The following is a 102633-nucleotide window of genomic DNA, read 5'->3' as shown; positions in this document are numbered from 1 at the left end:
CCCCGCGCGTCGCGCCTGACGATGACGTCACCGCGCCTGGCACCGCGCCCGTTGAGCGGTACGACCCGCGCAACCGCGAAACGTGGGATCGCCGGCTCCATACTGCCGTCGGCCGGAGACAACCACGCTCGAGACGCGGATCCCAACGCCGAAACGAGTCGGCCCTCACAGTCCACGTCAGAGAGCGCAATTGCCTGCCGCGCGGCTTCTGCCTTCTCCACACTGGACGAGCGCTCGAAGACCACGTGGCGGTACAGCCACGCGACGCCTCGGCGAAGAAAATATCCTGGCGCGGCACGCCATCCCTGGCGCCGAGCGAGAGGCCAGATTCGGCCGGCGAGAACGCTGAGCGAGGCGCGAGGCGAATCCGAGAGAGCAACCAGGCGAATGAGTCGACGCAGGTTGCCGGTTGTGCCGAGACTCCGCTCGAGTCGACGCATCGCGGCGGCCGAGCGCTGGCGGTCGAAGCGGCATGCGTCGATGTTCTCGGCGATCCGGATCGCCCATGCGAGGTGTCGTCCCAGACCAACTGCGCGCGCCGCGCGCAGCGCGTCACATCGACCGTCCTCGTCGAGCGACGACCAGAGCAAAAAGAAATCGACCGCCCAGAGCAGCGGCTTCTCGTGATGCTTTGCCAAGTGAGCCGCGAGATAGGCGGGAAGAAATCGCCCGTCGTGCGCCGGAAGATCGTAGCCGCCAACACGTAAGGACCGTTGCTCCACCGGCAGCTGGACGTGCTCGAGAAGCGGGTCGTCGAGCGCCGAGGAGTGTACTTCGAGCACGAATGTCTGCGCACCGACCCGACACTCGAATCGTTCCTCTTCCGGCGCAGATCCGCTCGTCCAGCGCCAACCAACTTCACTGAGCGCGTGCGCGGCGTCAGGGCGTTGCTCTATGGGTACGTACAGATCGGAATCCAGGACCGGCCGAACCGTGTGATCCCCATAGACTCGCTGGGCGAGCGGAAAGCCCTTGAGGACGACGGCAGAGACCCCGTGCGAGCGCAGTGCGGCGATTGCCGCTGCGAGCGAATCGAGTTGGCGCTCGAGAACGAGCCCTGCCGTTACTGCGCGTTTCTGCCAGGCTGAGCTCACGTCGGCGGGCGCTTCTCGACGAATGGAGTCAGCGCTGCGCGCCCAGATGACGCCGATCAGCCGCTCTCGTTCCGCGTGCGCGAGTGCCGCCTGCCAATCGATTGCGTCGACTGCTCGAGACTTTCCGAGCGCGAGCCGCAACAACGCGTACAACGACGCGGTGTCGATTCTCAGATCGGCACGAGCGGGTGCTGACGGTGTCATGAAGAGCGTCCGATGACTACGCGAATGGACGCGGGCGAAGGCGCTCAGCCGCTGCGCCTCCGCCCGTCCTAGTCGCTCTGATGCAGGTCTCGCGCCGCCGAGACCGGCTCAGGCTTCTGCCACCGCCGCTCCGTCTCCGCGTGCGTTCGCCAACGAAACGACTCGCGCTTTGGTCTTCACGGTTTTCCCCATGGCGTTCCGGCTGTCGACGATCAGCGCGGCGTGGTCCATGAGCATTTGATAATCGATGGACCGATGATTCGTGACGATGACGACGGCATCGGCACGCTGCAGCTCGTCCATGGTGAGCTCGACACCGGACCGTACGTGGCCATCTTCCCGATACGTCGCAATGTACGGATCGTAGAAGACGACCTCGGCACCGTCCTGCTCGAGCAATCGCATGACGTCGAGCGCCGGGCTCTCGCGAATGTCGTCGATGTCGGGTTTATACGCGACGCCGACGACGAGGACGCGACTCCCGTTGACCGGCTTCCGCTCGTCGTTGAGTGCTTGCGCAACTTTCTCGACGACGTACGCCGGCATCTGGCTGTTGATCTCACTCGCCAGATCGATGAAGCGCGTCTTGTAGTTCAGCGTCCGCATCTTCCACGCGAGGTAGTGGGGATCCAGCGGGATGCAGTGACCGCCGATTCCCGGGCCGGGCGTGAATTTCATGAACCCGAACGGCTTCGTTGCGGCAGCGTCGATCACCTCCCACACATCGACGCCCAGCTTGTCGCAGACAATCGCCATCTCGTTGACGAGGCCGATGTTCACGGAGCGGAAGGTGTTCTCGAGCAGCTTCACGAGTTCCGCGGACTCGGTTGTCGACATCGGAACGACCGTGTCGATCACCGCCGCGTACAGCGCGGTCGCGACCTCGGTGCAAGCGGCCGTGATTCCTCCGACGACCTTCGGCGTGTTCTTCGTATGGTATTTCGGATTGCCCGGATCGACGCGCTCGGGGCTGAACGCGAGAAAGACGTTTTCACCGACCGTGAGACCGAGCTTCGTCAAAATTGGAAGAAGCACCTCGCGGGTCGTGCCCGGATAGGTCGTACTCTCGAGAACGACGAGGAGGCCCTCGTGCGCCGTACGACTTACCGCCTCGGCGGCCGCGATCACGTAGCTCATATCCGGATCGCGCGTCTTCACCAGCGGTGTCGGCACTGCGATCGAGACTGCATCGGCGTCGCGCAGACGCGATTCGTCGGTCGTCGCTTCGAACAGCTTCTGCTTCACGAGCTTCGCGACGTCGGCGCTGGGGACGTCCTGGATGTGTGAACGGCCTTCCATCAACGCTTTGCACACGCGCTCGCTCACGTCATAGCCAATGACCTTGAAGCCACCCTTTGCGAATTCCATGGCCAGCGGCAAACCGACGTAGCCGAGGCCAATGATCCCGACTGTTGCGGTGCGATCCTGAATGCTTTTGAGCAGAACGTCCTTCATTGGTCTATTGCTCGTAGAAGGAGCGGATGGCATCGACGACCTCATCGAGCTGGCTGCGTTCGAGCTCGGGATAGATGGGTAAAGACAGTACCTCCTTCGACGCGCGCTCCGACTCGGGGCAACTGCCTTCCCGGTAGCCCAGGTAGGCGAAGCACGGCTGAACGTGGAGCGCCAGCGGGTAATAGATGGCCGTTCCGATCTGCCTACCCTTCAAGTAGGCTTGCAGGTCGTCGCGGCGCTGAGCGCGAACGGTGTACTGGTTGAAGATCGATTCGTTCTTCGGATCGATGAAGGGCGTACAGATACCCTCGACCCCGGCGAGCGCGTCCGTGTAATACCGCGCATTCTCACGGCGTTTCGCGCTCCACGCGGCGAGGTGCGGAAGCTTGGCGCTGAGTACGGCAGCCTGAATCGTATCGAGCCGACTGTTGTAGCCGACCTCATCGTGGAAGTATTGCTTCGCTCCACCATGCACGCGAAGTCGCCGTAGACGCGTTGCAAGCGCCTGATCCTGCGTCACGATCATCCCGCCGTCCCCGTAGCCTCCGAGGTTCTTCGAGGGAAAAAAGCTCAACGTTCCCATCGTGGGAACTTCGCCAGCCATCCGCCACGTCCCGCCGACCTGACGACGAGCGCCGATTGACTGAGCGGCGTCCTCGATGACGGGTAGACCCTTGGCGGCCGCGGCGACCTTCTCGATCGCGGCCATCTGGCCGAATAGATCGACCGGGATGATGGCTTTGCTCCTGGACGTCACCGCAGCCGCGATCGCGTCTGGGGCAATGTTGAATGATTGCGGCTCGATGTCCACGAAGACCGGAGTCGCGCCGACGTTGTGAATCGTTCCCGCCGTCGCGAAGAAGGTGAACGGGGTCGTTATGACCTCATCGCCACGGCCGATGTCGAGCGCACGCAGGGCGAGGACGAGAGCATCGGTACCGCTCGCACAACCGATCGCATACTTGGTCTTCGACAACTCGGCGACCTGCGTCTCCAGCGTTTCGACTGCAGGGCCGAGAATGAAGAGCTGAGAATCGACGACGCCCATGAGGGCAGACACGACTTCGTCACGGATCGCGGCGTGTTGAGCGCGCAGATCCAGAAGTGGTACGGGCATTGAGATGGTGTTGGGTTGAACGAGAATAATACAGAAGGAGCTGGGGCATAGGGGCAAGGGCGCTACGCCTGTCACAATCCGGACAGCTTCGCCTAGCCCTTGCGATGCTAGCCCCTAGCCCCTTTTAGTGGGATCGGTACCTCGCGGCCGATTTTCGCCGATTCGTAAATCCCGAGTATCAGCTCGAGGGACTTCCGGCCTGCGCGACCGTCCGTCTGCGGCTGGGCCTCGCCTCGAAGTACTGCGAGCACGTTGCGGTAATAGCCTTCATGGCCGAATCCGTAGACATTGGGCGGGTTCGTACTCGCGCTTTCGACGAGCTTGTCGTCGTCGTCGTAATCGGCGAACTGCCAGTGCTCCACGCGATTGACCGCGGTGCCGCCGATTTTCACCGAGCCTTTCTCGCCGAGAATCGTGATCGATCCCTCGATGTTGCGCGGATAAGTGAGCACGTTCACTTCGATGACGCCCAGCGCGCCCGACCGAAACTTGAGCAGCGCCACGCCTGAATCCTCTGCCTCGATGCGGCGCGCCTGGGTCGCGGTCTTGGCCATCACGCTCTCGACGGGCCCGACGAGCCACTGAATCAGGTCGACATAATGTGACGCTTGATTCATGATCGCGCCGCCGTCGAACTCCCAGGTTCCCCGCCAGGGCGCCGCGTCATAGTACTCCTGTGGACGCTGCCAGCGGACGGTCGTGTTGGCGATGAAGATTCGACCAAAGCGCCCTTTGTCCACAGCCCGGCGAAGCAACTGAACCGGCGGATTGAGACGATTCTGCTTCACGACGAAAAGAAAGACGCCCGCATCGTCGCACGTCTTTACCAGTTCGTCTGCTTGACCGAGAGTGATGGCCATCGGCTTCTCGGTGATGACATGCTTGCCGGCGCGCGCCGCGAGAGCGCCGTGCGCCGGGTGCAGACCGCTGGGCGTGCAGACGGCGACGACGTCACAGTCCGCGCGCTGCAACATCTCATCATACGACGTGAATCCGCGGACGCCCTCGCGCTCCGCCGCCTCATGAGCTCTCTCCGGGACGACGTCGCAGACCGCGGTGAGCGTCAGCCCTTCGATCTTGCGGAGAGCCTCGAAGTGATTGCGGCTGATTCGTCCGCAGCCGACGAGGGCAATCTTGAAATCGCCGCCGGCGCGCGTACGTGGCGTCGTCATCGCTTACCTCGTGCGGCGCCGAATTCCCTCTCCGGCGCGTTCGTATTCGGTGCCGCAGAACCGGCAACGCCCTTCGCCGGAATCCGGAAGCCGCTCCCCACACTGGCACATCCAGCCGATGCGGCGCGCCGGCACGCCGACCATGAGTGCGTAGTCCGGTACGTCGCGCGTGACGACCGCACCGGCGCCGATAAACGAATACTCACCAAGCGTCGTGCCGCTCACGATCGTCGCGTTCGCGCCGATGCTGCTGCCGCGACGCACGAGTGTCTTACGATACTCGTGCTTTCGCGAGATGTGGCTGCGCGGATTGAGAACGTTCGTAAATACCATCGACGGGCCGCAGAACACGTCATCCTCGAGCTCGACGCCCTCGTAGATCGACACGTTGTTTTGAATCTTGCAGTTGTCGCCGATGCGCGTGCCGTTCATCACGACCACGTTCTGGCCGAGACTGCAGCGCTGGCCAATCACGGCGCCCGGCATGATGTGACAGAAATGCCAGACTTTCGTGCCTGACCCGATCGTCGCGCCCTGATCGACGTACGCCGACTCGTGAATGAACGGCTTGTCCGAATCGCTCATTCCACGGCAGCGTTGGCGGTGATCATCGCTTGCCACTCCTGCAACGACCGCACGCTCGGCGCGCGGGACCGGAGGGCGAGAATCGCGTCCGATGCCGCGCTGGCGGCGGACATTGTCGTGGTGTATGACACGTGATGCACGATGGCGCCCTGCCGGAGGCGATAATCGTCGATCTGTGAGTGCTTGCCTAACGGCGTATTGATCAAGAGCTGAACCTTGCCGTTGACGAGGAGATCGTGGCAGTTCGGCCGGCCCTCGTGCACCTTGAGGACGCGTTTCGCGGGCACGCCGCGGCCCCGCAGATATCGCGACGTGCCCGAGGTAGCGAGAATCTCGAAGCCCATCTCGTGGAATCGACGGGCAATCGGAGTCACGGTAGGCTTGTCGGGATCGTTCACGGTGATCAGCACCGCGCCCGAGAGCGGAAGTCCGTTCGACGCCGCGATCTGCGACTTGGCGAACGCGCTGCCAAACGAATCCGCGATGCCCATTACCTCGCCCGTCGACCGCATCTCCGGACCAAGCACTGGGTCGGTGCCCGGGAATTTGCTGAAGGGGAAAACCGCTTCCTTCACCGAGACAAATGGCGGAGCAATCTCCTCGGTGTAGCCGAGGCTCTCGAGCGTTTCGCCGAGCATTACGCGCGCCGCGAGCGACGCCAGTGGAACACCGATCGCTTTCGACACGAACGGGATCGTTCTGCTCGCTCGTGGATTGACCTCGAGTACGTACACGATGCTGTTCTTGATCGCGTACTGCACGTTGATGAGCCCAACGACGCCGAGCGCCTTCGCGAGCGCGATCGTCTGTTCGCGCATCGTCTGCATGTCGTGCTCGGTGATGAGGTACGGGGGCAACACACACGCCGAGTCGCCCGAGTGAATCCCCGCGTCCTCGATGTGTTGCATGATTGCACCGATCACGACGCGATCTCCGTCGGAGATCGCGTCCACGTCGCACTCGAAAGCATCCTCGAGGAAGCGGTCGATCAGCACCGGCTTCTCCTCGGACACGCGCGCCGCGGTCGCGAAGTACTCCTCGAGCGAATGCGAATCGTAAACGATCTGCATCGCCCGGCCGCCAAGCACGTACGAGGGACGCACCAGCACGGGATATCCGACGCGATCCGCCGCTTCGACCGCCTCGGTGACGCTCGTGGCGGTGCCGTTAGGCGGCTGGTTGAGACCGAGGTCCCGGGCGATGTGCTCGAATCGGCGTCGATCCTCGGCGATGTCGATCGAATCGGGGCTAGTGCCGAGTATGCGCACCCCCGCCGCCTCGAGTCGCCGTGTGAGCTTGAGCGGCGTCTGGCCACCGAGCTGCACGATCACGCCGATGGGATCCTCGCGCTCGATGATCTCGAGCACGTCCTCGAAGGTCAGCGGCTCGAAATACAGCTTGTCCGACGTATCGAAGTCGGTCGAGACAGTCTCCGGATTGGAGTTGATCATGATCGTCTCGTACCCCTGCTCACGCAACGCGATCACCGCGCGCACGCAGCAGTAGTCGAACTCGACGCCCTGGCCAATGCGATTCGGTCCCGAGCCGAGGATCACCACCGATTTCCTTCCGCTCCGCGGCGATTCGCTCTCCTCGTCGTAGCTGCCGTAGAGATACGGCGTCGCGGATGGAAACTCGCCGGCGCAGGTATCGACCATCTTGTACGCTGGCCGGAGGCCTAACGCCCAACGCCGCTGGCGCACGTTGTCCTCGGACTCGTCCCGCAGGTCGCCGAGCTGGCGATCGGAGAAGCCCATGCGCTTCATGTCGCGCAGCATGTTCGGCGTCACCGACCGCGCCGAGGCATACATCCGCTCGGCATCGATGAGCTCCTGCATCTGACCGAGGAACCACGGGTCGATCGCCGTGAGCTCATACACGTCATCGATCGTCATGCCGCGTTCGAGCGCGCGCTTCACCTGGAAGATGCGCTCGGCTGTCGGCTGGCGCAGCGCGCCCTGCAACGTCTGCACCGCATCGTCCAGCAGTCCGTCGTCACGCGCACGCGCCGCCACGTTCCATCCAAAGCGGCCGGTCTCCAGCGCCCGCAACCCCTTCTGAAAGGCCTCCTTGAAGGTGCGGCCGATCGCCATGGCCTCGCCCACCGACTTCATCTGCGTCGTTAGGCCCGGATCGGCGTTGGGGAACTTCTCAAAGGCGAAACGCGGGATCTTGACGACGACGTAGTCGAGCACCGGCTCAAACGACGCCGGCGTCGTCTTCGTGATATCGTTCGCGATCTCGTCGAGCCGATAGCCAACGGCGAGCTTTGCCCCGATGCGCGCGATCGGGAATCCAGTGGCCTTCGACGCGAGCGCCGACGAACGTGAGACGCGTGGATTCATTTCGATCACGAACATCTCGCCGTCGCGCGGATTGATCGCGAACTGGATGTTGCAGCCGCCCGCATCCACACCGACCTCGCGAATGATCGCGACCGCCGCGTCACGCATGACCTGATATTCGCGATCGGTGAGCGTCATCGCCGGTGCGACGGTGATCGAATCGCCCGTGTGCACGCCCATCGGATCGAGGTTCTCGATCGAGCAGACGATGACGACGTTGTCGTCGTGATCGCGCATCACTTCGAGCTCGAACTCTTTCCAGCCGATGACGCTGCGCTCGATGAGGATCTGATGCGTCGGCGACTCGTCCAACCCATGACGCACGATGTCCTCGAATTCCGTCCGATTATAGGCGATACCGCCACCTGTGCCGCCTAACGTGAACGACGGACGAATGATCGCGGGAAAGTCCGTGCGCTCGACGATCGACGTCGCCTCGTCGAGGCTCGTCGCGATACCGCCTGGCGCGATCTTGAGACCGATCCTCTGCATCGCTTCGGCGAAGCGCTTCCGATCCTCGGCGATGGCGATCGCCCGCTCCTTGGCACCGATCAATTCCACGCCGTGCCGCTCGAGTGCGCCCGACTGCGCCAACGCCATCGCAACGTTGAGGGCCGTTTGGCCACCCATCGTCGGAAGGATCGCGTCGGGCTTCTCGCGCTCGAGGATCAGCTCGACGTATTCCGGCGTCACCGGCTCGATGTAGGTCTGATCCGCGAACTCCGGATCCGTCATGATCGTCGCCGGATTCGAGTTGATCAGAATGACCTCATACCCTTCTTCCTTCAGGGCTTTGGTCGCTTGCGTTCCCGAATAGTCGAATTCCGCTGCCTGTCCGATGATGATCGGACCGGAGCCGATGACCAGTATGCGTTTGAGATCAGCTCGTCGCGGCATGAATCAGATCGTCGATGATATCGGGCCGCGTGTGCGTCGGCCGCCAGCCGGTGGCGCGCTGCAGCTTGGCGGGTGAGCCGACGAGCACCGGCACGTCGACACCGCGCACGAGCGCGGGATCGGTCGTAATCTCGGCGGTCGTGCCGACTCGCAGCAAGACTTCAGTTGCCAGCTCTCGCGCGCTCACGCCCTCGCCGCTGCATACGTTGTAGACCTCACCGGGCTCCCCGCGCTGTGCGAGCAATAGATAGGCTTGGACAACGTCGGCGACGTGAAGATAGTCCCGCACCGACTCCTGGTTCCCGAGACGAAGTTCGGGCTGGGCAGCAGTCCTCAGCGCAAGGGCACGGCGAACGAGTGCAGGCAACAGGAAGTGCTCCGGATGGCCGGCGCCCGAATGATTGAAGCTACGAGTGCAGATGACCTTCAGCGCCTCACCGCGGTGATATTGCCTGGCGGCAACTTCCTGCGCCGCCTTCGACGCCGCGTACACGTCGTTCGGACGCTGCTCTGCCTCCTCCGCGAGAGGTATGTCGGCCGCATCGTGACGACCGTACTGCGTGGCGCTTCCGATGACGAGCACGACCGGATCGATCGCGCCTGCCGCGCGCCTTCGCGCTACCTCGGCCAGTAGCCTCACGGCGCCGAGGACGTTCACGTCATACGCCGTTGCGGGCGCGTCGCGGGCTTCCGGAATGAAGCTGACCCCCGCGAGGTGGAAGATCAGATCCGGCAGCGAGTCATCGAGCGCGCGATGTACGCTCTCGGCATCGCGAATGTCACCGTGGATCCACTGGACTGCGCCGTGCTCGTTAGGCGACAAGATGCCCTGCGCCGGCGGGTGCAGGCCGAGGGCGACGACGTTCCACCCCTCGGCGAGCATCGCGCGGCACAACCACTGCCCGACGAATCCGGTCCCACCGGTGACGAACGCGCGTGGCGCCGGGCCGTTCACCGAGCGTTGGCGGAAGAAGCCGTGTGCCGGCGCAAATCGGCATCGACCATCATCTGAATGAGCTGCTCGAACGTCACGTTGGGCGCCCAGCCGAGTGTCTGCTGGGCTTTCGTCGCATCGGCGACGAGCAAGTCCACCTCCGCCGGGCGGAAGTACCGCTCGTCCTGCACGACGAACTCGCGGTAATCGAGACCAACGCAACCGAAGGCGGCCTCACAGAGCTGCCGCACCGAGCAGGTGCGGCCCGTTCCGACGACGTAGTCGTCAGGCGTGTCCTGCTGAAGCATCAGCCACATCGCGCGCACGTAGTCACCAGCGAAGCCCCAATCGCGACGTGCCTCGAGGTTGCCGAGCCGCAGCTCACGCGCGAGCCCGAGCTTGATGCGAGCGGCACCGTCCGTGACCTTGCGCGTGACGAACTCCAGTCCGCGTCGCGGACTCTCGTGATTGAAGAGGATCCCCGACACCGCGTAGAGCGCAAAGCTCTCACGGTAATTCACCGTGATCCAGTGGCCGTAGACTTTCGCCACGCCGTACGGGCTGCGCGGATAGAACGGCGTCGACTCGCGCTGCGGCGACTCGTGCACTTTGCCGAACATCTCGCTCGAGCTGGCCTGGTAGAAGCGCGCGTTAGGCGCGGCCTTCTTCATTGCCTCGAGCATCCGCGTGACGCCGAGCGCCGTGAACTCGCCGGTGAGCACGGGTTGGGTCCAGGAAGTCTGGACGAAGCTCTGCGCAGCGAGGTTGTAGATCTCGTCCGGGCCGTAGTCCGTGACGACATCCGTGAGCGACGTCTGATCGAGCAGATCGGCGGAAACGAGCTCGACCCGATCGACGAGGTGGCTAATGCGCTCGTACGGTGTCGTGGAGCTGCGACGCACGATGCCGACGACTTTATATCCCTTCTCGAGCAGCAACTCGGCGAGATAGGAGCCGTCCTGGCCGGTGATGCCGGTAATGATTGCGGTAGGCATTCTCTGATGGTCAGAAAAAAGGGGAGCTTCTCGAAAGCTCCCCCTGCTTCTCGCCGTCGGCAGAACGCGTCGTCACGCCGCGGCGACGCCTCGCGGCGCGCGTTTGATCTTCCCCGCCGCCAGGCAGCGCGTGCACACCTTCACCTTGATCGTCTTTCCGTTCTCGTCGAGCACACGAGCCACTTGGAGATTGGGTTTCCAGGTGCGACGCGTGGCGTTGTTCGCGTGGGAGCGGTTGTTGCCGAACGCAACGCCCTTGCCGCACGAGTAACACTTGCTTCTATCGATCGCCATCGGTCAGCCCTCGATCAATTCGATTCGCGCCATATCGGCGCCGTCACCCTTGCGGTGACCCATCTTCAGGATCCGCGTATACCCACCCTTCCGCGTGGCGTACTTCGGACCGATCTCCTGGAACAGCTTGTCGGCCGCCGCGCGCTTGTGGATGTGGCGCACCGCGAGGCGGCGCGAGTGCAGCGTCCCCGTCTTGGCTTTCGTAATCAGCTTCTCAACGAACGGACGCAGCTCTTTCGCCTTCGCTTCCGTTGTCTCGATCGCCCCGTGCTCGATGAGCGACGTCGCGAGATTGCGCATGAGCGCGAGCTTCTGCTCACTGGTTCGGCGAAGCTGTCGCCCTGCTTTACGGTGCCGCATCCGTCACTCCTCCATATCGTCAGGCGCGGCCGCGGCGGCTCGGCTGGCGGGCGTTCCCCAATCGAGAACGCGCACGCCTTCACCATTTTCCTCGTACCGCATGCCGAAGTTCAATCCCTCGCGCTCGAGGAGATCGGCGATCTCCTGCAGCGACTTCTTTCCGAAATTCTTGACCTGCAGAATCTGACTCTCCGTTTGGCGAACGAGATCACCGAGGGTCCGGATGTTCGAGTTCTTCAACGAGTTCACCGAGCGAACGGAGAGCTCGAGGTCGTCGATCGGCGTGCGGAGCAACTGCGCGAGCCGCGCTGCGTCGCCGCTCATCGACTCGTTCGCCTGCCCCAACGGCGCCGACGAATGCGAGCCAAATTCCACGAAGTACTGGAAGTGCGTTTGTGCGAGCGCAGCCGCGTAGCTCACCGCCTCTTCGGGCGAGATCGTGCCGTTGGTCTCGACCGTCAGCGTCAAACGATCGTAGTCGGTGCGTTGGCCGACTCGCGTCTCGGCGACGGTGAAGTTGGCGCGGCGCACCGGATTGTAGATCGAGTCGATGCGAACGAGGTCGACCGGGAGACCGCGGTCGATCGGATGCTGATCCGCCTCGATGTAGCCGCGTCCCTTGTTGACGTACAGGTCGACGTTGATGTCGCGATCGTCCTGCAGCGTGAAGAGATGGTGACCGCCATCGACGATTCGCGCGCCAGACGACGACACGATGTCAGAAGCGGTGACGGGCCCGGCTTCGCCCTTCGCGATGCGCAGGACGGTCTCCTCGACGTCTTCGGCAAGCGTCAACGTCAGCGTTTTCAGATTGCCGATGATCTGGTGCACGTCCTCGACGACACCAGGAATGGTCTGGTGCTCGTGGACGACACCGTCGATACGAAAGCCCCAGACGGCGGCGCCGCGCAACGACGACAAGAGCATTCGCCGCATTGCGTTCCCGAGCGTGTGGCCGAAGCCACGCTCGAGCGGTTGAAGCCTGAACTCGGCGACGTTCGGATTATCTTCACGCTTACTCGCTTCGACGAGCGCGGGGCGAACGAGCCCTCGGAGATCGATCGTGGTTGCCATTAGTAAATGCTCCTCATGGTCATACCGGGCTACGCCCGGCATCGCCCTGCCCCGCCCCTAACGCGCGGCAGGCTCGAATGGAGGTTAAGGCTCCGACCGAATTGGCAGAGGGTGGAGTGTTGTGTGCAGAGGGTAGGAATTTACGCTCTGCTCTCAGCCCACAACCCTCTGCTACTTCGAATACAACTCGACTACCAACTGCTCTTGCGCGGCGATCGGAATGTTCGGGCGCGACGGGCGCTCGAGCATGCGGCCGCTGAAGCTTTCGCGGTCGACGGCGAGCCACGACAACGGAGCGCCTCGCGACGCCTGATCCATCGACGCCTGCACCGCGACGATCTCGCGCGACTTCTGACGCACGCGAATCTCCTCACCGGGCTGTACCTGATAGCTCGGGATGTCGACTGCGCGCTGATTCACCTCGACGTGGCGATGCCGGATCAGCTGACGCGCCGCCTTACGGCTGGCTGCGAAGCCAAGACGATACACCATGTTGTCGAGGCGACTCTCGAGCGCCGCGAGGAGATTGTGACCGGTGATGCCCGGCAGCGTCGTCACGCTCTCGAACGTGTTATGAAACTGCGCTTCACTCACGCCATAGATGCGCTTGATCTTCTGTTTCTCGCGGAGCTGCTTCGAGTACTCGGACGACTTGCGGCGACGCGCGGTACTCTGACCGTGCTGTCCCGGCGCATAGGGACGGCGTTCCACCGGGCACTTCTCGGTGAAGCACTTGGTGCCCTTGAGAAAGAGCTTCGTTCCTTCGCGCCGACACTGCCTGCAGCTCGGCCCAACATAACGGCCCATGACTTACACTCTCCGACGCTTTGGTGGACGGCAGCCGTTATGCGGAATCGGCGTCACATCCTTGATGGACTTGACTTGAAGACCGGCCGACGCGAGCGCCTGAATCGCCGACTCGCGACCGCTGCCGGGTCCCTGAACGCGAACGTGGACCCGCTTCACACCAAGGCCCAGCGCTTCGCGCGCACACTGCTCGGCAGCCACGGTGGCGGCGAACGGCGTGCTCTTCTTCGATCCCTTGAAGCCGGCCTTGCCTGACGAGCCCCACGCCACGGCGTTGCCATGGCTATCGGTGATCGTGACCGTCGTGTTGTTGAACGTCGCGCTGATGTGCGCGATACCTTCGGCTTCGACTACTCGCTTTGCCTTTTTTCCAGTTGCCATAGACTACTTCGTCACCTTTTTCTTGCCGGCAATCGCGCGGCGTGGTCCCTTCTTCGTTCGCGCGTTCGTATGCGTGCGCTGACCGCGTACCGGCAGGCCGCGACGATGGCGAATGCCTCGGTACGAACCGATGTCCATCAGACGTTTGATGTTCATCGCGACTTCGGTGCGCAGCGCGCCTTCGACTTTGTAATCCCGCTCGATCACCTGACGGAGCTTGTTCACGTCCGCGTCAGTGAGATCGCGAATGCGCAGCGACGCGTCGATGCCCGCCTTGCGGAGAATGTCGACGGCGTTCCGACGACCGATGCCGTAAATGTAGGAAAGACCGATCTCGACCTTCTTCTCACGTGGGAGATCGACGCCAGATATACGAGCCATGATCAGCCTTGACGCTGCTTGTGCTTGGGATTGCGCTTGCAGATGATGCGAGTGACGCCGTTGCGCTTGACCACTTTGCAGTGTTCGCAAATCGGCTTCACGCTTGTACGGACTTTCACAGGCGCTCCACAATGTGACGGTGTAACGAAAAAAGACGGTTCCGGCCAGACCCTAAGAGTATCCGGCACACCAACTTCACGCAAGTGAGCACCAGGCCCGTAACTAGCCGAGCTGCGCCACCATCTCTCGCATCGCCGCGCGACGATCCGTCGCGGCAGTCACCGCACGGCCGACGACGACATAGTCCGCACCCGCTGCAACTGCATCAGCCGGAGTCGAGATCCGCGACTGATCGTGGCGAGCACCACCCTCCATGCGAATGCCAGGGATAAGGACCGAGAGCGCGGACCCAAAGCGTCGCTTCACGGCGGCTGCCTCGCGTCCGCTGCAGACGACGCCGGCAGTACCCGCCTCACGCGCGAGCTCGGCAAGACGAGTCACTTCGTGTGAGACATCCAGCGGTGCGCCGCGACCCCAGATCGCGCCCACCGCCGCCCCCTCGAGCGACGTCAGAAGCGTCACCGCCAGCACGCCGCAGCGCTCGGCGTTGCCCGCCGCGATGACGGCGGCGCGCATCATCTCGAGTCCGCCTGACGCGTGCACCGTTAGGAGACGAACCCCGATGTCGGCGGCCCGGCGAACGGCCCCCGCGACAGTGTTCGGGATATCGTGATACTTGAGATCGAGAAAAACCTCCGCGCCGCGCGATTCAACTTCGCGAACCACCGCTGGTCCGCACGCCGTGAAGAGCTCGGCGCCAATCTTGTAAAAGCGACACGCCTCTCCCAGCTGGTCGACGAGGGCGAGCGCCGCTTCCTGCGTCGCGACGTCGAGCGCGACAATTGGTATCGTGCTCACGCGGCCGTCCATTCGAGAGTGCCGACGATCTCCGACAGCGAGCGAACGCCGTGACGCGAGCACCATCGATCGAGATCTTTAATGATTCGCGCCGGAAGGCGGGGGTTGCGCATCGCCGCCGTTCCAACGCCCACGAGCGATGCGCCCGCCATCATGTATTGCAGCGCGTTATTCGCCGAGCTCACGCCGCCGATACCGATAATCGGTGCATTCACCGCACGGCTCACTCGCCACGTGGCGAGGACGCCCACCGGGAGGAGTCCGGGACCGCTCAGGCCACCGGAGCCGAAGCCGAGCATCGGTCGTCTCCGCTCGATGTCGATCGCCAGACCAGGCAGCGTATTCACCAGCGTTAGGCCATCTGCGCCGGCATCGATCGCTGTCTTCGCCGTCCGCGCAATGTCGGGCAGAGCCGGTGAGAGCTTGACGAAGAGCGGTCGTTTCGTCTCGCCGCGCGCCATGCGCACGAGGCGCTGAAGCGATTCCGCATCGGCGCCGAATTCCATGCCGCCGGCTTTCACGTTCGGGCAACTGACGTTCAGCTCGAACGCGTCGATTGCGCGCGCCCCGGCGGTGGCGGCGCATGCGTCGAGCTCGGCGACGACGCGCGCATAGTCCTCGATCGAGTTCCCGACGACGTTGACGAGCTTACGCGTTCGGGTCAGGTGCGAGGCCAGCCACGGCACGTACGTGGTCTTCACGCGTTCCAGTCCCGGATTCGCGAGCCCGACCGAATTCAGCATTCCCTCATCCAATTCGGCGACGCGTGGTGCGGGATTGCCGCCGCGCGGTTCGATCGAGACGGCCTTCGTCGTCAGGCCGCCAACGTGCTCGAGATCCATCACGTCGGCGAGCTCGAGGCCGTAGCCCGCCGTGCCGGACGCGAGGACAATCGGATTTTGAAAGTCGAGATTGGCGACGGTGATCGAGAGTGGCTCAGCGCTCGTCACGCCCCTCTCCTCCACTCACGCGGCGTTCATAGTCGCGGAGATACTCGACGGCGGCGTCGGCAATCGCGATCGCGATCATCGTTTGATTCCGCGGATCGTTGAGGTACGCGGCCTCGCTCCTGTTCGTGCCGAAGCCGATCTCGACGAGCACGGCGGGCATGAAGGCAGTGACGAGCACGCGGAAGCCCGCCTGCTTGACGCCGCGGTTCGGCCCGGGATGGATCGACGCGAGGTGCTTCTGTACGAGCTCCGCCAGTTCCGACGACTCGCGTAGATGCTCGTTCTGCTTCATGTCGCTGAGGATGTAGCCGAGCGCGTCGTCTTTGGACACCTTCGCGTCGGTCTCGAAACGAACCGACTGGTTCTCCATAGCCTCCACGCGGCGAGCATCCTCGGTCTTCGCCTCGGCGAGGAAGTACGTCTCGAATCCGCGCCCGGCGGCGGGATCCCTCCAGTCCATGCTCGCCGCGTTCACGTGAACGGAGATGAACAGATTGCCATTCGCCTGATTGGCGATGCGTCCGCGATCGGAGAGGGCGATGAGCGTATCCGTCGTTCGTGTGTAGAGAACGCGCAGTCCACGCGACTTGAGCTGAACGCCAAGCTTCTTCGCGACGGAGAGCGTGACGTCCTTTTCGTAAATGCTAATCGGCGCGCCCAGCGGTCCGGTCATGCCGTTGTCCGGACCGCCATGGCCCGCGTCGACGACGACGAGCCTCGGTTGCGGCTTTGGCGTCGAGACCTGCGTGAAGATCACGAGCTGCCGGGCGGACGCGTCCCAGCGAAGATTGTTGACGTATGTCGGCAAAACGTCCGACACCATTTGCAGCGGAATGAGCAGTTGATGATCTCGTTCGATTGGCGCCGCGGCGAGAGGCTGTACCTGCCCGCCAACGCTCGCCGACGGAACGCCGACTTCCACGCCGAACACAACTCCCGCGACCGTGAGCCGATAATGGCCTGGCGCATCGGGCGCGACAGAGATGGCAAGGAGGGGCGCGAGTGCTTGGGGGCGCAACATCGGTACACCCGCGTCGGCAACGAGCGGGACGCGTTGCGATGCGCTCGCCGCGCGAACCGTAATGCTCGTGGCGTTCGCGCCTGCAACCGTCACCTGCAGCGCCACCAGCAGCGGAATTAGCATCGCCTCAACGAGATCGCATGGCCCGCGCCATTTCGCGCTCCGCGTCACGGCGACGCGTGGTCTCGCGCTTGTCGTGCAGCTTCTTTCCCTTCCCCAACGCCAGATTCACCTTCGCGACTCCCTTGCGGAAGTACAGCTCGAGCGGAATGAGCGTCAGACCCTCACGCTCCACCGCGCCAATGAGACGACGGATTTCCTTGCGATGGAGCAACAGCTTCCGTGTGCGCTCCGCTTCGTGGTTGGCGTAGCCGCCGCGTTCGTAGGGCGCGATGTGCATGTTGATGAGGAAAATCTCACCGTCGCGCACGACGCCATATGCGTCGCCGATATTCGCCTTGCCATCGCGCAGCGACTTGACCTCGGTCCCCGTCAGGACGATTCCTGCCTCCCAGCTGTCCAGGATCTCATAATCGAATCGCGCGCGCTTATTGCGCGCGATCGAGATCTTGTCGGTCGGGCGCTCCGAGTCCTTGGCCATTCGAGGTGGCGAGTGCTTAGGCGGCTAACAGTCGCCGCAAATTAGACGACGTGCGAATCACGAGCAACACGCGTCGCGTTGACCGAGCCACGCAAGCGATGTAGTCTTCGAGACTTCGCCGAAGTGGTGGAATTGGTAGACGCGCTGCGTTCAGGGCGCAGTGGGCGTATGCCCGTGGGGGTTCGAGTCCCCCCTTCGGCACTGTCAGCATGGCGGCGCGGTCGCTCGACGATCGCGCCTTCTGCGTTCACGTACCCTGCTTCCCGACCAGCGCCGACGGCGGCACGTCCTCCGGGAGCGACGCCTTGCCGAATATGTCGCGAAGACTGGCGTTCGCTTCACTGAGGTAGCGACCGAGCAAGTCGCCGCCGCGCAAGATGGGTTCGTCGACCTGACGAAACGAGCCGCCCGCGAAGGCGAAAAGTGTTTGTCCAAGCCGCGCTGTCGTCGCCGCGCTGGTTCGTGTCGCGAGTGCATCGCGATACGCGCTCAGGCGCGCGTTGAACTGGCGCTCCGCAATTTCCTGCATCTCGGCGGCAACCTGGGGATCGCGCACTGTCGCTGCCGCGAGCGCGCGAGCAACAAGGGATCCCGTTCTGTCGTCGAGGGCGTCGCGTTCGGCGGTGAGGAGGCCCAGCGCGCGACGTGCGTATCGAAGCTCCCAGCGCGCGTGGTCGGTGTCACCGTGTGTCGCCGACTGCGCGAGCCAGCGCACGTCCTCGTCAGCCGGCTCCGCAAGCACGCGCTCCACAAACCGCTCGGCTTTGCGCTCGAACTCCCGCTCACTGCGCCACCGCCCGAACAACGTCATCGCGAGAAGCTTTATGTGAGGCGTGGCAGCTTAGCCGCCAAGCACGGGCAATGCGTGACGGCCCCGAGGAAGTTCCGGTGCGTCCGAGAGGGCTCGCTCCGGCAATCCAACGAGTACACGCACCTGACTTTCCTCGTGCAGGAGATCCGAGAGGCGAATGCCTTCCAGCACGTCGTCGATCTTCTGCTGCAGCAACTGCCACACGGGACGAATGCTGCATGCATGGGACGCCGAGCACCGCTCCTCTTCAACGGGATGCGAGACACAATGCAGATCGAAGGTCGTCGTTTCGGACGCCGCGATCACGGCGCGGATCGAGATCTTTTCCGCATCATGCGCCAGCGCGTAACCGCCCCGCGCACCTCGCGTGCTGCGCACGATTTCGGCGCGGCGCAGACGTAACAGAATCTGCTCGACGTAGTCGACAGGCAGCCGTTCGCGCGCAGCGATCTCGCGGCCGGTGATCGGCCCTTCCGCGACCCGTCTCGCGAGATGCAGCGCGCAGATCACGCCGTACTCGGCCAGGGTAGTAATGCGCACAGTTGGACTTTATGGCCCGCGTCAGAAACTCACAAGGGCGACAAGCTCAGCTTCTCGCTTGGGCTCGAGGCCAAGCAGTTCACTTGGAGTCGCTCGGCTCGCCGACAGTCATCCCGCCGCGACGGCACCGTGCGCTCCGCCGGGAACACCGATTTCCGTCATTTTGCGGAGGTCGAGCACTTCGTCAATCTGATCGTCCGGAAGCACATGTTCACGCTTGACGAGGTCGCGAATGAGAATGTTCTCCTTCACCGATTTCTTGCTCAATTCCGCTGCCATGGCATAGCCGATCTGCGGCGCGAGCGCGGTCGCGAGCGCAGCGGACCGCTCAACCCAGTATGCGCACATTTCGCGATTCGCCTCGATGCCTTTCACGCAGCGCTCGTCGAGCACCTTGACGGCCTCGGTGAGAATCCGCATCGCCAACAACACGTTGAACGCAATGACAGGCATCATCACGTTGAGCTCCAGCTGCCCGTGTTCCGCAGCGACCGTCACCGTCGTGTCGAGCCCGAACACCTGAAAGCACACCTGATTTACCATCTCCGGAATCGACGGGTTCACTTTCCCCGGCATGATCGACGATCCCGGCTGAACGGCGGGGAGTTTGATCTCATCGATGCCGGTCCGCGGACCCATCGCCATGAGCCGGAGATCGCTCGCGATCTTGCTGAGATCGACAGCCAATACTTTCAACGCCGAGCTGAACGCCGCGACATCACCCATGCTCTGCATGAGCTGCACACGATCACGTCCAACGCGAAGGTCGAGCCCCGTTATGCGTTTCAGGTTCTTGACCATCAGCTCCGGATATTGCGGCTCGACCGTTACGCCCGTGCCCACCGCGCTCCCGCCAATCCCGAGATCTCGGAGATAGTCCGCCGCTTCCTTCACGCGTCGGATGCCGCGCTCAATCGAGCCCGCGTAGGCGGTGAACTCCTGGCCAAGCCGGATTGGCATCGCATCCTGCAGGTGCGTACGTCCCGCCTTCACGATGTCATCGAACTCGCGTCCTTTGGCCGCGAGCGTATTGCGCAGCGCCTCGAAAGCCGCGAGCAGCGGGTCGAGCTGCGACAGACACGCCAGACGAATGTTCGTCGGAATGGTGTCGTTCGTGCTTTGCGCCATGTTCACGTGATCGTTAGGGTGCACGGGCTTATACTCGCCGCGCTTGCCGCCGAGCAGCTCATTTGCTCGATTGGCGAGCACCTCGTTCACGTTCATGTTGTGCGATGTGCCCGCGCCCGCCTGATAGGGATCGACGACGAATTGATCCATGTGCTGGCCGGCCAGCACTTCATCAGCGGCGCTGACGATCGCATCGGCCAGTCGCGCTTCGAGGCGGCCCGTTTCCTTGTGCGTCAACGCGGCGGCCTTCTTGATCCATACCTGCGCAATCACAAACGGAGGAAGCGGTCGCAGTCCGCTGATCGGAAAATTCTGAACGGCGCGGAGGGTCTGCACGCCGTAGAGTGCGTCGGCTGGAACCTCGAGTGGGCCGAGGGGGTCCTTTTCGGTGCGAGTCTTTACGGTCATGGAATGGTTGGTTCGACGACAAAGAACGTCATGTTGGGCGTCATGAATTGAACAAATACTCATTCCCTGGCTGGGAGCGCGCGAACGGCGAGCGCGAGCGCGACGACGGCAGCGAGCAGAGCGATTCCAAGCCAGCCGACGCTGATCGCATGCAGCTTACCGAACGCAATACGACGGGGGTCATCCATCGCAAGCGCATCCAACGGTCCGCCGATCGCGGAGCGGAGGCGCTCGATGCGCGTACCCACAATCAACTGTGCGACCGCGCACGCCAAGGCTGAAACGGCGGCCGCCGCAGTGCGTCCCCACGACCCACTGCGGCCGATGACATCGAGAATGACGACCACGGAGCCAATGACGACGCCGCCATAGAAGATCGCGGGGAGAACACGACCGACGAGGGCACCGGCGAGCGTGCGCGTCGGCAACACCGCGAACGCCGCTGGTGCGACGACAAGCGCGAAGAGCAGCGCGGCGCCGATCCAGAAGGCGAGCAGCACCGCCTCGGTGATGGGTACGCCGCGACCGGTCATCGCCTAACGACCCTGACGACACCGGTGAGGAACGGATTCGTCGCTCGCTCGCGGCCGATCGACGTTGTTGGTCCATGACCGGGATAGACCACTGTCTCGTCAGGCAGCGTCGCGACCCGCTCGAGCGATTCGACCATTCGGTCCGGATCGGCAAGCGGCAAGTCGGTTCGGCCGATCGACCCGGCGAAGAGCAGATCTCCGCCGAGCATGTGACCTCCGCAAATGAATGCGACATGTCCCGGAGCGTGACCGGGCACATGAAACACATCGAACTGCAGTGCCCCGACACTGAGAACATCGCCCTCCGCCAGCTCATGATCCGGATCCGGTGGTTGCTCGAATGGCAGGCCGTAGGCCGCCGCCTGCATGGCGGCGCGATCATACAGTGGCTTGTCCGCCGGATGCATGTAGATCGGAACATCCCACACACGCTTCACCGCCGCGATTGCGCCAATGTGGTCGATGTGAGCATGCGTTAACCAGATGGCATCCAGGATGCCTTCGGAGGCGCGCACCATATGGACGAGCTGCTCGCCCTCGGCACCGGGATCCACCAGGACGGCGCGTTGCGTCGCCGGATCGACGACGAGATAGCTGTTCTCCTGAAATGCGCCGACCGTACGCCAATCGATCTTCACGCCGAGTAGCCTCCGGTCCCGGTGATCTCGGGTCCGCCGTTGCTTCGTCCCTTGAGATATTTCTCAACCGCAATCGCGGCGGTCGTCGCATCGCCGACGGCGGTCGTTACCTGGCGCGTGAGTTGAGATCGCAGATCGCCTGCGGCGAAGAGACCAGGGATCGAGGTCTCCATGTTGACGTCGGTGAGCAGGTATCCCATCGCGTCGTGTCGAACGTGATCGGCGATGATTCCGGTGTTCGGACGGAATCCGACGAAGATGAAGACGCCGGTCGACGCGAGATCTCGCTCCTCATAGGTGTTCAGGTTCCGCAACCTGAGCATGCGCACGAGCCCCTGATCGTCTCCCTCGATGCGATCCACCACCGTGTTCCAGATGACTTCGATCTTCGGGTTCTCGAACAGGCGCTGTTGCAGAATCTTCGAAGAGCGCAGCGTATCGCGACGATGAATCAAATACACCTTGTCCGCATATCTCGTGAGGAAATCCGCCTCCTCGGTCGCCGCATCGCCGCCACCAATCACGGCGATCGTCTGCTTCTTGAAGAATGCGCCGTCACAGATTGCACAGTACGACACGCCCTTCCCCGCGTACTCGAGCTCCCCCGGAATTCCGAGCTTTACGGGAGTTCCACCTGCAGTCACGATGACTGCGGGCGAGCGATAAACATCTCCGTCGCTCGTTTCCGAATCGAACAGCCCGTCCTCGCCCTTCCGCACCGATGTGACGTGAATGCCATTCTTGAACTCGGCGCCGAACTTCGCGGCGTGCGTGTGAAACTTCTCCGCCAGCTCGTGACCGAGAACACGCTCGAATCCCGGATAATCCTCGACGAGCTCTGTGTTGAGAAGCTCTCCCCCAGGGAATCCTCGCTCGAGCACGACCGCACTCAGCATCGAGCGACCCGCGTAAAGCGCGGCACACATGCCCGCGGGTCCCGCACCGATGATCACGACGTCGTATGTAAAGCTTTTTCCCATGGCCCGTAATCTCACCTAGGCAGCGTGCTCGCGAAACCGCGACGCGCGATCCGGCCCCGCCTCCGATCCTGTCGGTGGCCCGATGACGAGGCGCTCGAACGCGCCGTGGCAATGCGACATCGTGCCGACGAGAACCTCCGCTGCATTCTTTTCCGCGAGCGACCGTACAAAATTGTCGCCCGCGAGCACCTCACGCGTGTCGAACATCCCGACGCCATACGCGCGGTGCGTACAATGGAATATCACGGGTCCGGCAAGCGCACGACCTCGACCCTGCTCGCCACCGACATACGCGCGCGCCGCGACAGGCAGACTCCACGTCCGCGCCGCTCGCGTGTGAGGACACGTTGCCGGCTCGATGCAATTGATCGGACAGATCCACTCGGCGAAGCTCACGTAATGAGGACCCGCCGGCGTCGCGCGTTGCCAGGGGACGTCGGGCGCGCTCTCGAGCGGCGCTGTGACGACGTCGCGTCCGGGCCAACGCTCGCGGGCTCGACCCAGAATCCACTCGAACATCAGATGCGGCATCAGTGGCGATGGAACGATCGCGTCATCGGGCGTCGTGTCGGGATGCGCCGCGGCATCGTCGAGGTATCCCTTGAAGAACGCGCGCCAATCGTCGACGACGACGTCGACGCGATCCGAAGAGAGCTCACCGACGCGCGCGTTCCCATCGGCAACGAGTGCGCAATCGCGATTCTGATCGACGACCAGCACGCGTGTCCACGTCACCGCGCCGGCCGAGGCGGCGCGACGTAGCTGTCGCACGTAGTAACTGCCGTAGCACCCGCCGCCGACGACGACGATCGTCCCAAAGCGGAGCGGACGATCACTTTCGGACATGGCGACCACCGTCGACGATCAATGTCTCACCCGTGACATAGTCGGCGCCGAGCAAATACAAGACGGCCGAGACGACATCATCCGGCGATCCGAGCCGCGCGAGGGGTGTCGATTCGCGGAGCTTCGCCGCGTCGTCCTCCGTCCATCCGTCCGGAAGCAACACCGCACCGGGCGCAACGCCGTTGACACGGACGTTAGGCGCGAGCGTGCGCGCGAGCGCACGCGTCATGTAGACGATCCCCGACTTCGAGATGCCGTGCGGAATGTACGCCGGCCAGGTCTCGAACGCGGCGAGATCGGCGATGTTGACGATGGCGCCGTGCGATTTCGCAAGATGAGGCGCCGCAGCCTGCGCGAGGAGAAATGGCGCGCGCAGATTCAGCGCCATCATTGCGTCCCATCGAGCCGCCGTAACCTCGCCGAGCGGCGTACGCTCCATGACGGCCGATGAGTTGATGAGCACATCCAGGCCACCGAGCTCGGTGGTCACCCGGCGAACGAGCTCTGCGGGCGCATCGCCACTCGTTAGGTCAGCGGAGACGAGCCACGCTGCCCCACCAGCCTGGCGAATGAGCTCGGCAGTCTCCCGTGCGCCGGCATCGCTCGCGTGATAATGCGCGGCGACGGTCATGCCCTGGCCGCCGAGTCCGACCGCGAGCGCCCGGCCGACACGCCTGCCGGCTCCCGTCACCAGCGCGACTCGACCGCGAAGCTCCACCTCAGTCTCCCCCGTGAGCGATGCCCCAGCTCCGCCGGCAGTCGTTAGGCTACGTACGCTTCGTGATCGCCGCCACGATGCGAACGGCGAGCGGCAATGACCTGATCCTGCCGCTCGAGCCAGGCGAACGGCACGCGCATCATACCTAACGTGCGGCCGCCTTCGGTCACGCCATGCCAATCCGACCCGCCGCTCGCGACGAGCCGGAAATGCTCGACGAGCGCCGAAAGCCGCGCAACGTCTTCGGCATTGTGACTCGGATGACGCACCTCCACACCATCCAGCCCCAGCGCAACCAAGGCTTCGATTCGTTTGCGCGTACCGAATTGGGCCGGGTGCGCGAGAACGGCGAGACCTCCGGCCTCGTGAATCATTGCAATCGCGTCGCCGATCGATAACCGGTCTTTCGGGACGAACGCCGCCCGCCCGTTGCCGAGATAGCGATCGAAGGCGTCGCGCAGGTCGGTTGCCCACCCATCGTTGACCAGCGCGCGGGCAATGTGCGGCCGCCCGACGGCCCCCCCACCCGACTGCGACAGGACATCCTCGAGCGTGACGCGCACGCCGAGCTCGTTCAGCCGGCAGACGATACGCTCGGCTCGCGTTAGGCGCATCGTTCGCAGACCACGGAGCTGCGTCTCGAGCCGACCCACCTCCTGAAGATGCAACCCGAGGATGTGGGTCTCGCTGTCGTCCTCGACGGCACTCAACTCGATACCTGGAACGATCCGGACTCCCTGGAGGCGGCCTTCATCCGTCGCTTCGGCAAGTCCGTCGACCGTGTCGTGATCGGTCAGCGCCAGTGCGGCGAGTTCCAGCGCGCGCGCGGCACGCACCACGTCGCGCGGGGCTCGCGCGCCGTCCGACGCCGTCGAGTGCGTGTGCAGATCGACAAATGGCGAATCGGTATCAGTCATCGATCAACGCGCGTAGTCCGCCTCGGGCGACGTCTCGCTGGGCTGAGACTGCGACAGCAATCGTTGCAGGTCGGTGTCAGTCAACTCGGCCAGCGACTGTTCGCGCGACCGCGAACCCTGCGGCGAGTACCGTGTCACGCGCACGGTGCGATTCGGGCCGTCGCTGGAGATGAACAGGAGCGCAAACTCATCGCGATCGTATTGCGTCACGCGGCCCGATGGGATGACGCGCCAGGTCCGGCCTTCGGCGGCTATCGTTCGTGTCGGCATGTCAGGACAGCTCCACTTCGCGGTAAATGCGAGCCGGATCGAGCGCCGGATCGGGCGCGGCCGCGTGCGCTCGCGCCAGCGTGTCCTCGTCAGGCGCTTCGACGAACTCGAGGAATGCGCCGGGCAGGCTCGCTTCTTCGAAGACCCAGAAGTGACACTTCGAACGGGTGTAGTGCTGGTGTTTCCGCTTCATCCGCTCGAAGAATCGCTCGCGATCTCCGGGCGTCACGAGCGTGCGTTGGACACTGAGCGCTCTGGCCATCGTCGATCAGACCACTCCGGCTTCTGGGAAGTTCTCGAGACCCTGCTTGAGGAACGCGAGGAATTTGTCGGCGTCGGCGCCGTCTACGATGCGATGGTCGAAGGACAGGGAGAAGTAGGCGCAGGTGCGAATCGCGATCGTATCCTCGCCGTCGGCGCCGGCGAGGACCTTGGGCCGCTTCTCGATGGCGCCAAGACCAAGGATCGCCGACGTGTTGAGCGGAATGATCGGTGTGCCCATCAACGAGCCGAAGACACCGGGGTTCGTGATGGAGAAGGTCGCACCCTGCACTTCCTGTGGCTGCAGGCGCTTCGTGCGAGCTCGCTGTGCGAGATCGTTGAGCTGACGAGTGAGTCCGGTGATGGACAGATCTTCAGCACGCTTGATCACGGGTACAATCAGGCCCCAATCGAGCGCGACCGCAATTCCAATGTTGTACTGCTTGCGGTAGATGATGCTCGTGCCTGCGACGGCCGCGTTGAGTACGGGATGCTGCTTCAATCCGTCGACGACGACCTTGATGATGAACGGAAGGAACGTGAGCTTCTGGCCGGTCTTCGCCTCGAAGTCGGCACGTGCTTTCGCGCGCAGTCGCGCGATTCGCGTGAGATCGATCTCGAAGAACGAAGTGACATGCGCGGCGGTACGACGAGCCGCGACCATGTGGTCACTCGTTAGGCGACGGATCTGTGTCATCGACTCGACGACGTCGCCCGGCCAGGCCTCCGGCAGCGGTCCGAGTTGTTCGACGCCAGCCGGAGCGTACACGGAGGGGCGCGTGGCAGCCGCTGGGGCCGCGGCACCGGATTCGAGGAACTCGAGGATGTCGCGCTTCGTGACACGCCCCGCGACGCCAGAGCCCTGCATGGCGCTCAACTCGATACCGTGTTCCGCAGCGATTTTTCGTACGAGCGGAGAGGACTTGGTGCGCAGGCGCTCCTCGAGAGAATTACCGCCGTTAGGCTGCGGTGGAGCGGTTCGGGGCGCGGGAGAAGGATGCGAGGGTGCTGACGTAGCGGCCTTATGTTGCGAAGCGGGGGGGCCCCCCGCTGCCGCACGCGGCGCCGAGCCGCCTCCACCCGCAGCCATCGCCGGGGCTCCGGCCGGGGTCCCCTTCGGCCCGACGACGCTCGTCGCGGGCGCCGCACCACCGGAGCCACCGATCGCCGCCCCCTTCTCCGTCTCGAGCCGCGCAACCACCGTCTGCACCGGCACCGTCTGCCCTTCCGTGACGAGAATCTCGGCGAGCACACCATTCGACGGCGACGGAATCTCCGCGTCTACCTTGTCCGTCGAGATCTCGAAGATCGGTTCGTCGCGCTTGATCTCGTCGCCGACCTTCTTCAGCCAGCGCGAGAGCGTTCCCTCCGCGATCGATTCCCCCATCTGGGGCATCACCACATCTACGCGAGCCACCGCTTGTCACCCCGTTTCAGTGTTGCTGGACGTCGAATGCCGCTTCTCCGCGCGTCGCATCCGCCATAAAACGACTGTCGGAAACAATAGCAGCCCTGCCCACGCTCCCCACGTCCAGTACGTCGACCAGCCGCACGGCGCGCCTGTCTCCGGAGCCGGCGCACACCCGCGAATAGCACCGACAATTTTCGCTACCAGTACCGCGATCATGCCGCCGCCAAACAAACCAACCCCGGCCGTCAAACATCCCACACCAACATAAGCCCACGGCCTCGGCTGTGTCTCCTGCTCGGACACTTTAGTACGCCGCGAGCGCGCGGGCCGCGGTCACGATATCGCTCGTCTGCGGCAGAACGAAGTCCTCGAGCTGGGGCGCGTATGGCAGAGGCACGTCATGGGCCGTCACGCGCAGCACCGGCGCATCGAGCCACGCGAAGCAGCTCTCGTTGATGCGAGCGACGATCTCGCCCGCGATGCCGCCGGTCCGAGTATCCTCGTGTACGACGAGGACACGGTTCGTCTTCCTGGTCGTCGCCTCGATCGCCTCGTCGTCCAGCGGACTCAGTGTGCGAAGATCGACGACATCCACCGAAAGGCCGTCCTCCTTCTCCAGCTGATCGGCTGCCTCGAGCGCCTTCCACACCATCGCCGCATACGTGATGATCGACAGATCGCGACCTTCACGTGCGAGACGCGCCTTCCCAATCGGGACGGTGTGATCACCCGTCGGCATCGTGCCTTTGATCCGGCGATACAAATACTTGTGCTCGAAGAACAGCACGCAGTCCTCGTCGCGAATCGCCGACTTGAGGAGTCCCTTTGCGTCCTCCGCCGTCGACGGATAGACGACCTTCAGTCCAGGCGTGTGGATGAATCCCGCTTCGGGATTCTGTGAATGAAACGGTCCCCCACGCACGTACCCGCCACTCGGACCGCGAACAACCATTGGACAAGGCAGGTTCGCTCGATAGCGCGCCGTGGCGACGTAGTTCGTGAGCATGTCGTATGCGTTCGCGATGAAGTCGATGAACTGCATCTCCACCACCGGGCGCATGCCCATATGCGCCGCGCCCGCCGCCGCGCCAACGATGCCGACCTCCGAGATCGGCGTGTCGATCACGCGTTGTTCACCGAACCGCTGCGATAGCCCTTCAGTAACTTTGAACGCGCCGCCGTACGCCGCGATGTCTTCGCCGAGGCAGAACACGTCGTCGTCGCGCTCCATCTCCTCGAAGAGCGCCTCACGAATCGCTTCCAGGTAGGTGATTTCCGTCATCAATCGTTCTCGCGCGCGGCGCGGCCTTCGGAAGCAGCGCCATTCGACGCCGGAAAGGTACCCCAGCCTTCCGCTCGCTCGCTCGAGTCCACGGTTGTCCGCTTCCCGCGCCGGAACCAGAGCGGTTGCTCAGCCGGCGGCGACGCATAGATGCCGACGAGTGCGTCCAGCGGCTCGGGTGCTGCCGAATGCTCCGCGACGTCGGTCGCGTCATCGATCTCGCGGCGGACTCGCTCGTCCACGTCACTAATCTCTGCGTCGGAGAAAGCGAATTCGCCGCGCAGCCGGGCAACATAACGATCGACCGGATCATTCTGCTTGGCCCAGCGGTCGATTTCGCCTGCCGGCACGTAGGACTGATTGTCGTGCTCGGCGTGCCCCTTTCGACGATACGTCATCAACTCGACGAGCGACACCCCTTCGCCGGCGCGAGCCCGGTCAACCGCGCGTTTAGTAACTTCGTACGCGGCGATCACGTCGTTGCCGTCTGCCTGCTCGCCGGGAATGCCATAGCCGATCGCTTTGTCGACGAACTGTTTCGCGAGGGTCTGCTTGCGTGTCGGCGTCGAATAGGCATAGCCGTTGTTCTCGACGACGATCACGAGCGGGCAGCGCTGCACCGCGGCAAAGTTGATCCCCTCGTGAAACGCACCGGTCGATGTCGCGCCGTCTCCCACATACACGAGGCCAACGCGCTTCTCGCCGCGCATCTTGAAGCTCAGCGTTACGCCGGCCATCACCGGCACCATGTCACCGAGTGGTGAGATCTGACCGATATAACCGCGCGCCGTATCGCCGAAATGAATGTTCAGCTCACGCCCACGCGTCGGCGAGTCACCCTTCGCCATGTATTGTCGCAGGATCTCCACTGGCGTGGCGCCCTTGACGAGCATCGAGCCGAGATTGCGAATCAACGGCGAGAGCACGTCCTCCGGACGCAGCGCGAATGCGCTCCCGACCGCGTCGGCCTCCTGGCCCAACGAGCGAAACAGGCCGCCCACGACCTTCGTCTGCCGGTACAGCGCGACGAGCCGTTCCTCGAGCGTGCGCGTGAGACGCATCCAGTAGTACAGCTCGAGCACCTGCTCGCGCGTGAGGCCGGCTGGATACGTTGTCTCGTGCCGCTTGCCATCTCGTGCCGCTCGCTTGCCGCCCGCCGGGACGCGAGTCGCCATCAGTACGACGCTTCCAACGTGTGGCTCGGATCCTCGGCGCGATGCAGGGACACGAAGAATTTCTTCACGTTGCGATCCATGCGGCTCTCCCCCATCTGGTCGGTCTCGACCTCGACGAAGGTGTAGTGCCCGCCCTCGGCGCGCACCGTTAGCCGCGCCACGCCGAGCGCGCCGGAAAAAGTCCGCGCGCGAGGCGCGGTGGCCGTTTGCGCGAGACCGAGGCCGGGAAAGAAGGCATCGGCGGCGCCCAGCACCTCCGCCGGCGGTCGATGGCTGCGATAGAAGTGCCGCATCAGATTGTCGTTAGGCTCGCGAGCCGACTCACTTCGACACCGAGTCTGGTCTCTCGTTGAGCACCTCCTGCATCCACTCTTGCTTCTCGAGCGGGTGCAGCGAGTCGCGACGGAAGCGAAAACCAACGGCCCATAGACCGGACTCTACGTAGTTGAGCTTCCCGTAGTACGTGCCGACCTCGGGGCCGTAGGTGAAGCCGTCCCACGTGCGCGCTCCATCCCGATTGTTGGCGTAGATCTGCCCTTCGCCATTCTGGATTGGCTCGCGCGTGTCGCGATCGCGAATGAAGAACTTGTAGACGATGTCGTCGCGCGCGTGCGGCTGCACCTCGGAAGGCGTGATCGTGAACGAGTAGTCCTTCGTGAAATAGTACAGCTCACGCTGCTTCGCTTCCGATCGATCGCAGCTGCTCGCGACGACGCACGCCGCGAGGACCACAGCGGTCATCGCAGTCGCGCGTACCCAGCTCCGCCGAGTCGTGCCCATGGCGATTCCTCCCTGTCTACGACTGGTAGTACTCCAGTCCCAGATGCGTGATCTGTTCCTCACCCATGAGGTGCCGCAGAGTGTTCTTGAGCTTCGTCTGCTGGATGAAAAGATCGTGTTCTGGCTTGAGAGCGGGAGCGGCCATCGGGCTTTTGTAATAGAAGCTTAACCATTCCTGAATCCCCTTCAGCCCGGCGCGTTGGGCGAAATCCGAGAACAGCGCCAGATCGAGCACGATGGGAGCCGCCAGAATCGAATCGCGGCACAGGAAGTTCACCTTGATCTGCATCGGGTAGCCCATCCACCCGAAGATGTCGATGTTATCCCAGCCTTCCTTGTTGTCTCCGCGCGGCGGGTAGTAATTGATGCGCACGACGTGGGAGAAATCCTTGTAGAGATCGGGGTAAATCTCCGGCTGCAGAACCGTGTGCAGCACGCTCAACTTGGACTCTTCTTTCGTCTTGAACGACGCTGGGTCGTCCAGCACCTCGCCATCCCGATTGCCGAGGATGTTCGTCGAGTACCATCCGGCGAGTCCGAGCATGCGCGCCTTGAGACCCGGCGCGATGACGGTCTTCATCCACGTCTGACCCGTCTTGAAATCCTTTCCTGAAATCGGGACACCACGATCTATCGCGAGCTGCATCAGCGCCGGAGTGTCGACGGCGAGATTCGGCGCTCCATTGCAGTATGGCACGCCCTCCATGATGCACGCCCACGCGTAGAGCATCGACGGCGCGATCAGGTCGTCGTTGCTCTCCATCGCTTTCTCGAACTGCTCGATCGTCGCGTGCTGCGGGCCCGACTTGATGTATGTCTCCGTAGACGCGCACCATACCGCAACCACGCGGTCGAGGCGATTCTTTGTTTTGAAGTCGCGAATGTCCTGCCGAAGCTGCTCGGCGAGATCTCGCTTCGTTTTGCCGTGCTTCACGTTCTCGCCGTGAATGCGAGTGACATAACGATTGTCGAACACCGCCGGCATCGGCTTGATCTCGCGCAGAAAATCCGCGAGCGGCTCGATATCGCGCTGCTCGAGAACGCCCGCTTTGCATGCTGCTGTCAGCGCGTCGTCGGCGATCGGATCCCAGGCGCCGAAAACGAGATCGTCCAGCTCCGCCAGCGGAACGAACTCCTTGATCAGCGGTGCGCGCTTCTCGGTTCGCTTACCCAGGCGAATCGTCGCCATCTGGGTCAGCGATCCAATCGGCTTGGACAGCCCGCGACGAATACTCTCGACGCCGGCCATGAATGTCGTGGCCACGGCGCCGAGTCCCGGCGTTAGGATGCCGAGCTTCCCGGTCGCTGGACGAATGGAAGAGCGAGCGCCGGATGCGGCGCTCTTCGGGCCTTTGGACGAAGCCTGCACGTACTCAATCTCCTTTCAGTAGAGAGCGCGACACACTCCGCCGACGCCGCAGCCAACGCGGCTTTTCGCCGTCGGAGAATCGTAGCGTATCCGCCTCGAGATGCGGCGCGGTTTGGTTGTAGACGAAGGCGACGCGCTGGACCACGGTGATCCATGCCGTCACGGTGAGAAAGATGATGATGAGCGCGAGCACCCAGCCATGCAGCGCGAGACCGAAGAATGCCTGCGGCACCGACAAGAGCACGACACGTTCAGGCCGTTGCAGCATTCCTACCTTCGCGTCCAAGCCGAGTGCCTCGGCGCGTGCCCGCGTGTACGAGGTAAGGAACGAACCGATAATACCAGCGAGACACACGACAACCATCGGCACACTGCGGTGCGCCGGACTCAGTGCATAAAAAACAGCGAGCCCGCCGAGAACGGCTCCGTCGGCAAGCCGATCGAGTGTGGAGTCGAGAAATGCGCCGAAGGTGGAGCTTTGTTTGGAACGGCGAGCAACCGTGCCGTCGAGGACGTCAAAAAGGGCGGTGAGGCCAAGAAAGAACCCACCGACAGAGATGTGCCCCGTCCCATAGATGACGCCGCCCGTAATCGAACAGGCGGTGCCGATAGCTGTGATAGTATTTGGATGAACTCGACGGCGGACCAGCCAGTTCGCGACCGGATCGATGACACGCAGGTACCCGTTTTTCAACCAGTCCGGCAGAATTCTCATTCGGTTCCGTCACGGAGGATAGCGAGCGGGCCAGCAGGCGACACCGCGAACAGCGTCGCGATTGAACCGCCGCCGGAAAGAGGCTCGACGCAAAGGGCGGAACACCCGGCCATCACAAAGCGAGCGAGCCGAAGGGAGAGTCGGTCCTCGCTTCGGCTCGTAAAGGTATCCCATGCACGGAGTTGTAGCAACCGCCGCTGAAGTCGCGGCGCGCTCCGCGCTCAGGGCACTTTCCAGGTGAATGTCGATGCGACCGTCAGCGGATTTTGCGAGTCGATCTGGCTTCGGCCATCGACCGTTACCGCGCGAAGCTGCACCTGCGTCCCCAGTGGAATGCCGCGAACGGGAAGATTCTCCGTGGTGTTCGCTCCGACCTGCCTGACGAGGGTCTCCGCTCCATTCTGGAGGATGTACACGTTCACCGGCTGCGGGAAGTTATTCGTGAAGTGAAGCGTCGCTTCGACCGCCGGAGCGGTGCGCACGGACGCCTGTCGCGGACCACACGCGCCGGTCATCATCACTGCGACGGCTACGCCAATCGCGGCACAAATTCTCCTCATCGGTATATCCTCCCATTAGGCGAGTCGCCAACTCGCCCGCGTGTTGTGGACCGGCCGAGCGTGCAAGAGGGATGCACGACTCACGGCGGACAACCTAATGCGTACTGGCCTCTGCTCGCCAACCGGCTATGCGTACCTTCTCACGTCGAGGATGTCTATAATGCGTCATACCACGACCGAGCCGCTTTATCGCACGCGTCGACTCCCCGCCTTGAACCGTTGAGCCGATGAGCATACTCGTCACCGTGCGCTCTGCCCCTCACCGCCATCGCGCAGCCGTCCTGTTTCTCCTCGGCGGCGTCGCCTGCGCCGGTGCACCCGGACCGATCGCGAGATCGCAGTCTCTACCTTCGACCTCGGCACCCGAACGCGTTGCGTTGCGCGATTCATTGAGCGCCATTCTGACACGAGCGCACAACGACAGTGCCTTTCCGGGCGCGTACGCCATCGTTGGGACGCACGCCGGTATCCTCGCCGAAGACAGTGTCGGTCACCTCGATTGGGGTCCGAGCGCAGTACCCGACGAGCACTCGCTCTGGGATCTCGCATCGCTCACCAAGGTCGTCGGCATGACCACGGCGATGATGCAGCTGCACGAGCAGGGAAAGGTCGACCTCGACGCGCCGCTCCAGCGCTACATCCCCGAGTGGCGTGGTCCGCACAAGGAGCTCGTTACGATCCGACATCTCATCACGCATACGTCGGGGCTCCCCGCCTTCGAACCGTACGATCGACAGACGCACGATCCGGATAGCCTAGCGAAGCTGATGTTCGCGACGCCGCTCGACACGCTCCCGGGCGTACGTATGATCTACAGCGATATCGGAGCTTATATGCTCGGCCGGCTCGTCGAGCGTCTCTCCGGCGAGTCGCTCGATCAGTATGTGCTCAACCACGTGTTCCACCCGCTCGGGATGAACGAGACGATGTATCGCCCGCCTGCCGCCCTCAAGCCACGCATCGCACCGACGGAGATCGATCCCATCCGCGGCGGCAAGGTCTGGGGTGTCGTGCATGATGAGCGCGCGTACTACCTGGGCGGCGTATCCGCGCACGCGGGCATTTTCAGCTCCGGATACGACCTTGCGCGGTTCGCGCGGATGTATCTGAATAACGGAACCCTCGACGGCGTACGCATCATTAAACCGGAGACGATCGCGCTGTTCACGACGCGTCAGGTGCAGGACCGCGCGCTGGGCTGGCAGAAGCCCGACGGACGCAATTCTGCCGGTCACCTCATGTCGGAGCGTGCCTTCGGTCATACCGGATTCACCGGCACGTCGATCTGGATTGACCCGGCGCGCGATGTGTTCGTCATTCTCCTCAGCAACCGCGTGAACCCGACGCGCGCGAACACCAAGATCGGTCGCGTTCGTGTCGCGCTCGCGGACGCCGTGATGTCGACGATGGCTCGCTTACCCATTTCCGCGCAGAGCTCCCACCCATGAATCTGACAGCGATCGATTGGGCAATCGTCGCCAGTTACTTCCTTCTCTCGGCGGGTATCGGCTTCGCGTTCACGCGACGCGGTGGCGAGAGTCTGAGTGAGTACTTCATCTCGGGCCGCCAAGTGCCCTGGTGGCTCGCCGGCGCGTCGATGGTCGCCACGACCTTCGCCGCCGACACGCCCCTGGTTGTCACGGGACTCGTGTCCTCACACGGCGTTGCGGGAAACTGGTTGTGGTGGAATCTGCTGATGAGCGGGATGCTGACCGTGTTCTTCTTCGCCCGTCTCTGGCGTCGTGCGAACGTCATGACGGACGTCGAGTTCGCGGAGATCCGGTACGGGGGCAAGCCCGCGGCTGCCTTACGAGTCTTCCGCTCGCTCTATCTCGCAATACCGATCAACCTGATCATCCTCGGCTGGGTGACGCGCGCGATGATCAAGATCCTCACGATCTCGCTCGGGCTGCGCGACGTGCAGCTCGGTGGCGTGACGATTTCCGGACAGGTGATCGCAGTTGGCATTTGCTTCGTCATCACGGTTGCGTACTCGGTCGCAGCCGGAATGTGGGCGGTCCTCTGGACCGATCTCGTGCAGTTCGTAATTAAGATGACCGCGGTGATCGTGCTCGCGATCTTCGCGGTGAAGGCAGTCGGCGGAATGGCTGCGTTGAAGGCTGGAGTGGCCGCTCACTTCGGAAGCGAGAAAGCAGCGTTATCCGTGTTGCCCGTGTCCTGGGGACCCAGTGGCCTCATGGCGTACGCCTGGATGCCGATTCTCTCTCTTGCGGTGTTCCTTGGCGTGCAATGGTGGGCGGCCTGGTACCCGGGTGCGGAGCCGGGCGGCGGGGGCTATGTCGCGCAGCGAATCTTCTCGGCACGCACTGAGAGGGACGGCGTCCTCGCGACGCTCTCGTTCCAGGTGGCGCACTATGCGCTGCGCCCGTGGCCGTGGATCATTACCGGCCTCGCGACGATCATACTGTATCCGGCGGGCATCGGACCGACCCACGATCACGAGGCCGCCTACGTCCAGGCCTTCGTCGATCTGCTGCCGACGCCCTGGCGCGGCTTCATGATGGCCGGTTTCGCCGCGGCCTACATGTCGACCGTCGCAACTCAGTTGAACTGGGGCGCGTCGTACCTCGTGAACGACGTCTATCGCCGTTTCATGAACAAGGAGGCCACCGAAAAGCACTACGTCTCGGTGTCGCGCTGGGCGACAATCTTTCTGTTCCTGGCCTCGACGATTGTCACCTGGCAACTCTCGTCCGTCGAAGGCGCGTGGAAATTCCTGCTGGCGCTCGGAGCCGGCACGGGGCTGGTGCTCATTCTCCGCTGGTACTGGTGGCGCATCAATGCGTGGTCGGAGATCAGTGCCATGGTCGCGTCGTTCGTGATCTCGGTGATTGCGCTGAAGACCATCGCGCCGCGCTTCGCGCCGGGCGATTCGAACGCCGATGCGGTCGTGATGCTCGTTACCGTCGCGCTCAGCACCATCATCTGGCTCACCGTGACATACCTCACCCAGCCTGAGTCAGATGCAGTGCTAGACTCTTTCTACAAGCGCGTCCGTCCCGGTGGTCCGGGTTGGGCACATGTCTCTGCGCGACTCGGCTTTGGCCGCGAGCACATCCCTGGCGGCGCGCTGGCATGGACGAATTGGGTCGCGGGGATCGTCGCGGTCTATTCCTCGCTGTTTGGATCGGGAAAGATCATCTTTGGAGAGATCACGCCGGGCGTGATAATGCTCGTCATAGCCGCACTGGCCTTCAGCTGGATCGCGAGGTCGTTCCGAATGGAGCAGCCGCCGCCCGCCATTGCGCAACGTGAAGCGCAAGAAGCGGTGGCGGCCGATTGACCGACGCTTTATCTTTCGCGTAACCTGCGGCGCTGCAACACTTGGCCGCGTTGAGGAGGGTTCGAATGAGCACAATGAATCAACCCGAGCTGGCGGTAGTCATCACACCGAACGCGTCAGCCGAGGTGAAAAAGTTCATGGAGCAAGAGGGTGTCGATCCGGCCAAGGGCGGTCTCCGCGTGAGCGTTCAGCCCGGTGGCTGCAGTGGCTTCAAATACGGCCTGCTGATCGAGGACGAGGCGGCCGAGGACGATCTGGTAGTCGCTCAGGGCGAATGGCGCGTCTTCGTCGATCCGTTCTCCGCACAGTATTTGAATGGCGTCACCATCGACTACGTCACGTCGATGATGGGCTCCGGCTTCACCTTCAAGAATCCTAACGCGTCTGGCGGTTGCGGCTGCGGCAGCTCGTTCTCCGCCTAACATAAGATGGCCGATTCGGTCACCGGCGTCCGCGCGGACGCCGTCGCCGAGAGGGAGGCCCGCGATCGCTCGCCGAGTCGCGGGCCTTCTCGTGTCCCTCACATCCCCGCAGGCCTCGAGCGCATTCGGACGCTCGTGGTCGACGATCACGAGCACATTGCGCGACTGGTTGCGAATCGGATCGCCACTCTCGTGCGTGAGAAGGACGCCGCAGGCGAGACCGCGGTGCTGGGACTCGCGACGGGTTCCACTCCGATTGGGGTCTATCGCGAGCTGATTCGCATGCATCGCGAAGAGGAGCTGAGCTTCCGGCACGTCGTAACGTTCAATCTGGACGAGTACTACCCGATGCCGCGCGAGAGCATCCACTCCTACCATCGGTTCATGTGGGAGAATCTGTTCTCGCACATCGACATCCGGCCCGAGAACGTTCACATCCCGGACGGTACCGTTCCGCCCGATCGCGTCGAGGAGTTCTGCCGCCGCTACGAGGATGCGATCGCCGACGCCGGAGGAATCGATTTTCAGATTCTTGGTATCGGTAAGACGGGCCACATCGGCTTCAATGAGCCGGGTTCGGGTGCGGACAGTCGCACGCGGCCCGTCACGCTCGACGCCATCACGCGCCGCGACGCCGCTGCCGACTTTTTCGGCGAGGAGTTCGTGCCACGCGAGGCGATCACGATGGGCGTGGCGACGATCCTCGATGCGCACGAGATCGCGATCCTCGCGACGGGCGAGCACAAGTCGACGATCGTCAGGCGCGCCGTCGAGGGTGACATCGACGTCGAGGTGGCCGCGACCTTCCTGCAACGCCATCCGGATACGACGTTCTACGTCGATCGGGCGGCAGGCGCCGAGCTCACGCGCATCAAGACCCCGTGGCTCATCGACGAGGTGCAGTGGACGCAAGAACTGATGGTCCGCGCCGTGATGTGGCTCTCGCAACAGACGGACAAGGCGATCCTCAAGCTCACGCAGCGAGACTATGCGGAGCATAAGATGTCGGCGCTCGTCGCGAAGTACGGCACGCCGGGCGAGGTGAACGGGAAAGTCTTCAACATCCTCGGCGCGAAGATCCGAGGCAAATCCAAGCTGCCGACGCACCAGCGGATCATCTGCTTCTCGCCGCATCCCGACGACGACGTCATTTCGATGGGTGGCATACTGCGCAAGCTGGTCGAGAACGAGAACGAGATCACGATTGCCTATCAAACGAGCGGCAACATCGCGGTGTTCGATCACGATGTGCGCCGATACGTCGATTTTCTCATGCGCACGGCCGGCAATGATTTGATCGATCCGGCAAAGGTGCAGAGCCTCGCGGAAACGGTCTACTCCTTCCTCGAACGCAAACGGCCGGGGGAGGTCGACATCCCGGAGGTGCAGGACATCAAGCGCATCATTCGCGAAGCGGAAGCCGTGAGCGGCATCGAGACCGTCGGCCTGCCGCGCGGTGCGGCGCGCTTTCTCAACTTGCCGTTCTATCAAACGGGCAAGGTCCGCAAGGACGCGATCGGCCCGAAGGACGTCGCCATCGTTCGTGCTTTGCTCGAGGAGATCCGTCCACAGCACATCTTCGTCGCCGGCGACCTGTCGGATCCGCATGGCACGCACCGCATGTGCAAGGAGGCAATCGACCGAGCGCTGATGGAAATCGGGTCCGAGTCGCCTAACGGTGAGGAGGGCTCCGCTCGTATCAAGACGCAGGCATCCGGCCGCAGTCCGGAGATCTGGTTATACCGGGGCGCCTGGCAGGAGTGGCCGATCGACGCGGCAACCTGGCTCGTTCCACTCTCCCAGGAGGAGTTGCGACTCAAGATCCAGGCGATCTTCAAGCATCAATCGCAAAAGGACTCGGCGCCCTTCCCGGGCGGCTACGACGAGCGTGAGTTCTGGCAACGCGTCGAAGCACGCAACAAGGGCACGGCGGCGGAGCTCGACCGGCTCGGGCTGGCCGAGTATTTCGCGATGGAAGCGTACGTGGTCGAATAGCGGTGGCGATTGCCTAACGTCTCTCGTCATCGCCTAACGCCCGCCGCATGACCCGCGGACTCTCCGCACTCGACGCGGTCGTCATCCTGCTCTATCTCGTTGGCACGACCCTGCTCGGTATCTGGGTTGGCCGGAAGCAGCGCGACGCGAAGGACTACTTCGTCGCCGGCCGCACGATTCCCTGGTGGGCGGTCATGTTTTCCGTCGTTGCCAGTGAGACGAGCGCGCTCACGTTCATCAGTATCCCCGGGCTCGCCTACATCGGCAATCTCGGATTCCTTCAGGTCTCGGTTGGGTATCTCCTGGGTCGTATCGTCGTCGCGACGGTTCTGCTGCCGCGCTACTACCAGGGCGAGCTCGTGACGGCCTACGCGCTCCTCGAACAACGCTTCGGTCTCGCCACACGACGCTTCACATCGGTCGTGTTCATGCTGACGCGTGGGCTCGCCGACTCCGTGCGCGTCTTCGCGACGGCGATTCCGATCGCGCTCATCCTCAACGGTGTGGTACCAAGGCAGTGGGTCATGCCGACGGCAGTGCTCGTCCTTGGGACGCTGACGATCATTTACACCTATCGCGGCGGGATGCGCGCCGTCGTCTGGACCGAAATTCTCCAGGCGAGCGTGTACATCATTGGCGGCATCGCGGCGCTCGTCCTATTGGGGAAGCTCGTGAATGGCGGCTGGTCGCAGATCGTGGCAACGGCTGGACCGGCGGGCAAATTGAAGTTTATAGACTTTTATACAGGCTTCGATCGACCGCACACGGTATTCGCCGGATTGATCGGCGGCGCATTCCTGTCGATGGCGTCGCACGGCGCCGACCAGCTGATCGTCCAGCGCCTGCTGTCGGCGCGCACGCTCAAGGATGCCCAGGTGGCAATCGTCGGCAGTGGCGTCGCCGTGACGTTGCAATTCACGCTCTTTCTCCTGATCGGCGTGGGGCTGTGGGCGCTGTACGGCCCCAACCATGGCTTCGCGAAGCCCGACGACGTATTTCCGACGTTCATTCTGCAGTACATGCCGCACGGCCTGCTCGGACTCGTGCTCGCTGCGATTCTCGCCGCCACGATGAGCACACACTCCGGCGCGATCAATTCGCTCGCGGCCGCTGCGACGCACGATATCTATCTCCCGCTCACGGGAGGCCGCGCTGACGATCCGCGCACGCTGCGGGTCGGAAAGATCTTTGCGCTCCTCTGGGGCGTGGTTCTCACCGGCGGAGCCCTGCTCTTCCCTCAGAACCAACAGACTCCCGTTGTCGTCGTCGCGCTTTCGATCGCTTCGTTCACCTACGGTGGTCTCCTCGGAGGCTTTTTTCTCGGTATCTTGTGGCGTCGCGCGCGGCAGTCCGATGCAATTCTCGGCATGTCGCTCGGCATTCTCGCGATGGCCTTCGTGGTCTTCGCCAAGCAAATCGCCGCCGCGGTACCGGCCCTGGCCGGCGTTCTTCAGCCGTTAGGCAGCATTGCGTGGCCCTGGTATGTTCTCATTGGAACGATGATCACCATCGTGGTTGGCATGCTTTCTTCATTCACACACGCCGGCGCCGCGCCGGCCGCCGCGTCCGACGTGCGCTCGACTCCGATGCGGGGGCAGGCATCGTGACGCTCGTCGTCATTGGCATCGATGGCGGCGGCTCCAAGACACGCGCGATGGTCGCCGACGAGCATGGCGGCAAGATCGCCGACGTCGTCGGTCCAGCGAGTGCCGTTAGGCCGGGCCGGGTGGACGAGTCCGCGGCGGTCATCGCCGACGTTGTGCGAGACGCGCTCGCCTCGTGCGAGATGACGCACGTCATGCCGCGCGTACTCTGTGTGGGTGTCGCCGGGGTCGGACGCGACGCCGAGCGGCAGGAGCTATGGCAAGCGCTCGTGAGCCGCGAGCTGGCGGACGAAATTGTCATTCACTCGGACTTCAGCGTTGCGCTCGACGACGCATTTGGCGATGGACCTGGCGTGCTGCTGATCAGCGGGACGGGGTCGATCGCGTTTGGCCGCAGCCCGACCGGCGCGACCGCTCGCTGCGGCGGCTGGGGTCCGGTGTTCGGAGATGAAGGGAGTGGCGCGTGGATCGGCCGAAAGGCGCTCTCCGTCGTCGCGGCGGCGAGCGATGGCCGCGAGCCGGAGACGTCGCTCACGGGTGCCATTCTCACCGCGGCGCAGGTGAACGAGCTGGCGGAGCTCATCAATTGGGCGGCGTCCGCAACGCCGCAGGGCCTCGCCTCTCTCGCGCCCGTAGTGATGAGCGTCGCCGATGCGGGGGACCTGCGCGCGAATTCGATTGTGAGTCTCGCCGTGGAGGAGCTCGCCCTGCACATCCGCGCTCTGGCACGTCAGCTGTTCGTCGATGAGCGTGCGGCGCTGCCCGTCGCCCTCACCGGCGGCATGCTCCAGCGCGGGTCGACGCTGCGCCGCCGTCTCGAGCATCGGCTCAAGACGGCGGTGCCAGGCGCTCAGCTGAGCACTGAAGAAGTGATCCCAGTGCGCGGTGCAGTGCGCGGCGCGCTGCGATTTGTCGGCGAGAGCATGACGTAGTTGTCATCCCGAGGCAAGGACGACCGTTAGGCAACCGGTGTCTCGACCGCGGGCGCCTCGAGCCGCCGCCCCGCAAGCGCGTCCGCGACCGGCGTCGATGCAGCAGGACGATCGAATTCACCATCCCACCGTGCCATCACGACCGTCGCAAGGCAGTTGCCGAACAGATTGATCGATGTGCGCGCCATGTCCATCAGCGCATCGACACCGAGAATCACCGCGACCGCCTGAAGCGGCAGATTGAATTGCGTGAGCGCCCCGGAGAGGATGACCAACGCCGCACGCGGTACTGCGGCGACTCCCTTACTCGAGAGCATCAGCGTCAGCATCATCACGAGCTGCGTCGAGATTGGCATGTCGATCCCGGCTGCCTGCGCCGCGAAGACCGACGCGAGCGCGAGATAGAGCGTACTGCCATCGAGATTGAACGAATAGCCCGTCGGCAACACGAAGGCGACGATACGGCGGGGGACGCCTAACGCCTCCATCTTCTCCATCGCCAGTGGCAGCGCCGCCTCCGACGACGCCGTCGTGAACGCGATGAGCCACGGCTCACGCACCGCGCGCAGGAATCGGCGCACCGGGACCCGCGCAATAATCATTACCGGCACGAGCACGAAGACGACGAAGGCGATCAGCGCGCCGTAGAGCGCGAGCACCAGAATCCCGAGATTCCGCAATACACCGAGGCCGCTCTTCGAGATCGTCACGGCAATTGCGGCGCCGATGCCGATCGGCGCGAACTTCATCACGATGCCCGTGAACTTGAACATCACCTCGGAGAGACTTTCGCACGCGCTCAACATGAACGTCTTCGCACGCTCCTGCTTCACCTGCGACAGCGCCACGGCGAAGAGGATCGAGAAAAAGACGATCTGCAGCACTTCGTTGCGCGTCGCCGCGTCGAAGAAGCTCTGCGGCACGGTATGCTCGAGCACACCGCTCAACGTCGTGTGCGTCGCGGCGAGTTGTGTACCTTCGGCCGCCGATGCCGCACCGAGGTCCACGCCGCGACCCGGCTTCAGGACATTCACGACGATCAGCCCAACCGCCAGGGCGAGCGTCGTCACGACCTCGAAATAGATGATCGAGCGCAGAGCAAGCTTGCCGACGCGTCTCATGTCGTCGCCATGCCCGGCGATGCCGACGACGAGCGTTCCGAACAGCAGCGGCACGATCAACGACTTGATCATGCGCAGGAACACCGTCGACAGGACGTTCAGATCCGTCGCCGCCCAGCCGTGATGCGCGTCGCGTGCGCTCTCGGGAAAGAGCCAACCCAGAAGGATCCCGACGACCATCGAGACCAGGATCCACTGCGTCAGCGATACGCGTCGGAGTCCGCGTCGCGGAGCGGCCGAGCCGTTCGCCGTGTCGGCAGGTGCTGCGCTATAAGTCATGGCACTCGCTCGCGTGGTCGCGTCGAGGAGAGGTCGGGGAGCTCAGGGCGCATGCTGCGCCGCAGGGTTGAGTTGCGGAAACCAAAGCTAAAGTACAGCACGAGCCCGATCGCCAGCCACCACCCGAATCGCTCCCATGCCTGAGGAGGCAGGCCCCGCATCACATACACACACAACGCGGCGCCGACGATCGTCACCGGCCAGACCATCGGTACCCGGAATGGTCGTTCACGATCCGGGTCCGTATGGCGAAGCACAAGCACACCGATGCAGACGAGCACGAACGCGAACAACGTTCCGATGTTCGTCAGATCATATGTCTCGCCGGCATCGCCAATGAGCGACCACGCGGCAACGAACAATCCGGTAAGGAGGGTCGTTATGTGTGGAACGCGATGCTTGCCACTGACTTTCGCGGCCCACTTCGGGAGCAGTCCGTCCCGTGCCATGGCGAAAAAAATGCGCGGCTGGCCGTACTGAAAGACAAGCAAGACGGCGGTCATCGAGACGACGGCACCGAGCGAGAGCAGGCGGCTCAGGCGATCGAGCCCGGCGATCTGCAGCGCGCGCGCGAGCGGATCGGCGACGCCCAGCTGGCTAGATGGCGCCATACCCGTGAGCACGGCGCCGATGATGATGTAGATAATCGTACAGATCGCCAGCCCGCCAAGAATCCCAAGCGGCATGTTTCGCTGAGGATTCTTCGTTTCCTCAGCCGCCGTCGATATGGCGTCGAAGCCGATGTAGGCAAAGAAGACGATCGCCGCGCCCTGATGAATCCCCGTCCAGCCGTTAGGCGCGAAGGGATGATAGTTCTTCGGATCGATGTGCATGAACCCGACAACGACGAAGAGCGCAAGGACGACGAGCTTCACCGCGACCATGATGTTGTTCGCCCGCGCGCTCTCGCGGACACCCATCATCAGCAGCCAGGTGACCAGCAAGACGATGATGGCCGCCGGCACATTGATGAGGATCGCAACACCAGCGAGATGCGGCGCGGTCTGTAGCAGACCGTGAATCGCAGGATCGGAGCTGAGCAGTGCCGTGCGATAGCCCGTCGTGAGCCAGAGCGGTGCCCCGAAGAGCCCTCCCGTGAGCGTCTTGAAGTAATCTCCCCACGAGATCGCGACGGCGACGTTGCCGACGGCATACTCGAGGATCAGATCCCAGCCGATGATCCAGGCGACGATCTCGCCTAACGTCGCATACGCGTACGCGTACGCGCTACCCGCCTGTGGGATCATCGACGCCAGCTCGGCGTAACAGAGGCCAGCGAGCGCGCAGGCGAAGCCGAGGAGCAAGAAAGAAAGAACAAGCGCCGGTCCGGCGCCCGTACGAATGATGTGGCCCGCCGCGTCGGTTTGCCCCGCGGCCGCGGTACCAATCGCGCCAAAGATCCCCGCGCCGATCACCGCGCCGATCGCCAGCATGATCAGATCGCCGGCGCCCAACGCACGCTTCAGCGCGTTGGGGTGCTCACCTTCGACCAGCAGCTCCGAAATAGGCTTTCGCGAGAAGAGTGAAGGCATGAAGGATAGTTCTAGAGTTGTGTCATGCTGAGGAGCGAAGCGACGAAGGATCTAGCGTCCTTGCCCTGTGACTTGCTTCGACGCAAGGACCCAGATCCTTCGCTGCGCTCAGGATGACAAACTGGCTTCAGCGCGCAGGCACCCGCTCGGGCGCGCCCGTCGGCAGGTCCGCCGGCCTCTCGGATTCGATGCGCATGCTGTAGAACGAGCGATACACGAACACCAACGCGAGAAGGAAGAAAATTCCCGCGAGGACGAAGGTGAACTGCGTGCCGCGCGAATTCGCCACCGACACCGCCAGCTCGACCGTGAGAAGACCGAACAGCGTGGTGAACTTGATGATCGGGTTCATCGCGACCGAGGAGGTGTCCTTGAACGGATCGCCAACCGTATCACCCACGACCGTAGCTGCATGCAGCTCCGTGCCCTTCCCCTTCAGCTCGACCTCGACAATTTTCTTCGCGTTGTCCCACGCACCACCAGCATTCGCCATGAACACCGCCTGGAACAACCCGAATAGCGCGATGGAGACGAGGTAACCGATGAAGAAGTATGGCTCGACGAACGCGAACGCGAGCGTGAAGAAGAACACCGTCAAGAAGATGTTGAACATTCCGAGCTGCGCGTATTTCGTACAGATCGCCACCACTTTCTTCGAGTCTTCGACGGAGGCTCTTGTTACGCCTTCCAGTCGAATGTTGGCCTTGATGAACTCGACGGCGCGATACGCGCCCGTCGTCACCGCCTGCATCGATGCACCGGTGAACCAGTAAATCACCGCGCCGCCCGTGATGAGTCCGAGCAGGAACGGCGGATGCAAGAGCGACAGGTTGGCGATGAGCTCGGGACGCAGGCCCTGCGTGAGTGCCACGATGATCGAGAAGATCATCGTCGTCGCACCAACGACCGCCGTTCCGATGAGCACCGGCTTCGCTGTCGCCTTGAACGTGTTCCCCGCTCCGTCGTTCTCCTCGAGGAAGTGCTTCGCGCGCTCGAAGTCGACGGTGAAGCCGTAATCACGCTGGAGCTCAGCCTTTATGTTAGGCACTTCTTCGATGAGCGACAGCTCGTACACCGACTGGGCATTGTCCGTCACCGGCCCGTACGAGTCGACGGCAATCGTCACCGGACCCATACCGAGGAAGCCGAACGCGACGAGGCCGAATGCGAACACCGCCGGGGCAATCATCAGCGAACCGACGCCGAGCGTGCTCACGCCGAACGCGATCCCCATCAGCGCGACCATGACGATGCCGAGCCAGAACGCACTGAAGTTTCCCGCCACGAGCCCGGAAAGAATATTCAACGATGCCCCGCCCTCGCGCGAAGAGGTCACCACTTCGCGTGTGTGTCGCGAGTCAACGGACGTAAAGACCTTTACGAATTCGGGAATGATCGCACCGGCGAGCGTGCCGCAGGTAATGACTGTCGAAAGCTTCCACCACAAGCTGCCGTCGCCGAGGTCCTTGATGAACACGTACGAGGCGATGTAGGTGAGAATGACCGATACGATCGACGTGAGCCACACGAGGACCGTGAGCGGCGATTCGAAGTTCATCCGGTCAGCGGTCGCATAGCGCGCTTTGGCGATCGCTTCGTTCAGAAGATATGAAATACCGGACGCGATGATCATCACGATGCGCATCACGAAGATCCACACCAGGAGCTGCACCTGCACCGTCGCGCTGGACACCGCGAGCAGGATGAAGGTGATGAGCGCGACGCCCGTGACGCCGTACGTCTCGAAACCGTCGGCGCTCGGACCCACCGAATCGCCCGCGTTGTCGCCCGTGCAATCCGCGATCACGCCGGGGTTGCGTGCGTCGTCCTCCTTGATGCGGAAGACGATCTTCATCAGGTCCGAACCGATGTCCGCGATCTTCGTGAAAATACCGCCCGCGACTCGGAGGGCGGCTGCGCCGAGCGACTCACCGATTGCGAATCCAATGAAACACGGACCCGCATAATCCCGCGGAATAAAGAGCAGAATAAAAAGCATCAGCACGAGCTCGACCGAGATGAGCAACATGCCAATGCTCATTCCCGCCGAGAGTGGAATCTGATAGCACGGATACGGCTTACCGCGGAGACTCGCGAATGCCGTCCGCGAGTTTGCGAACGTATTCACGCGGATGCCGAACCAAGCAACGCCGTAACTACCAGCGATGCCGATGAGACTGAACAGCAGGATGACCGCCACCTTGAGCGGCGGATATCCATGTACTTCAGCGCCTGACGCGTCGGTCGTCGGCGCAAGCATACCGAAGTACACGGCCGCAATCAAACCGATGAACACCCACAGCAGGAGGATGAATTTTCCCTGATTCTGCAGATACGTCTTGCACGTTTCGTAAATCAGCTCGGAGATGTCCAGCATCGACTTGTGCACGGCCATGTTCTTGAGGCGATTGTAAATCGTTAGACCGAACAAGAGGCCGAGTGCGCAGACGACGAGTCCCGACAGCAGCAGCTTGTGGCCGTTGATGCCGAGAAAGCTCACTTGCGTCAGATCGGGAATGATGAGGTTCGCTTCTCCCCCGCTAGACGGCGGCGAGGCCGGCGCCTGGGCGAAGAGCGGCGTGGCGAGCGGCGTCGCCAGCGCTCCGAGCACGAACGTGAGCGCTAGCGGAAGTCGTCTACGCAGCGTGGTCACCAACGAAGGCATCATTACGCTTTCTCCTGAAGAGCTGAACGGTCGTATGATCGAGGGGAGATCGAAGGGCGCGAGCCCGAGCCTCACACTCGTGAGGCGGCACCGGGAGACGATGGTTCGATCCGGCGCCAGAGGAAGAATACTGGAATACCGATGAGTACGAGCACCAGACCCAAGAAGGCGTCCTGCCGCGTCGACGGCGAGAGAACGATGAGCAGCATGACGAGCGTCGTCAACGCGATGTACACGGCGGGGAGCACGGGATAGCCAAAGGCCCGATAAGGTCGCTCCATATCGGGACGCTTCGCCCGCAGAATGAACAGACCGATCGTCGTCAGCGCATAGAACACGAGCGCCGCGAAAATCACATAATTGAGCAGTTGACCATAGCTCCCCGTTAGGCAGAGCAGGGCCGTCCAGATCGACTGCACGATCAGGCCGGCAGCTGGCACCCGTCGCGCGTTCAGGGTCCCCACCCGACGGAAGAACAGCCCGTCGCGCGCCATCGCGTAGTACACACGCGCTCCGGCGAGAATGAGCCCGTTGTTGCAACCGAAGGTCGAGATCAGAATCGCGATGGCCATGATCGTCGCCCCCGCGGCGCCAAACACGACCTCGAGCGCCGCCGTGGCCACGCGATCCTGCGTCGCGCTCGCGATGCCGCGTGCGATCGCCGTCGCGCCCTGTGGATCGCCGGCCATCGGGAGGACGTTGAGATATCCGACATTCGCGAGAACATAGAGCAGCGTCACGAGCCCGGTGCCCAACACGAGGGCCAGCGGCAAGTTTCGCTTCGGGTTCTGCACCTCGGCGGCAGCGAAGGTCACGTTGTTCCACGCGTCGCTCGAGAACAACGAGCCGACGAGTGCGGCACCGAACGCGATGACAAATGCGCCCGAGACGTCCACGGTGCCGAAGAAGTGACCGTTCGAAAAATTCGCGGCGAGCGCCGTCGCGTTCCTACCGACAGTGATGCCGATGAGAATGAGCATGGCGAGCGCGCCGGTCTTCACGATCGTGAGCGTCGTCTGCACGATCTTCCCCTCGCGGACGCCACGCAGGTTGATCCACGTCAGCACCGCGATGCTCACGAGTGCAACCAACCGTTGTGGCGTTAGGCCGAGCTGAATGGCGTTCGCGGAGTCGGTGCACCCGAGCCACCTCGAACAGACATCCGCCTGGGGGAACCATGCATAACGATTCGGCGAGATCGTGGGCCAGAGCACGCCGAGAAACCGCCCGAATGCCACCGCGACGGCGGCGATCGTTCCAGTCTGAATGACGAGAAAAAGGGTCCATCCGTAGAGAAATCCCATCAGTGGACCCATGGACTCGCGAAGAAACACGTACTGGCCGCCCGCTCGAGGAAACATCGCCGCCAGCTCGCCATACGAGAGCGCTCCGAGCAGCGTGACGACACCGGTCACGATCCACGCGAGCAGCAACCAGAAGGGAGAGCCGAGCGTCCGCGACATGCTCGCGGAGACGATGAAAATTCCCGAACCGATCATCGAGCCCGCGACGAGCATCGTCGCGTCGGTCAGGGTCATCGCCTTGATGAATTCCGGATTGGCTTGCTGCGTCGGACTCGACGACCCCGCGCCGGTCTTGGGGGCGGCCACGCTCGTCATTCGGCTCCTGGTGATTGCACGAAATCGCGATCATCAAGCTGCCGACGGGATGGTTTGCCGGAAGCCGGTGAAAAATCGTGCAATTCGTGGCGCGGCGCTACTGGCACGCGAGCAAAGCTCGCGTGCTAGTAGCAACCTCGCTCGCTGACGCTCGCTCGAAGTCTTATTTGAAGTCGTTCGCGCTGCGCGCTCACTCCCCACTCCGTACGCCTACCCAGTCCATCGACACGTCAGACGTGCGCGAAAGTCGGGAGCGCGCGCAGCTGCGCGCGCGACTCCAAATAAGACTTGTCGCGAGCGCCAGCGAGCGAGCGCGATCGGCGATGAGTTCTGAGGTCGCGAGCGAAGCGCGCGACTCAGAACTCGTAGCCGAGCTGCGCCTTCATTCGAACCGGAGTGCCGTCGGGTCGAGTGCCGGGGCGGAAGCGCACAGAACGCAGCACTTCCTCGATCTTCTTGTTGTAGCCGCCGTCCTTCGTCGGCGTGAAGTCGAAGGAGCGGACACGCCCCGTCTCGTCGACGTCGAACTCCGCGACGAGGTGAAAGCCGCGCACCTTATCCGGCGCCGGCAGCGGAGGAAGGAAGAATTCGATAGGCTGAGGCGGATAATTGACCTGGCTGCCGCCGCCGGTGCCGGGGCCAATACCGGCCCCTCGACCAGTGCCGATGCCGCTTCCTACGCCGCCGCCACTACCAGGGCCACTCCCATTCGTTCCGTCATGGCCACTGCCGCCCCCCACGCCTGTCGTAGCGGCAACATCCGGAAGCTTCGCCGGCGCTGGGACGTCGAGCTTTGCTTCGACGGGGGGCGTAGGTGTCAGTTCGACCTTCACTGGCTCTGGCGGTGGCACCGGCGGCGGCGGCGGCACGACGGGCTCGGGCGGCGTCTGCGGCGCCAGATTCGCCGGCTGCGGTGCGACCTGTATGAATCGCAGTCGCTCACTCTGGTCCGCGACGCCACCCGTGCCGCCGTGCCCGCCACCACCGCCACCCGCAGGGCCCGGACCACCGGCCCCCTGATCGCGCTCGACGATCTCGTGATGTACCGCGAACGGAGTGATCAGTAGCATAACGATCGCGACGTGCAACAGCAGCGACAGAAGAGCCCCCGCCCGTCGATCCTCGCGCGCGCGCGGCAACGCCAGCGCCGGAAGCTCTCGGCGCCGCGTGAACGACGAGCTCGGTGAGGTCGTCGGCTGCATGTCAGATGGACGTGGCGATGCGCTCATACGATGCGGATGGGCAGAGGCTGTGCCCTTCAATACCCCAAAAATTATACGACGGGCGCTCCTTAAAGGTTCGCCCGCCGTATCGTTTTTTGCTACTTGTCCTTCGAGGCTACTTCCCTGCTGGCTTCGTATCGCCTGGAATGTCCTTCGGCGGAACTCCGATGACCTTCACCCCGGCACCGCGTGCGATGTCCATCGCCTCGATGACGTCGGCATACTTCACCTTGGGATCACCCTTCACGAAGATGATCTTTTCGGGACGGGGATCGTAAATCTCCTTGAGCTGGCGCTTCAGATTGTCCGTGCCCACTACATCCCGGGTGTTGATCGAGAACTGACCACCAGGTTTGACTTCGAGTACGATCTGGTCGGACTTCGAGTTGTTCGGCTGCACGCTCGGCGTGGGATCCGGAAGCTGAATGTCGATCGCTTTCCGCATCGACGGCAGCGCCGCCATGAAGATGATCAGCAGCACGAGCAGAACGTCGATCATTGGCGTGACGTTGATGTCGTTGCTGAGGCCTCCGCCACTACCGCCTGACGACATAGCCATTACGGTTTCCCTCCCGCCGGCGGTGCTTTGCCGACTGGCGCCGTCGCCTTCGTGTCGCCGACGACTGTCGAGATCGTTCCCGGCTTCTGCTCCGAGATCATGCCCGTAACGCGCACTCCGTTCTTGGCGGCGAGGTCCAGCGCATCGAGCACCTTGGAATAATCGAGCTGCTTGTCCGCCTTGAGGTAAAGAATCTTGTCCTCCGTGCGGGCATCATAGATCCGCTTCAGCATCGGACCCACGTCCTCGGTGCGAATGCGCTTCTTGTTCAGGTAATAGTTCCCATCGCGGTCGATGCCCAACACCTGATCGAGGTTGGCATCTTCTGGATGGTCCTTCAGGTTGACCGCCTTCGGTGGATCGGCATTGAATCCGGCGAGTAGCGCCGGAGTGACGACCATGAAGATGATCAGGAGCACGAGCATCACGTCGATCATCGGCGTCACGTTAGGTGACGAGGCGACACTCCCGCTGCCACTACTAGACGACATTGCCATCGGAATTCCTCCTGAGGGAATGTCGCTTACTGGGCGATCGGGCCACCGGCTCCGCCGGAGGCGTTGAACTCACGCGTGAAGCGACTGCGGCCGAACTCGCCCGAGACGCCCTTGATCAAATAGTCGATCATCTCTTTGGAGACGTACGTCATCTCGGCGGTGAGATTGTCGATCTTGGTCGTGAAATAGTTATACGCCCACACGGCCGGGATCGCGACGAGTAAACCGAACGCCGTCGTGATAAGGGCTTCGGCGATGCCACCACCGATCGCGGCGAGACCGCCCGATCCAGTCGCGGCCATTCCGGTGAACGCGTTCACGATACCCATCGTCGTGCCGAGAAGACCGACGAACGGCGCCGTCGCACCGACCGTCGCGAGAACGGCCAGGCCGCGCTTCAGATTCGTGATCTCGAGCAGCATGTTGCGCTCGACCGCGCGCTCCGCCGAGTTGATGTCCGCGACGGTGACCGACCCGTCCTGAATGAGAGGCTTCACTTCCTGCAGCGCGCCGCCGAGCACGAGCGCGACATGCGACCGCTTGTAACTCTCAGCGAGGCGAATCGCTTCGGTGAGGTTGTCCTCCTCGAGGAACTGCGAGAACTCCGGCGCGAACTTGATCGTTTCCTTCTGAGCCTTTCGCAGGCCCCACCACTTGGAGACCATGACTGTCAGCGAGTAGATCGACATGACTGCCATGACAAAGCAGATGAACTTGGCGAACAGCCCCATTTGGTGCCAGAGATCGATAAGCGAGAGATCCATGGTGCGCTCCGAAAGGTGATTTACTTGTTGAGACCGAAGACGAAAGGCATTTGGACGAGCTGTTTCACTTTCCGGCCGCCGACTTCCGCCGGATAAAAGCGCATGTTGGCGAGCGCGGACCTCACGGAATTCGTGAAGAGATCGTGGCTGGTCTTGAGCACCTTGAAGGTGTTCATCTCCGCGCGACCGGTGGTGTCGACGACGAACTGAGCGAGCACCTCGCCCTCGACGTTGGCCGACCGGAGCATGTCGGGATAGCGCGGCCGCGGATTGTCCGGCAACGCAGCGACCTGCTTCTCGACCTGGAACTCGAAGTACGGCTGATCGCTCACGGGCTGCGGCGTTCCGCCGACGACGCCCTTGGCGATACCACCCGCGACGCCCTTACCCGAGAAGTCATCTTCATTGGTGACATGCTTCGAGAGGTCGATGTCGGGCAAGACATCGGGGATCTTGATTGGTGCGGTGAGCACCTGGAAGCCCTTCGGCGGCGGCGCCTTCATAACGACGTCCGGCGGCGGCGGCTTCGGCTCCTCCTTCGGCGGTGGCGGCTCGTCCTTCTTCTTCATCTCGACGAACTCGACCTTCTCCGCTTTCGGTTTTTCAATTGCGTCCTTCGCCTGCAGCGTTCCGTAGACCGCGGCAGTGATGAGGACTACGTGCAGGACAGCGCTGAAAATCACGCCGCCGGCCCGCTTCTGCTTCTTTGCCTTCGATTCGATGAGGTTATCGAACATGTCCTTTGCGACCTAGTTCGGGTGCGTGTGACCGGGCGAACTATTCGTCGTCAAAGCTATTTTCGCGTATTAACAGCGGAATGACCGCTTCATTAAGAATCGGTGAAGTCGCTGTTAGAATCACCTTTCCCGCCGGAAGCACGTGAGGCGGTTGATGTTGCCGGCTCCGCGCGCTGAATGGCGTCGTCAACGGGCATCGGCGCCGTCGGAAGAACGACGGAGAACATACTGCCGCGTCCCAATCGCGACTGCACCGTGAGCGTGCCACCATGTGCCTGCACGATCCACTGCGCAATCGAGAGACCGAGCCCAAATCCGCCACGGTCGAGGGCCCATGAACTATCGTCGCTCGCCACACGCCGCGAGCGAACGCGATCGGCACGCCAGAATCGCTCGAACACATGCGGTAGGTCGGACGCCGAGATCCCGATGCCGGTGTCGCGCACGTTGAGCGCGACCTCGTCGTGTGGACGACGCGTCAGCGAAAACTCGACGTGACCGCCGCGCGGCGTGTACTTGATCGCGTTCGTCACGAGATTGAGAAAGAGCTGGCGGAGTCGATCGGGGTCGCCGAGCACCGTCGCGTCCTCGCAGGCGAGCAGTTCGATCGTCAGGCCCGCCTCCTCGCCGAGAATCGCCGCGGTCTCGAACACGTCGCGGACGAGCGGCTCGAGCCGCACGGGCTCCCGATGCAGATCGTAGCGCCCCTCGTCGGCGCGCGCAAGCGTGAGCAAACTCTCAACGAGGTCGGCCATCCGCGCCGTTTCCTGGAGCGCCTCCTCGAGCGCGACCATGCGGTCGGCCGGCGAAGTGACCGGATGCATCGCGCGCTCCACGTCCGCGCGCAGCACGGTGAGCGGTGTCTTGAGCTCGTGGCTCGCATCCGCGGTGAATCGCCGCAACGCGGTGAACGAGCTCTCGAGCCGCGCGATCATGGCGTTCAGTGTCGCCGAGAGGCGCGCGAGCTCGTCGCCGCTCGTCGCCACTGGAAGTCGGCGATGCAGACTCCGACCGTCGGTAATCGCCTCGACTTCGTTGATCAGCTCATCCACGGGCCGGAATGCATGTCCGGCGACGAAGTACGCCACGCCTAACGAAATGATGAGGATCACCGGCGCGAGCGCGAGCAGCGTCCCGAGCAGCAGATGCGGCGCGACATTCGCCAGGTCGGTCGGCAGCCCACCGACGACTCGCGAAATGTTCCCGCCGACGCTCGGATCGCGCCGGGCAACGAGCATCAGCCGCCCTTTGATGAGCGAGTCGGCCGTGAGCGCCAGGCGCGCCGCCGAGCCACCGGGGCGCAGCTGAAATGCCAGGGTGTAGAGGTCCTGCTGATCCTCCGCCGCGAGCAGGCGAACAGCATTCGAGGAGTACAGCAGACGGCCCACACTATCGAGCACGACGAAGTAACCCGGATGGCGGTCGAGCTGCTCGCCCATCTCTTGTGGCGCGAGGCGCTGTCCGCCGAGCTGCGCGTTCCGAATCGTCGCGAGCACGTCATCGGCGAGCGCTGCCGCCTGCTCGAGCAGGTCCTGATCCGCCTCCGCGCCACGCGCCACGTACAACGCCACGGCGAACGCGATGAGCGTCGCCGTGAGCACGACGAGGTAGCTGACCGTTAGGCGCGTTCGTGTCGATGCCATCGCCCAAGCACCATCAACTGTCCTTGATCATGTAGCCGACACCGCGAACGGTCGTGATCATCTTGTGTCCGTGTTTCGCGTCGATCTTCTTGCGAAGATGGTTGATCACGACGTCGACGATGTTCGTGCCCGGATCGAAATGATATCCCCACGCATACTCGGTGATCAGCGTCCGGCTCATGACACGGCTGCTGTGACGCATCAGGTACTCGAGCACCGTGTATTCCTTCGGCGTCAACTCGATCAGCTCACCGTTCCGGCGCACCTCGCGCGTACTCTGGTCGAGCTCGAGATCCCCGACGCTCAACTTGTGAGGCGCGATCGCCTGCGGACGGCGCGAGAGCGCCTCCACGCGCGCGAGGAGCTCCTCGAACGCAAACGGCTTCGTGACGTAATCGTCCGCACCCGCGCGCAGCGTCGCCACCTTTGCGTCGACGGCGTCCTGCGCCGTCAGCACCAACACGGGCTTCTCGAATCCCTTCGCGCGCAAACTGTTGAGCACCTCGAGCCCAGGCTTTTTCGGCAGGCGCATGTCGAGGATGACGAGATCGTACGCCTCCGAGCTGGCTCGTCGCTCTCCCTCGTCGCCATCGGCAACGAGATCCACCGCATACCGTTGCTCCTCGAGCCCACGCTTCACGTACTGTCCGACCGTTGGGTCGTCTTCGATGACGAGAATCCGCATGCGAGGCGCGTGGGCTCGTGACTCGGGAAAAGGAAGGCGCGGTAAGCGAAGCTTACCGCGCGATTCCACAACACGCTACACGCTCAACACTCGACGCTCAACGCGCTAGTGGCGCTTCGGCCGTCGGAACTGGTACTCGCGAATTTTGCGGTACAGCGTCTTCGATGAGATGCCGAGCACCTCGGCCGCCTTCCCCTGATGCCACTTCGTCTGCAGAAGGACGGACTCGATGTGACGGCGCTCCAACTCCTCGAGCGTGAGCTGGCCGCCCACCATCGATGCGGGCGATCCCGGCGCCGCGGCGAGATTCAAGGGCAGGTCCTGCGCGCGTATCACACGGCCGCGCGCGAGCAGCACCGCGCGCTCGATCACGTTGCGCAACTCGCGAATGTTCCCTGGCCATTGGTATTCCTGCAGCAGCGCGAGTGCCTCCGGTGCGAGCGCCGACGCATCCACCGCGCCGAAGCGAGAGAGGAAGTATTCGGCCAGCAGCGGAATGTCGACTGCACGCTGACGGAGTGGCGGCAACGCAATCGTGATCGTGTTGACGCGATAGAGCAAATCGTCACGGAACTGTCCGTCGCGCACGGCCGATTCGAGGTCCCGGTTCGTTGCGGTGACGAGACGCACGTTCACCTCGACTTTCTGCGTGCCGCCGACGCGGAAGAAGCTTCCCTGCTCGAGTGCACGCAGAAGCTTCGCCTGCATCTTGCTCGTGAGCGCACTGATCTCGTCGAAGAAGAGCGTGCCGTTCGCCGCCACCTCGAGTAGCCCCGACTTGCGCGTTGTCGCTCCGCTGAAGGCACCGCGCTCGTGACCGAAGAGCTCCGTCTCGACCATGTTCTCGGCGAGAGTGGCGCAGTTGAGGTCGACCAACGGGCCGGCGCGGCGCGAGAGACGATGTAGCGCTCGTGCGACGAGCTCCTTCCCTGTGCCCGACTCACCAACGATCAGCACGGGCGTGTCGCTCGGCGCGGCGCGCTCGACCATCGAGAGCACGGCGCGCATCGGCGCATACTGCGTGATGATCTCCGGCGCCGCGTCGACGCGTGACAGCTTTGCGTGCAGATACTGGTTCTCTTTCGCCAACTGTCGTTTTTCCCAGGCGCGCCGGACGAGAACGTCGATCTCGGCCATTCGATACGGCTTGGACATGTAGTCGTAGGCGCCAAGCTTCATCGCGGTAATGGCAGTCTCGATCGTGCCGTTGCCGGTGATGATGATCATCTCCGGCGCGTCCGGCTCTTCACGGACCTGACGCAACACCTCGAGACCATCCAGCTCCGGCATGACGATGTCGAGCAGCGCCACGTCGAACGCCTCGGCGCGCAGCGCTTCGAGCGCCGCACGACCATCCAAGACTGCGGTCACTTGATGGCCTCGTCCAGCGAGAAAGCTCGTTAGGATCTGGCCGAGATGCTCCTCGTCTTCGGCGACGAGGACACGAATACGCCCTTGCTCCGGAATTGCCGGCTTCGGTACGGGCGTTTGAGAAGCAATGGGTCTGGTCGGAGTCGCGAGTGTCATACGGCGGCGCGAAGAGGTTGAGCAGTTGCCGCGGGAAGCACGATGCGAAACACACTTCCCTTTCCGATGACGCTTTCGACCTCGATGCGTCCGGAGTTTTCGGCAACCAGCGAGTAACAGATGGAGAGGCCGAGCCCAGTGCCACGGCCCGGCGGCTTGGTCGTGTAAAACGGTTCGAAAATTTTCGACAGCTCAGCGCTACGAATTCCGTCACCTTGATCGATGACTTCGGCGAGCACTGTATTGCGCTTGGCATCGGCGCGCGTGCGCAAAACGATCGTGCCGCGCTCGTGCATCGCATCCATGGCGTTGATGAGGAGCGCCATGACAACCTGGACGAGCTGCTCTTCGCTCGCTGACACGAAGGGCAGCGACGTTTGCATCTCGAGCTTGACGGTGAGCTTCTTGAAACGCGAGTGATGCTTGAGCAGAAAGAGTGTTTTTTCGAGCACGCTATTGATGTCGAACAGGGTACGGACCGATTTCTTCGGCCGACTGAAGTCGAGCACACCTTCGACGATCCCTTTGCACCGCTGCACCTCGTGTTCGATGAGTTGCAGTGACTCCGGAAGCGATGTCGCGAGGCGCGCCGAAGTCATTCCCTCTTCGGTTACGTGCACCGCCAGCGCCTCGGCGCACGCGCCGATTGTCGCGAGTGGATTGTTGATCTCGTGCATGACTCCCGCGGCGAGTGTCCCGATGGCGGCGAGCTTTTCCGCTTGCGCGAATCCTTCCTGTGCCTCGCGCCACTCCGTGATGTCTTCGCCGATCGTGATGACGTGCGATACCTCGGTGTCGTCGAGGCGCATGGGAATCTTGGTGATCCGATACGTGCGCTTCTCACCGGAAGCACTCGACTCGATCTGAAACTGCTGCATGCGACCGGTTCTGAGGACGTCCTCGAACTCACCACGAAGTACGTCCGCCGGCTGGCGATGGAGGATCTCGAAGATCGTGCGCCCGATCGCTTCCTCCCGCGAGACTCCCTGCATGCCCGTTTCGCGCTTCCGGTTCCAGGCCTGGATTCGATATTCGCGATCGATCACGTACAGGCCGACGGGAAGCGAATCGATGATCTTGGCAGTGAATCGCCGCTGCTCCTCGATCTCCATCGTCCGCTCCACGACTTCGCTTTCCAGGCGGCGGGCGTACTCGGCCGCGCGTAGCGGCGTAGCGAGCATGTCGGCGACGATGTAAAAGAGAACGCGTTCATCGGAGGTCAGGGGCTCGTGTCGTCTGAGGACTAGAGCGCCTAACACGCGATGTCCGGTCAGCAAGCGAACCGCGGCGAAGCCACGACTCCAATCGGCGCCATCGGCGAGGAATGCGGCGACATTCTCGGTCTCGACCCCCTCGCTTCCGACTCCCCACGCGCGGCGCAACCGCACCTTCTGGTTGTTGCTGCGTTCGTCCTGGGAGCCAAGCCACACGGCGACCTCTTGACCGTTCAACAGCGCGTTCACCGATCCAAGGACGGTGGGCGCTACGGCAGCAATCGATTCACCGGTCGCGAGGGTCGTCGCGATCTCGGCAATCGTAGCAAGCCCTGGCGTTGTCGACGTCGGGGCTGAAATGCGCCGCGCAGGTTGCGGACGAGGCCGAGGAGAGGGGGGCAGAATCGGGGGGATTCGAGGCGGGCAGAGCCATGGCCTTCTTGGTCAAGATGACCGAACGCCCCCAGAGGTAACTAATTCCTAAATCAAGCGTTCAACCGCGGCAAGAATCTCCTGATTCGTACGTTTATGGCTCGGATTCTCCTCGACGTGTGCCCATCGGACGAGACCATCGCGATCGACGAGGAAGTAGGCGCGGTTGGAAAAGAACCGATCCTCGTTGAGCACGCCGTAGCGGATCGTAACCTCACGTTTGAAGTCGCTTAGCAGGTCAACCTTCATGCTGTACTTCTGTTTGTACTCCTTGAGCGCGTAAGTCGAGTCGACGCTGATCGGCAGGACGGCCAAGCCGCGCTTTTCGAACTCGCTCCAGTCGTCACGCATTTCACAGAGCTCCGCCGTGCAGGTCGGTGAGAAAGCGAGCGGAAAGAACGCAATCAGTACGGGCTTGCCGCGAAGTTGCGAGAGTGTCACGCGCTCACCGGAGGTCGATGGAAGCGTGAAGTCGGGCGCAGGTGTGCCCACGGTTGGCGACGCCGGGTGCGTCGATGTGGAGATCGCGGCCATGGAAGAGCTCTCGGGTAAGTCGTGACGACGAGAACGAGATCACAAAGCTAACGCTGTCACCGCGCGGTTAGAGAATGGTCGAGAACAGGCGCCGATCAAGGCCGCGAGCACGACACGTGCTACCTCGCTCTGTGAACTTCATGCGCGCGATCGCCATTACCACCCCTAGATGCAGCGAGCGTGAGAGAGGAGAATCTTGGCAGCGAGGAGAGCCTCCCGCGAGTAACGCCTGATATGATCGAAGACTGGCTTCGCCACGCGCAGCTTCGCGCCGCGAACCTGTATTATCTCGCAGGCGACCCGAGTCCCGCACATCGCGAGCTAGCTCTGGCGGAGATGACCAAGGCGCTTCGTGAGGCACTCGAGGAAGTGCGCGTCGTCGCCGAGCAATTGCGGCACGACACAGACACTCGCCAGGGTTGGCCACGCCGATCGCCGACGGGGCGCGACCAACCGATCTCTCCCCCGCGGCCTCTCGAGCACGACTAACGAACGCAGCGTCGGACGTTTACGAGCCTGGCTCGAGTATTTCGGCGAGTGCGACATGCGTATCGGTCATCGCTCCACCTAACGAGAGACAGGGTGACGAGCGGTGGTAGTTATTGCCTGCAGCGAGTGTGCGGCAGCGCACGCAGCCGAATGATGACACGCGATATCTTCAAGTCGCCCACCTAGCTGACGGAAGCCTCACGAGGACTTAGCGTCCCCGCGTTCGCTACCGCCGGCACCGAATCTTCCAACAGCCGACGCGGGTTGCTGGCCGATGTCTCATTCCGAGCTGGAGCACTTTCCGTTTGATGACCGCGAGAAGAGCGAAGGCACCATCCGGCCTTCGGGGGCCTCGCGCGCGCCATCACCCAACGAAAGCGCTCCACCGTCTTCACGCGATGCGAAGATCTTTCGCGACGAGGCCGGCGTTACCTGGTGGGTGCACGAGGTAAACGGGGAGTTCCTCGGTACCGTCGGCGCAACGTGTCTGCTCGTCGTCTCTGCCAACGAGCTGCGTCGCGTATGGAAATACCCGGCGGACTGGCGCGCGCTCTCGGCAAACGAACTACTCGGGCTGCCGCATCAGACGCCGCGCGCCAACTCCCCGAAATAAGCCCCCGAGGCCGTCCACGTTCGTGTTTTCCGGAACCTTACGAGGCCGATGCGGGATTTGCCAATGAACGGATCGTTATGGCATCGGCACAGCGACTGGCGTTAGGCTCTCTCCTGGGCCATCTTACCCACCCGTCCACTCGCCCCGGAGGCACCTTATGCGCAGGCTCATCGGCACGGCTCTTCTCGTCATGCTCGCCGCCTGCGGTGGCGACTCCACCGGTCCCAAAGCCGATATTACCGGCAACTACACGCTGCGCACGGTGAACGGCAGCGCAGTGCCGGCGGTGGTCTTCCAGGATGCTTCGGAGAAGGACGAGCTCACGGGCGGGAACATCAGCCTCGGTGCAAACAACACGTGGACTGGTCTGCTGTCGGCGCGCGTCACGGACCTCACTACTAGCGAGGTATTCACGGGCAGCGCTCCTGCGAGCGGCAGTTACACGAACAGCGGCGGTTCTATCACGCTCACCGTCGCACAGGATGGTTCGCAGCTCATCGGCAGTGTCGCCAGCGGAACTTTGACGCTCAGCGGCGACATAGGCGTCGGCAGCGCCGTGACTATGGTCTTCCAGCGCTAGCTGTGAGTCAGCCTTCGCAACGGACGTTTCTGATCTGATAGGTGGCGTTGAAGGGTGGGAACGTGAAGGTGTAAACGATGTCCGCGAGGACGTTGTCCTGACTTCCGTTGCTGATGATGCGTTCGTGCACAGTCACGTCACCCGAGCCATTTGACGGAATGAACACGGCCGACTCATCCTCGTTCATGACCTGGATAATCTGATACTTCGTCCCGGACACGAGACCGACGCCACTCACACCCTGGGTGTTGAAGTGGTAGTTCAGTGTCGCGCCGTCGGCGTCTTGCTCGAGGGTCGAAACGATATGGCTCGATCCGTCGAACGCGATCGTTTCGCCGGTACACGGAGAATCGATCGTTCCGGTGATCTCGAGCTTAACGTTCTGTCGAATCAGTTGGTCGTCGTTGTTCGAGAGGACGGGGACCGCTGGCCGCTGCGGCTGAAATGGAGTCACCGGTTGCTCGCAGGCAGCAAGCGCGAGAAGTGCGATGAGAACGATCGTTCGCGTCATGATGATTTCCTCTGAGCGAAGTTGGTCCTTCGGGCGCACGTACTGTGCCGCCGAAGGTCGCCCTGATGGGCTCGACCGGAGACAATCGACCCCGGCAGCCCGTGCGAAGCACATTGATCCACGGCGATTTTCGAATAGGATGGAGAAATGAAGGTGAGGCGTCGGCCGTTCAGGCCATGAATGGAGATTAGCGTTTACCAACGGACTGATTCCCGATGCTCGGTCTCACACCGCTACAACGAACCCTGATAGAGCGTCTCAGCTTTGTGGGAATGGAGGATTTCGCCGATCGCGCGATGCTAGCGTGGGGAGAAAGCCGCCCGTACCCGTGCGCGTTGACGCCGGCAGAGCGGGCAACAATGGAAGGCGCTCAGCTCTGTGAGGAGTTCAAGCAAGCCGACCAACAGGCGAGAGCAGCCTGGGCGGAGCTGACCGCGCTGCCATCTCGCGCGCAAACGCCGCGCGATCAGAGGGCGAGCTAGTGCCAACTCGGTGCCCAGCCTAACGATCACAGCGCAACAAATAGGTGTGATCTCGAGCACAAAGCCCGACCACCGTGGCGAGGCGCCTAAGCGCTGGCACGGAGAGGGTGCCAAACGTCATTCTCGATTTGTATGTCACCCCGTTCATCCATTACAGCCCGAGCCGCCGCCGGAGTGCCACTTCGGTTCATCACAGAATTTCGGGAAAGCGCGTGAGCTTGAGGCTCGAGAAGTGAGTGGTGAGATCCGGCCTATTCCGTGAGGCGTTGCGGGCATCGCACTCACGACGGCGAGCCCAGCTCCGAGCAACGAGAGGTCAGCGACGAGTTTCGAGATCGAGCTTCAGATGTGAGATGGCTCGCGGCTCAGCTCAATCTCGCAGCTCGTTGCTGCCTTCTCGCGGCTCGGAGCTGGGCTCGCCGTATCGGGTGAGATGGGTGCAGGCCACATCGAAAAAGGCCGGATCTCATTACTCACGTCTCGCTTCTGGATCTCGGCTCACCGCGGGAGATGACACACGAGGCCTTTCTGTTGCGAGTGGAGCGTACCGGGATCGAACCGGTGACCTCCTGGTTGCAAACCAGGCGCTCTCCCAGCTGAGCTAACGCCCCAATTCCGTTCGATTACGTTGCACAAATATAGTAACCGTCATCGGAGGAACGCATGCCGGACACGGAGACCGCCACGCCCACCAAGCACCTGACGCTGCGCTGCCAGTTCTGTGAGACGTGGAATCGCATCGACGCCACCCGTGCGGCGGACCGGCCCAAGTGCGGCAAATGCGGCAGGCCGATGCTCCTCGATCGACCCTTTCCGCTGAACGACGAGACCTTTGCCCGCACCCTCGAGGGCGCCGAGGTTCCCGTGCTCGTCGACTTCTATGCCGACTGGTGCGGCCCGTGCAAGATCATGGCGCCTTACGTCGACGACTTGGCCGCGAGCTACCAGGGGCGTGCTCTCGTCGCGAAGCTCGACACGGACCGTGCTCAGCAGACTGCGGCGGGCTTCAATATTCGCGGCATTCCGACGACGATCGTCTTCAAGGACGGACGCGAGGTCGCACGGCACACAGGTGCCGTCCCGAAGCCGATGCTCGCGAAGATGATCGACGGAGCGCTGTGATCGGTGGCCGGTTGTCGGTAGCTGGTTGTCGGTAGCTGGTTGCTCGTCGTTGGCAGCTGATTACGAAATACCAATCACCAACCACCAAGCACCAATCACGCCCCAAGCACCACCACCCACGATCACTCGTGCGCGGGGAGCGGCTCCATCGTCTCCGGATTCACGGGGACCTGCACTTCGTCGCGATACGGCGACGTCATGAGCGTCACGCGCATGCGGGGGAATGCATCCATGAATGCGCAGTAGACGGTACCCCAGAGACCGACATACAACAGCAGCACGCCGATTTCCCAGAATCCGAAGGGCGCATGCGTCGGCGTCGTGCCGTACTTCGAGGGGTATACCTCGATGTACCGCATCATCCACATGCCAACGAGACTGCATAACGCGAAGAGCAGGAAGGTCGGCCTGAACACCTTCGCGGCGCGCGACAGGAAACCGAAGAACGGAAAAACGAAGACCAGAATGACCGATGTCACCGTGATCCACACCCACGGCGGAACGAGACGGAGATGCATGAAGAACGTCTCTTCGCCCACGTTGCCGTACCAGATGACGAGATACTGACCAAAGGTCAGGTATCCCCAGAACGCCGTGAACGCGAAGATCAGCTTACCGATATCGTGAAAATGCCGCTCCTCGATCAATCCGTCGGCCGTGTTGAGGAAGTTATTCCACCAGAGCACGAGCACGGCGAAGAGTGAGAGCGCGCACAGCCAGGCGCCCATGAAGAACCACCAGCTGTAGAGCGTGCTCTGGAAGTGGAGTGAGAGTCCCATCGAGAGATCCCACGAGAGCACCGACCAGCCAAATGCGAAGAGCAGTACCATCCACACGGCGAGCTTTCCCTGCAGCGAGTGCGTCGAGTGGATCTCGCGACGCTCTTCGCCGTAGCCGTCGCGCATGCGCGCGCGCCAGCCGCGCGCCCAGGGCGCGCCCCACTCGGGCACGCGACCGACATCGAGTCGAAGCGACATGTAGACGTACCACCAGCCGAGCACCGTCATCAGACCGAAGATGACGATGTCACGAATGGAGAGGAACGCCGGATTGAAGTACGTCGCCTTCTCCGGAACGGGATACGCCTCGTGCGTCCATGGAAAGACGTGATTCTTGCCGACGAACAGCGTGAGGAGCAGAAAGACGAACGCGACCGGCAGGAAGGCGACGTAGCCCTCCATGAATCGAATTACCGCCCGCGACCAACGGGCCGTCGTTATGCGCTGGACGGCGACGAAAACGATTCCGGCCTGGGAGAGTCCGGCGAAGAAGAGCCAATTGGCGTGGAATGCGCTCCACGCGCGGTCGGGATTGACGATCGCACCGGCGATGAAGACGATTGCGCCGATGATCGCGACCACGAGAAAGGTCGTCTTGAGCGCGGCCGGAATCGGCTTGCCCGTCGCGAGGAGAACTTCCTCACGCGTTGGAACACGAGGCGGATGCAGGGTCACGGTCGTCGTCTCGTTGAATCGGCAGCTCTCCCGGCACGCATCGTGTCGCGCGGCGTCGCCGGAGTAGCAGCGCCTGGAGCGACGTTAGGCGCTGGAGCCGCGGTCGCCGGCGCGCCAGGCTGTGTCCCCGCCTGCGGATATATCATGTGGTAGTACGGCGCGGGGCGCGTCGGCGCCGAGATCGAAGGTCCTGGCACTGTTGTCCCATTCTCGCCAGGGAAACCATGCGTCGTGTCCGGCACCGCGCCGAACCTTCCTTGCAGCGAGCGTACATAATTCACGATGTCCCACCGATCCGGCTCTTCGATGCGGTTGTACGTCGGCATCAGACCGCGCCCGTTGCGAATCATGCCGAAGATGTAGCCGTCGGTCCGATTCCTCGTGACGTCGAGGGTGAGGTTGATGCCCGCCATCCCGTACTTCGTGGCCGGGCCGTCGCCGTGGGCGAGCGGTCCGTGGCAGACGGCGCAGTTGATCTGGAAGTTGATGCGGCCGTTGCGGAGCGAGCGCGCGTCGGGCGCCACCGGATTCGGGATCGACGACATCGAATCGATGACGTTAGGCAACTGGGCTCGCCCATACTCGTAGCCCGGAGCCGCGGTTCCGTACATTGGAACGGAGGTCTGCGGATTCCCGCGCGGCGGTATCGTGTCGGCGAGGCTTTCCCACGGATCGATCTTCGGCTGCTGCTTGAAGTCGGTGAACCAGGAACAACCACTGGCCCCCAGCAGGACCGCCGCGAGAACGGTCGTTGGTGCCCGGTGTTTGATGATTGGTGAAATGAAACGAGCAAACACCAACAACCAGGAACCCATCACCGCGTTATCGCTCACTCCGCACCTCCCGCGCACCATGGCGACGGAGCACGTCCATGGCCTCGTCAGCGCGATCGGCGCTGGTCTCGACCCAGACGCCGAAGTCGCCGCCGCTGAAGCGCGGATCGTAACCGACGGTAGTCGTCAGGCGCGGCATCCCCGACAAGCCGAACATCGCGTAGACTGTGGCCAGACCGCCGATGAGGACCATCACCTCGAAACCGAAAATGGTGAACGGGACCCACGTGGCAATTGCCTTCCCCCCGACAACGATTGGCCAGTAATCGGAGATCCATACCGCGATCCAATAGCCGAACGTCACACCCGCGAGACCGAAGATCAGCGTGAACACCCGGACCGCGCTCGGCCCCTTGTCGAGCACGTGCTCGAATTCGTGGCGCGGCGTTGGCGTGTAAACAGTGATCTCCTTGAATCGGTGCTTGCCCAAGTCCTCGATTGCGTGCACCGCCGAGTCCAGCTCGTGAAAGGCACCCAGTACGCCTCGCATCAGAATGCGTCTCCCTCGGGTGGCTCGTTATGCACCGGATTGGGCAGCGCGGCGAAGTCGGGGTGATGCGAATGCGTGCCGAACATCTGCTTCATTCTCGGCGGAACCACTTCCTTCAACTCCGAGATCGCCATCACGGGAAGCTGCTTGATGAAGAGCAGGAACCACATGAAGAACCAGCCGAAGCTGCCGAGCAGAATGCAGTAGTCGACCCAGCTCGGCGCGTACGTGCCCCATTGCCAAGGTTCGAATTCGTGGGAGAGCGACGGAACCACGATGACAAAACGCTCGAACCACATGCCGAGGTTGATCGTCAACGAGAGCATCCAGAGCCATGTCGTGTTCCGTCGCAGCTTCTGCGAGAAGAGCGACAGGGGCAGCACGCAGTTGCAGATCAGCATGATCCACGCTGCCCACGACCACTGACCGAACACGCGGTTCCAGAAGTAGTCCTGTTCGTACGTGTTGCCGCTCATCCACGCGACCTGGAACTCGGTCAGATACGCGAGGCCAACGACCATCGACGTGAAGAGACACATCTTCGCCGCGGCGTCGAGATCGTTGAGCGTGACGTAATGTTGCAGCTTGAAGTACTTCCGGATCGGGATGATGATCGTGAAGACCATGCCCAATCCCGAGAAGATGGCGCCGGCGACGAAGTAGGGCGGAAAGATCGTCGCGTGCCATCCGGGCGCGAGCGCCATCGCGAAGTCGAAGGACACGACGGAGTGCACCGACAGCACGAGCGGCGTCGAGAGGGCGGCGAGGAAGAGATACGCCCGAGCGAAATGCCGCCACTCACGATCCGAGTTGCGCCACCCGAGTGCAAGGTTCGCGTAGATCTGTCGCCGAACCGGATTGCTTTCCTTGTCGCGGAGCGCGGCGATGTCTGGAATGAGCCCGATGTACAGAAACGTGCTCGAGATCGTGAGGTACGTGAGGATCGCGAAGACGTCCCACACGAGCGGACTCTTTGGATTCGGCCAGATGAGCCGCCAGTTCGGATACGGAATGAGATAGAAGAACTTCCACGGGCGGCCGAGGTGCAGAATCGGGAACAGACCAGCCGTCATGACGGCGAACACGGTCATAGCTTCCGACGCGCGATAGATGCTCGTCCGGAATCCGGCGCGGAACAGATACAGAATCGCGGAGATCAGCGTTCCGGCGTGCCCGATACCGACCCAGAAGACGAAGGTGACGATGTACACGCCCCACATCACGGGGGGCTGGTAGCCCGCGGCGCCGAGGCCCTCGTAGATCTGGTACATCCAGGTCGAGGCGCCGATGAGCATGCACAGAATCGCAACGCACAGGAGCGCGAACCAGCCTAACGACGGATGCAGCGTTGCGGCGATCTCGCGATCGACCTGCTCATAGCTCTTGACCGCGGGGAGTCGTACGTCCGCGCTCGCGATGTTGGGCCGGTGGCCTCGGCGACTCGGATCGTCGGGGTACGCGGGGACCGGCGCTGAGGTTGCCGCCATTGTGATTCTCCTCAGCGCGTCGCGGGCGGCGACGGTTGCGCCGTCGGCCCCGCGATATGAGTGACTTTCTTCAAGTAGACCACAGCCGTGAAGGTGTTGAGCTCCTCGAACACGTGGTACGCGCGGCGATCCTGCGCGAGCTGTGCCACCGTCCATTGCGGATCGGCGGCGTCACCGAAGGTGATCGCGCGCGACGGACACGCGGCCGCGCAGGCGGTCGTGAACTCGTCAGGCACGAGCTCGCGATGCTCGAGCGCGGCGCGGTTCTCGGCCTCGCGAATGCGCTGCACGCAGAACGAGCACTTCTCCATCACGCCCTTGCCGCGGACCGTGACATCCGGATTCAACTGCCAGTTGAGCGGCTCGGGGAACGCGAACTGCTTGCGATCGGGCTCGCCGTAACCAAACCAGTTGAAGTATCGAACCTTGTACGGACAGTTGTTCGAGCAATAGCGCGTGCCGACGCAGCGATTGTAGACCTGGACGTTCAGCCCGTCCGGCGAGTGATACGTCGCGTAGACCGGGCAGACGGGCTCGCACGGCGCGTTACCACAATGCTGACACATCATCGGCACGAAGCGCGTCTCGAACTCCTCGCCAAATCGCCCGTCGGGATTGCCCTCGAAGTAGCGCTCGAGGCGAATCCAGGCCATCTCGCGCCCACGCGTAATGTTGAATCCAGGAGTCGGGCTCGCGAAGAGCGTCGCGTTCTGCCAGGGCGCACCGACCGTCGGGATGTTGTTTTCGGCGTAGCACGCCGTCACGCACGCCGAGCAACCGGTGCACCGCGCGAGATCGACCGTCATCGCCCAACGACGCGACGCCATGTGCGTCGGGTGCGTGGGATCGTACAAGCCCTTGTTCTTTCCCTGATTCGGATCCGTCGGCGCACCGAGAATGCCTTGCGCGTCGGCGGCGACCGGTGAGCGCAGTCCCGGAAGGAATGCGTGGCTCGCGTCGCCCTCGATCGCTTCCTCTTTCTCCCCGGGCTCGCGAATCCCGCGCGCAAGGTCCTCGGCGTTGACCGCCTGCGCGATGCCACGGCCGTGTTGTCGCGCCGAACCTTCGGTGCTCGCGAGTTTCACCTGATCACCGACGCGCGAGATCGTGACTTTCGTCGCCGTGAGAGTCAGGCCGCCGGCACCGTTGGTACCCGCCGGCAACAGATCGAGCGCATTGACGCCAAGGTCACGCGCATAACGACCGTAGCCCCATTGCAGCGGATTCTCGCTTCGATGTTTGTTGTCGTACATCGGGAGCGACGTCGCGGCGCGATGACCGTAGCCGGTGGCAATCGCGACGACATCCGGCCGAACGCCGAGGTATGGCACGGCCGGCGCCCGCACGGTCCCACTGCCAGCGCGGATCTCGACGATGTCGCCGCGGTCGATTCCGAGCCGCGCCGCCGTCTCCGGATGGAGCTCGACCCACGAACCCCAGGTGATCTTCGTGACGGGGTCAGGAAGCTCGACGAGCCATGGTTTGTTCGTGCCGCGACCGTGGCCGAGCGCCGGCGACGGATACACGACGAGGAAATAATCCCCCGTGGTCGTGGAGAGCGTCGGCACGCGCCGCGGAGTCACGGTGGTCGCTGCCGCTGGCCGCGGAGCAAGGTTGCCAGCCATGACGCCGCGAGTGAGTGCGGCCGTCACGGCCTGCTCGCCGCCGGGAAGTCGTCCGAACAACCAGGACCGATAGTCCTTCATCGTTAGGCGAGGCGCCGCCGCCTGATCCTTCTTCGCGAGTGCAATGAGCACGTCACCGGTCGCCCGGGTGTTCGCGAAGACCGGATCCATCGTCGGCTGCTGGAGGCCGATCGTGGCGCGCACCGGCTGCGCGTCGCCCCAGGACTCGAGCGAATGGAAATCCGGGAGCACGACGTCGCACAGCTCGGTGGTTTCGTCTGGGTAGCTCGAGAAGCTGACCCTGAACGGCACCTTGCCGAAGGCATCCGCGAAATTGAGCGACTTTGGAAGTCCGTGCGCCGGGTTCACGCCACGAACGAAGACGATTGGCACCTGGCCGGCACGCATGCGCTCGACCGCATCGAGCAATTCGGCGGGTGTCGCCATCCCATCGAAGGCGACGATGGGATCGGCCGCGCGAATCGTCGTCCCGACATTGCCGAGCGATTGATTGAGCGCGGCGACGGTTGCCGCGACGTCGCCCGCATTGTCGGTAGTGACCCCGGAGAGCACGATGCTCGGCTTGGCCGACGTCAGCTCCGTGCGAAGCTGTTCGAGAACCGCGGGAGCGACGCCGGTCTGATCCTGCGGCGGTGCTGCGCCGCGGTCGGCGAGGAAGTTCACGATCGCGAGCTCGGCGCCCGGTGCGCACGGAATCCACTGATCGGCATTGAGACCGGTGAGCGAGCGGCGGGGTCCAACGTAGACGAAGCGCGGCGCGTTCTCGAGCTTCGCGCGTGCGTCGGCGAAGTCGAGTTGCTGCGGCACGGAAGCACCCCAGCCCTCGAGAAAGTCGGCGCCGATGGAGAGGATGAACTTCGCGTCGGCGAAATTCAGTCGCGGCCAGGCGATGTTGTATGCGCGATGATTCGCGTCTATCGCCGCGTGATCAGCCTCGAGGTCGATGCTGAGATGCGGCCGCATGCCGTACGCGGCCAACCACTGATCGAGAAATGCCGGGAAGCTCCCCGTCTCGTGCTGATTGATGAAGACGGCATTGGCCGCTGCGCCTCGTGCACTCGTTAGGTGTTGCGAAACGAGATTGAGGGCATCCTCCCATTGCGCGGGCTTCCACGTATTCCCCTGCTTGATCATCGGACCGCGGAAACGGTCCGGATTGTACAGGCCCTGCAGCGCCGCCTGGCCACGTGCGCACAATCCACCGCGATTCAGCGGATGCTCCGGATTCCCCTCGAGCTTGATCGCGCGTCCGTCACGCGTCTCGGCGATGACGCCACACGCCGCCGAGCACTCACGGCAGGTCGTGGCGTAGTATGTCGAGACGCCCGGAACGGTGTCGTCAGGCGAGACGACATAGGGAATGAGCTTTCCAACGTCTTCTGGGGCGCAGCCGACGGCAGCGGCGACGGCCCCGCTCGCCCCGAGGACCTTGAGAAACTCGCGGCGGCGAACGCCGGCGGTTTTGGAGTTGTCGGCGTCCGGCATCAGTAGTGGCAGTTCGCGCAATCGTATCGGGCGATCTTGCGGCCGGCGGCGTTCGTCGCCGGTTGGCGTCCCACACCGACGGCTTGGAACGGGGACGCCGGTTGTTGAGCATTTGCTGATGGCGCAGTCGTCGCTGTTGCGGGCTGCTGCGGCGCACCGGCAGGCGTCACGACGTTACTGTCGGCCGGCGCGTACCCGGCCGCAACGCGGCCTTCCTCTGGCGAGTAGCCGTTCACGTGACAGCTCACGCACCATCCCATGTTGAGGGAGGAGTACTGAAAGACTCGCGTCATGCCCTGGATCTGGCCATGACAGGTCTGGCAGGTGACGCCGGCGTTGACGTGACGCATGTGCGGGAAGTGCACGTACTCGGGCACCTTGTGGATGCGCTTCCACGGGATCGGTACGCCTGCACCACCCTTGTAGTAGTTCACGAGCTTCTCGATCTCGGTGCTCTTGTACGCCGGGTGAACGCCGGCGATCGCGGGTCGCTGCGCGCCGATGATCAGGTGACAGCCCATGCACGTGCTGACGGCGGGCAGTCCGGGATCAGGAGATTTGTTCGCCGTGTAGTGGCAGTAGAGGCAATTCATGCCGAGCTTCTGCACGTGCACGGTGTGCGGGAAGTTGATCGGCTGTTGCGGCTGACTGCCTTGCGATGAAGAGGCACCGCTGTACGCGGAGAGAACAACTGCAGCGGTGGCGAGGGCGATGAGCCCGGGAATCGCGGTCCACTTCCTTCGCTTCGTCATCGCGATGGAGTATCTAGCAAGTTGTCTAAAGCCAGCGGTCGTAATTTGTGAACAAATTCACAAGGCTTGACTGGCCGGGAAATCTGAACGGGCACGGATGCGTGCGCAAGTGTCGTGCGTGGAGCGCAGCACGTGACGCACAGAGCGAATGGGAATCGGTTGCGGTCCACGCTCAGGCTCCGCGCTCGACGCGTCCGAGCTGCATGTCACGTACATCGTCGGGCAACAGATCGAGATTCGCGCGCGGATTCTGCACGAGGCGAAGCGGCCACTGCGTGCCGAAGACAAAGCGGCGTGAGCCAACAGAACGGAACAGCTTCGCCAGTTGATCCTCGGGCGGGCCCCAGATCCACGAGATGTCCCACAGCACGCGCTCCTGCTCGTGCGGCGTGAGGCCCCAATGCACTTCCTCAATCATGTCGCGTCCCGCCGCCGTGATCACGAGTCGTACGCGTTCGCCCGCGCGTGCGAGCGCACGTATCGCCGCGGCGCTGAGATCCCCGGCGACGTCGAGAGCGTTGCGCTGACGGAGATCTTCGAAGCGAACCGTGAGTACCAGCGACATGCCGAGCTCACCCGTCGCGATTGCAAGCTCGCGCATCGAGGCATCGTTCGGTCCGAGTCCCCACTGCGGCGGATACGCGCGCACTGCGGGTGCGCCAGCATCGTGCGCAATGCGCAGCTCGTTCTCCCATCGCGGCCAATCCGGACGCACCGTCGGCACGGGTTGCAGTACGCGCTTGTTGGGCGCAAGGAGCGAAAGCAGCTCGCGATTTCCCGGCGTGGGATCGCGGTAGAACGCCGACGGAAGATGGCCGACCCACGCCGCCTCGATCTTCTCGCGCTCGACCACGCGAAGGAGCGCTGCCGGATCAGGGTGTGGGAGGTGGCGAAACGGATAGCTGCCGACGAACGTGTTGACGTCGATCATCTCGCGCTGAGTGTCGAGCGTTGCGCGTTGCGCGATGGCATGGCGGTTTCAGCGCGTGGAAATGAGCCCCTGGGAAAGAGGCGTACTGCGTTCCGCCACCGAATGTCGGCGAGCGCGTCGTCGCCGAGGCCGATGGCTTCGAGGGCGCGCAGCTTCGCGAGTCCGGTCTCCATCGTTAGGTCGCATCCCCACAAGAGCCGCGATGCGCCGAGCACGGTCAGGGCATCATCGAGCATCCCGCGGTCGACGCCGCTCCCCGACAGATCGGGAAAGACGTTAGGCACTTCGACGATTGCCGGAAATGTGTGCGCGTAGTCGCCGCCGCCACCGATGTGCGCGAGGATAAAATTGGCGCGCGGGTGCCGCAGCGCGAGGCGCGCGAGGTCGGCACCGTCGGAGATCTCCTGCGACGGCCACTCGCGCCGGCGATGCTGCCAGATGTGATGCAACACGGGCAAGCCGCGCTCAGCGGCAATCTCGGCGATGGGATCGAGCAAGGGGTCGTCGGCGCGACGACTCGCGAGCAGCTTGATGCCGATTGCGCCACGCGCGACGCAACGCTCGATCTCGCGTACGGCGTGATCCGTGTCGTTCGGATTGACGGTGACGTACATTCGCACGCGATTCGCCTCACGAGACGCAATCTCGAGCATGACGTCGTTGCCGACGCTCACATCCGCCGGCGAAGGAAAATAGGTCGGCGACGAAAAGCCGTAGCTGCCGAGCACCGACGCAACGTGATAGGTAATTCCGATGCGGTCACCCGCGCGAAGGCGCGCGGCGTTGACGTCGGACCAATCGCTGCGACCAGCTCCAGCGTGATAGAAGTGCGCGTGTGCATCGATGAGCGGCGCCGTGCCCGCCAACGGAGCGCTCACGCCTCGCCCTGCTCTTCTTCGAGCAATTCGACGAACGCGGCGCTCGCCGCCGATTCGATTTCTGTAATCGTCTCCTCGTCGTGCGCCATGGCGGCAAAATTGTACGCACCGCGCTTGAAGAGAACGCCATGAGTGGCAGCGATCTCGAGAAACCTCGTCTCACGGTGCCGATCCGCGAAATGCAGCAACCACATCGGATCGAGCCCCTCGACCGAAACGCCGGCAATCCCCGAGGCGATGACGGCAGCGCTCACGGCCTCGCGCATCGCATGACCGGTTGACGCAAGCGTCTCGCACACCTCGACACCCTCATGCCAGTCGAGCACGGCGCCGGCCGCGGCAAGCGCGACGCTCTCGCCAGCAAGCGTCGAAGAGATCCAGGTGCGGCGTGCCGCCTCCATGACATCGCGATGACCGACGACCGCCGCGAGTGGAAATCCGTTCGCGAGCGCCTTCCCGAAGACGGCGAGATCTGGCGTGACTCCCGACAGAGCCTGATACCCGCCTGTTCGAAGACGAAAACCAGTCTTCATCTCATCGAAGACGAGCACCGCGCCTAACGACTTGCTGAGCTCGCGCGCGGCGGCGATCCAGGCGTCCGAAGGCAGGCGCTCGATGACGGGCTCGATGACGATGGCGGCGAGCCGAGTGCCGGCGTCGCGCGCCGCGCGCTCGAGCGCAGCGATGTCGTCGAATGGTACCGAGCGAAACTGCTCGCGTACCGCCGCCGGCACACCAGCAGCGTCACTCGACCAGTCGTGCCAACCGAAGTAGCCGCTACCGACAACGACGTCACGGCCCGTGTACGTACGAGCAATGCGAATAGCCGCCGACACACCTTCCGCGCCACTCTTGAGAAACTGCACCATCTCGGCACAGGGAATTATCGCCTGCAGGCGTTCGGCGATCTCCACTTCTCGAATGCTGGACAGTCCGGCAACGTTGCCGGTGCCAACAGCCATCATCGCCGCTTCCTGAACGCGCATGTCGGCGTAGCCGAGTGCGACGGCGCCGAGCGCCATCGTGCAATCGATGTACGTCTGTCCCGATGAATCGACGAGTCGACAGCCGCTTGCGTGGACGTAGTGCGTTGGACCGACAGCGGACGCGTCGCCGTAAAGCGCCTCGAGCCGTTTACTGCCAGTGGATGCGCCGGTGGGCAGCACCGCAACGGCGCGCTCCAGCCAATTGATGTCGCTCGCGCCCTCGGGTTCGCCTTCGACTTCTTCCCCGCTCTCGTCGAACTCCGCTTCTTCGTTCACGGGCTCGCTGTCCTCGTCGGAGATCTCAGTCTCTTCGACGGACGTCTCGTCGGCGACAGGTGACTCACGCTTCTGGCTGCGATCAAAGAAGCGACGGAATGGCATGAGCGGAAAAAGGCCGCGACCGAGTGCGGAGTCAAGTCCGGCCCGTGCGCTCGAGAAAGCGCACGATCTCGATGCTCATCGCGCGCACGAGCGAAAGCTCGCGGGCATCCGGCTTGGCGCGATACAACAACGAACGCACCGAACGCATAATCAGCTCGACGTTGCGCGTTTTGAAGAATTCGATTGCGGCGAGGCCGCGCTCGATGTCAGCATAGGCGCGCTCGAACTGTTCGGCGGTCGGCGGCGGCGCGAGCTTCTTCGCCGGAGCAATCCAGCGCGTGGCGTCCCCGGCGGCGAGATGCAATTCGTAGAGACCGAGGAGCGCCGCTTGCGCCAAATTCAACGAAGCATGCTCTGTGGTTGGTATGACCACCGCCGCGTGCATGCGATCGAGAATGTCGTTCGGGAGTCCGCTATCCTCACGACCAAAGACCATCGCCACCGGTCCCTCAGCGGCGGATTCGAGCAGCTCCTCGGCGGACGCGCGCGGATCGATGAAACGCCATTTCGCGGAGCGTCGCCGCGCCGTGAAGCCCACGATGCGCACACAATCGGCGACCGCTTCGTCGAATGAATCGAAGCGCTCGATGCGTTCGATGAGATCGTTTGTGGCGTGGGCGATGCCTTCGAGTCGATACGGATCGTACTCCACGGGCCGGACGAGCCGGAGCCGGGAGACGCCCATGTTCTTCATCGCGCGAATGGTGGCGGCGATGTTGATCGGATTTTGTGGCTCGTAGAGAACGACGACCACGGCGTCGAGAAGCACGACAGGCGAGAGGGCTAAGGGACTAAGGACGAGGGGCTGGAATTTGTTAAAGATTTCTCATTTCACGATTCGGAAACGCGGAAGACGATCGTGTTCCTCGCGGTCACCGCGGAGGTAGACAAACTCGCCACGCGCGCCGCCGAGGACCAGCTGGCCGCGGCGTCGCTCACGTCCAGCGGGTTTCTCGTTTACGACGAGGCCGACTGCGATCTCCGAGAGCGGGTTCTGCGCCGACTGGAAGGGCAACCGGATGCTAATCGCGTACCCGCCTTCGATGGGATGCCAGCTCGCCTGCACCCGTGGTAAATCCGACCCGTCGATAACTCGTGCGCGTACCCTTCCCTTCTTCGCGGCGTCGAGCTCGGGAACGAACATCCATCCGCCGGCGCCACGTTGGTCTACTAGATACAGCTGCATGCCATCGCCGTTGATGTCGGGGTGTTCATTGTCGTACGGATTGACGGCATTCTCAGGAACGAAGGTCAGCTCTCCAGTCTTGTACACGGCAACGTCGAGCATCAACTCGTTAGGCTCACACACGAGACGGACCTGCGCTCTCGGACGGCCCGATTCGTCCCAGCTTTCTTCCGATCGGCGGTAGTCGTCACCGGCGAGGTCGAACACCATCGGTTGCCCAAGAGTTAGCTCGGCGAGAATCGGCGGCGCAGAATGGGATTCACTCTGCCCATTGACCGGCTCCGCCTTGGCGAGGCCGCCGAGTTGAATGGTGCGAGTGGCACCTTCGGCGATTCGATCGATGCGATAACCCGCCATCGTGTGGCTTAAGCGGTCGTGCGAGCCGTCGCGAAGCTCGACTGTCGTAAATGCGCCGCGAGGGTCGAGCCGAATCGTCTCGACGGCGTCGGACCAGCTCCACACCGTACGCACCCAAGCGGTCTCGCCGATGGTCGGGATACGAATCAGAAGAAACGGTGTCCGTCCCTTGCCTGGCGGTCCAGGCGCCGTGGCGCGGTACAGAATCGAGGGGCGTGACGCCATCAGAAATCCCTCGAGACGGCGCAAGCCGTCGCGAGCAGTGATCCGTATGGTGGTGTGGGCAGCGAGCGCGCGTCCGCGCTGTTCGCCAAGAGCGCCGAGGGTATCGTCGAGTTGCGCGACATTCTCGTAGAGTCGTGCAAGCGGGTTGAGCGCGGAGCGACGAATCGCGACCGCCGCGGCATCGATATGAATCGGGAGATCCATCACCCCGCGCTTGTCACCTTCCCACGCCAACTCGTCGAGAACGTAGTGCTCTGCCACGATCAACGTGCGCATCGCCACGACGCCGGGGAACAAGTCGATCGCGCGCGCACAGACCCAGCCGGCATCGCCTTGTTCTTCGAACGCGAGGAGCTCGCCGTCCACACGTTGCTGCTGGTAGCCGTTGAATAGCGGCGCGTTGTGCGCGAGGGTGCTGCGGTACCAATGCAGGGACGGGTCGACGTACGAGCCCGTCCCCATGTCGTCGAGCCATCGCGTTGGCCCGTCAGACAGAAGCATGTTGAGGCGATCGGGATGTCCGTGCCCTCCTCCCGATGCACCGAAGTCGAGCGCCACGTACGCGCGCTCGTTCGCACGTCGAAAGACCGCCAGGCCCTGTGCGTCGAGGAGGACGCTGCCTAACGAAGACGAATCAAGCGGTGGCAGCGTCGGCCGGGCGAACAATAGTGAACGCCAACCGAGATCGGCTCGAGTGAGATGGGTACCGGGCAGGTTGCGCTCGACATCAGCCGTCGACTGCGCGCGACCCGTTTCACGGCGCGGTACGTCATCCATGTACAGCCGGCGGAGCGCGCCGCGCAGCCGCGAGTCGCCGTCGCCCGCCGCACGAGCAAGGCCGAGCTCGCACAGTTCCGCGAAACGAGGTTGTCGGAGCGAAATCGCGTATTGCGAGTCGCGCCTGGACGGAAGCGTCATGTCGGGAAGCGCGCTCAGTAACGGCGTCGCAAAGCCCTCTTGAAATCGGCCGACGAGATCCCCCGGCAGCTCGACGTCGTTTGTCTCGGCGATCGTGACGCCATACCAGAGTCCCCGGTGTGCAAAGAGGTGATAATTCTCCCCTTCGTACCACGTGCCGTCGGCAAGCAGCCCATTGGCGAGATGGTAGGTGATTCCACTCCGGCCGAAGAGCGCGCGTTCGCCAAGCTCCGAGCGATCGAGCAACCGACTCGCCGCGAGGAGCGCGGCATCGTTCCATACTTGTCGATTCGAGGCACCTTCGTCGTACGAGCCGATGAGCGCAGAGCTCGGCTCGACGATCCGCTCGCGGACGCGCGCGCCGAGGGAGACGTGCTCTGGACGCCACCGCTCGAGAAGGTCGGTAGCGATGCAGAGATTCAACAGCCAAATCGATTCGAGGTACGTGCTGAAGAAAGGCCGAGTGGGACCGAGGACGTTGTCGCGGTTGGGATAGAGCAAATACTGATCGACGTAGCGATCGAGGACACGCGCGGCGAACGCACCAGCTGATTCTTCACAGCGCAGGTTGGCGAGGACGGCGCCGTGCACGGCACGCTCGGCGAGCCAGAGCTGATACCAGAAAACCCAGAACCGATCGTGAAGCACGCCGGTGTACATCTCGCCGCAACGGGGACACCGATGACGATGCGGCGAGAACGGATCGAAGGCGAGGGTGGTACCATCGCGCGGACAGCGTCCTCCTTCGCGTGAGAGCAGCGCCTTCTCGCGAGGGATGTACAGGTCTCGCGCGAGGACGGGCGCGAGCTCCCCGGACAAGCCGTCTGCCAATGGCGCGAGCTCCGCACTCGCGACACTGGAACGGGCGCGGAGCGCGTCATCGCGTACGAGAAGCGTCATCGCTTGATGGCGAGAGCTCGAGCGGGCGTTCCGATGCTCCAGCTCGCGATGGTCGCCAGTTCGCCGCGAAGATCCATCCGCACATCGTGAAGCCGCGCCGAGATGCCCTGAATGCCGCGCGAGTGATAGATCCACGCGACGGGCACGTCGCGCGCGAGCTGTATCTGGATCGAGAGCCAGGCAGCGCGCGCATCGGTTGGCGATCTGGCGTCGCGGACGGCAGCAAAGAGCGAGTCGAGCATGCGGGTATGATAGCCCGCATAGTCCAGAGCGCCGCCTGCCTGACGAGAATCGAACATCGCGCCGACATATGAGAGCGAGAGATCGCCCGGAATACCAGCAACGAGCATGTCGAACTGCTTCTCCGGCGCGCGCGCCTCGGCGAGGAATCGCCCGAGCTCCACCTGGCGGATGTTGACGCGAATCCCTCGTCCCGCGAGGTCGGCTTGCACGAGCTGCTCGAGGGCATTGTCTCCACTACCGACCGTGAGAAGATCGACGACGAAGGGACGTCCACCGCGCGTTCGCCATGTGCCCGAGCGACGCGTCCACCCAGCGGCATCGAGCAGGGAGTCGGCCATCTTGATATCGATCTGTGCTACCGCGAGGCGTGCGAGCGGGTTGTCCGGTGGAACCGGCCCGGAGGCCGGCGTTCCGTAGCCGGCGAGTGCGGCGCGCACGATGCGGTCGCGGTCGAGAGACAAATCGATGGCGCGTCGGACGCGGAGGTCGTCGAAGGGCGGACGATGGGCGTTGAAGACCAGACCGACGCTGAAGAGCACAGGATAATCGAGAACGCGAAGTGATCGGTCGCGCCTAACGAGCGGTGCCACCGAGGGCGAGATGCCGGCGACGTCGAGCTCGCCGCTCGCCAAACCGGCAAACTTCGTCGTGGGTTCGTCGACGACGACGATGACGACACCGCCAACGTGCGGCGGACCGCCGAGCGAGGCGGGAAAATCCGCGTTGCGGGCGAACGTCCAATGATCGCCCGCGCGCCGATCGATAAAGCGGAAGGGACCGTTTCCCACCGGCGCGAGATTGAACGGCGCGCGACGCATTTCACGACGTGGTACCTGGGCGAGCAGATGCGCGGGAAGGATCGGCAGCTCACAGAGCACGAGCGGGAAGCCGAACTGCTCGCGCGCGAAGTGCAGCGTGACGGTGGAATCGTCCCGCGCCACGGCGGAATCGATCGCGGCGAGGTCCGCCGCCCGCGGGTAGCCCGTGGCCGGATCGCGAGCGGCGTCGACGGTGAAGACCACGTCACGTGAAGTCGTGACGACGCCATCCTGCCAGCGCAGGCCGTTGACGAGTTGTAGCGTCAACGCACGACGATCCTTCGACCATTCCCAGCTGCGCGCGCCGTACGGGATCGGCGCCAACGCGCTGTCGTAGCGCGCCAGCGTCACGAAGAGCATGTATCGCTGCACCTGCCGCGACAGCGGATGCACGGTGACGAGTGGATTGCCGCTCTCGAGGTCGGCGCCTGACGCGTAGACGACCGTATTTGCCGGCCGCTCCGCAACGCATCCTGTGACCAAGAGAACGACGATCGCGCCGCTTCGCGCAATTGACCGGCGCGCCGCTTCCGACATCTTCAACGCGTGATTCCCGATTGGATTGCGCGCACCGCTCCACTCCTCCGCCGGCTCGGCGGCGCGATCGTTTTGCTCTGGCTCGTCGTCACCATCACCTTCGTGCTGGTTCGCGTCGCACCTGGCGATCCCGCGCTGCTACTCGTCCCGCCAACCGCCACGGCGCAGGACGCCGCGCGATTGCGCTCTGAGCTCGGCCTCGATCGTCCAATCGTCGTTCAATATGCACGGTGGATGAGTGGCGTGCTGCACGGGAATCTCGGCGAGAGCTTTTCGTCGCGCCGGCCCGTTGGCCGCGAGTTGCGCGAGGCGATGCCGATTTCGCTCTTCCTCGGCGGAAGTGCCCTCTTCATCACGTTCATTGTCGGCGTCCCGCTCGGGATCCTGCAGGCGGCGCGGCGTGGTCGTCCGGTTGATCATGTCCTCACAGTAACGGCAACCGTGGTCTACGCGGCGCCGAGCTATTGGTTGGCGCTCGCGCTCGTGGCCGTGTTCACATATGGCGCGGCGACCTGGGGCTTCCCGCCCGCGATGCGCCTCCCCGCGTTCGGGATGCAGTCTCCGGGCCTGGAGTTGCACGGCGGTGCGCGGCTGCTGGACATCGGCCGCCACGCCGTTCTTCCCCTAACGATTCTCGCCGCGATCGGTGCCGCGGGCATTGCGCGGTACGCACGCACGAGCGTCGCCGACATTCTCGCGCAGGATTGGGTACGTACCGCACGCGCGAAGGGGGTCTCACCACGGCGAGTGTATCTCCGGCACGTGCTCTTCAACATTCTCCCTGCGATGGTCGTGCTCTTCGCGCTGTCGCTACCCGGCGTGGTCGCCGGCTCGATCTTCGTCGAGAGTGTTTTTGCGTGGCCGGGAATGGGCCGCCTCATGGTCACAGCGATCGCGGCGCGTGATTATCCCGTGGTGCTCGGCGCGACGGTGTGGTATGCGGCGCTCGTGATTTTCGCGAATCTCGCCGCCGACGTCGCGCTCCCTCTGCTCGATCCACGACGTGCCGTCTGAACCAGGACGCAGCTGGCGCTTTCCGGCGCTCACGACGCTCGAGCGTGTGTGCCTCGGCACGCTGGTGCTGTTCGCGTTAGGCGCGCTCTTCGTTCCATTGGCCGCGCGACGCGATCCTCTGTCAATCGGCGACGTACTGTCTCTCCGACTCGTGCCTCCGCTCGCCAGCGACGCCCGTGGCGACTTTCACCTGCTCGGCACCGATCGCTTCGGCCGGGATCTGTTCGTGCGGATGATGCTTGCGGGGCGGTTGTCGCTATCGGTGGGCGTCGTGGGCTCGGTGTTGGCGGCGCTCGTGGGCACGTTGGTCGGCGCGATCGCGGCGTGGCGCGGCGGCGCTGCCGACAGCGTGTCGATGGCGATTGCGGACGCCCTGCTCGCGATTCCCCGTCTCGTTTTGCTACTCGTCTGCGCGGCGCTCTGGCAGCCGGGGCTCGCGACGGTCGTGGTCGTGCTCATTGCAACGGGATGGATGGGCGTCGCGCGCCTCGTGCGCGGGGAGGTGCTGGGCGTTCGCGCGCAACCGTACGTCGACGCGGCGACGGCGCTCGGCGCGCGGCCGCGGCGCGTATTGTTGCGTCACGCGCTGCCTAACGCGCTAGGTCCGGCGATTGTCGCCACGACGCTCGGCGTCGGGAATGCCATCCTGCTCGAGAGTGGCTTGTCGTTCCTTGGACTGGGCATCCAGCCGCCCCAGCCGAGCTGGGGGAACATGATCGCGGGCGGGCGCGACCTGATCGTCGCGGCGCCTTGGGTAGCAATCGCGCCCGGGCTCGCCCTGATCGTTACCGTGCTCGCCTGTACGCTGCTCGGTGACAGCTTGCGTGATCGACTCGCCGGCGAAGCCGGGGTCACGCTACGCGATCGAGCGTAGCCGCCTAACGAACGAGGATCGTCACGACGGCGCGCGGCGCGGCTTTGAACGGCACGGTGTTCTCGGTTAGCGTCAACGGCTCGCCGATGGTTTCGTCCAGGCGTGCCGTGTACGCCTCGCGGATCGGAACGCCGAATCGCCATGCGCCGTCGACCGGGGTGTCGAGAAGGTTCACGCAGCGCGCCACGAGCCACTCGCCATCCTCGGAGTCCTTGAGCGTCGAAAAGGCGAGACCGACGCCCCGGAGCTCGACACCTAACGATGCCAGCGGCAGGTTTCGAGGCGAGCGGATCGTGCGTCCCTCGAGGGGCAGCAGAGCGTCATCGGCCGCATGCTCGATCGCATCGATCGTTTCCGGCGTACGCGAGCCATGTAGCATGAGCGCGAAGCGCGCGGCGAAAGGGCCAAGCGACTGGGCCCCTGGCGTTGGTGCGGGCCAGCCCGCATGCCCCGGGCGCTCCGGCAGATTCTTTCGCGACAGCGCGCCGACGGCACGCAGAAGCGTGATGAACAGCTCTCCACGCGACGCCGCCTCGTACTCGGCGAGACCATCGCTGAAGAGCGTGGCACCGCGTCTGGCATTGAACAGGGACACGTATCGATGGAGCGGCGCGGTGGCTGGCGGGGTCTCGTCGCGGGCATCCTCGTCAGGCACCTCGAGCGGTAGACGCGGCAGTGGTCCGAATGCAGCGTCGGCCCAGACATCGCCTGCCGAGATATCGGTTCGGAGGCCTACGCGGAGGCGGTGATCTCGGCGATGGTTGTTTCCGCTGACGGCCAATCGCACCAACGCGGCCTCGGCAGTCAACGAAAGGCGAACGGCCAGCGTCGTTGCGGACCGCCGGCGCGCAGAGCTTTCGATGTCACGAAGCCGCCAGCGCAGACGCAACTCACCGATCAGCGGGCCTCGCATTGTCGTCGTGACACCCAGGAATTCCGGGAGCGCCGCGGTGCCGCGGATCGATGGCGTGTAGAGATCGCCGCGATCGATCCGGTCTTCGATGATGAGCAGATCGTCGATCCGTCGCCCGGCGTGCTGCACCGATACGCGTCCTTCGGCCGACACCATGAGCCTGACGAGGCCGTTGTCGACTGTCGTATCGGTTACGACGACTGGCCGAGTTCCCGCGCCACGCGATGTCGCGCGCCCGCCTAACGGGTAGCTGGAAAGGCCGTAGCCGGGCACGGCCTCGACCCACACCGCAGCGCGGGTGACCGCGACGAGATCCTTGTCGGGGTAATGCTGCGGGGACTCGAGCTGGTCGTAGCCGATGCGCCGGCCGAGGCGCTGGAGCTGCGAGACGCCAAGTTTCGGGTGCTCAACACGAGCAGCGCGGCGCACGGCGGCCGACGCGGAGCCCGGTCCGACCGGAATGTCGGCGAGGAACTGCTTGATCTCGACGATCGCAACGCCGCCGCGGCGTCGCGCGGCACGGTTCCGCACGACGACGAGCGGTGTCCATACCTCCTCCCTCGTTCGCGCCGTAACGGGATCGTGGCCGACGAGTTGAGCGATAGCGTCATCGCGAATGCCGATGCCCTGCACCATCGCGTCTTCGAGCCGCCGATTCATGGCATAGGCAACGGGGTCGATCGAGCATCCGCAGAGGGTGTCGTGCGGATGCGACTGAAGAAGCGTCCGCCAGGCCGCAACGAGAAGGGGCAGACGCGACGTGCCGTCGCGTCGTCTGGCCAGCGCCGACCACGGCTCGGCGTCACGAAGGAGGAGTCGCTCGGCGCGAGCGTTGTGCCGCTTCTGCGCGGCGCGCGAGGCGAAGGTGCCCTGGAGCGTCCACGTGTAGCCGTAGGAGTCACGGAGCTCGCCTGAGACGACGGGGAGGTCGCGTGTTCGTGCGCGAGCGAGGATCTCGTCGGCGAACGCGTTCAGGGAGCTCGCGTGCAGCGTGTCGCCCGTCGCCTGCGCCTGGCCCGCGAGCGCACGCACCGCCTCGCGCTGTTTCAGCTGCCGCGCGTGGTGATCGGCGCCGTTAGGCACGAGCACGACGTCAGTTACGGCACGCGGCTGGAATGTGGCGCGCATGCGCTGCCAGCGATCGCGTGCCGCGGGCGCGTCCGCTGGCAGATTCGAACCGTACTCGTAGCCGTTAGGCGGGAGATGATAGAGCAGGACGCGCTGACCGTCCGGAGCCGACCAGAGCGCCGCGTCGCCCGACGGCCAGCGGCGGCCGCCGTAGCCCCGCCACAGGATGACGAGCGGCAGTCCAAACCCACACGCGATGAGCGGAAGCGCCGCGGGGTGACCGAAGGAGTCGGGACAATAGAGCACTGCCGGTGGGGACGCCCGAAGACGACGCAGCACTCGCCGGCCGAGGAGGAGATTGCGAACGAGCGCTTCGCCGGAGGGAATCAGCTCGTCGGCGAGGACATACCAGGGTCCGGCCTCGAGGCGGCCGCGCTGCAGCAAGGCCGCCAGCTCCGCGGCGCGCTCCGGGCGCACGTCGAGATAGTCCTCGACCACGATGGCCTGCCCGTCGAGCAGAAAACTCTCATCAGGCCCAGGTGGGTCGTCTAACAAATCGTCAACCAGGGCAACGAGTCGTTGACGAAAACGCACGAATGGGTGATACCACTCGCGGTCCCAGTGTGTATGAGCGACGACGTGAGCAGTGAACACGCGGCGGAGGTCAGAGGCGCACAAGACAAGAGGCCGCGGCGAAGATCACCGCGGCCTCCCGGTCGACGCAAGTCCAGCGGGCTACGCGCTCAGGCGACGGGCCGTCGTCCAGTCACGAGGCGGTACACGATCACGATGAGGGCAATCACGAGCAGGAGATGGATGAGACTTCCGCCGACGTGAAACGCCAGAAATCCGAGCGCCCACAGGATGAGCAGAATGACTGCCAGTGTCCAAAGCATGACTGGTATCCTCGAAGTGGTTATTGGCCCGAGCTACGCTGCTTGCCTCCGACGCGGCGGAGAGAGCAACACTCGTACCGAACTCCAGCAGACAGCGGGAGCGCACGTCAGGAATCGCCCAGCGCGAGCACTTGCCGGCCATCCGTCTCCGTGGGCGGGTAGCTCACCTCACCATCGCGCACGAGGGCGAAGCTCGTCAGCGCGTGCGGCGAGGTTCCGCTGTCGAGAATGTGCTCAACGGTCACCCCACGCGCATAGAGCGCGTCACTGATGAGCGATCGATGACAGCGCCACGGCACCGCTTCCGAGCACATGATCACCGTTCGGCGTTCGGCCGCGCACTTGATCAGCTCGTCGAGCGCGCGATGGAATTCGAGTGTGCGCATGTAGTCTGCGTAGCCACGGAAGCCCTCGTTGCGCCATGCTGATGGCGGCGCGTCGGGACGCGGACGGCGTCGGCCGCCTAACGCTGGCCGGTGCAGATACTCCATCCCGTGCTCGGGCAGTGACTGCGCAAGCGCGTCACGATTGAACTGCGGATGCCGCCGCGAGCCCGGAAATGCCCTGACGTCGACCAGACGTTCGATGCGCGAACGCTCCACCAAAGCAAGAAAGTCGGCGAACGAGCGCGTCGAATGTCCGATCGTGTAAATCGTCAAGGGATCGGCGGACCGCCCGGAGGCGAGGCGCTCTCGCTGCGCCCACGCTCCACCGCCACGGGACGCTCCACCGAGATCGGCCGATCGAACAAATGCTCTTTGGTCATGTGGTACGTCTGCCGCGCGAGCAGCACCCGCCCCGCGCGCACGTCGTGACCGACGTCGATGAGCAAATGCGCAAGATCACCGGTGCCCCAAAGGACGCCGGCAATCACGATGAGCCGACTGATCTCTCCGAGCAACGTCGGAATCGCCGACGCGCCCTGAGCGTACAGCCCCGTCGCGATCTCCGCGATCGCGATCAGCAGCACGATGATCGCCATGAAGCGAAAGAGCTTCGAGAGATAGCGCAGTCCGGTGTACGGCTCGATGTCGGTCGCGCGAATCCCCGCGATGATCGGCCCCTCGTCGCGATGTTCGGTTGCCTTTCCGTTTCCCTCTGTACCAACGCCGGCGGTCGGTTCGTCTTCGACGTCCAGGTCGGTCGTTCTGCGGTGTTCCACCACGGCTCAGCCTCCTCCAGGTCCTCCGATCCAGCGCGCCCGATAGCCGCGCGTATCGATGTGAATGAAAGGTCCGTGCCCGGGCCCGGCAGGATAGATCCCTGCCCCGCCTATGAGCTCCGGATGTACCGCATCGACGCGATCCACGGCGGCCTCGATTACCTTCGCGTCGTTGACATTGATGCGCCCGTTATGGTCGAGGTCGTCCATCACGCCGTCGTGATTGCTGTCGATGTAGATGTCCGACGCGTCGCCGTACATGTGACGGCTGAGCGCGGCTCGTCCCTGCGGGTTGCCACCAGACGCGTTGTACTGAGGCGTCCGAAATCCGCTCATGACGCGTACACCGCTGATGTCGACGCCGTGCGCCGCAAGGTCCTGCAACACGAGCTCGAGCTTGTCGACGATGCGGAGTTGCAACACGAGATACTTCGGCCAGACGTTCGGTTGATCGTGCGTCAGAAAATCACGCAGCCTGAAGTGCTCCGACACATATGTGTCTTCGTTCTGCGGTGTGACCTCGATGAAGCCCGATGGATTCGAGTAGCTCTTGGTGGGCGCTTTTGCTGGACCAACCTTCCTGCGCGAGCGCTCTGCCGGCCACGTGCCGAGGTAGTAGAGACCAACGCGGCCCCCATTCTTCGCACTGAACGGAAGCTCGGTGATGACACTGAAATCGGTGATTGGGCGGATCGCATTCCCGATATCGAGCGCGACGCTCCAGACACCGGCACCCTGCGGCTCGGAATCAACCTGAGAGACGTCGCCGTTCGCGGTGTACCGGAGCTCGGAACCGGCGGGCAGCGAGTCCGGCGTCACGCCCTCGGCCGACGTATCGATCGCGACGCGGAGCTTGCCGCTCGCTCCTCGAGCGCGGTCAAAGAGTGCGTTGAGCGTCGCGTCCGTCAGGTAAGCGGTAGAGGGAGCATTGGCCGACGTCAACGCGCTGGCAATGTTGGCCGCGGTGCGCGCCGCGGCGCTGGCAGCCGTGGTGTCGCCGTCCGCAGCCTCCAATGCCCGAAGATGCGAAAGGGACCAGACCCATCCGACGGCGAGTGCATAAAGCACGACGCCAAAGGCGATCTCGAGCCAACGCTCCGCAGACCCCGTGATGCCGATGCGATACCAGAATCCGGATGGAGGAACCGGCAGCCGGAGGACGCGTTCGATAACCTGGGACCACTCACGCTCGTCGTGAGGCGACGCACGCGACGTCCGCGTGTCCGTTCGTGGCGGAGTTGACCCGTCGCGCGGCGTCGTCGAAGTTCCTTTGCTCACCACCCACCCACCGTTCTCGCACCGCAAACCACCGCATGCAGCCTATACTCGACTTTCTGCACCGCCTGGGCGATCCCCGAGCACTCGTTGCTTGGGGAGGCTACGTCGGTTTGACGATCATCATCTTCGCTGAGACGGGCCTTCTCGTCGGCTTCTTCCTTCCCGGCGATTCGCTGCTGGTGACGGCGGGCTTGCTGGCGTCGCAGACTCAGCAATTTGACCTCAACGTCTACGTTCTCGGAATGGTGCTGTCGGTCGCTTCGATCGGCGGGAACAGCCTTGGCTATTACATCGGGAAGCTGACTGGGCCGAAGCTCTTCACGCGCGAGAATTCGCTGTTGTTCAATCGGAAGCACCTCGAGCGCGCGCATGCGTTCTATGAGCGACACGGTGGAAAAACGATCGTCCTCGCGCGATTCATGCCCATTGTTCGCACCTTCGTGCCCGTTGTGGCTGGTATGGGGCAAATGCAATACCGCCGGTACACGATCTACAATGTCGTCGGCGGTCTGGCGTGGATTTGGTCGATGTTGTTCATCGGATATTTCTTGGGCCACTACATTCCGGGGATCAGTGACCACATCGAGCTCGTGATCCTCGCCGTGATCTTCCTCTCGTTTCTGCCAGGCATCATCGCCTGGTTGCGCAGTCGCAGGCGATCGTCGGGGACACGAGCGGTTTCGGATATCTGAACGAAAGGAGAGTCAGAAATGCCGTTCACGCTTCCCGCGCTGCCGTACGCGTACGACGCCCTCGAGCCGCACATCGATGCGCGGACGATGGAGATCCATCACACCAAGCATCATCAGGCATATGTGAACAATCTCAATGCGGCGCTGGAGAAGGCGCCGCAGCTCGAGGGGAAATCACTCGAGGATTTGATGCGTGGCATCAACAGCGTGCCGGAGACCGTGCGCACCGCAGTGCGCAACAACGGCGGCGGTCACTGGAACCACTCGATGTTCTGGGAGATCATGGGCCCGAAGAAGGGCGGCGAGCCGAAGGGAAGGATCGCCGATGCGATCAAGAGCTCGTTCGGAGAGTTCGCGAAATTCAAAGAGCAATTCGCCGCGGCTGCGGCAGGTCGCTTCGGGTCAGGATGGGCGTGGTTGATCGACGAAGGCAATGGCAAGCTCTCGATCACAAGCTCGCCAAACCAGGACAACGCGCTCATGGACGGGAAGAAAGCGATCCTCGGACTCGATGTCTGGGAGCATGCGTACTACTTGAAGTACCAGAACAAGCGGCCGGACTACGTCGCGGCGTGGTGGAATGTGGTGAACTGGGATAGTGTCGCGAAGAGGCTGGGTTAGGGAAGAAAGGCGCGTCGAGGAAGGCGCGTCGAGAGGGGCGCGTCGAGAGGGGCACGCCGAGAGAGGCGCGTCGAGAGAGGCGCGTCGAGAGGGGCGCGTCGAGAGGGGCGCGTCGAGAGGGGCGCGTCGAGAGGGGCGCGTCGAGAGGGGCGCGTCGAGAGAGGCGCGTCGAGAGAGGCGCGTCGAGAGAGGCGCGTCGAAGACGGCGCCGAACGCCAGCAAATATGGAAATCGGGCGCGCAGCGCCCGTTTCATTCTTCGTACGCTTGTTTCGACGCGGTGTTTTCGACGCGGTGTTTTCGACGCGCTGTTTTCGACGCGCTGTTTTCGACGCGCCTCTCTCGACGCGCCTCCCCCGACGTGCCGTCTTCCACGCGCCCTCTTAGCTCCTAACTACGGCCGCACTCGGCTCGAGTCTAACGACCTGGATCTGGCCATGCGCGCGTGAGAGGAAGCACGAAGCTGCGACTGCTTCACTCCGTTTCCTATTGCCGACGGATCGCTCTCGTCGAGCGGCCCTCGCCATCGGGTCCGTCGGTCTGCGAGGCGCCAGCAACGAGATCGTCGATGCCGCCATCGCCGGGACGATCCTCCGCCCCCTCCGCGACACGAAACATGTCGGTCGTCGTCGAGCGTACGATCCGTCCCAGCATCGGCGGCGTGATGAGAGTCGTCGTTAGGACCATGAGCATAATGGCCCCGAATAATCCAGCATCGATGGCGCCCGTGCTCAATCCCATCTGCGCGAAGATGAGACCGACCTCCCCTCGCGGCACCATGGCTGCGCCGACGAGAATCTTTCGCCCGCGGAACCAGCGCGGCACGTAGGCCGCCGCGATCTTTCCGGCGACGCCGCAGATGATGAGCACGAGACCGATGCCCAGTGATCGCGGGTTCGCGAGCGCGCGCAGGTCGACCGATGCACCGACGGTGGCAAAGAAGATCGGCACGAAGAAATGGCCGATGGTCGTCGTCGACTTCTGGATCTCCTGCTTCTGCGGAATCACGAAAAGCACGAGTCCAGCCGCGAACGCACCGATGATCAGCGCGGATCCAGCGAGCTTGGCGAGCAATGCCAGTGCAAACGCGAACGCCAACCCGAATACGCCGAGCGCGCCCGCCGATTTGATCCGATCGATGATGCCGAAGGCAGGCGGCGCGACTCGCATCCCGATGAACACAGCCGCGGCAAAGAAAAGAATCGCCGTCACGCTGATCCGCGCCACGTGAAGCACGTCGATCGACGTACCGCTCACCACATCGGCGACGACGGCGAGGATCACGAGCCCCACGATGTCGTCGAGCACCGCCGCGCCAAGGACCACGCGTCCCTCGAGCGACTCGAGCTTCCCGAGATCGGAGAGCACGCGCGCCGAAATGCCCACCGAGGTCGCGCAGAGCGCGGCGCCGCCGACGAGTGCCGGGATGTGTCCGAGGCCGAAGGCGAGCGCGCTCCCGTAGCCTAACGCGAATGGAATCACCACGCCCGCGAGGCCGACCGTCGTCGCGGCACTGCCCACACTGAGTAACGAGCGCAATTCCGTATGCAGCCCGGTCTCGAACAGCAGTATGATGACGCCGATCTCGGAGAGCGCCGCGAGGACCGGGTCCGCCGGATTGACGATTCCGAGGAGAGAATTGCCAAGTAACACGCCAGCGAGCAGCTCGCCGAGTACGGCGGGTTGCCCGAGACGCTGGGCGAGCTCGCCGAGCACTTTCGTCGCGATGAAGATCGCGACCAGCGCCGCGAGGAGCGGCGCGACTGGATCGATGGCGCTGGCCGTCGGCGGCGCGAAGCCGATCACTACTGCGCCGCTTCGCCCTCGAGGTATGTGTAGCCCTCGAGTCCGGCGACGTAATCGGCGATGAAGGTGTTCGCTTCCTGACGAGTGATCTGCTTCGCGGCACTCACCTTCCGTCGGAAGGTCTGCAGCAGATCGTTGGCGCGGAATTGAACGTAATTCAGCACTTCGGTCACGGTATCGCCATGGACGAGATCAGTAACCTCGTAATTTCCGTTCGCGGCAAGACGCACGTGCACGGCGTTCGTGTCACCGAAGAGATTGTGCAGGTCGCCGAGGATCTCCTGATATGCGCCGGTCAGAAAGACGCCAAGGATATACGGTTCCCCGTCGGTGAACTTGTGCAGCTCGAGGCTCGGTCTGCCGCCCTTGTCTCCGACGAAGCGATCGATCTTTCCGTCAGAGTCGCACGTGACGTCCTGCAGAGTTCCGCGCCGGATCGGCTCCTCGGTGAGGCGGTGGATCGGGATGATCGGGAAGAGCTGATCGATCGCCCAACTGTCCGGCAACGATTGGAAGACGGAGAAATTGCAAAAGTACCGGTCAACAAGGGCTGCATCGAGATCCATTATGATGTCGTCGTACTCGTCCCGATTTTTTTCGACGGCTCGCGATATGGCGTTGATGGTGGCGAAATAGATCTGCTCGGCCATCGCGCGGCCGCGAAGCGAGAGCACGCCGGAGTTGAACAACTCGTGTGAGCGCTCCTTGTCGAAGGTGAGATCGTGATAGATCTCGCGAATACGGCGCTTGGAGACGTTCTTTCGCGACGCGTCCCGGTAGTCGGCCACCATCTCATGGAGGAGAGGGTGATCATCCTCGGTGAGCTCCGGAATCGGCCGCTCCGTGTGCGACTCGACGTCGATCACCTTGAGCAAGAGGAGCGCGTGATGTGCAGTGAGCGCGCGCCCCGATTCGCTGATGACGTGGGGCATCGGGAAGTCGTGCTGGCGGCAGGCTTCGGCGAGCGTGTAGACGACATCGTTCGCATACTCGCCCAGCGTGTAGTTGACGCTCGCGTCGGACGTGGAATTGGTGCCGTCGTAGTCGATGCCGAGGCCGCCGCCGACGTCGAGATGAGTGATATCTAAACCCATCTCGCGCAGCTCGACGTAGAAACGAGTAATCTCCTGTAAACCCAGCTTGATGAACCTGATGTCGGTGATCTGCGATCCCAGATGAAAATGGATCAACTTGAGAATGTCGAGCCGGCCCGCGCTGCGCAGCTTCTCGATCGCGGTGACGAGATCCGCTGCGTTCAGACCGAACTTGGACTTCTCACCACCGCTCTCCTTCCAGCGGCCGAATCCTCGAGAGGCAAGCTTGATCCGCACGCCAGCGGTCGGAGTCACTTGCATTTCATCGGCGACTTGCAACAAGACGTCGATCTCGCTGAGCTGCTCGAGGACGATGAAGACCTGATGCCCGAGCTTCTGGCCCATCAGGGCGAGGCGCATGAACTCCTCGTCCTTGTAGCCGTTGCAGACGATCAGGTGGTCGGTCGTTTCCGAGAGACCGAGAATCGCCTGCAGCTCGGGCTTGCTGCCGCACTCGAGTCCGACGCCGTGCGACTTGCCGAACTCGAGGATCTCTTCGATGACGTGGCGCTGCTGATTCACTTTGATCGGATACACCGTCGTGTAGCCGCCGGTATACTGAAACTCGCCGCGCGCTTCGTCGAATCGCGTTGTCAGTGCCTCGATGCGGGAGCGAAGAATGTCCGAGAAGCGGAGGAGCACGGGAAGGGCGATGCCCTGCTCTTCAAGGTCCATTGCGACATCGTAGAGATCGACCTCGTGCTCGGGACGTTCCTTGTTCGGGCGCACGACGACGTGGCCGCTCGCGTTGATGTCGAAGAACCCGGCGCCCCAACCCTCGATGTTGTAGAGAGCGCGCGCGGCCTCGATGCTCCACTCGCCAGGGCGTGGCGGCGTCGACGAGGGCTCCGGTGCCGACGTGGTTTCTACGATGTGTGTCGCCATGGGCCGAATAATAGTGGCGAGGTGCGGGTAGCGAGTGTCGCGTGCCGATTAGGGAAAGAGAATCTCGACCGTCCAGACATCGGCGCCCACACGGCGTTCGTATAGCTCACGCCGGTGCAGACGACTGGGCATTCCCTTCCAGAACTCGATACGCTGCGGCAGCAAGCGAAAGCCAGACCAGTACGGCGGACGCGGCACCGGAGTACCCTCGAATTTTCGCTCGAACTCCGCGACGCGACGCTCGAGAAATTGCTCGTCGGCAAGCGCGCGACTCTGTTGCGACGCCCACGCACCGATCTGACTGCCACGCGCGCGCGAGGCAAAATATGCGTCCGCTTCGGCGCCCTCGACTGGTTCGACGCGACCCTCGACGCGCACCTGAATCTCCATCGGCTGCCAGTGGAAGCACATCGCGGCGTTCGAATTCGCGAGGAGCTCACGCCCCTTGCGGCTCTCGTAATTCGTGTAGAACACGAATCCGTTCTCGTCGGCGTTCTTGAGAAGCAGCATACGCACGCTCGGCCGATCGTCGACGCACGTCGCCAGGGCGAACGCCGTCGGCTCGGGCAAGAGTTCGCGCGGAAGCGACGTCGCTTGCTCCAGCAATTTCAGAAAGCGGTCGATCGGCTCGGCGAGCGGCGCGCGACGCGCCTCCGTCCGCGTCATCCGATCGCGCGGCGATAGAAGCTGCGCATGCCGAGCATCCAACCCGCCGCCGCCAGCAGGATGAGCGCGACCGTGACGACGCCGAGGCTCATGTGCGGTACGGTGGGCGTCATCACGCCGCGCAGTCCCTCGGCGACGTAGACGAGAGGATTGAGCAGGACGAGGTATTTCACCACTGGCACGGCGTCGAGTCCGCGCCACGGATAGTACGCGCAGCCGAAAAAGATCATCGGCGCAACGATGACGCTGAACATGAGCCCGATCTGCTGCGGCGAGATCGCGGTGCCGAGCCACATGCCAAGCGACGAGAATGCGGTGGCGCCGAGGAGCGCGATGAGAATGATCTCGCCGCCATGTGTGAGCGAGAAGCCGGGAATCGGCCCCATGATGAGTCGCGCGATGGGGAGCACGACGATCGCGGCGATGAGCGCCTGTATGACGGCGGCGACGATCTTCTCCGCGGCGACGACGCGCGTCGGAACGGGAGCGAGCAATCGGTCCTCGATCTCCTTCGTCCAGCCGAAGTCCTGCATCATCGGCAGGGAAACGGCCTGAATCGCCGCCATCGTTAGGCTGATCGCGAGGATGCCGGGGAGGAGCGTCGCCGTGTAGCCCGCGCCGACGAATCCCATTCGCGGCAGCAGCGCGCCGAACACGATGATGAAGAGCACGGGCTGCATCACCGTGCGCACGAGAAAAAACGGCAGCTCCTTGCGGGCAACCGTTACGTCTCGTCTCAGCAACGCGAGAAAGACCTTGAAGGACGACACGGTTCGTTGGCGGGAGGTCTTGCTCGGCGAGTGAAGAGCCGTGGGTACATCACGCGTGACGGTCGTCAATCGAGCTTTCTCCCAGTGAGCGACACGAACAATGTCTCCAGGCTCGGCTCAGTGAGGCCGATGTTCTTCACGTGGAGACCCCCTTCTTCGACAATCTGAATGAGCGGCGAGATGATGCGGCCGCCGCGATCGCTGAACACGCGCAGCACACTGTCGCGCGCTTCGGCGCGAAGCACGCCTTGCAGCGATGTGACGGCGGCGACAAGCCGCTCCGGATCACCGTCGAGCTGCAGTTCGATGAGCGTGCCGCCGGGCGCTCGTTCCTTGAGACGCGCGGGCGTGTCGAGCGCAAGCAATTTGCCGCGATCGACGATCCCGATCCGATCGCAGAGGCGATCCGCTTCCTCCATGTAGTGCGTCGTCATTACGATCGTGCGGCCCTGCTGGTGCAGGTCGCGAAGAATCGCCCACAGATCGAGACGCGCTTGCGGATCGAGACCGACGGTCGGCTCGTCGAGAAAGAGGACGTCGGGCTCGTGAATGAGCGCCCGCGCGATCATCAGGCGTTGCTGCTGACCGCCCGAGAGCTGATCGACTTTTGCAGACGCCTTGTCGGCAATGTCGAGACGCTCGAGGAGCTGCCGTGCGCTCGCTTCGGCAGCGGCACGTGGAATTCCGAAGTACGCTGCGTGATAGACGAGATTCTCGAGCGCATTGAGACTGCGGTCGGGATTCGGCCGCTGCGGAACGACGCCGATGTGCGTGCGGACGCGTACCGCATCGTTCGCGACGTCGACGCCGGAGACGCGCGCGGAGCCTGCGGTCGGCAGGACGCGCGTCGTCAGGATGCCGATCGTCGTCGTCTTGCCGGCGCCGTTAGGCCCGAGCAGTCCGAAGAATTCGCCCTCGTTGATGTCGAGGTCGAGCGCATCGAGCGCGACGACGCCCGTCGATGGCATTGGGCCGCCCGGCCAATTCGCGCCCTGTGGCGGCGCCCCCTGTCGCTTGGCCCGCTTCGCGGACGGCGCCGGGTATACCTTCCGAAGAGCGCGGGTCTCGATTGCAGCCGTGGCCATCTGCCTAACTATTGCCTTCGAGCAGACCGCCTAACGCGCCGAGGACACTTCCTTCTTCGCGACGGCTGCCGCCGGCGCGAGGCGAGGCGGCGATGATCCGATCGGCGAGGCGCGAGAACGGCATTGTTTGCAGGATCACGCGGCCCGGTCCGCGGAGGAGCGCGAAGAAGAGGCCCTCGCCTCCGAAGAGTGCCGTCTTGACCCCGGGAACCATCTGAATGTCGTAGTCGACCGATTGATCCATCGCGACGATGCACCCGGTATCGACGCGCAGCGACTCGCCGCCGCTCAGCTTCAATTCGTGCAGTGTCCCCGAGGCGTGCAAAAAGGCGAGCCCGTCGCCCTCGATGCGCTGGAGGATAAAACCTTCGCCACCAAAGAAGCCCGCGCCGATCCGCTTCGTGAACGCGATTGTGACGTTCACACCGCGAGCGGCGCAGAGAAAAGAATCTTTCTGCGCGATGATCGTCCCCTTCCACTCCTTGAGATCGATCGGCCGGATCTTGCCCGGAAATGGCGACGAGAACGCGGCGTCCTGGCGCTTGTGGCCAGTGTTCGTGAAGGTCGTGACGAAGAAGGAATCGCCGGAGATTGCGCGCTTGGCGCCCTGCATGAGCTTTCCGAACAGTCCCCCGCCCTGCTGGTTCGGATCGAGGGTGGTGTTCATCACGATGCCTTCCTGCATGTACATCATCGCGCCCGCTTCGGCGATGACGGTTTCGCCCGGATCGAGCGTCACGATGACGGCTTGCAGGTCATCGCCGATGATCTTGTAGTCGATTTCGTCGCTCATCTTGGGGATTGGTGGGAGTCCCTCAATCATGATGTACGCGGAATCGAAATAAAAGCTATCTCTGGCTGGCCGGCCAGCTTTCTAGCCGTAGGAGGCCGCTGATACCGCTGACACGGCGCTGAGACCACTGCCTTGCTCCTCAGCAGCGACGCCTCCATGCACCATGGTGAATGGTCTTGTTGTTAAATGCCTCGGGAAGCTTCTGACGATCAGCGAAACCTCCCGACGCATTCACAAATTCACAACATCACTGGGCACGCAGGCGTCTCTGCACACGGAGCCCGTCAGCGGTTGCAGCGCCGTGTCAGCGGTATCAGCGACCTACTACGTCCCGCACTTTCGCGAAGAACTCAGACTTGCCAACCGGACCTCTATTTCTGCTGACCTACCGCCGTACCCGCCTGAATCGCCGTCCGCAACTGATCCCGACCTTTCATCTGATACGGAATCCCATGGATCATCCAATCCGGCTCGGGATATCCGCGCAGATGGTAGTCGAAGAACTGCTGCATCCGCATCGCGATGTCCTTCTGGTTGGCGCGCTTCGTGGGGTTGTGGACGTCGTTGTTGTAATCGATGAGATAGACCTCTTTCCCCAACCGTCGCAGCGCGACGAACATCTCGATGCCCTGATACCACGGTACCGCGTCGTCTGCGTCGTTATGCATCATGAGCAGCGGCGTCGTGATGCGATCCGCCCAGAAGAGCGGCGAGTTCTCGAGATAGCGGGTGGTGCACTGCCAGATCGAGCAGCCGATGCGGCTTTGAGTGTGTTCGTACTGGAATGCGCGCGCGAGGCCAGAGCCCCAGCGAATGCCGCCGTAGGCACTCGTCATGTTCGCGACCGGTGCGCCCGCCATCGCGGCGCTGAACAGGTGCGTCTGCGTGATCATGAACGCCGTCTGATAGCCGCCCCATGAGTGCCCCTGAATGCCAAGCTCTTTCGGATCGACGTAGCCGCGCGCGAGCAGCATCTCCACACCGGGCACGATCGACTTGACCGCACTCGCACCCGGGAACCCGTTCTCGTAATGGATATCGGGGACAAAAATCAGATAGCCGTTCGAGACATAGTGCGTGTAGTTGATCACGTTGCGGCCACCGGGCGGCACATAGTTGTGCAGCGTGTTCGAGAACTGCTCGTAGTAGTACGTGATCATTGGATACTTCTTGCGCGGATCGAAGTCCTCCGGCTTGTACAGCAATCCCTGGAGCGGAACGCCATCAGCGCTGCGCCAGCTCACGAGCTCCACCGTCCCCCACTTGAAGTCCTTCTGCTGCGGGTTCGCGTCGGAGATCTTCGTCAGGCTCGTCAGGTTCTGTCCCGCGTACAGATTCGGGAAGTCGACGAACGTGCTCTTCGTCACTACGAACTGCTCCGCGTCGGCGGCCTTGAGCGGCGTACCGAACGCGACGTCCTCCATGACGACGCGCTCGGGCAGCTTTTTCGTCTCGAGGTGTTCACGATAAAAGCCCCCTGCCTTCGTGGAGTCGTTAAACGCCGACAGGAGGAGCGGCTCCGCGGGATCGATCACGCCACGCTCGGCGTCACCGCCACCGCGTCCGCCACGTCCACCGCGTCCGCCTCGCCCACCTTCCGCGAGCCGGAAGACGATGTGCTCGCGGCGACCGACGGAATCCGTAACGACGCGGGCCGGCTGCACACCGCTCGGGTCCAGCTCCCAGAGATCGTAGCGGTCGTACAGGATCACCGACTTGTCGCCCTTCGTGAATCCAGCAACGCCCCACGCCGCAGGTGTCGACGGCGTATCCCATGTCTCCTGCGCAAAGCTCACGTTCTTGAGCGGCGCCGTGAGATCGACCGTCTTCCCAGTCGCGACGACATAGCTGTACCAATGGCCGTTGTCGAAGAACAGGACGTACTTGGCGTCGGGCGAGAGTTGCGCGCTGCCACTGATCTTCTCGCGAATCAGCTTGCGGCTGCCCGTGGTCGCGTCGATGAAGTAGACGTCGTCGCCCTCGTCTCCCCACATGCGCTCGATTGCATAACGCTCGGAGCTTGCCGCGAGCGCGACACGGCCGTCGTCGGAAACGCTGACGGTCGGCGTCGAGTCGTTGGCCAGCCTAACGAATTTCTTCGTGGCGATGTGGTAAATCGTCTCGAAGGATCGCTGCCGATCGCGGTTTGCCTCGATCTTCTGCTGCGGCTGGAGGCGTGGGTCCTTCCACGACCAGAGATCAAAGACCGCCTTGTCGTAGAGCGAATCGGCCGGAATCGAGTCCATGGGCGCCGGTGCGACGCCGAAGACAATCGCGCTCCCATTGCGCGTGAAGCCGACGCGTCCGTTATCGGAGATTCCCAGTTCGTCGCCGATCGCCGGCGATGTGACCGCTACCTGCGCTGCCGGCAATTTGAGATTGGAGTAGTAGAGTGTGAATCGCGGATGTTCTTTGGCCACGTCGTCCCGATCGGAGACGAAAGCGGCCTGCACGCCCGCGCGATCGAAGGTGAATTGCTTGTACGCGCCGCGACCACTGAGCAGGGCGACTTCCTTTGCGTCCGCCGGCGACATCACGTAGGCGCCATCCTTGGCGTTGTCGCGAGACGAAACGGTGTAGCCGAGCCACTTCGCGCTGTCGTCGAATGCGTACGTCGTGACGTCGTTGATGCGCCGCTCCGCGCCGGTCGCGAGGTTGCGCAGCACAAGCGTCGAGCCGAATTCCGGACGTCGGCCATGCCCACCGGCCGAATCACCGACGGGCCGCGGCTGTCCTCCAGGCGTCGCCGCAGTGCCCTGCGCGCGCCCTCGCGACGCGGAGTCGCGTGCCGCGCGATTCGCCCCGGCACTGTCAGTCGGCTCGAGCAGATAGGCGACCCACATTCCCGATTCACGCGCAGTGCGGAACGAGCGCACGCGTGGAATGCTCGCCACCTGACCGTTGACGAGGCTGATGATCGCGAGCGTGGCTTTGGGCTGGTCCGCCGGGCGTCGCTTCTCCCGTCGCGCGCGGTCGAACTCGCTCATGGGCGCGTAGGTGAGGGCGATCGCAAACTTGCTGTCCGACGTGATCACACCGGGCGGCGCCGCGTTCGTTGTGTCGCGAGAGCCGGCGACCATCTGCGGCCGGCCAATGAATCCGCGGGGGACGCGATACTCCGTCGCGCCGCTCGTCGCGCGGACGACGAGCTCACCGTCACCCACCTGCGGAACAAGCGAATAGACGACCCAGTGCCCGTCGTTCGAGATGACTGGAGACGAGATCGAACGCCAATGATCCCAGTCATCGGGCGCGAGCGGTCGCTTCGCCGACTGCGCGAGCGCGGACGTCGAAAACGCCGCGATGAGCGTCCCGCTGAGCGAGACTGCAGTGAGAAAACGATGAAAACGCATAAAACGTGGTGGCTGAGGAAGAGCGGCCGATTGGAGCCGCGGCAGGATTAGAGAAACTACGCGACGGTAGGGAGCCTCGTTGGGCAACGTCTGCCCTCACGGTGGCGCTCGCTAGCGAGGTAGATTCGGCAGCGATGATCGGCTACCTCCTGGCACTCGCCATCGGGCTCTCGCTTGGAATTCTCGGCGGCGGAGGGTCCATCCTCACGGTGCCGATCTTCGTCTACGTCATGGGCTACACACCGAAGCAGAGCATTGCCATGAGCCTCGTCGTAGTGGGCGCGACGAGTCTCGTCGGGGCGATTCGGCATTGGCGTGCTGGCAACTTCGACGTTCGCGCGGCGCTCGTCTTCGGCATTCTGGCGATGGTGGGAGCCCGTGTGGGCGCCGAAGTGGCGAAGCTCGTTCCGGGAATCGTGCAGCTCGTCCTCCTCGGCATCATGATGTTGGCCGCTGCGATTCTGATGATGCGGCGTCGCGAGCCTTCGAGGACACCGGAAATCCAGCGAGGCGGCGCGATCACCGCGGTGGCGACGGCTGGAGTGGGGCTGGGCGTCGGGATGCTCACAGGATTACTCGGAATCGGAGGTGGATTCCTGTTCGTGCCTGCGCTGGTTCTCCTCGCCCGACTGCCGATGAAAACCGCCGTGGGGACGTCGCTGTTCGTGATCGCGCTCAGCACGGCCGCGGGAGCGCTCGGATATCGTGGACAGGCGGTGGTGCCCTGGGACGTCGTGGCGATTTTCACGCTCATCGCCATCGCGGGGATTTTCATCGGCACGTGGGCGCTGCGATACGTCTCGCAGCAAGCGCTCCGTCGCGCGTTCGCGTACTTTCTCTTCGGCATGGCGGGGTTCGTCCTCTATCAAAACCGCGCCGTCATTGCGCACCCCTCGGCCGCCCTCCATCCAACCAGCGCCGGTACCCGATGATTCGATCATGCTCCTGAAGCGCTTCTATGACGAAGGCCTCGCGCAGGCCAGCTATCTGGTCGGCTCGGAAAGGAGCGGTGAAGCGCTCGTGATCGACCCGCTGCGCGACATCGAGCCGTACATTGCGGCGGCGGCCGCGGAGGAGCTGCGGATCACGCACGTCACCGAGACGCACATCCACGCCGATTTTCTTTCCGGTGCGCGCGATCTCGTCAAGGAGACCCGTGCCCGGTTGCAGGTGTCAGGGGAAGGAGGGGCGGACTGGCAGTATCGCTTCGCCGCGACTGAGAGCGCCGAATTGCTCCGCGACGGTGATTCATTCACTCTCGGCGAGATTCGGGTGGAGGCGCGGCACATGCCCGGCCACACGCCGGAGCATCTGGTGCTGCTCGTAACCGACGGCGCCGTCGCCGACAAGCCTGTCGGCATCTTCACCGGCGATTTCATTTTCGCGGGCGATGTGGGCCGTCCGGATCTGCTCGAGCGCGCGGCACACGTCGCGGGCACGATGGACCAGTCGGCCCGCGCACTCTTTCACTCGCTCCGCAAGATGCGCGAGTTCCCCGAATACTTGCAGTTGTGGCCGGGCCACGGCGCTGGCTCGGCATGCGGCAAGGCGCTCGGCTCGATGCCGTCGACGACGCTGGGGTATGAGCGTTTATTCAACTGGGCCTTTCAGGTCACCGACGAAGACGAGTTCGTGCGCCAGGTCCTGGCTGGTCAGCCGGAGCCGCCGCGCTATTTTGGCCGCATGAAGCTGCTCAATCGCGACGGGGCGCCGCCGCGGCGAAACACGGTTCCGCCACGCGTCGATGCCTCTGCGCTCGCGACGATCATGGAGCCCCGGAGTGCAACGGTGGTCGACTCGCGCTCCTCGGTGAGTTTCGCGGCGGGATTCATTCCGGGCACGATCAACATGCCGGCCGGGCATAGCTTCGCAACGTGGGCTGGCTCGCTTCTCTCTCCCGAGTGCGACGTCGTCTTGATTGCCGACGGCGAAGCCCGCGCTCGGGAGCTCATCCGGGAGCTTTCGCTCATCGGCATCGATCGCGTTGCCGGGTGGGCGGACGCGGAGGTCGTCGAAGCCTGGCGACGCGCGGGCCGCGACGTCGACCGCGTCCGCGCGGTGGACGCGGAGGCTCTAGCCGAGCTCGATGACGTCGAGGTGATTGACGTGCGCGCCGAGACGGAGTGGGAGGGCGGGCGAATTCCCGGTGCGCGCCACATCTTTCTCGGCGAGCTGCTCGACGTCAGCGACGAGCTCCCGCGCGATCGCTTGCTCGTCATCGCGTGTCAGGGCGGTTCGCGATCGTCGATTGGCGCGAGCCTGCTGCGCGCGCGTGGATTTACGAACATCATAAACTTCACTGGCGGCTTAACCGAGTGGCGGAAAGCCGGCCTGCCAGTGGAGACGGACGGATCAACGGCGTCGCGTTAGCGAAATCGGAGGCGGTATGGTGGAACAGAAGAAGACGATCCTGATTCTCGTCGGGCCCGAGTACGAGGATCTCGAGGTCTGGTACCCGAAGCTTCGATTGGAGGAAGCGGGCTTCGAGACAAAGCTCGCCGGAATGGGCGACGCCGCATACCGCGGCAAGCACGGCTACCCGGCGACTGTCGACGGACACGTGCGGGATTTTCCGGCGGCACAGCTCGCGGGAATTATCGCGCCTGGCGGCTGGGCGCCCGACAAGCTGCGTCGCGATCTCGAGGTTCTCACGCGGGTGCGCGAGGTCCATGCGGCCGGAAAGCTCGTCGGGACGATATGTCACGGGCCGTGGGTGTTGATCTCGGCCGGCATCGTCCGCGGGCGTACGTTGACGTCGACGGTCGGCATTCGCGACGACGTGATCAATGCGGGCGCGACGTGGGTCGATCGAGCGTCGGTCATCGATGGCAACATCGTCAGCGCTCGCGTCCCGGCTGATCTGCCTGCGTTCTGCGTCTCGATGCTCGATGTGCTCGAAGGGCAGCGCTCGCGTGCGCCCTTCCCGGCCGGCAGGCCGGAGTTGCGACTCTCTACCTAACGACTCATGATGCGATCATTGCTCCTGCTCGCTGGCTTGACGCCTGCGTTGCTCGTCGCGCAGCGTCCGCAAACGACGCCCGCCGCACCCGCGCGGGCAACATTGCTCGTTCCCGCGCGCGTGTGGGACGGCGTCGAGAGTCAACCGCACGACGGGTGGGCCGTGCTCGTGCGCGGCGATCGCATCGAGGCCGTCGGTCCTCGTGCACAAATGACGGTCCCGAGCGACGCGACGACGATCGATCTCGCGGGCACGACGCTGCTCCCGGGTCTCATCGAGGGGCATTCGCACATGCTCCTCCATCCGTACAACGAGACGCCGTGGGACGATCAGGTGCTGCACGAACCGCTCGCGCTGCGTGTCGCGCGAGCCGTGAATCACGCGCGCGCGACGCTCATGGCCGGTTGGACGACAGTTCGCGATCTAGGAACGGAAGGCGCCGGCTACGCCGACGTCGGACTCAAGCAAGCGATCAACCAGGGCATCGTTCCCGGCCCGCGAATGGTCGTCGTCACGCGCGCGATCGTTGCGACGGGGAGCTACGCACCGAAGGGCTTCACTCCCGAACACATCGACGAGATTCCGCAAGGCGCCGAAGAAGCGGGGAGCGCCGAGGACCTGTCCCGCATCATTCGCGATCAGATCAAGCATGGCGCGGACTGGATCAAGATCTACGCGGATTATCGCTGGGGGCCTAACGGCGAGACGATGCCGACGTTCACCGCGGAAGAGCTCAAGCTCGCGGTCGAGGTCGCGGGCAGCTCCGGCCGATCGGTGACGGTGCATTCGACGACGGCGGAGGGAATGCGTCGCGCAATCGAGGCGGGCGTCGCTTCTATAGAACATGGCGATAACGGCACGCCCGAGATTTTTAAAATGATGGCGCAGAAAGGGATTTATCTCTGTCCGACGGTCGCGGCTGGAGACGCGATTCTCTCCTACCGAGGGTGGCGACGCGGCGTCGATCCGGATCCGCCGAGTATTCGCGAAAAGAAGACAAGCTTCAAGGAAGCGCTCGATGCCGGCGTTCCGATCTGCAACGGCAGCGACGTTGGCGTGTTCACGCACGGCGACAATGCGCGCGAGCTCGAGTTGATGGTGAATTACGGAATGACACCTGTACAGGCGCTCCGTGCCGCGACGTCGACGAATGCAAAGATGCTACGCTGGGAGAACAAGGCTGGCTCGGTGAAGCCTGGGCTGTGGGCGGATCTGATCGCGGTTCAGGGTGATCCGACGCACGACATCTCTGCCACTCGACGGGTGCAGTTCGTGATGAAGGGAGGCGTGGTTTACAAGGAGGGTGGCGTCGAGGTGAAGGAGCCGAGTAAGGCGAATTGAGTAGAGGGTAGAGGGTAGAGGGTAGAGAGCAGAGGGTTGAGGGTGGCCGGCCACTCTCTGCCCTCTGCCCACAACCCTCTACCCTCTACGCTCTACCCTGGTTAGGCCGCCGCAGCCGGCGTGCTTTCACTCACCGGAAGTGGCGTTGGAGCTGATGCTTGTACTCCTGTCGGCGTCGGTGCTACTGCCGACGGCAATACTGCCGCTGCGGCCGCAGGACCGGTCTTCCGGCGGATGTGGCGCACGGCTTGCCACGCATGCAACAGCGATTCATTGTCAGCCAACGCTTGTTGCACGAGCGCATCGAGCACGCTCAGGATGGTTCGACCTTGCTTCTCCTCGACCTCGAGGCCCTTGGTCGCGCCAATACGTCGGTTGCGATTCTTCTCCCGGTCATTCAACGAGCCCTCGAACGCTGTGACGGCTGCTTTGAACGCGTCGAGGAACGTCGCGGGCAGTCCGTGCGTGACCAGCGTGTCCTGGTGAATCGTCGCGGCGTCTGCCATGCCGCGCGCGCTCGCGAGAAAGGCCTGGCCGACGACCGACGGCTTCGGCATCTGGAGTGAGGCGAACTCCGGAGTCGTTCGGAGATTCCGTCGTGCAACGACGGCGACGGGCTCCATCTGTTGTCGGCGCAGCTCGAGACGAAGCTGGCGCTGCTTCGCGGTCTCCCCTTTCGCGCCGCGACTGCCCACGTCCTGATCGAACGCGTGCGCGGTAAACGTCACCACGACGTCGTCGAGTCGCTTGCGGGCGGCGGTGAGATCGACGCCCGTGAGCGATGCGGCATTCTCGTCGAGAAACGGTTGCGCGCGGAGCAGCGCATCGAGTACAGCATTCTCTTG

At 63.4% G+C, this 102633-nt stretch carries 97 protein-coding genes and 2 tRNA genes; 19 read left to right on the top strand and 80 right to left on the bottom strand.

The genetic code is table 11. The annotated features are described in order from the left end of the window. The 19 genes from VGH98_17570 to smpB form a co-directional block, all read right to left on the bottom strand. Window positions 1-1298, bottom strand: a 1298-nt coding sequence (locus VGH98_17570; GenBank protein HEY2377786.1) for a nucleotidyltransferase family protein, incomplete at its 3' end; no start/stop codon positions are given. A gap of 108 nt (window positions 1299-1406) precedes the next feature. Beyond that, window positions 1407-2753 (bottom strand): nucleotide sugar dehydrogenase, encoded by a 1347-nt coding sequence (locus VGH98_17565; GenBank protein ID HEY2377785.1) that lies wholly within the window; start codon window positions 2751-2753, stop codon window positions 1407-1409. 4 nt (window positions 2754-2757) lie between these two features. Next, a complete protein-coding gene (locus VGH98_17560) occupies window positions 2758-3870 on the bottom strand; it encodes a DegT/DnrJ/EryC1/StrS family aminotransferase (GenBank protein ID HEY2377784.1) in 1113 nt (370 codons plus the stop codon). 107 nt (window positions 3871-3977) lie between these two features. Next, complete coding sequence (locus VGH98_17555; protein HEY2377783.1) at window positions 3978-5042, bottom strand: Gfo/Idh/MocA family oxidoreductase; 1065 nt, start codon at window positions 5040-5042, stop codon at window positions 3978-3980. Window positions 5043-5045: 3 nt separating this feature from the next. After that, complete coding sequence (locus VGH98_17550) at window positions 5046-5627, bottom strand: acyltransferase (protein HEY2377782.1); 582 nt, start codon at window positions 5625-5627, stop codon at window positions 5046-5048. Then, a complete protein-coding gene (gene carB / locus VGH98_17545) occupies window positions 5624-8869 on the bottom strand; it encodes a carbamoyl-phosphate synthase large subunit (GenBank protein HEY2377781.1) in 3246 nt (1081 codons plus the stop codon). The genes VGH98_17550 and carB overlap by 4 nt, the downstream gene beginning before the upstream one ends. Continuing rightward, window positions 8853-9824 carry a GDP-mannose 4,6-dehydratase gene (locus VGH98_17540; GenBank protein ID HEY2377780.1) on the bottom strand — a complete coding sequence of 324 codons (972 nt, stop codon included), beginning with the start codon at window positions 9822-9824 and terminating at the stop codon, window positions 8853-8855. The genes carB and VGH98_17540 overlap by 17 nt, the downstream gene beginning before the upstream one ends. After that, entirely contained in the window at window positions 9821-10798 is a 978-nt protein-coding gene (gmd, locus tag VGH98_17535) for a GDP-mannose 4,6-dehydratase (protein ID HEY2377779.1), read from the bottom strand. Before gmd ends, VGH98_17540 begins: the two co-directional genes overlap by 4 nt. A gap of 72 nt (window positions 10799-10870) precedes the next feature. Then, window positions 10871-11092 (bottom strand): 50S ribosomal protein L28, encoded by a 222-nt coding sequence (rpmB, locus tag VGH98_17530; protein HEY2377778.1) that lies wholly within the window; start codon window positions 11090-11092, stop codon window positions 10871-10873. Between the two features lie 3 nt (window positions 11093-11095). Beyond that, complete coding sequence (gene rplQ, locus VGH98_17525) at window positions 11096-11452, bottom strand: 50S ribosomal protein L17 (protein HEY2377777.1); 357 nt, start codon at window positions 11450-11452, stop codon at window positions 11096-11098. 3 nt (window positions 11453-11455) lie between these two features. Further along, the gene (locus VGH98_17520; protein HEY2377776.1) at window positions 11456-12526 is read right to left on the bottom strand and encodes a DNA-directed RNA polymerase subunit alpha; all 1071 of its coding nucleotides are present in this window, start codon (window positions 12524-12526) and stop codon (window positions 11456-11458) included. A 171-nt stretch (window positions 12527-12697) separates the two neighbouring features. Then, window positions 12698-13333 carry a 30S ribosomal protein S4 gene (gene rpsD / locus VGH98_17515; protein HEY2377775.1) on the bottom strand — a complete coding sequence of 212 codons (636 nt, stop codon included), beginning with the start codon at window positions 13331-13333 and terminating at the stop codon, window positions 12698-12700. Window positions 13334-13336: 3 nt separating this feature from the next. Beyond that, window positions 13337-13714 carry a 30S ribosomal protein S11 gene (gene rpsK, locus VGH98_17510; protein HEY2377774.1) on the bottom strand — a complete coding sequence of 126 codons (378 nt, stop codon included), beginning with the start codon at window positions 13712-13714 and terminating at the stop codon, window positions 13337-13339. 3 nt (window positions 13715-13717) lie between these two features. Continuing rightward, window positions 13718-14095 carry a 30S ribosomal protein S13 gene (rpsM, locus tag VGH98_17505; GenBank protein HEY2377773.1) on the bottom strand — a complete coding sequence of 126 codons (378 nt, stop codon included), beginning with the start codon at window positions 14093-14095 and terminating at the stop codon, window positions 13718-13720. Between the two features lie 2 nt (window positions 14096-14097). Then, a complete protein-coding gene (gene rpmJ, locus VGH98_17500; GenBank protein HEY2377772.1) occupies window positions 14098-14214 on the bottom strand; it encodes a 50S ribosomal protein L36 in 117 nt (38 codons plus the stop codon). 103 nt (window positions 14215-14317) lie between these two features. After that, window positions 14318-15013 carry an orotidine-5'-phosphate decarboxylase gene (gene pyrF / locus VGH98_17495; protein ID HEY2377771.1) on the bottom strand — a complete coding sequence of 232 codons (696 nt, stop codon included), beginning with the start codon at window positions 15011-15013 and terminating at the stop codon, window positions 14318-14320. Next, window positions 15010-15963, bottom strand: coding sequence for a dihydroorotate dehydrogenase (locus VGH98_17490; GenBank protein HEY2377770.1), 954 nt, complete (start codon window positions 15961-15963; stop codon window positions 15010-15012). Before VGH98_17490 ends, pyrF begins: the two co-directional genes overlap by 4 nt. Next, window positions 15950-17107, bottom strand: a complete 1158-nt coding sequence (locus VGH98_17485) for an N-acetylmuramoyl-L-alanine amidase (protein HEY2377769.1) — start codon at window positions 17105-17107, stop codon at window positions 15950-15952. The genes VGH98_17490 and VGH98_17485 overlap by 14 nt, the downstream gene beginning before the upstream one ends. Before the next feature lie 4 nt (window positions 17108-17111). After that, on the bottom strand, window positions 17112-17585 hold the full coding sequence (gene smpB, locus VGH98_17480) for an SsrA-binding protein SmpB (protein ID HEY2377768.1): 474 nt from the start codon (window positions 17583-17585) through the stop codon (window positions 17112-17114). A 117-nt stretch (window positions 17586-17702) separates the two neighbouring features. On the opposite strand from smpB, the gene VGH98_17475 reads away from it, so the two are divergent. After that, window positions 17703-17786 (top strand) — tRNA-Leu (locus tag VGH98_17475). Window positions 17787-17832: 46 nt separating this feature from the next. Here VGH98_17475 and VGH98_17470 read toward each other — a convergent pair. The 19 genes from VGH98_17470 to VGH98_17380 all read right to left on the bottom strand — a co-directional run bounded on the left by VGH98_17470 (window position 17833) and on the right by VGH98_17380 (window position 32927). After that, window positions 17833-18396: a hypothetical protein gene (locus tag VGH98_17470; GenBank protein ID HEY2377767.1), complete on the bottom strand. Its 564-nt coding sequence runs from the start codon at window positions 18394-18396 to the stop codon at window positions 17833-17835. A 30-nt stretch (window positions 18397-18426) separates the two neighbouring features. Further along, entirely contained in the window at window positions 18427-18936 is a 510-nt protein-coding gene (locus VGH98_17465) for an Rrf2 family transcriptional regulator (GenBank protein ID HEY2377766.1), read from the bottom strand. Window positions 18937-19044: 108 nt separating this feature from the next. Next, window positions 19045-20472, bottom strand: a complete 1428-nt coding sequence (locus VGH98_17460) for an aspartate ammonia-lyase (GenBank protein ID HEY2377765.1) — start codon at window positions 20470-20472, stop codon at window positions 19045-19047. A 59-nt stretch (window positions 20473-20531) separates the two neighbouring features. Continuing rightward, window positions 20532-21005, bottom strand: a complete 474-nt coding sequence (locus VGH98_17455) for a DUF4149 domain-containing protein (GenBank protein ID HEY2377764.1) — start codon at window positions 21003-21005, stop codon at window positions 20532-20534. Next, window positions 21002-21643, bottom strand: coding sequence for an MBL fold metallo-hydrolase (locus tag VGH98_17450; GenBank protein ID HEY2377763.1), 642 nt, complete (start codon window positions 21641-21643; stop codon window positions 21002-21004). Before VGH98_17450 ends, VGH98_17455 begins: the two co-directional genes overlap by 4 nt. Then, complete coding sequence (gene trxB, locus VGH98_17445; protein HEY2377762.1) at window positions 21640-22623, bottom strand: thioredoxin-disulfide reductase; 984 nt, start codon at window positions 22621-22623, stop codon at window positions 21640-21642. The genes VGH98_17450 and trxB overlap by 4 nt, the downstream gene beginning before the upstream one ends. 15 nt (window positions 22624-22638) lie before the next feature. Further along, entirely contained in the window at window positions 22639-23469 is an 831-nt protein-coding gene (locus VGH98_17440) for a hypothetical protein (GenBank protein HEY2377761.1), read from the bottom strand. Then, complete coding sequence (locus VGH98_17435; protein ID HEY2377760.1) at window positions 23456-24187, bottom strand: SDR family oxidoreductase; 732 nt, start codon at window positions 24185-24187, stop codon at window positions 23456-23458. Before VGH98_17435 ends, VGH98_17440 begins: the two co-directional genes overlap by 14 nt. 44 nt (window positions 24188-24231) lie before the next feature. Continuing rightward, a complete protein-coding gene (locus VGH98_17430; GenBank protein ID HEY2377759.1) occupies window positions 24232-25104 on the bottom strand; it encodes a PHP domain-containing protein in 873 nt (290 codons plus the stop codon). Between the two features lie 3 nt (window positions 25105-25107). After that, window positions 25108-25374, bottom strand: a complete 267-nt coding sequence (locus VGH98_17425; protein HEY2377758.1) for a hypothetical protein — start codon at window positions 25372-25374, stop codon at window positions 25108-25110. Window position 25375: 1 nt separating this feature from the next. Then, on the bottom strand, window positions 25376-25636 hold the full coding sequence (locus VGH98_17420; protein ID HEY2377757.1) for a hypothetical protein: 261 nt from the start codon (window positions 25634-25636) through the stop codon (window positions 25376-25378). Between the two features lie 6 nt (window positions 25637-25642). Continuing rightward, the gene (locus VGH98_17415; GenBank protein ID HEY2377756.1) at window positions 25643-27052 is read right to left on the bottom strand and encodes a dihydrolipoamide acetyltransferase family protein; all 1410 of its coding nucleotides are present in this window, start codon (window positions 27050-27052) and stop codon (window positions 25643-25645) included. A 298-nt stretch (window positions 27053-27350) separates the two neighbouring features. Continuing rightward, the gene (locus tag VGH98_17410; protein ID HEY2377755.1) at window positions 27351-28328 is read right to left on the bottom strand and encodes an alpha-ketoacid dehydrogenase subunit beta; all 978 of its coding nucleotides are present in this window, start codon (window positions 28326-28328) and stop codon (window positions 27351-27353) included. Further along, window positions 28328-29503, bottom strand: a complete 1176-nt coding sequence (locus VGH98_17405) for a thiamine pyrophosphate-dependent dehydrogenase E1 component subunit alpha (GenBank protein HEY2377754.1) — start codon at window positions 29501-29503, stop codon at window positions 28328-28330. The genes VGH98_17410 and VGH98_17405 overlap by 1 nt, the downstream gene beginning before the upstream one ends. After that, entirely contained in the window at window positions 29503-29796 is a 294-nt protein-coding gene (locus VGH98_17400) for a hypothetical protein (GenBank protein HEY2377753.1), read from the bottom strand. The genes VGH98_17405 and VGH98_17400 overlap by 1 nt, the downstream gene beginning before the upstream one ends. Before the next feature lie 28 nt (window positions 29797-29824). After that, the gene (locus VGH98_17395; protein ID HEY2377752.1) at window positions 29825-30283 is read right to left on the bottom strand and encodes a hypothetical protein; all 459 of its coding nucleotides are present in this window, start codon (window positions 30281-30283) and stop codon (window positions 29825-29827) included. A 16-nt stretch (window positions 30284-30299) separates the two neighbouring features. Next, on the bottom strand, window positions 30300-31652 hold the full coding sequence (locus VGH98_17390) for an inositol-3-phosphate synthase (protein ID HEY2377751.1): 1353 nt from the start codon (window positions 31650-31652) through the stop codon (window positions 30300-30302). A gap of 4 nt (window positions 31653-31656) precedes the next feature. Continuing rightward, window positions 31657-32367, bottom strand: a complete 711-nt coding sequence (locus VGH98_17385; protein HEY2377750.1) for a CDP-alcohol phosphatidyltransferase family protein — start codon at window positions 32365-32367, stop codon at window positions 31657-31659. A gap of 221 nt (window positions 32368-32588) precedes the next feature. Beyond that, complete coding sequence (locus VGH98_17380; GenBank protein HEY2377749.1) at window positions 32589-32927, bottom strand: hypothetical protein; 339 nt, start codon at window positions 32925-32927, stop codon at window positions 32589-32591. A 227-nt stretch (window positions 32928-33154) separates the two neighbouring features. On the opposite strand from VGH98_17380, the gene VGH98_17375 reads away from it, so the two are divergent. The 6 genes from VGH98_17375 (at window position 33155) to VGH98_17350 (ending at window position 41184) form a co-directional block, all read left to right on the top strand. Further along, window positions 33155-34375 carry a serine hydrolase domain-containing protein gene (locus tag VGH98_17375; protein ID HEY2377748.1) on the top strand — a complete coding sequence of 407 codons (1221 nt, stop codon included), beginning with the start codon at window positions 33155-33157 and terminating at the stop codon, window positions 34373-34375. Beyond that, on the top strand, window positions 34372-36231 hold the full coding sequence (locus VGH98_17370; protein ID HEY2377747.1) for a sodium:solute symporter family protein: 1860 nt from the start codon (window positions 34372-34374) through the stop codon (window positions 36229-36231). The genes VGH98_17375 and VGH98_17370 overlap by 4 nt, the downstream gene beginning before the upstream one ends. Before the next feature lie 65 nt (window positions 36232-36296). Continuing rightward, the gene (locus VGH98_17365; GenBank protein ID HEY2377746.1) at window positions 36297-36653 is read left to right on the top strand and encodes an iron-sulfur cluster assembly accessory protein; all 357 of its coding nucleotides are present in this window, start codon (window positions 36297-36299) and stop codon (window positions 36651-36653) included. 6 nt (window positions 36654-36659) lie between these two features. Then, window positions 36660-38648 (top strand): glucosamine-6-phosphate deaminase, encoded by a 1989-nt coding sequence (nagB, locus tag VGH98_17360; protein HEY2377745.1) that lies wholly within the window; start codon window positions 36660-36662, stop codon window positions 38646-38648. Window positions 38649-38695: 47 nt separating this feature from the next. Further along, window positions 38696-40255 carry a sodium:solute symporter gene (locus VGH98_17355; protein HEY2377744.1) on the top strand — a complete coding sequence of 520 codons (1560 nt, stop codon included), beginning with the start codon at window positions 38696-38698 and terminating at the stop codon, window positions 40253-40255. After that, window positions 40252-41184 (top strand): BadF/BadG/BcrA/BcrD ATPase family protein, encoded by a 933-nt coding sequence (locus tag VGH98_17350; GenBank protein HEY2377743.1) that lies wholly within the window; start codon window positions 40252-40254, stop codon window positions 41182-41184. Before VGH98_17355 ends, VGH98_17350 begins: the two co-directional genes overlap by 4 nt. A 26-nt stretch (window positions 41185-41210) precedes the next feature. On the opposite strand, the gene VGH98_17345 is transcribed toward VGH98_17350, so the two are convergent. The 14 genes from VGH98_17345 to VGH98_17280 all read right to left on the bottom strand — a co-directional run bounded on the left by VGH98_17345 (window position 41211) and on the right by VGH98_17280 (window position 58215). Then, a complete protein-coding gene (locus VGH98_17345) occupies window positions 41211-42584 on the bottom strand; it encodes a dicarboxylate/amino acid:cation symporter (GenBank protein HEY2377742.1) in 1374 nt (457 codons plus the stop codon). Beyond that, window positions 42581-44116: an amino acid permease gene (locus VGH98_17340; protein HEY2377741.1), complete on the bottom strand. Its 1536-nt coding sequence runs from the start codon at window positions 44114-44116 to the stop codon at window positions 42581-42583. Before VGH98_17340 ends, VGH98_17345 begins: the two co-directional genes overlap by 4 nt. A gap of 127 nt (window positions 44117-44243) precedes the next feature. Beyond that, on the bottom strand, window positions 44244-46784 hold the full coding sequence (locus VGH98_17335; GenBank protein HEY2377740.1) for a sodium-translocating pyrophosphatase: 2541 nt from the start codon (window positions 46782-46784) through the stop codon (window positions 44244-44246). 68 nt (window positions 46785-46852) lie between these two features. Further along, window positions 46853-48400, bottom strand: a complete 1548-nt coding sequence (locus tag VGH98_17330) for an amino acid permease (protein ID HEY2377739.1) — start codon at window positions 48398-48400, stop codon at window positions 46853-46855. 356 nt (window positions 48401-48756) lie between these two features. Continuing rightward, window positions 48757-49602 (bottom strand): hypothetical protein, encoded by an 846-nt coding sequence (locus VGH98_17325; GenBank protein ID HEY2377738.1) that lies wholly within the window; start codon window positions 49600-49602, stop codon window positions 48757-48759. Window positions 49603-49738: 136 nt separating this feature from the next. Next, entirely contained in the window at window positions 49739-50182 is a 444-nt protein-coding gene (locus tag VGH98_17320) for a biopolymer transporter ExbD (GenBank protein HEY2377737.1), read from the bottom strand. Beyond that, a complete protein-coding gene (locus VGH98_17315) occupies window positions 50182-50679 on the bottom strand; it encodes a biopolymer transporter ExbD (GenBank protein HEY2377736.1) in 498 nt (165 codons plus the stop codon). The genes VGH98_17320 and VGH98_17315 overlap by 1 nt, the downstream gene beginning before the upstream one ends. Before the next feature lie 26 nt (window positions 50680-50705). Beyond that, complete coding sequence (locus tag VGH98_17310) at window positions 50706-51443, bottom strand: MotA/TolQ/ExbB proton channel family protein (GenBank protein HEY2377735.1); 738 nt, start codon at window positions 51441-51443, stop codon at window positions 50706-50708. A gap of 20 nt (window positions 51444-51463) precedes the next feature. Continuing rightward, entirely contained in the window at window positions 51464-52180 is a 717-nt protein-coding gene (locus VGH98_17305; GenBank protein HEY2377734.1) for a TonB family protein, read from the bottom strand. Window positions 52181-52272: 92 nt separating this feature from the next. Next, window positions 52273-53823: a HAMP domain-containing sensor histidine kinase gene (locus VGH98_17300; protein ID HEY2377733.1), complete on the bottom strand. Its 1551-nt coding sequence runs from the start codon at window positions 53821-53823 to the stop codon at window positions 52273-52275. 13 nt (window positions 53824-53836) lie between these two features. Next, on the bottom strand, window positions 53837-54508 hold the full coding sequence (locus VGH98_17295) for a response regulator transcription factor (GenBank protein HEY2377732.1): 672 nt from the start codon (window positions 54506-54508) through the stop codon (window positions 53837-53839). A gap of 105 nt (window positions 54509-54613) precedes the next feature. Further along, window positions 54614-56035, bottom strand: coding sequence for a sigma-54 dependent transcriptional regulator (locus VGH98_17290; GenBank protein ID HEY2377731.1), 1422 nt, complete (start codon window positions 56033-56035; stop codon window positions 54614-54616). Next, window positions 56032-57498: an ATP-binding protein gene (locus tag VGH98_17285; protein ID HEY2377730.1), complete on the bottom strand. Its 1467-nt coding sequence runs from the start codon at window positions 57496-57498 to the stop codon at window positions 56032-56034. Before VGH98_17285 ends, VGH98_17290 begins: the two co-directional genes overlap by 4 nt. Window positions 57499-57729: 231 nt before the next feature. Beyond that, entirely contained in the window at window positions 57730-58215 is a 486-nt protein-coding gene (locus VGH98_17280) for a redoxin domain-containing protein (GenBank protein ID HEY2377729.1), read from the bottom strand. 234 nt (window positions 58216-58449) lie between these two features. On the opposite strand from VGH98_17280, the gene VGH98_17275 reads away from it, so the two are divergent. Next, entirely contained in the window at window positions 58450-58704 is a 255-nt protein-coding gene (locus VGH98_17275; GenBank protein ID HEY2377728.1) for a hypothetical protein, read from the top strand. Between the two features lie 19 nt (window positions 58705-58723). On the opposite strand, the gene VGH98_17270 is transcribed toward VGH98_17275, so the two are convergent. Then, window positions 58724-58864 (bottom strand): hypothetical protein, encoded by a 141-nt coding sequence (locus VGH98_17270; GenBank protein HEY2377727.1) that lies wholly within the window; start codon window positions 58862-58864, stop codon window positions 58724-58726. A 114-nt stretch (window positions 58865-58978) separates the two neighbouring features. Between VGH98_17270 and VGH98_17265 the strand changes: the two genes are divergently transcribed. After that, complete coding sequence (locus VGH98_17265) at window positions 58979-59317, top strand: hypothetical protein (GenBank protein HEY2377726.1); 339 nt, start codon at window positions 58979-58981, stop codon at window positions 59315-59317. A 157-nt stretch (window positions 59318-59474) separates the two neighbouring features. Then, the gene (locus VGH98_17260) at window positions 59475-59897 is read left to right on the top strand and encodes a hypothetical protein (GenBank protein ID HEY2377725.1); all 423 of its coding nucleotides are present in this window, start codon (window positions 59475-59477) and stop codon (window positions 59895-59897) included. Window positions 59898-59904: 7 nt separating this feature from the next. Here the strand turns inward: VGH98_17260 and VGH98_17255 are convergent, their stop codons facing one another. Then, window positions 59905-60408 carry a hypothetical protein gene (locus VGH98_17255; GenBank protein HEY2377724.1) on the bottom strand — a complete coding sequence of 168 codons (504 nt, stop codon included), beginning with the start codon at window positions 60406-60408 and terminating at the stop codon, window positions 59905-59907. A gap of 1020 nt (window positions 60409-61428) precedes the next feature. Then, a tRNA-Ala gene (locus tag VGH98_17250) sits at window positions 61429-61501 on the bottom strand. Window positions 61502-61553: 52 nt separating this feature from the next. Here VGH98_17250 and trxA point away from each other — a divergent pair. Next, window positions 61554-62012 carry a thioredoxin gene (gene trxA / locus VGH98_17245; protein ID HEY2377723.1) on the top strand — a complete coding sequence of 153 codons (459 nt, stop codon included), beginning with the start codon at window positions 61554-61556 and terminating at the stop codon, window positions 62010-62012. A 122-nt stretch (window positions 62013-62134) separates the two neighbouring features. Here trxA and VGH98_17240 read toward each other — a convergent pair whose 3' ends face one another. The 12 genes from VGH98_17240 to VGH98_17185 all read right to left on the bottom strand — a co-directional run bounded on the left by VGH98_17240 (window position 62135) and on the right by VGH98_17185 (window position 78519). Next, window positions 62135-63466: a hypothetical protein gene (locus VGH98_17240; protein ID HEY2377722.1), complete on the bottom strand. Its 1332-nt coding sequence runs from the start codon at window positions 63464-63466 to the stop codon at window positions 62135-62137. After that, window positions 63463-64299 (bottom strand): cytochrome c, encoded by an 837-nt coding sequence (locus tag VGH98_17235; protein HEY2377721.1) that lies wholly within the window; start codon window positions 64297-64299, stop codon window positions 63463-63465. Before VGH98_17235 ends, VGH98_17240 begins: the two co-directional genes overlap by 4 nt. Further along, complete coding sequence (locus tag VGH98_17230) at window positions 64289-64789, bottom strand: DUF3341 domain-containing protein (protein HEY2377720.1); 501 nt, start codon at window positions 64787-64789, stop codon at window positions 64289-64291. The genes VGH98_17235 and VGH98_17230 overlap by 11 nt, the downstream gene beginning before the upstream one ends. Continuing rightward, entirely contained in the window at window positions 64789-66276 is a 1488-nt protein-coding gene (gene nrfD, locus VGH98_17225) for an NrfD/PsrC family molybdoenzyme membrane anchor subunit (protein ID HEY2377719.1), read from the bottom strand. The genes VGH98_17230 and nrfD overlap by 1 nt, the downstream gene beginning before the upstream one ends. Window positions 66277-66287: 11 nt before the next feature. Next, entirely contained in the window at window positions 66288-69407 is a 3120-nt protein-coding gene (locus tag VGH98_17220; protein HEY2377718.1) for a 4Fe-4S dicluster domain-containing protein, read from the bottom strand. Then, window positions 69407-70159: a cytochrome c3 family protein gene (locus VGH98_17215; protein HEY2377717.1), complete on the bottom strand. Its 753-nt coding sequence runs from the start codon at window positions 70157-70159 to the stop codon at window positions 69407-69409. The genes VGH98_17220 and VGH98_17215 overlap by 1 nt, the downstream gene beginning before the upstream one ends. A 172-nt stretch (window positions 70160-70331) precedes the next feature. Next, window positions 70332-71090 carry a hypothetical protein gene (locus tag VGH98_17210; GenBank protein HEY2377716.1) on the bottom strand — a complete coding sequence of 253 codons (759 nt, stop codon included), beginning with the start codon at window positions 71088-71090 and terminating at the stop codon, window positions 70332-70334. Then, on the bottom strand, window positions 71087-71968 hold the full coding sequence (locus tag VGH98_17205) for an amidohydrolase family protein (GenBank protein HEY2377715.1): 882 nt from the start codon (window positions 71966-71968) through the stop codon (window positions 71087-71089). The genes VGH98_17210 and VGH98_17205 overlap by 4 nt, the downstream gene beginning before the upstream one ends. Then, window positions 71965-73335 carry an aminotransferase class III-fold pyridoxal phosphate-dependent enzyme gene (locus VGH98_17200; protein HEY2377714.1) on the bottom strand — a complete coding sequence of 457 codons (1371 nt, stop codon included), beginning with the start codon at window positions 73333-73335 and terminating at the stop codon, window positions 71965-71967. The genes VGH98_17205 and VGH98_17200 overlap by 4 nt, the downstream gene beginning before the upstream one ends. A 31-nt stretch (window positions 73336-73366) precedes the next feature. Beyond that, entirely contained in the window at window positions 73367-74104 is a 738-nt protein-coding gene (locus tag VGH98_17195; protein HEY2377713.1) for a TrmH family RNA methyltransferase, read from the bottom strand. A gap of 57 nt (window positions 74105-74161) precedes the next feature. Further along, window positions 74162-76921, bottom strand: a complete 2760-nt coding sequence (locus VGH98_17190; GenBank protein HEY2377712.1) for a heparinase II/III family protein — start codon at window positions 76919-76921, stop codon at window positions 74162-74164. After that, entirely contained in the window at window positions 76918-78519 is a 1602-nt protein-coding gene (locus tag VGH98_17185) for a peptide ABC transporter substrate-binding protein (protein HEY2377711.1), read from the bottom strand. The genes VGH98_17190 and VGH98_17185 overlap by 4 nt, the downstream gene beginning before the upstream one ends. Before the next feature lie 9 nt (window positions 78520-78528). On the opposite strand from VGH98_17185, the gene VGH98_17180 reads away from it, so the two are divergent. Both VGH98_17180 and VGH98_17175 read left to right on the top strand, forming a co-directional pair. Beyond that, window positions 78529-79533, top strand: a complete 1005-nt coding sequence (locus VGH98_17180; GenBank protein HEY2377710.1) for an ABC transporter permease — start codon at window positions 78529-78531, stop codon at window positions 79531-79533. Then, window positions 79523-80407, top strand: coding sequence for an ABC transporter permease (locus VGH98_17175; protein ID HEY2377709.1), 885 nt, complete (start codon window positions 79523-79525; stop codon window positions 80405-80407). Before VGH98_17180 ends, VGH98_17175 begins: the two co-directional genes overlap by 11 nt. A 4-nt stretch (window positions 80408-80411) precedes the next feature. Here VGH98_17175 and VGH98_17170 read toward each other — a convergent pair whose 3' ends face one another. The 5 genes from VGH98_17170 to VGH98_17150 all read right to left on the bottom strand — a co-directional run bounded on the left by VGH98_17170 (window position 80412) and on the right by VGH98_17150 (window position 85724). Further along, a complete protein-coding gene (locus tag VGH98_17170; protein ID HEY2377708.1) occupies window positions 80412-83042 on the bottom strand; it encodes a glycosyl hydrolase-related protein in 2631 nt (876 codons plus the stop codon). Window positions 83043-83131: 89 nt separating this feature from the next. Beyond that, window positions 83132-83284 carry a lmo0937 family membrane protein gene (locus VGH98_17165; protein HEY2377707.1) on the bottom strand — a complete coding sequence of 51 codons (153 nt, stop codon included), beginning with the start codon at window positions 83282-83284 and terminating at the stop codon, window positions 83132-83134. A gap of 107 nt (window positions 83285-83391) precedes the next feature. Next, complete coding sequence (locus VGH98_17160; GenBank protein HEY2377706.1) at window positions 83392-83943, bottom strand: DUF488 domain-containing protein; 552 nt, start codon at window positions 83941-83943, stop codon at window positions 83392-83394. Then, entirely contained in the window at window positions 83940-84449 is a 510-nt protein-coding gene (locus tag VGH98_17155; GenBank protein ID HEY2377705.1) for a hypothetical protein, read from the bottom strand. The genes VGH98_17160 and VGH98_17155 overlap by 4 nt, the downstream gene beginning before the upstream one ends. Window positions 84450-84452: 3 nt before the next feature. Beyond that, complete coding sequence (locus VGH98_17150) at window positions 84453-85724, bottom strand: hypothetical protein (protein HEY2377704.1); 1272 nt, start codon at window positions 85722-85724, stop codon at window positions 84453-84455. Between the two features lie 35 nt (window positions 85725-85759). Between VGH98_17150 and VGH98_17145 the strand changes: the two genes are divergently transcribed. Then, entirely contained in the window at window positions 85760-86416 is a 657-nt protein-coding gene (locus VGH98_17145) for a VTT domain-containing protein (protein HEY2377703.1), read from the top strand. A gap of 18 nt (window positions 86417-86434) precedes the next feature. Then, window positions 86435-87037, top strand: coding sequence for a superoxide dismutase (locus VGH98_17140; protein ID HEY2377702.1), 603 nt, complete (start codon window positions 86435-86437; stop codon window positions 87035-87037). A gap of 485 nt (window positions 87038-87522) precedes the next feature. Here the strand turns inward: VGH98_17140 and VGH98_17135 are convergent, their stop codons facing one another. The 7 genes from VGH98_17135 to VGH98_17105 form a co-directional block, all read right to left on the bottom strand. Then, a complete protein-coding gene (locus VGH98_17135) occupies window positions 87523-88842 on the bottom strand; it encodes a cation:proton antiporter (GenBank protein HEY2377701.1) in 1320 nt (439 codons plus the stop codon). After that, entirely contained in the window at window positions 88842-90821 is a 1980-nt protein-coding gene (speA, locus tag VGH98_17130) for a biosynthetic arginine decarboxylase (GenBank protein ID HEY2377700.1), read from the bottom strand. Before speA ends, VGH98_17135 begins: the two co-directional genes overlap by 1 nt. A gap of 48 nt (window positions 90822-90869) precedes the next feature. Next, window positions 90870-91487, bottom strand: a complete 618-nt coding sequence (gene pdxH, locus VGH98_17125) for a pyridoxamine 5'-phosphate oxidase (GenBank protein ID HEY2377699.1) — start codon at window positions 91485-91487, stop codon at window positions 90870-90872. After that, complete coding sequence (locus VGH98_17120; protein HEY2377698.1) at window positions 91484-92257, bottom strand: ABC transporter permease; 774 nt, start codon at window positions 92255-92257, stop codon at window positions 91484-91486. The genes pdxH and VGH98_17120 overlap by 4 nt, the downstream gene beginning before the upstream one ends. A 65-nt stretch (window positions 92258-92322) precedes the next feature. Then, window positions 92323-93342: an ABC transporter ATP-binding protein gene (locus tag VGH98_17115; protein HEY2377697.1), complete on the bottom strand. Its 1020-nt coding sequence runs from the start codon at window positions 93340-93342 to the stop codon at window positions 92323-92325. Window positions 93343-93346: 4 nt separating this feature from the next. Continuing rightward, the gene (locus VGH98_17110; GenBank protein ID HEY2377696.1) at window positions 93347-94135 is read right to left on the bottom strand and encodes a TIGR00266 family protein; all 789 of its coding nucleotides are present in this window, start codon (window positions 94133-94135) and stop codon (window positions 93347-93349) included. A 371-nt stretch (window positions 94136-94506) separates the two neighbouring features. Further along, a complete protein-coding gene (locus VGH98_17105; GenBank protein ID HEY2377695.1) occupies window positions 94507-97488 on the bottom strand; it encodes a prolyl oligopeptidase family serine peptidase in 2982 nt (993 codons plus the stop codon). 134 nt (window positions 97489-97622) lie between these two features. On the opposite strand from VGH98_17105, the gene VGH98_17100 reads away from it, so the two are divergent. From VGH98_17100 to VGH98_17085, 4 genes are read left to right on the top strand one after another with little or no spacing between them, the layout of a single operon-like run. Further along, window positions 97623-98420 (top strand): sulfite exporter TauE/SafE family protein, encoded by a 798-nt coding sequence (locus VGH98_17100; protein HEY2377694.1) that lies wholly within the window; start codon window positions 97623-97625, stop codon window positions 98418-98420. 7 nt (window positions 98421-98427) lie between these two features. Next, window positions 98428-99858 (top strand): rhodanese-like domain-containing protein, encoded by a 1431-nt coding sequence (locus VGH98_17095; GenBank protein ID HEY2377693.1) that lies wholly within the window; start codon window positions 98428-98430, stop codon window positions 99856-99858. Window positions 99859-99874: 16 nt separating this feature from the next. Continuing rightward, window positions 99875-100447 carry a type 1 glutamine amidotransferase domain-containing protein gene (locus tag VGH98_17090; GenBank protein ID HEY2377692.1) on the top strand — a complete coding sequence of 191 codons (573 nt, stop codon included), beginning with the start codon at window positions 99875-99877 and terminating at the stop codon, window positions 100445-100447. Window positions 100448-100453: 6 nt separating this feature from the next. After that, window positions 100454-101788 (top strand): amidohydrolase family protein, encoded by a 1335-nt coding sequence (locus VGH98_17085; protein ID HEY2377691.1) that lies wholly within the window; start codon window positions 100454-100456, stop codon window positions 101786-101788. Between the two features lie 101 nt (window positions 101789-101889). Here VGH98_17085 and VGH98_17080 read toward each other — a convergent pair. Beyond that, window positions 101890-102633, bottom strand: a 744-nt coding sequence (locus VGH98_17080) for a hypothetical protein (GenBank protein HEY2377690.1), incomplete at its 5' end; no start/stop codon positions are given.

Source organism: Gemmatimonadaceae bacterium, from assembly GCA_036496605.1.
GTDB lineage: Bacteria > Gemmatimonadota > Gemmatimonadetes > Gemmatimonadales > Gemmatimonadaceae > AG2.
This window is presented reverse-complemented; position numbering and strand designations above follow the sequence as displayed.

What these genes read in the sequence shown, in the direction of transcription:
- pdxH (HEY2377699.1), bottom strand. Translation starts at nt 91,487, where the DNA reads ATGACGCGGACGGAGGCGCGTCGCGCGCCGCTCGCCGAGCCGATCGAC.
- VGH98_17440 (HEY2377761.1), bottom strand. Translation starts at nt 23,469, where the DNA reads ATGTCCGAAAGTGATCGTCCGCTCCGCTTTGGGACGATCGTCGTCGTC.
- VGH98_17215 (HEY2377717.1), bottom strand. Translation starts at nt 70,159, where the DNA reads ATGACGAAGCGAAGGAAGTGGACCGCGATTCCCGGGCTCATCGCCCTC.
- VGH98_17095 (HEY2377693.1), top strand. Translation starts at nt 98,428, where the DNA reads ATGCTCCTGAAGCGCTTCTATGACGAAGGCCTCGCGCAGGCCAGCTAT.
- speA (HEY2377700.1), bottom strand. Translation starts at nt 90,821, where the DNA reads ATGGCGACACACATCGTAGAAACCACGTCGGCACCGGAGCCCTCGTCG.
- VGH98_17280 (HEY2377729.1), bottom strand. Translation starts at nt 58,215, where the DNA reads ATGGCCGCGATCTCCACATCGACGCACCCGGCGTCGCCAACCGTGGGC.
- VGH98_17425 (HEY2377758.1), bottom strand. Translation starts at nt 25,374, where the DNA reads ATGCCGACACGAACGATAGCCGCCGAAGGCCGGACCTGGCGCGTCATC.
- VGH98_17295 (HEY2377732.1), bottom strand. Translation starts at nt 54,508, where the DNA reads ATGCGGATTCTCGTCATCGAAGACGACCCAACGGTCGGACAGTACGTG.
- nrfD (HEY2377719.1), bottom strand. Translation starts at nt 66,276, where the DNA reads ATGGCGGCAACCTCAGCGCCGGTCCCCGCGTACCCCGACGATCCGAGT.
- VGH98_17330 (HEY2377739.1), bottom strand. Translation starts at nt 48,400, where the DNA reads ATGACGAGCGTGGCCGCCCCCAAGACCGGCGCGGGGTCGTCGAGTCCG.
- VGH98_17300 (HEY2377733.1), bottom strand. Translation starts at nt 53,823, where the DNA reads ATGGCATCGACACGAACGCGCCTAACGGTCAGCTACCTCGTCGTGCTC.
- rpsD (HEY2377775.1), bottom strand. Translation starts at nt 13,333, where the DNA reads ATGGGCCGTTATGTTGGGCCGAGCTGCAGGCAGTGTCGGCGCGAAGGA.
- VGH98_17325 (HEY2377738.1), bottom strand. Translation starts at nt 49,602, where the DNA reads ATGCAGCCGACGACCTCACCGAGCTCGTCGTTCACGCGGCGCCGAGAG.
- smpB (HEY2377768.1), bottom strand. Translation starts at nt 17,585, where the DNA reads ATGGCCAAGGACTCGGAGCGCCCGACCGACAAGATCTCGATCGCGCGC.
- VGH98_17140 (HEY2377702.1), top strand. Translation starts at nt 86,435, where the DNA reads ATGCCGTTCACGCTTCCCGCGCTGCCGTACGCGTACGACGCCCTCGAG.
- gmd (HEY2377779.1), bottom strand. Translation starts at nt 10,798, where the DNA reads ATGCCTACCGCAATCATTACCGGCATCACCGGCCAGGACGGCTCCTAT.
- VGH98_17305 (HEY2377734.1), bottom strand. Translation starts at nt 52,180, where the DNA reads ATGTTCGATAACCTCATCGAATCGAAGGCAAAGAAGCAGAAGCGGGCC.
- rpmB (HEY2377778.1), bottom strand. Translation starts at nt 11,092, where the DNA reads ATGGCGATCGATAGAAGCAAGTGTTACTCGTGCGGCAAGGGCGTTGCG.
- VGH98_17210 (HEY2377716.1), bottom strand. Translation starts at nt 71,090, where the DNA reads ATGATCGACGTCAACACGTTCGTCGGCAGCTATCCGTTTCGCCACCTC.
- VGH98_17085 (HEY2377691.1), top strand. Translation starts at nt 100,454, where the DNA reads ATGATGCGATCATTGCTCCTGCTCGCTGGCTTGACGCCTGCGTTGCTC.
- VGH98_17335 (HEY2377740.1), bottom strand. Translation starts at nt 46,784, where the DNA reads ATGATGCCTTCGTTGGTGACCACGCTGCGTAGACGACTTCCGCTAGCG.
- rplQ (HEY2377777.1), bottom strand. Translation starts at nt 11,452, where the DNA reads ATGCGGCACCGTAAAGCAGGGCGACAGCTTCGCCGAACCAGTGAGCAG.
- VGH98_17340 (HEY2377741.1), bottom strand. Translation starts at nt 44,116, where the DNA reads ATGCCTTCACTCTTCTCGCGAAAGCCTATTTCGGAGCTGCTGGTCGAA.
- VGH98_17470 (HEY2377767.1), bottom strand. Translation starts at nt 18,396, where the DNA reads ATGACGTTGTTCGGGCGGTGGCGCAGTGAGCGGGAGTTCGAGCGCAAA.
- VGH98_17220 (HEY2377718.1), bottom strand. Translation starts at nt 69,407, where the DNA reads ATGCCGGACGCCGACAACTCCAAAACCGCCGGCGTTCGCCGCCGCGAG.
- VGH98_17375 (HEY2377748.1), top strand. Translation starts at nt 33,155, where the DNA reads ATGAGCATACTCGTCACCGTGCGCTCTGCCCCTCACCGCCATCGCGCA.
- VGH98_17090 (HEY2377692.1), top strand. Translation starts at nt 99,875, where the DNA reads ATGGTGGAACAGAAGAAGACGATCCTGATTCTCGTCGGGCCCGAGTAC.
- VGH98_17275 (HEY2377728.1), top strand. Translation starts at nt 58,450, where the DNA reads ATGATCGAAGACTGGCTTCGCCACGCGCAGCTTCGCGCCGCGAACCTG.
- VGH98_17550 (HEY2377782.1), bottom strand. Translation starts at nt 5,627, where the DNA reads ATGAGCGATTCGGACAAGCCGTTCATTCACGAGTCGGCGTACGTCGAT.
- VGH98_17200 (HEY2377714.1), bottom strand. Translation starts at nt 73,335, where the DNA reads ATGCCATTCCGTCGCTTCTTTGATCGCAGCCAGAAGCGTGAGTCACCT.
- VGH98_17485 (HEY2377769.1), bottom strand. Translation starts at nt 17,107, where the DNA reads ATGCTAATTCCGCTGCTGGTGGCGCTGCAGGTGACGGTTGCAGGCGCG.
- VGH98_17345 (HEY2377742.1), bottom strand. Translation starts at nt 42,584, where the DNA reads ATGACTTATAGCGCAGCACCTGCCGACACGGCGAACGGCTCGGCCGCT.
- VGH98_17420 (HEY2377757.1), bottom strand. Translation starts at nt 25,636, where the DNA reads ATGGCCAGAGCGCTCAGTGTCCAACGCACGCTCGTGACGCCCGGAGAT.
- VGH98_17410 (HEY2377755.1), bottom strand. Translation starts at nt 28,328, where the DNA reads ATGACGGAAATCACCTACCTGGAAGCGATTCGTGAGGCGCTCTTCGAG.
- VGH98_17365 (HEY2377746.1), top strand. Translation starts at nt 36,297, where the DNA reads ATGAGCACAATGAATCAACCCGAGCTGGCGGTAGTCATCACACCGAAC.
- VGH98_17320 (HEY2377737.1), bottom strand. Translation starts at nt 50,182, where the DNA reads ATGGCTATGTCGTCAGGCGGTAGTGGCGGAGGCCTCAGCAACGACATC.
- VGH98_17260 (HEY2377725.1), top strand. Translation starts at nt 59,475, where the DNA reads ATGCGCAGGCTCATCGGCACGGCTCTTCTCGTCATGCTCGCCGCCTGC.
- VGH98_17290 (HEY2377731.1), bottom strand. Translation starts at nt 56,035, where the DNA reads ATGACACTCGCGACTCCGACCAGACCCATTGCTTCTCAAACGCCCGTA.
- VGH98_17565 (HEY2377785.1), bottom strand. Translation starts at nt 2,753, where the DNA reads ATGAAGGACGTTCTGCTCAAAAGCATTCAGGATCGCACCGCAACAGTC.
- VGH98_17355 (HEY2377744.1), top strand. Translation starts at nt 38,696, where the DNA reads ATGACCCGCGGACTCTCCGCACTCGACGCGGTCGTCATCCTGCTCTAT.
- VGH98_17430 (HEY2377759.1), bottom strand. Translation starts at nt 25,104, where the DNA reads ATGACTGATACCGATTCGCCATTTGTCGATCTGCACACGCACTCGACG.
- VGH98_17165 (HEY2377707.1), bottom strand. Translation starts at nt 83,284, where the DNA reads ATGCTTTGGACACTGGCAGTCATTCTGCTCATCCTGTGGGCGCTCGGA.
- VGH98_17255 (HEY2377724.1), bottom strand. Translation starts at nt 60,408, where the DNA reads ATGACGCGAACGATCGTTCTCATCGCACTTCTCGCGCTTGCTGCCTGC.
- VGH98_17115 (HEY2377697.1), bottom strand. Translation starts at nt 93,342, where the DNA reads ATGGCCACGGCTGCAATCGAGACCCGCGCTCTTCGGAAGGTATACCCG.
- nagB (HEY2377745.1), top strand. Translation starts at nt 36,660, where the DNA reads ATGGCCGATTCGGTCACCGGCGTCCGCGCGGACGCCGTCGCCGAGAGG.
- VGH98_17460 (HEY2377765.1), bottom strand. Translation starts at nt 20,472, where the DNA reads ATGACCGTAAAGACTCGCACCGAAAAGGACCCCCTCGGCCCACTCGAG.
- rpsK (HEY2377774.1), bottom strand. Translation starts at nt 13,714, where the DNA reads ATGGCAACTGGAAAAAAGGCAAAGCGAGTAGTCGAAGCCGAAGGTATC.
- VGH98_17315 (HEY2377736.1), bottom strand. Translation starts at nt 50,679, where the DNA reads ATGGCAATGTCGTCTAGTAGTGGCAGCGGGAGTGTCGCCTCGTCACCT.
- VGH98_17370 (HEY2377747.1), top strand. Translation starts at nt 34,372, where the DNA reads ATGAATCTGACAGCGATCGATTGGGCAATCGTCGCCAGTTACTTCCTT.
- VGH98_17385 (HEY2377750.1), bottom strand. Translation starts at nt 32,367, where the DNA reads ATGAGAATTCTGCCGGACTGGTTGAAAAACGGGTACCTGCGTGTCATC.
- VGH98_17310 (HEY2377735.1), bottom strand. Translation starts at nt 51,443, where the DNA reads ATGGATCTCTCGCTTATCGATCTCTGGCACCAAATGGGGCTGTTCGCC.
- VGH98_17100 (HEY2377694.1), top strand. Translation starts at nt 97,623, where the DNA reads ATGATCGGCTACCTCCTGGCACTCGCCATCGGGCTCTCGCTTGGAATT.
- carB (HEY2377781.1), bottom strand. Translation starts at nt 8,869, where the DNA reads ATGCCGCGACGAGCTGATCTCAAACGCATACTGGTCATCGGCTCCGGT.
- VGH98_17230 (HEY2377720.1), bottom strand. Translation starts at nt 64,789, where the DNA reads ATGCGAGGCGTACTGGGTGCCTTTCACGAGCTGGACTCGGCGGTGCAC.
- VGH98_17145 (HEY2377703.1), top strand. Translation starts at nt 85,760, where the DNA reads ATGCAGCCTATACTCGACTTTCTGCACCGCCTGGGCGATCCCCGAGCA.
- VGH98_17185 (HEY2377711.1), bottom strand. Translation starts at nt 78,519, where the DNA reads ATGTCGGAAGCGGCGCGCCGGTCAATTGCGCGAAGCGGCGCGATCGTC.
- VGH98_17105 (HEY2377695.1), bottom strand. Translation starts at nt 97,488, where the DNA reads ATGCGTTTTCATCGTTTTCTCACTGCAGTCTCGCTCAGCGGGACGCTC.
- trxA (HEY2377723.1), top strand. Translation starts at nt 61,554, where the DNA reads ATGCCGGACACGGAGACCGCCACGCCCACCAAGCACCTGACGCTGCGC.
- VGH98_17395 (HEY2377752.1), bottom strand. Translation starts at nt 30,283, where the DNA reads ATGGGCACGACTCGGCGGAGCTGGGTACGCGCGACTGCGATGACCGCT.
- VGH98_17265 (HEY2377726.1), top strand. Translation starts at nt 58,979, where the DNA reads ATGTCTCATTCCGAGCTGGAGCACTTTCCGTTTGATGACCGCGAGAAG.
- VGH98_17190 (HEY2377712.1), bottom strand. Translation starts at nt 76,921, where the DNA reads ATGACGCTTCTCGTACGCGATGACGCGCTCCGCGCCCGTTCCAGTGTC.
- trxB (HEY2377762.1), bottom strand. Translation starts at nt 22,623, where the DNA reads ATGGGAAAAAGCTTTACATACGACGTCGTGATCATCGGTGCGGGACCC.
- VGH98_17380 (HEY2377749.1), bottom strand. Translation starts at nt 32,927, where the DNA reads ATGAGGAGAATTTGTGCCGCGATTGGCGTAGCCGTCGCAGTGATGATG.
- VGH98_17520 (HEY2377776.1), bottom strand. Translation starts at nt 12,526, where the DNA reads ATGGCAACCACGATCGATCTCCGAGGGCTCGTTCGCCCCGCGCTCGTC.
- VGH98_17405 (HEY2377754.1), bottom strand. Translation starts at nt 29,503, where the DNA reads ATGGCGACTCGCGTCCCGGCGGGCGGCAAGCGAGCGGCACGAGATGGC.
- VGH98_17400 (HEY2377753.1), bottom strand. Translation starts at nt 29,796, where the DNA reads ATGCGGCACTTCTATCGCAGCCATCGACCGCCGGCGGAGGTGCTGGGC.
- VGH98_17455 (HEY2377764.1), bottom strand. Translation starts at nt 21,005, where the DNA reads ATGACCGGTCGCGGCGTACCCATCACCGAGGCGGTGCTGCTCGCCTTC.
- VGH98_17560 (HEY2377784.1), bottom strand. Translation starts at nt 3,870, where the DNA reads ATGCCCGTACCACTTCTGGATCTGCGCGCTCAACACGCCGCGATCCGT.
- VGH98_17555 (HEY2377783.1), bottom strand. Translation starts at nt 5,042, where the DNA reads ATGACGACGCCACGTACGCGCGCCGGCGGCGATTTCAAGATTGCCCTC.
- rpsM (HEY2377773.1), bottom strand. Translation starts at nt 14,095, where the DNA reads ATGGCTCGTATATCTGGCGTCGATCTCCCACGTGAGAAGAAGGTCGAG.
- VGH98_17110 (HEY2377696.1), bottom strand. Translation starts at nt 94,135, where the DNA reads ATGAGCGACGAAATCGACTACAAGATCATCGGCGATGACCTGCAAGCC.